Source organism: Hyunsoonleella jejuensis (genome assembly GCF_900111025.1).
Taxonomy (GTDB): domain Bacteria; phylum Bacteroidota; class Bacteroidia; order Flavobacteriales; family Flavobacteriaceae; genus Jejuia; species Jejuia jejuensis.
The window spans coordinates 57,672-173,014 of the sequence record NZ_FOFN01000001.1; the positions used below are offsets into that span (position 1 = coordinate 57,672).

100 protein-coding genes and 2 tRNA genes (2 of these 102 cut by a window edge) are annotated in these 115,343 nt (G+C 34.7%); 53 read left to right on the top strand and 49 right to left on the bottom strand.

Annotated features, from left to right (window positions below):
* Positions 1 to 865, top strand: partial view of a protein-disulfide reductase DsbD family protein gene (locus tag BMY39_RS00270; protein WP_092573961.1) — the 3' portion only. It extends 1,148 nt beyond the left edge of the window; the window shows 865 of its 2,013 coding nt (coding positions 1,149-2,013); the start codon falls outside the window, past its left edge; it ends in the stop codon at positions 863 to 865.
* 24 nt (positions 866 to 889) lie between these two features.
* A complete protein-coding gene (locus BMY39_RS00275; protein ID WP_092573964.1) occupies positions 890 to 2,383 on the top strand; it encodes an aminotransferase class V-fold PLP-dependent enzyme in 1,494 nt (497 codons plus the stop codon).
* On the opposite strand, the gene BMY39_RS00280 is transcribed toward BMY39_RS00275, so the two are convergent.
* The 3 genes from BMY39_RS00280 to BMY39_RS00290 form a co-directional block, all read right to left on the bottom strand.
* On the bottom strand, positions 2,380 to 4,122 hold the full coding sequence (locus tag BMY39_RS00280) for a chondroitinase-B domain-containing protein (protein ID WP_092573967.1): 1,743 nt from the start codon (positions 4,120 to 4,122) through the stop codon (positions 2,380 to 2,382). The two genes, BMY39_RS00275 and BMY39_RS00280, sit on opposite strands and share 4 nt — an antisense overlap.
* 165 nt (positions 4,123 to 4,287) lie before the next feature.
* Positions 4,288 to 6,639 carry a sodium-translocating pyrophosphatase gene (locus BMY39_RS00285; protein ID WP_092573968.1) on the bottom strand — a complete coding sequence of 784 codons (2,352 nt, stop codon included), beginning with the start codon at positions 6,637 to 6,639 and terminating at the stop codon, positions 4,288 to 4,290.
* A gap of 131 nt (positions 6,640 to 6,770) precedes the next feature.
* Positions 6,771 to 7,298 carry an inorganic diphosphatase gene (locus tag BMY39_RS00290; RefSeq protein WP_092573969.1) on the bottom strand — a complete coding sequence of 176 codons (528 nt, stop codon included), beginning with the start codon at positions 7,296 to 7,298 and terminating at the stop codon, positions 6,771 to 6,773.
* Between the two features lie 174 nt (positions 7,299 to 7,472).
* On the opposite strand from BMY39_RS00290, the gene BMY39_RS00295 reads away from it, so the two are divergent.
* Positions 7,473 to 9,698 carry a M1 family metallopeptidase gene (locus tag BMY39_RS00295; protein ID WP_092573970.1) on the top strand — a complete coding sequence of 742 codons (2,226 nt, stop codon included), beginning with the start codon at positions 7,473 to 7,475 and terminating at the stop codon, positions 9,696 to 9,698.
* A 25-nt stretch (positions 9,699 to 9,723) separates the two neighbouring features.
* Here BMY39_RS00295 and BMY39_RS00300 read toward each other — a convergent pair whose 3' ends face one another.
* The 5 genes from BMY39_RS00300 to BMY39_RS00320 form a co-directional block, all read right to left on the bottom strand.
* Positions 9,724 to 10,005 carry a hypothetical protein gene (locus BMY39_RS00300; RefSeq protein WP_143064723.1) on the bottom strand — a complete coding sequence of 94 codons (282 nt, stop codon included), beginning with the start codon at positions 10,003 to 10,005 and terminating at the stop codon, positions 9,724 to 9,726.
* Between the two features lie 549 nt (positions 10,006 to 10,554).
* Positions 10,555 to 13,062 (bottom strand): DUF5686 and carboxypeptidase-like regulatory domain-containing protein, encoded by a 2,508-nt coding sequence (locus BMY39_RS00305; RefSeq protein ID WP_092573972.1) that lies wholly within the window; start codon positions 13,060 to 13,062, stop codon positions 10,555 to 10,557.
* Between the two features lie 145 nt (positions 13,063 to 13,207).
* Positions 13,208 to 14,185 carry a pyruvate dehydrogenase complex E1 component subunit beta gene (locus BMY39_RS00310; RefSeq protein ID WP_092573973.1) on the bottom strand — a complete coding sequence of 326 codons (978 nt, stop codon included), beginning with the start codon at positions 14,183 to 14,185 and terminating at the stop codon, positions 13,208 to 13,210.
* 264 nt (positions 14,186 to 14,449) lie between these two features.
* Positions 14,450 to 15,490 carry a T9SS type A sorting domain-containing protein gene (locus BMY39_RS00315; protein ID WP_092573974.1) on the bottom strand — a complete coding sequence of 347 codons (1,041 nt, stop codon included), beginning with the start codon at positions 15,488 to 15,490 and terminating at the stop codon, positions 14,450 to 14,452.
* The gene (locus tag BMY39_RS00320; RefSeq protein ID WP_092573975.1) at positions 15,474 to 16,376 is read right to left on the bottom strand and encodes a hypothetical protein; all 903 of its coding nucleotides are present in this window, start codon (positions 16,374 to 16,376) and stop codon (positions 15,474 to 15,476) included. Before BMY39_RS00320 ends, BMY39_RS00315 begins: the two co-directional genes overlap by 17 nt.
* A 310-nt stretch (positions 16,377 to 16,686) precedes the next feature.
* Here BMY39_RS00320 and BMY39_RS00325 point away from each other — a divergent pair, with 310 nt between their 5' ends.
* The 6 genes from BMY39_RS00325 to BMY39_RS00350 all read left to right on the top strand — a co-directional run bounded on the left by BMY39_RS00325 (position 16,687) and on the right by BMY39_RS00350 (position 22,639).
* On the top strand, positions 16,687 to 17,433 hold the full coding sequence (locus tag BMY39_RS00325; protein ID WP_092573976.1) for an electron transfer flavoprotein subunit beta/FixA family protein: 747 nt from the start codon (positions 16,687 to 16,689) through the stop codon (positions 17,431 to 17,433).
* 100 nt (positions 17,434 to 17,533) lie between these two features.
* On the top strand, positions 17,534 to 18,493 hold the full coding sequence (locus tag BMY39_RS00330) for an electron transfer flavoprotein subunit alpha/FixB family protein (protein ID WP_092573977.1): 960 nt from the start codon (positions 17,534 to 17,536) through the stop codon (positions 18,491 to 18,493).
* A gap of 123 nt (positions 18,494 to 18,616) precedes the next feature.
* Positions 18,617 to 19,234 carry a bifunctional nuclease family protein gene (locus tag BMY39_RS00335; protein ID WP_092573978.1) on the top strand — a complete coding sequence of 206 codons (618 nt, stop codon included), beginning with the start codon at positions 18,617 to 18,619 and terminating at the stop codon, positions 19,232 to 19,234.
* Positions 19,235 to 19,244: 10 nt separating this feature from the next.
* Positions 19,245 to 20,771, top strand: a complete 1,527-nt coding sequence (locus tag BMY39_RS00340; protein ID WP_245738104.1) for a NupC/NupG family nucleoside CNT transporter — start codon at positions 19,245 to 19,247, stop codon at positions 20,769 to 20,771.
* 128 nt (positions 20,772 to 20,899) lie between these two features.
* A complete protein-coding gene (locus BMY39_RS00345) occupies positions 20,900 to 21,724 on the top strand; it encodes a thymidylate synthase (RefSeq protein WP_092573980.1) in 825 nt (274 codons plus the stop codon).
* Positions 21,725 to 21,922: 198 nt separating this feature from the next.
* Positions 21,923 to 22,639: a hypothetical protein gene (locus BMY39_RS00350; RefSeq protein WP_092573982.1), complete on the top strand. Its 717-nt coding sequence runs from the start codon at positions 21,923 to 21,925 to the stop codon at positions 22,637 to 22,639.
* 355 nt (positions 22,640 to 22,994) lie between these two features.
* Here the strand turns inward: BMY39_RS00350 and BMY39_RS00355 are convergent, their stop codons facing one another.
* Positions 22,995 to 23,291 carry an isoamylase early set domain-containing protein gene (locus BMY39_RS00355; protein WP_092573984.1) on the bottom strand — a complete coding sequence of 99 codons (297 nt, stop codon included), beginning with the start codon at positions 23,289 to 23,291 and terminating at the stop codon, positions 22,995 to 22,997.
* Positions 23,292 to 23,573: 282 nt separating this feature from the next.
* Between BMY39_RS00355 and BMY39_RS00360 the strand changes: the two genes are divergently transcribed.
* The 4 genes from BMY39_RS00360 to lspA all read left to right on the top strand — a co-directional run bounded on the left by BMY39_RS00360 (position 23,574) and on the right by lspA (position 27,481).
* A complete protein-coding gene (locus tag BMY39_RS00360; RefSeq protein WP_092573987.1) occupies positions 23,574 to 24,500 on the top strand; it encodes a dihydrofolate reductase in 927 nt (308 codons plus the stop codon).
* A gap of 15 nt (positions 24,501 to 24,515) precedes the next feature.
* A complete protein-coding gene (locus BMY39_RS00365) occupies positions 24,516 to 25,979 on the top strand; it encodes a sialate O-acetylesterase (protein WP_092573989.1) in 1,464 nt (487 codons plus the stop codon).
* A 98-nt stretch (positions 25,980 to 26,077) separates the two neighbouring features.
* Complete coding sequence (gene fabD / locus BMY39_RS00370) at positions 26,078 to 26,971, top strand: ACP S-malonyltransferase (protein WP_092573991.1); 894 nt, start codon at positions 26,078 to 26,080, stop codon at positions 26,969 to 26,971.
* Positions 26,972 to 27,481, top strand: a complete 510-nt coding sequence (gene lspA, locus BMY39_RS00375; RefSeq protein WP_092573993.1) for a signal peptidase II — start codon at positions 26,972 to 26,974, stop codon at positions 27,479 to 27,481. It begins immediately after the preceding gene.
* A gap of 38 nt (positions 27,482 to 27,519) precedes the next feature.
* Here lspA and galE read toward each other — a convergent pair whose 3' ends face one another.
* The gene (gene galE, locus BMY39_RS00380; protein WP_092573995.1) at positions 27,520 to 28,545 is read right to left on the bottom strand and encodes a UDP-glucose 4-epimerase GalE; all 1,026 of its coding nucleotides are present in this window, start codon (positions 28,543 to 28,545) and stop codon (positions 27,520 to 27,522) included.
* Positions 28,538 to 29,695, bottom strand: a complete 1,158-nt coding sequence (locus BMY39_RS00385) for a DegT/DnrJ/EryC1/StrS family aminotransferase (protein ID WP_092573997.1) — start codon at positions 29,693 to 29,695, stop codon at positions 28,538 to 28,540. The genes galE and BMY39_RS00385 overlap by 8 nt, the downstream gene beginning before the upstream one ends.
* A gap of 94 nt (positions 29,696 to 29,789) precedes the next feature.
* Between BMY39_RS00385 and BMY39_RS00390 the strand changes: the two genes are divergently transcribed.
* Together BMY39_RS00390 and BMY39_RS00395 are read left to right on the top strand one after the other, a co-directional pair.
* Entirely contained in the window at positions 29,790 to 31,085 is a 1,296-nt protein-coding gene (locus tag BMY39_RS00390; RefSeq protein ID WP_092573999.1) for a 3-deoxy-D-manno-octulosonic acid transferase, read from the top strand.
* Between the two features lie 82 nt (positions 31,086 to 31,167).
* Complete coding sequence (locus BMY39_RS00395) at positions 31,168 to 31,587, top strand: hypothetical protein (RefSeq protein ID WP_092574001.1); 420 nt, start codon at positions 31,168 to 31,170, stop codon at positions 31,585 to 31,587.
* 58 nt (positions 31,588 to 31,645) lie between these two features.
* On the opposite strand, the gene BMY39_RS00400 is transcribed toward BMY39_RS00395, so the two are convergent.
* The 3 genes from BMY39_RS00400 to mutS all read right to left on the bottom strand — a co-directional run bounded on the left by BMY39_RS00400 (position 31,646) and on the right by mutS (position 34,565).
* A tRNA-Leu gene (locus BMY39_RS00400) sits at positions 31,646 to 31,730 on the bottom strand.
* Positions 31,731 to 31,784: 54 nt separating this feature from the next.
* A tRNA-Gly gene (locus BMY39_RS00405) sits at positions 31,785 to 31,856 on the bottom strand.
* Positions 31,857 to 31,952: 96 nt separating this feature from the next.
* A complete protein-coding gene (gene mutS, locus BMY39_RS00410) occupies positions 31,953 to 34,565 on the bottom strand; it encodes a DNA mismatch repair protein MutS (RefSeq protein ID WP_092574006.1) in 2,613 nt (870 codons plus the stop codon).
* A gap of 207 nt (positions 34,566 to 34,772) precedes the next feature.
* On the opposite strand from mutS, the gene BMY39_RS00415 reads away from it, so the two are divergent.
* From BMY39_RS00415 to BMY39_RS00425, 3 genes are read left to right on the top strand one after another with little or no spacing between them, the layout of a single operon-like run.
* A complete protein-coding gene (locus BMY39_RS00415; RefSeq protein ID WP_092574008.1) occupies positions 34,773 to 35,303 on the top strand; it encodes an RNA methyltransferase in 531 nt (176 codons plus the stop codon).
* Between the two features lie 14 nt (positions 35,304 to 35,317).
* A complete protein-coding gene (locus BMY39_RS00420; RefSeq protein ID WP_092574010.1) occupies positions 35,318 to 36,148 on the top strand; it encodes a hypothetical protein in 831 nt (276 codons plus the stop codon).
* Between the two features lie 49 nt (positions 36,149 to 36,197).
* On the top strand, positions 36,198 to 36,818 hold the full coding sequence (locus tag BMY39_RS00425) for a class I SAM-dependent methyltransferase (protein WP_092574012.1): 621 nt from the start codon (positions 36,198 to 36,200) through the stop codon (positions 36,816 to 36,818).
* A gap of 105 nt (positions 36,819 to 36,923) precedes the next feature.
* Here BMY39_RS00425 and BMY39_RS00430 read toward each other — a convergent pair whose 3' ends face one another.
* Both BMY39_RS00430 and folK read right to left on the bottom strand, forming a co-directional pair.
* Entirely contained in the window at positions 36,924 to 37,868 is a 945-nt protein-coding gene (locus tag BMY39_RS00430) for a hypothetical protein (protein ID WP_092574014.1), read from the bottom strand.
* Positions 37,869 to 38,097: 229 nt separating this feature from the next.
* Entirely contained in the window at positions 38,098 to 39,234 is a 1,137-nt protein-coding gene (gene folK / locus BMY39_RS00435) for a 2-amino-4-hydroxy-6-hydroxymethyldihydropteridine diphosphokinase (RefSeq protein ID WP_092574016.1), read from the bottom strand.
* 66 nt (positions 39,235 to 39,300) lie between these two features.
* On the opposite strand from folK, the gene BMY39_RS00440 reads away from it, so the two are divergent.
* The 4 genes from BMY39_RS00440 (at position 39,301) to rpsU (ending at position 44,287) form a co-directional block, all read left to right on the top strand.
* Positions 39,301 to 40,005, top strand: coding sequence for a queuosine precursor transporter (locus tag BMY39_RS00440; protein WP_092574019.1), 705 nt, complete (start codon positions 39,301 to 39,303; stop codon positions 40,003 to 40,005).
* 114 nt (positions 40,006 to 40,119) lie between these two features.
* Complete coding sequence (locus BMY39_RS00445) at positions 40,120 to 42,801, top strand: AsmA-like C-terminal region-containing protein (protein ID WP_092574021.1); 2,682 nt, start codon at positions 40,120 to 40,122, stop codon at positions 42,799 to 42,801.
* 316 nt (positions 42,802 to 43,117) lie between these two features.
* The gene (locus BMY39_RS00455) at positions 43,118 to 43,981 is read left to right on the top strand and encodes a sigma-70 family RNA polymerase sigma factor (protein WP_092574026.1); all 864 of its coding nucleotides are present in this window, start codon (positions 43,118 to 43,120) and stop codon (positions 43,979 to 43,981) included.
* Positions 43,982 to 44,092: 111 nt separating this feature from the next.
* On the top strand, positions 44,093 to 44,287 hold the full coding sequence (gene rpsU, locus BMY39_RS00460) for a 30S ribosomal protein S21 (RefSeq protein WP_092574029.1): 195 nt from the start codon (positions 44,093 to 44,095) through the stop codon (positions 44,285 to 44,287).
* Positions 44,288 to 44,376: 89 nt separating this feature from the next.
* Here the strand turns inward: rpsU and BMY39_RS00465 are convergent, their stop codons facing one another.
* Positions 44,377 to 44,601, bottom strand: coding sequence for a hypothetical protein (locus BMY39_RS00465; RefSeq protein ID WP_092574031.1), 225 nt, complete (start codon positions 44,599 to 44,601; stop codon positions 44,377 to 44,379).
* 71 nt (positions 44,602 to 44,672) lie between these two features.
* On the bottom strand, positions 44,673 to 45,467 hold the full coding sequence (locus tag BMY39_RS00470; protein ID WP_092574033.1) for a DUF2797 domain-containing protein: 795 nt from the start codon (positions 45,465 to 45,467) through the stop codon (positions 44,673 to 44,675).
* A gap of 44 nt (positions 45,468 to 45,511) precedes the next feature.
* On the opposite strand from BMY39_RS00470, the gene BMY39_RS00475 reads away from it, so the two are divergent.
* Together BMY39_RS00475 and BMY39_RS00480 are read left to right on the top strand one after the other, a co-directional pair.
* Positions 45,512 to 47,026 carry a GH3 auxin-responsive promoter family protein gene (locus BMY39_RS00475; RefSeq protein ID WP_092574035.1) on the top strand — a complete coding sequence of 505 codons (1,515 nt, stop codon included), beginning with the start codon at positions 45,512 to 45,514 and terminating at the stop codon, positions 47,024 to 47,026.
* Between the two features lie 302 nt (positions 47,027 to 47,328).
* Positions 47,329 to 47,844 carry an alpha-ketoglutarate decarboxylase gene (locus BMY39_RS00480; RefSeq protein WP_245738106.1) on the top strand — a complete coding sequence of 172 codons (516 nt, stop codon included), beginning with the start codon at positions 47,329 to 47,331 and terminating at the stop codon, positions 47,842 to 47,844.
* On the opposite strand, the gene BMY39_RS00485 is transcribed toward BMY39_RS00480, so the two are convergent.
* Complete coding sequence (locus BMY39_RS00485) at positions 47,845 to 48,276, bottom strand: RrF2 family transcriptional regulator (RefSeq protein WP_092574037.1); 432 nt, start codon at positions 48,274 to 48,276, stop codon at positions 47,845 to 47,847. It abuts the gene before it with no gap.
* A gap of 119 nt (positions 48,277 to 48,395) precedes the next feature.
* Here BMY39_RS00485 and BMY39_RS00490 point away from each other — a divergent pair, with 119 nt between their 5' ends.
* From BMY39_RS00490 to BMY39_RS00525, 8 genes are all read left to right on the top strand, one after another.
* Positions 48,396 to 48,890 carry a c-type cytochrome gene (locus BMY39_RS00490; protein ID WP_092574039.1) on the top strand — a complete coding sequence of 165 codons (495 nt, stop codon included), beginning with the start codon at positions 48,396 to 48,398 and terminating at the stop codon, positions 48,888 to 48,890.
* Positions 48,891 to 48,914: 24 nt separating this feature from the next.
* Entirely contained in the window at positions 48,915 to 49,499 is a 585-nt protein-coding gene (locus tag BMY39_RS00495; RefSeq protein WP_092574041.1) for a fasciclin domain-containing protein, read from the top strand.
* A 30-nt stretch (positions 49,500 to 49,529) separates the two neighbouring features.
* The gene (gene nosZ, locus BMY39_RS00500) at positions 49,530 to 51,479 is read left to right on the top strand and encodes a Sec-dependent nitrous-oxide reductase (protein ID WP_092574043.1); all 1,950 of its coding nucleotides are present in this window, start codon (positions 49,530 to 49,532) and stop codon (positions 51,477 to 51,479) included.
* 94 nt (positions 51,480 to 51,573) lie between these two features.
* A complete protein-coding gene (locus BMY39_RS00505) occupies positions 51,574 to 52,191 on the top strand; it encodes a hypothetical protein (RefSeq protein WP_092574045.1) in 618 nt (205 codons plus the stop codon).
* On the top strand, positions 52,188 to 52,616 hold the full coding sequence (locus BMY39_RS00510) for a nitrous oxide reductase accessory protein NosL (protein ID WP_092574047.1): 429 nt from the start codon (positions 52,188 to 52,190) through the stop codon (positions 52,614 to 52,616). The genes BMY39_RS00505 and BMY39_RS00510 overlap by 4 nt, the downstream gene beginning before the upstream one ends.
* A gap of 61 nt (positions 52,617 to 52,677) precedes the next feature.
* Positions 52,678 to 53,868, top strand: a complete 1,191-nt coding sequence (locus tag BMY39_RS00515) for a nitrous oxide reductase family maturation protein NosD (RefSeq protein WP_245738108.1) — start codon at positions 52,678 to 52,680, stop codon at positions 53,866 to 53,868.
* Entirely contained in the window at positions 53,862 to 54,569 is a 708-nt protein-coding gene (locus BMY39_RS00520; protein WP_092574051.1) for an ABC transporter ATP-binding protein, read from the top strand. Before BMY39_RS00515 ends, BMY39_RS00520 begins: the two co-directional genes overlap by 7 nt.
* Positions 54,562 to 55,344: an ABC transporter permease gene (locus BMY39_RS00525; protein ID WP_092574053.1), complete on the top strand. Its 783-nt coding sequence runs from the start codon at positions 54,562 to 54,564 to the stop codon at positions 55,342 to 55,344. The genes BMY39_RS00520 and BMY39_RS00525 overlap by 8 nt, the downstream gene beginning before the upstream one ends.
* Here the strand turns inward: BMY39_RS00525 and BMY39_RS00530 are convergent.
* Together BMY39_RS00530 and BMY39_RS00535 are read right to left on the bottom strand one after the other, a co-directional pair.
* Complete coding sequence (locus BMY39_RS00530) at positions 55,341 to 55,691, bottom strand: hypothetical protein (RefSeq protein WP_092574055.1); 351 nt, start codon at positions 55,689 to 55,691, stop codon at positions 55,341 to 55,343. The genes BMY39_RS00525 and BMY39_RS00530 overlap by 4 nt on opposite strands.
* A complete protein-coding gene (locus BMY39_RS00535) occupies positions 55,691 to 56,665 on the bottom strand; it encodes a polyprenyl synthetase family protein (RefSeq protein ID WP_092574057.1) in 975 nt (324 codons plus the stop codon). The genes BMY39_RS00530 and BMY39_RS00535 overlap by 1 nt, the downstream gene beginning before the upstream one ends.
* Before the next feature lie 124 nt (positions 56,666 to 56,789).
* Between BMY39_RS00535 and BMY39_RS00540 the strand changes: the two genes are divergently transcribed.
* The 8 genes from BMY39_RS00540 to BMY39_RS00575 all read left to right on the top strand — a co-directional run bounded on the left by BMY39_RS00540 (position 56,790) and on the right by BMY39_RS00575 (position 68,258).
* Positions 56,790 to 57,395 (top strand): TetR/AcrR family transcriptional regulator, encoded by a 606-nt coding sequence (locus tag BMY39_RS00540; protein ID WP_092574059.1) that lies wholly within the window; start codon positions 56,790 to 56,792, stop codon positions 57,393 to 57,395.
* A gap of 1 nt (position 57,396) precedes the next feature.
* Positions 57,397 to 58,740: a TolC family protein gene (locus tag BMY39_RS00545; protein ID WP_092574061.1), complete on the top strand. Its 1,344-nt coding sequence runs from the start codon at positions 57,397 to 57,399 to the stop codon at positions 58,738 to 58,740.
* 15 nt (positions 58,741 to 58,755) lie between these two features.
* Positions 58,756 to 59,934, top strand: a complete 1,179-nt coding sequence (locus BMY39_RS00550; RefSeq protein WP_092574063.1) for an efflux RND transporter periplasmic adaptor subunit — start codon at positions 58,756 to 58,758, stop codon at positions 59,932 to 59,934.
* Between the two features lie 21 nt (positions 59,935 to 59,955).
* Positions 59,956 to 63,495: an efflux RND transporter permease subunit gene (locus BMY39_RS00555; protein WP_092574065.1), complete on the top strand. Its 3,540-nt coding sequence runs from the start codon at positions 59,956 to 59,958 to the stop codon at positions 63,493 to 63,495.
* A 224-nt stretch (positions 63,496 to 63,719) separates the two neighbouring features.
* Complete coding sequence (aspS, locus tag BMY39_RS00560) at positions 63,720 to 65,474, top strand: aspartate--tRNA ligase (RefSeq protein ID WP_092574067.1); 1,755 nt, start codon at positions 63,720 to 63,722, stop codon at positions 65,472 to 65,474.
* 49 nt (positions 65,475 to 65,523) lie between these two features.
* On the top strand, positions 65,524 to 66,234 hold the full coding sequence (locus tag BMY39_RS00565) for a DUF6503 family protein (RefSeq protein WP_092574069.1): 711 nt from the start codon (positions 65,524 to 65,526) through the stop codon (positions 66,232 to 66,234).
* A 1-nt stretch (position 66,235) separates the two neighbouring features.
* Positions 66,236 to 68,017 carry a chloride channel protein gene (locus BMY39_RS00570; protein WP_092574071.1) on the top strand — a complete coding sequence of 594 codons (1,782 nt, stop codon included), beginning with the start codon at positions 66,236 to 66,238 and terminating at the stop codon, positions 68,015 to 68,017.
* A gap of 4 nt (positions 68,018 to 68,021) precedes the next feature.
* A complete protein-coding gene (locus BMY39_RS00575) occupies positions 68,022 to 68,258 on the top strand; it encodes a hypothetical protein (protein WP_092574073.1) in 237 nt (78 codons plus the stop codon).
* Between the two features lie 123 nt (positions 68,259 to 68,381).
* Here BMY39_RS00575 and BMY39_RS00580 read toward each other — a convergent pair whose 3' ends face one another.
* Entirely contained in the window at positions 68,382 to 68,900 is a 519-nt protein-coding gene (locus tag BMY39_RS00580) for a hypothetical protein (protein ID WP_092574076.1), read from the bottom strand.
* A 75-nt stretch (positions 68,901 to 68,975) separates the two neighbouring features.
* On the opposite strand from BMY39_RS00580, the gene BMY39_RS00585 reads away from it, so the two are divergent.
* The 3 genes from BMY39_RS00585 to BMY39_RS00595 all read left to right on the top strand — a co-directional run bounded on the left by BMY39_RS00585 (position 68,976) and on the right by BMY39_RS00595 (position 71,850).
* Entirely contained in the window at positions 68,976 to 69,563 is a 588-nt protein-coding gene (locus BMY39_RS00585) for a HupE/UreJ family protein (RefSeq protein WP_092574078.1), read from the top strand.
* A gap of 266 nt (positions 69,564 to 69,829) precedes the next feature.
* Entirely contained in the window at positions 69,830 to 70,261 is a 432-nt protein-coding gene (locus BMY39_RS00590; protein WP_092574081.1) for a deoxycytidylate deaminase, read from the top strand.
* Positions 70,261 to 71,850: a S41 family peptidase gene (locus BMY39_RS00595; protein ID WP_092574087.1), complete on the top strand. Its 1,590-nt coding sequence runs from the start codon at positions 70,261 to 70,263 to the stop codon at positions 71,848 to 71,850. Before BMY39_RS00590 ends, BMY39_RS00595 begins: the two co-directional genes overlap by 1 nt.
* Positions 71,851 to 71,917: 67 nt before the next feature.
* On the opposite strand, the gene BMY39_RS00600 is transcribed toward BMY39_RS00595, so the two are convergent.
* The 3 genes from BMY39_RS00600 to BMY39_RS00610 are packed head-to-tail and all read right to left on the bottom strand — an operon-like array spanning position 71,918 to position 73,313.
* Positions 71,918 to 72,526, bottom strand: coding sequence for an FAD-dependent oxidoreductase (locus tag BMY39_RS00600; protein WP_092574091.1), 609 nt, complete (start codon positions 72,524 to 72,526; stop codon positions 71,918 to 71,920).
* Positions 72,526 to 72,729: a hypothetical protein gene (locus BMY39_RS00605; RefSeq protein WP_092574093.1), complete on the bottom strand. Its 204-nt coding sequence runs from the start codon at positions 72,727 to 72,729 to the stop codon at positions 72,526 to 72,528. Before BMY39_RS00605 ends, BMY39_RS00600 begins: the two co-directional genes overlap by 1 nt.
* Before the next feature lie 2 nt (positions 72,730 to 72,731).
* Positions 72,732 to 73,313, bottom strand: coding sequence for a MarC family protein (locus BMY39_RS00610; protein ID WP_092574095.1), 582 nt, complete (start codon positions 73,311 to 73,313; stop codon positions 72,732 to 72,734).
* A 106-nt stretch (positions 73,314 to 73,419) separates the two neighbouring features.
* On the opposite strand from BMY39_RS00610, the gene BMY39_RS00615 reads away from it, so the two are divergent.
* The 4 genes from BMY39_RS00615 to BMY39_RS00630 all read left to right on the top strand — a co-directional run bounded on the left by BMY39_RS00615 (position 73,420) and on the right by BMY39_RS00630 (position 78,169).
* Entirely contained in the window at positions 73,420 to 73,983 is a 564-nt protein-coding gene (locus tag BMY39_RS00615; RefSeq protein WP_092574097.1) for a DUF3109 family protein, read from the top strand.
* A 482-nt stretch (positions 73,984 to 74,465) separates the two neighbouring features.
* Positions 74,466 to 75,740, top strand: a complete 1,275-nt coding sequence (locus tag BMY39_RS00620) for a ribonucleotide-diphosphate reductase subunit beta (RefSeq protein WP_092574100.1) — start codon at positions 74,466 to 74,468, stop codon at positions 75,738 to 75,740.
* A 3-nt stretch (positions 75,741 to 75,743) separates the two neighbouring features.
* Positions 75,744 to 77,534 carry a ribonucleoside-diphosphate reductase subunit alpha gene (locus tag BMY39_RS00625; protein ID WP_092574103.1) on the top strand — a complete coding sequence of 597 codons (1,791 nt, stop codon included), beginning with the start codon at positions 75,744 to 75,746 and terminating at the stop codon, positions 77,532 to 77,534.
* 113 nt (positions 77,535 to 77,647) lie between these two features.
* Entirely contained in the window at positions 77,648 to 78,169 is a 522-nt protein-coding gene (locus BMY39_RS00630) for an RDD family protein (RefSeq protein ID WP_092574105.1), read from the top strand.
* A 70-nt stretch (positions 78,170 to 78,239) separates the two neighbouring features.
* Here BMY39_RS00630 and BMY39_RS00635 read toward each other — a convergent pair whose 3' ends face one another.
* On the bottom strand, positions 78,240 to 79,103 hold the full coding sequence (locus BMY39_RS00635) for an OmpA/MotB family protein (protein ID WP_092574107.1): 864 nt from the start codon (positions 79,101 to 79,103) through the stop codon (positions 78,240 to 78,242).
* Between the two features lie 159 nt (positions 79,104 to 79,262).
* Between BMY39_RS00635 and BMY39_RS00640 the strand changes: the two genes are divergently transcribed.
* Complete coding sequence (locus tag BMY39_RS00640) at positions 79,263 to 81,026, top strand: Na/Pi cotransporter family protein (RefSeq protein WP_092574113.1); 1,764 nt, start codon at positions 79,263 to 79,265, stop codon at positions 81,024 to 81,026.
* A gap of 171 nt (positions 81,027 to 81,197) precedes the next feature.
* A complete protein-coding gene (locus BMY39_RS00645) occupies positions 81,198 to 83,630 on the top strand; it encodes a TonB-dependent receptor (RefSeq protein WP_245738110.1) in 2,433 nt (810 codons plus the stop codon).
* A 62-nt stretch (positions 83,631 to 83,692) separates the two neighbouring features.
* Here BMY39_RS00645 and BMY39_RS00650 read toward each other — a convergent pair whose 3' ends face one another.
* The gene (locus BMY39_RS00650; protein WP_092574123.1) at positions 83,693 to 86,002 is read right to left on the bottom strand and encodes an inorganic phosphate transporter; all 2,310 of its coding nucleotides are present in this window, start codon (positions 86,000 to 86,002) and stop codon (positions 83,693 to 83,695) included.
* Positions 86,003 to 86,073: 71 nt separating this feature from the next.
* A complete protein-coding gene (locus BMY39_RS00655; protein WP_092574127.1) occupies positions 86,074 to 87,276 on the bottom strand; it encodes a porin in 1,203 nt (400 codons plus the stop codon).
* A 386-nt stretch (positions 87,277 to 87,662) separates the two neighbouring features.
* Between BMY39_RS00655 and BMY39_RS00660 the strand changes: the two genes are divergently transcribed.
* On the top strand, positions 87,663 to 87,977 hold the full coding sequence (locus tag BMY39_RS00660; RefSeq protein WP_092574132.1) for a toxin-antitoxin system YwqK family antitoxin: 315 nt from the start codon (positions 87,663 to 87,665) through the stop codon (positions 87,975 to 87,977).
* 75 nt (positions 87,978 to 88,052) lie between these two features.
* Here BMY39_RS00660 and BMY39_RS00665 read toward each other — a convergent pair whose 3' ends face one another.
* The 3 genes from BMY39_RS00665 to BMY39_RS00675 all read right to left on the bottom strand — a co-directional run bounded on the left by BMY39_RS00665 (position 88,053) and on the right by BMY39_RS00675 (position 92,831).
* A complete protein-coding gene (locus tag BMY39_RS00665) occupies positions 88,053 to 89,285 on the bottom strand; it encodes a multidrug transporter (protein WP_092574135.1) in 1,233 nt (410 codons plus the stop codon).
* Positions 89,286 to 89,339: 54 nt separating this feature from the next.
* Positions 89,340 to 92,150 (bottom strand): TonB-dependent receptor, encoded by a 2,811-nt coding sequence (locus BMY39_RS00670; protein WP_092574138.1) that lies wholly within the window; start codon positions 92,148 to 92,150, stop codon positions 89,340 to 89,342.
* 297 nt (positions 92,151 to 92,447) lie between these two features.
* Complete coding sequence (locus BMY39_RS00675; RefSeq protein WP_092574140.1) at positions 92,448 to 92,831, bottom strand: carboxypeptidase-like regulatory domain-containing protein; 384 nt, start codon at positions 92,829 to 92,831, stop codon at positions 92,448 to 92,450.
* Between the two features lie 161 nt (positions 92,832 to 92,992).
* On the opposite strand from BMY39_RS00675, the gene BMY39_RS00680 reads away from it, so the two are divergent.
* The gene (locus BMY39_RS00680; RefSeq protein WP_092574142.1) at positions 92,993 to 94,333 is read left to right on the top strand and encodes a deoxyguanosinetriphosphate triphosphohydrolase; all 1,341 of its coding nucleotides are present in this window, start codon (positions 92,993 to 92,995) and stop codon (positions 94,331 to 94,333) included.
* Positions 94,334 to 94,387: 54 nt separating this feature from the next.
* On the opposite strand, the gene dxs is transcribed toward BMY39_RS00680, so the two are convergent.
* Positions 94,388 to 96,142, bottom strand: a complete 1,755-nt coding sequence (gene dxs / locus BMY39_RS00685) for a 1-deoxy-D-xylulose-5-phosphate synthase (RefSeq protein ID WP_092574144.1) — start codon at positions 96,140 to 96,142, stop codon at positions 94,388 to 94,390.
* A gap of 39 nt (positions 96,143 to 96,181) precedes the next feature.
* Here dxs and BMY39_RS00690 point away from each other — a divergent pair, with 39 nt between their 5' ends.
* Positions 96,182 to 96,631 carry a nucleoside deaminase gene (locus tag BMY39_RS00690; RefSeq protein WP_092574146.1) on the top strand — a complete coding sequence of 150 codons (450 nt, stop codon included), beginning with the start codon at positions 96,182 to 96,184 and terminating at the stop codon, positions 96,629 to 96,631.
* A 152-nt stretch (positions 96,632 to 96,783) separates the two neighbouring features.
* Here BMY39_RS00690 and BMY39_RS00695 read toward each other — a convergent pair whose 3' ends face one another.
* From BMY39_RS00695 to BMY39_RS00745, 11 genes are all read right to left on the bottom strand, one after another.
* The gene (locus BMY39_RS00695) at positions 96,784 to 97,275 is read right to left on the bottom strand and encodes a hypothetical protein (RefSeq protein WP_092574148.1); all 492 of its coding nucleotides are present in this window, start codon (positions 97,273 to 97,275) and stop codon (positions 96,784 to 96,786) included.
* A 69-nt stretch (positions 97,276 to 97,344) separates the two neighbouring features.
* Entirely contained in the window at positions 97,345 to 97,842 is a 498-nt protein-coding gene (locus tag BMY39_RS00700; protein WP_092574150.1) for a hypothetical protein, read from the bottom strand.
* 85 nt (positions 97,843 to 97,927) lie between these two features.
* Complete coding sequence (locus BMY39_RS00705; protein WP_092574152.1) at positions 97,928 to 99,706, bottom strand: MutS-related protein; 1,779 nt, start codon at positions 99,704 to 99,706, stop codon at positions 97,928 to 97,930.
* 75 nt (positions 99,707 to 99,781) lie between these two features.
* Entirely contained in the window at positions 99,782 to 100,474 is a 693-nt protein-coding gene (locus BMY39_RS00710; RefSeq protein WP_092574154.1) for a zinc metallopeptidase, read from the bottom strand.
* A gap of 79 nt (positions 100,475 to 100,553) precedes the next feature.
* A complete protein-coding gene (gene ald / locus BMY39_RS00715) occupies positions 100,554 to 101,654 on the bottom strand; it encodes an alanine dehydrogenase (protein WP_092574156.1) in 1,101 nt (366 codons plus the stop codon).
* 218 nt (positions 101,655 to 101,872) lie between these two features.
* A complete protein-coding gene (locus BMY39_RS00720) occupies positions 101,873 to 102,121 on the bottom strand; it encodes a SemiSWEET family sugar transporter (protein ID WP_245738112.1) in 249 nt (82 codons plus the stop codon).
* A 24-nt stretch (positions 102,122 to 102,145) separates the two neighbouring features.
* The gene (locus tag BMY39_RS00725) at positions 102,146 to 103,921 is read right to left on the bottom strand and encodes a tetratricopeptide repeat protein (RefSeq protein ID WP_092574160.1); all 1,776 of its coding nucleotides are present in this window, start codon (positions 103,919 to 103,921) and stop codon (positions 102,146 to 102,148) included.
* Between the two features lie 169 nt (positions 103,922 to 104,090).
* Complete coding sequence (locus BMY39_RS15300; protein ID WP_262490325.1) at positions 104,091 to 104,213, bottom strand: hypothetical protein; 123 nt, start codon at positions 104,211 to 104,213, stop codon at positions 104,091 to 104,093.
* Positions 104,214 to 104,350: 137 nt separating this feature from the next.
* The gene (gene serS / locus BMY39_RS00735; protein WP_092574164.1) at positions 104,351 to 105,622 is read right to left on the bottom strand and encodes a serine--tRNA ligase; all 1,272 of its coding nucleotides are present in this window, start codon (positions 105,620 to 105,622) and stop codon (positions 104,351 to 104,353) included.
* A 42-nt stretch (positions 105,623 to 105,664) separates the two neighbouring features.
* Complete coding sequence (locus tag BMY39_RS00740) at positions 105,665 to 106,981, bottom strand: HTTM domain-containing protein (protein WP_092574166.1); 1,317 nt, start codon at positions 106,979 to 106,981, stop codon at positions 105,665 to 105,667.
* Positions 106,971 to 107,909, bottom strand: a complete 939-nt coding sequence (locus tag BMY39_RS00745; RefSeq protein ID WP_092574168.1) for a bifunctional riboflavin kinase/FAD synthetase — start codon at positions 107,907 to 107,909, stop codon at positions 106,971 to 106,973. Before BMY39_RS00745 ends, BMY39_RS00740 begins: the two co-directional genes overlap by 11 nt.
* Positions 107,910 to 107,979: 70 nt before the next feature.
* On the opposite strand from BMY39_RS00745, the gene BMY39_RS00750 reads away from it, so the two are divergent.
* Positions 107,980 to 110,625: a reprolysin-like metallopeptidase gene (locus BMY39_RS00750; RefSeq protein ID WP_092574170.1), complete on the top strand. Its 2,646-nt coding sequence runs from the start codon at positions 107,980 to 107,982 to the stop codon at positions 110,623 to 110,625.
* 7 nt (positions 110,626 to 110,632) lie between these two features.
* Here the strand turns inward: BMY39_RS00750 and pth are convergent, their stop codons facing one another.
* The 6 genes from pth to BMY39_RS00780 form a co-directional block, all read right to left on the bottom strand.
* A complete protein-coding gene (gene pth, locus BMY39_RS00755) occupies positions 110,633 to 111,259 on the bottom strand; it encodes an aminoacyl-tRNA hydrolase (RefSeq protein ID WP_092574172.1) in 627 nt (208 codons plus the stop codon).
* 91 nt (positions 111,260 to 111,350) lie between these two features.
* Complete coding sequence (gene clpX, locus BMY39_RS00760; protein WP_092574174.1) at positions 111,351 to 112,583, bottom strand: ATP-dependent Clp protease ATP-binding subunit ClpX; 1,233 nt, start codon at positions 112,581 to 112,583, stop codon at positions 111,351 to 111,353.
* A gap of 71 nt (positions 112,584 to 112,654) precedes the next feature.
* Entirely contained in the window at positions 112,655 to 113,329 is a 675-nt protein-coding gene (clpP, locus tag BMY39_RS00765; RefSeq protein ID WP_092574176.1) for an ATP-dependent Clp endopeptidase proteolytic subunit ClpP, read from the bottom strand.
* Between the two features lie 177 nt (positions 113,330 to 113,506).
* The gene (gene tig, locus BMY39_RS00770; RefSeq protein ID WP_092574178.1) at positions 113,507 to 114,835 is read right to left on the bottom strand and encodes a trigger factor; all 1,329 of its coding nucleotides are present in this window, start codon (positions 114,833 to 114,835) and stop codon (positions 113,507 to 113,509) included.
* Positions 114,836 to 114,964: 129 nt separating this feature from the next.
* The gene (locus BMY39_RS00775; protein WP_092574180.1) at positions 114,965 to 115,312 is read right to left on the bottom strand and encodes a phage holin family protein; all 348 of its coding nucleotides are present in this window, start codon (positions 115,310 to 115,312) and stop codon (positions 114,965 to 114,967) included.
* A gap of 16 nt (positions 115,313 to 115,328) precedes the next feature.
* A protein-coding gene (locus BMY39_RS00780; RefSeq protein WP_143064724.1) for an energy transducer TonB crosses the window boundary here: on the bottom strand, positions 115,329 to 115,343 show its final stretch. Its footprint extends 1,089 nt past the window's final position; the window shows 15 of its 1,104 coding nt (coding positions 1,090-1,104); its start codon lies beyond the right edge, outside the window — the gene reads right to left on this strand; its stop codon occupies positions 115,329 to 115,331.

Consider the following 115,343-nt stretch of genomic DNA (forward strand, 5'->3'; position numbering starts at 1 on the left):
ATTATTCGCCATGTTTCCTAATATGATGAATGCCCTACCAAAGTCTGGTGGATGGTTAAATACAACAAAGGTAATTTTAGGGTTTTTAGAGTTAGCCTTAGCTTTCAAATTTTTATCGAATGCCGACTTGGTTGCACATTGGAATGTCTTAAAAATTGAACCCTTTTTAATTTTGTGGATTTTAATATTTGCAGGTTTAGCTTTATACCTTTTCGGTAAGATTAAATTCCCTCATGATTCACCAATAAAAAAATTATCATTTTCTAGAATTACAGGAGGTGTTTTAGTGGCATCTTTCGTTATTTATTTGGCGTCGGGATTTAGAGTTAACAAAGACACCAACACCTTTAAATCACTCACACTGTTAAGTGGTTTAGCCCCTCCCGTAGGATACAGTTTTTTGTATCCAAATGAATGCCCTAATAATTTAGATTGTTTTAAAGATTTAAAAGAGGGACTAGCCTATGCAAAAAAAGCCAACAAACCTATTATCATAGATTTTACTGGTTTGGCTTGTGTTAATTGCCGTAAAATGGAAGAGCATGTTTGGCCGGATTCCACTATTGACAATTACTTAAGGAACGATTATGTTTTAATTTCTCTTTATGTTGATGATAAAAAAGAGTTGCCAGAAACTGAAAAAATATATGTAAAACGTGTCGATGGCGGTGTAAGAAAACTTGAAAACTATGGACATAAATGGGCTCATTTTCAAACGGAATTTTTCCAATCAAACTCCCAACCCTATTATGTACTTTTAGATTCAAATGGCAAAAAAGTTTTAAATACTCCCATGCCCTATACTCCAGACGCCAAAGAGTATGCAGCGTTTTTAGAGTGCGGCTTGAAGGTTTTCAATGAATAATTTCTAGATCAAACATATGTTGACATGATTAGTCCCAAAGCAAAACAGCCAACACGTCTGGAAAATTATTTCGAAAAATTCCGAAACAATATTGTAGGTATTGACTCTTATTTCGTATCGCCTTACGGTAGAAAAAAAATTATTTATGCAGATTGGACAGCTAGTGGAAGACTATACAAACCCATTGAAGAAAAGATAAGCAAAGAGATAGGAACTTTTGTTGCCAATACACACACTGAGACTTCCATCACAGGAAGTGTAATGACACATGCCTACCATGATGCGCGAACAATCATAAAACAACACGTTAATGCATCGCAAGACGATGTACTAATTACTGTTGGTACAGGAATGACTGGAGCAGTAAATAAGTTTCAACGTATTTTAGGCCTTAAATTGTGTGAGAATTTAAAAGAAAACACCATAGTTCCTGAAGAGAAACGCCCTATAATTTTTGTATCACATATGGAACATCATTCCAATCAAACCTCTTGGTTGGAAACCATAGCTCGCGTTAAGGTAATCCCATCAAACAATGAAGGCCTGCCATGTTTAGTTAAACTCGAAGAACTGTTGGAGGAATTTAAACATGTACCTATAAAAATTGCAGCTATTACAGGATGTTCTAACGTTACAGGAATTGCAACCAACTACTATGAAGTTGCAAAAACGATGCATCGCAACAATGGATTGTGTTTTGTAGATTTTGCATGTTCTGCACCATATATAAATATTAATATGCATCCAAAAGATGAGGACGCCTATTTAGACGCAATAACCTTCTCACCTCATAAATTTTTGGGCGGCCCAGGTTCATCTGGAGTATTAATATTCAACAAAAAATTATATAAAAATTTAGTACCCGATAATCCTGGTGGCGGAACGGTAAGCTATACAAATCCTTGGGGCGACCATGATTATATTGATGATATTGAAACTCGAGAAGATGGCGGTACGCCAGGGTTTTTACAAGCTATTAGAATTGCATTATCCATAAAGCTTAAAGAAGATATGGGAGTGCAAAATATTTTGGATAGAGAGCATGAACTGAATACAATTATATTTGAAAGATTATCTAAAATTCCAAACTTAAAAATTTTAGCTCCTGAGCATAAAGACAGATTAGGTGTGTTCTCTTTTTACATTGAAGGTGCACATTACAATCTTATAGTAAAACTTCTAAACGATAGATTTGGGGTACAAACACGTGGGGGTTGTTCATGTGCAGGGACTTATGGTCATTACCTGTTAAATGTAGACCAATCTACTTCGAAATCTATTGAAGCAAAAATATTGGAAGGCTGTTTAATTGAGCGCCCGGGATGGATACGCATGTCTATTCACCCAACAATGACCAATGATGAAATTGATTTTATCTGTGATGCAATTGCCGAGGTAGCTGAAAATCATACCAAATGGGGAGAAGATTACGAATATGACGCTGTTAAAAACGAATTTATACATAGAAGTAATACTTCAACAGAAAAAGAAATTATAAAGGATTGGTTTACCCTTTAATTTAACACAATGCGATTTACAGATTGGTTTGATCTTAAAATATAAATACCCTTTGAAAAATTGCTAATATCGATTTCAGCCTTTTTTAGCTCTAAATTTTCGGTACGAAGAAGTTGCCCCCTAGTATTAAATATTTTAACTTTTCCAATAATATCGTCCTTATTTAAAATCGTTAACTTCCCTTTAGTGGGTGAGGGATAAATTTTGATGCTATTTTTATCTAGGAACAAACTGCTAACGGACAAGGCATTTAAGGCACCAAAACCTAGTTTCACTCCCACATCAGTTAACGTGTAAGGTCTAGATGTACCACTCGCATTAAATTCTTCGGCTCCGGCATCGATGTTGGCGTCTCTATCTCCATATAAAATATCCTTGTTTAAAAAAGTATAGGTCCCTACACCAGCATCTATCGCTGCACTTCCAGCAGTTATCCTATAGAAATCGCTACCACTGGTTAATAATCCTGAAGCTACTGTTTGGTTTGAATTAACACCATTAGTTAAATCCCAACTTCCATTTTGTGTAATATTACCCGCGTTACTTGAAGCTCCTGTTGGTGCCGTAAGTATTTGAAATGCGTTTATATCAGAGTTTAAAATAATGTTATTAGCAACTGTAAGGTTTTCTGGTGCAAGCGTTGCTCCACTCAAACTAGTTCCAATTCTAATACCTAAATCACAATCTACGAGTGTATTATTTACAATTTGTACATTTTTAACTTGATAATATCCATTTAACGGAGAGTTTTCTAAACCGTTCATAACATTTAATGCTCCTGTGGTACTAGACCCCGACCCATTTGGTTTTCTATACCTAAGTTTTTCAAAATAGTTGTTATATACTTTATGACCTTCTCCGATAACTCTTACACCACCAGAAAAAGAATTATTATTTCCAAAGAAGAAATTATTAAATACTTCTGTATTATTACCATGTCTCAAAGTTAAAGTACCTTGGTAATCTCTAAAAGTGTTATTATAATATTTGTTTCCTCCGCTTTTATTTGAAATGATTTCTACTTCTCCAGACCAGTTATGAAACAAGTTATCATAAACATCTGTAAATGAATCAGACAGAGAGGTTGTGCTCACTCCAATTCTTATGGCATCTTGATCATTTAAACCGTTAACATCATTGTTGACTGGAATTCTATCCGCAAAATAGTTATGGTGTATTTTAGAATAATCGGGCGTTGCGTTATTATGATTATCATTGATAATGCTTCCTACCCCATTTTTGCCAAGAAATGAGCAATAACTTACCTCATTATATGCGCCATAAATAATCACCCATTTAAAAATATCTTCTTCTTGACTAACGGTACCGTTATATGAATCAATCTTTACATTTCTAACGGTGCAGTTTACACAATCATTATTGCTTGCATCTCTAAATTCGATAACAGGTTCAATTCTTCCATCGTTTGAAATGAGGCCTAAGGCATTCTGAAAAATAATACCTTCAAAAATAATATAAGAACCTCCAATACTGATGTTTGAACGCCCTTCAAAAAACACATTTCCCAAATTTTGAGCTTTAATTATACAAGGCTGAAGTTCTGTAGCATTTACATTAATTGATATTTGCACATCCAACCAAGTACCATCGGCCAATTCAATTATAGTACCCGCTGCTGCATTTGAAATTGCGTTTTGAAGTTCAGCATTATTACTCACAACTTGCCCATTTACAGCAATTATTAAAAATAAGGTGATAATTGATATATAATGTTTCATTGATATTTAATTTAGATTTGGAAAACCAAATTGGTTAACCAATTCAAAGATAACAAGTTTGTCTTGATAAAATGAAACTATTTACATAAAAAAAACCACGCTTTCACGTGGCCTTTAAATAATTAGCTTATTTAGTTTAGTTTAGTTTAGTTGATAGTTTTTAGTTTAAGACGTTTTTTCTTCTTTTTCTAAAGCTTCCAGTTTAGCTTCAACCTGAGTTTTTGTACCTGTAATCGTTTCATAAGTAGTTGATTCTTCACCATTTTCAACAGTCACCGTGGTAACTACTGCTTTTACAACACCATCCTCTTCTGTTTCAGTTAATTCTACTTTAACTTCCTTTTGAATTTGAACTTGTTCTACAGTAGTATCATCAGAAACATAAGCCGTAACAGCATCAGCAGATAAAGCAATACTTGGTGCAATTACCAAAGCAACAACCGACATTAATTTTAATAAAATATTTAAAGAAGGCCCTGAAGTATCTTTAAAAGGATCTCCAACAGTATCGCCTACAACAGCTGCCTTGTGTGCATCTGTTCCTTTTCTTCCTTGTTCCTCAATCATTTTCTTAGCATTATCCCATGCACCACCAGCATTAGATTGAAAGATGGCCATAAGCACCCCACAAGTAGTTACACCTGCTAATAAACCACCCAACATTTCGGCTCCTCCAATAAAACCAACAGCAACAGGTACTGCAATGGCCAATAAACCTGGTAATACCATTTCTTTAATCGATGCTTTAGTAGAAATAGCCACACACTTATCGTATTCTGCCACACCATCGGCATCATCAAATATTTTACGTTGCGCATCCGTAGCCTTAGACATATCAGAATCTACGGCTCTCATTACCTCTAGAGCGGCTTTTAATTTTGGTATATCTCTAAATTGGCGTCTTACCTCTTCAATCATAGCCATAGCTGCGCGTCCTACAGCATTCATTGATAAAGCGGAAAATACGAAAGGCAGCATTCCTCCAACTAAAAGTCCCGCCATAATATTTGGTTGCGATACGTCAATTGCGGTTACATTAGCTGTCTTCATAAATGCGGCAAACAATGCCAATGCCGTTAATGCAGCAGAAGCAATAGCAAATCCTTTACCTATTGCAGCAGTAGTATTACCAACCGCATCTAATTTATCGGTACGTTCGCGCACTTCACTTGGCAATTCTGCCATTTCAGCAATACCACCAGCATTATCAGAAATTGGTCCATATGCATCCACAGCTAACTGAATTCCAGTGTTCGCCAACATACCTACGGCAGCAATGGCAATACCATATAGTCCAGCAAAATGATGAGACACTAAAATAGCGGCGGCAATTAAAAGAATAGGAATCATGGTAGACATCATGCCTACACCTAAACCTGCAATAATATTTGTAGCTGCTCCAGTTTCAGACTGTCGCACTATAGAATTCACAGGTTTTGTACCTGTACCTGTATAATATTCGGTGACTTTCCCAACAGCCAAACCTGCAATTAAACCTGCTATTACGGCTATAAAAACACCTAACGAACCATGTTCTAGCCCTTCAGTACCTTCTGGTATTAGAGCTCCGATAATAAAATAGGATGCTACCAACATCAACGCTGCAGAGCCAAACTCACCAATATTTAGAGCTGTTTGAGGATTACCCCCATCCTTTACTTTCACAAAAAATGTTCCAATGATAGACATAATAATTCCAACAGCCGCTAGTACCAATGGTAAATAAACTGCTCCTAATCCGTTGAACTCAGGAGTAATAATAAATGCTCCTAGTACCATTGTACCAATTATAGAACCTACATATGATTCAAATAAATCAGCACCCATTCCAGCTACATCTCCTACGTTATCACCAACGTTATCTGCAATTGTCGCTGGGTTTAACGGATGATCTTCTGGAATACCTGCTTCAACCTTACCAACTAAATCTGCTCCAACATCAGCGGCTTTAGTGTAAATACCTCCACCAACACGTGCAAACAAGGCTATTGATGATGCTCCAAGAGAGAAACCAGAAAGCACGTTTAACACTTCATTTAGGCCCCATCCCATTTCACTGTAAATAGCAAATAAACTACTCAATCCCAAAACACCAAGACCAACAACCCCAAGGCCCATTACAGCACCACCGGCGAAAGCAACTTCTAAGGCTTTTCCTAGCGACGTTCTTGCAGCACTAGTAGTTCTAACATTTGCTTTGGTAGCTACTTTCATTCCTATAAATCCAGCAAGTGCTGAACAAATAGCTCCAATAATAAATGACACAGCGACCATTCCGTTAGAACCTTCTTCATTACTTCCTTTGAAGAATAATAAGATAGCTACAGCTACCACAAAAACAGCTAAAATTTTGTATTCTGCTTTAAGGAAAGACATTGCGCCATCCGCAATGTTTTTCGCAATCCTTTTCATTTTGTCAGTTCCCTCATCTTGCTTGCTTACCCATGCACTTTTAATAAATACAAATAGCAATGCTAAAACACCAAAAGCTGGCAATCCTTTAATTATTAATTCCATATTTCTGTATTAGTTAGTTATGTTAATATTTTTTTAACGGGGCTAAAAATAGGAAAATATACCTGATAAAAAAAGCCACCTTTGATTAAAGATGGCTCAGTTTTTTGATATATAAATTACGAATCTTTCAATTAGATTGTGAAAGTACGTTTTTTCTTATGTTCGCTTTCCTCATATCGTTTTACACATTCACTGTAAATTTTACGGGCTTCCTCTGCATTACCCCATCCACCAACATCTACTTTTTTCTTTTCTAAATCTTTATAAACTTGAAAGAAATGCTCGATTTCTTTTAATCTGTGAGGGTTCAAATGTGTAATATCACTCCTTTTATTCCATACCGGATCAGAAACTGGAACACATATTATTTTCTCATCTGGTCCTTTCTCATCCGTCATATGAAAAACACCAATTGGTCTCACTTCCATCACAACCATTGGATAGGATGGTTCTGTAGATAACACTAAAACATCCAACGGATCTTGGTCCAAGGCCAAAGTCTCTGGAACAAATCCGTAATCTCCCGGATACATCATTGAAGAAAATAAGGTTCTATCAAAACGAATTTTGTGCAACGTAAAGTCATATTCGTATTTGTTTCTACTTCCTTTTGGAATTTCGATTAAAACGTCAAACGTCAACTTTTTCTTATCTGTCATAGTATTCATATTTGGCCTGCAAAAGTACAGAACCCTTTAGGTTAAAGCAACAAATAAAAGCACTATTTACAAAAGCTTAATATCAACCTACTCAAAATATAATTTTAGTAATACTTCAGGTATTAATTATTAACTTGTCCACTTTATTTTCAAAATCAATAAAGTACTAATCATATGAAATACCTTTATACTGCTTTTTTAGCGTTGTTCATATTTCAAATTCAAGCTCAAAACCAACCATGGAACGGCAAATTTGAACCTATTGACAACTTGCTTTCTCCAGTAAACACGTATCGCACTGCTAGTGGTGCTCCTGGGAAAGACTATTGGCAACAACGTGCCGATTACAATATTAAAGCTGTTATAAATGAAGCTGACAATACGCTTTCTGGCGAGGAAACCATCACCTATTACAATAATTCACCTGACGACTTAAGTTATTTATGGATTCAACTAGAGCAAAATGTGAATAAAAAAGAAAATGAGGATTTTGGAAGCATCAATAATAGTTTAAAAAATGGCATCAATACGCGACAAATGCAATTTTTAACTAGAGCTATTGATTTCCCCGCTGGATATACTATTAAATACATTAAAGATTCTAATGGAAAACCCATAAAATCTTTGGTTAATAACACCATGATGAAAGTTTTACTAGACCAACCTTTAAAATCAGGTACTAGCTTAACGTTTTCGATGGGATGGTCTTACCCAATTACTGACAGAAGCATGTATTTGTTATCTAGAGAAGGTTACGAATATTTCCCTGAAGACGATAACACCGTATATCTTATTGCACATTGGTTTCCAAGAATGGCAGTATATAACGATACCGAAGGCTGGCAAAATCAACAGTTTCAAAAACTAGGTGAATTTGCTTTAGAGTTTGGAGATTACGATGTTGAAATTACGGTACCTGCCGACCATATCGTGGCTTCAACCGGTGAACTTCAAAACACTGAAAACGTACTTTCTAAAAAGCAGCGTAAACGTTTAAATGAGGCCAGAACATCGTTTGATAAACCTATTATGGTAATTACGAAAGAAGAGGCGATTGAAAACGAAAAAGAAAAATCGAAAAAGCAAAAAACTTGGAAATTTACTGCTAAAAACGTTCGGGATTTTGCCTTTGCTTCATCGAGGAAATTTTTGTGGGATGCTCAGGCTGTAAAACTGCCATCAAATACCGTAATGGCAATGTCTTTCTATCCAAAAGAAGGCCTTCCAGTATGGCAGGAAGAGTCTACAAAAGCCATAATGCACGCTTTAGAAGTATATTCTGAGGCTACTTTTGATTATCCTTATCCTGTTTGCATATCTGTGAACACCTCAAATATTGGTATGGAATTCCCTATGATTAGTTTTAATGGCGGAAGACCGAAAAATGGTAAAATAAGCAAGAATGCCAAAGCGGGCATGATTGGTACCATTATTCATGAAGTGGGACACAATTGGTTTCCAATGATTGTAAGTTCAGATGAGCGCAAATGGATGTGGATGGATGAAGGCTTAAACACCTTTTTGCACCAGCGTACCGTTGCAGAACGCTACCCAGAATTTAACAGTGTTACCCCAAAAAGCATTGTCCCATTTATGAGTGGCGATAAAAATATATTACGCCCGATTATGACAACTTCTGATAACGAACTGTTTAGTCAGTTTGGTGCCAATTTTTACATGAAACCCACGGCTGGCCTGCAAATGTTACGTAACTCCATAATTGGTAAAGAGCTGTTTGATGCTGCATTCAAAGAATATGCAAACCGTTGGAAATATAAACACCCTAACCCTTCAGATTTATTTAGAACCTTGGAAGATGCTACAGCTACAGATTTAGATTGGTTTTTTAAAGGCTGGTTTTTTACTACCGATAATGTGGATATGGAACTTGCAAATGTAAAATGGTTTAAGATTTATGAAGAAGACAGAAATATTGAAGACCAAACAGAAAGCACACAAGTATCAGCTGAAGGTAATAATACCACCGACGTTCCAAAAGATTTTTCGAGCGGGCCTGAAATGATACAAATGACCTCAACACCTGAGCGGAGTTATGGCGGATTTTTATCCAGAATGGATGATGATACCATTAGAAAAGAACTATCGGGTAAAAACCTTTATGAAGTAACCATTAAAAATATTGGCGGTTTGGTAATGCCCGTAACTATTGAATGGGTGTTTATTGATGGCTCTACAGAAATTGACACATTACCAGCACAGATTTGGCGCAGAAACGAATATGAGGTGAAAGAAGTTTTTATTAAAGACAAAGAAGTAAAAACGGTAAATCTAGACCCTAATTTTGAGTTTGCAGATACCGATATGAGTAATAACGCCTTTCCAAAATCGGAGACAACATCAGAGTTTGAAAGTTTTAAAAAAAACAAGGAAAAAAGCTAAACTCGCACAATGATTAGATATTAAATTATCTTGACTTTAATGCGTTAATGGTTTTAATAAAATTTGACTTTATAGTATCCTCGTGCATATGATTGCCCTGGTGTACAACCCATTTGCCGTTGACCATTGTACCTAGGTGCATTTTATAATTGGAACTATAAACAATCGTTGAAGATAAGTGTTCAACGGATGTACATGCCAACAAAGGTGAGTTGGCATCATACACTATTGCATCAAAAGGCTCTCCAACTTTAAAATAATCTGTATTAAAATTATTCATTGCTTTTCTACCTGCTTTTAATGCCATGTCTATACCAAATAAACCACTATCGCCAAATTTAGGTAAATAGAAAGAATTGCGCTTGTGCGTAGTTAACCGCTGCCCATAATCCAAAAAACAGTTTCAGGAGTGAAGTTTATAGAATTGAAGCGTATTCCTCAAAGAACTAATTTATCAATGGTATGGCATAAAGACAACAGAAATCCAATTTTGATGAATTTTTTAGATATTATAAAAAAATAAAACCCATGACGTTCTCATGGGTTTTATTTCGATTTCTTGCCCTAAAATCGAACAATTAAACTAACTTAAACTAAACTTATTTAATATACGAAAAAACCTTTTCTAGCAATTTCTTTCCTTTTTTTATGTAAAGATAACATTAGATAACGATATATTTTTATTTATCTTTTTTATATTATACATAAATAAATTTTATGACTAAGATGAAATACTTGTCTCTGGAAAAGTTGAAGTTTTTAAAAATAATTGATTGAATGCCATACAGTAGTTGATAAATATGCCTTCTACTATACTTATAGGAGTGTTAAGCAGATTTTATCTTGAATTTAGCATCTAAAAATAGAAGCCAAAACTGCCAGTTACCCCAAACTTTCTGGCGTTGGGATACAAGGCTTCATCTTTATAATTACCTCGAAAGTTAAAGTCGATTCTAAATACCTTAAAGATATTGCCAATACCTAAACTATATTCGTAATAGGGCTCTCGGTTTGGAGCTACCAACTGTAAATTTGCCGGGTTACTTGGCACGCTATTTAAAGCAATATTTTCTTCTGAAATATTAGCAATTACCCCACGCACACTTATAATTTCTCTTAAATTAAGCTTTCGTAAAAATGGAATTCTCGAAAAGAAGCGTCCGTTAAAATTATGCTCTAAATGAAACGAAGCATATTGGTCGGACACAAACTCGTAGAAATCGAGTTGCGAAAAGGTATTATAAATTGAAAAATAGGTTTGGTTTCCGGGTATTACATTTAGTAAGCCTAAAGGTACTTCCCCAAATGTTTTTCCGACTTCAATGGAAGATACCAAACGTCCAAAACCGCCCACCTGCCAAGGCTGCAAATAAGACATTTGTACTTTAGTGTAATCAAAATCACTATTTAAAATACTTTTGTCACCGCGACTTATTTGCGCAAAGAAACGCGCAAAATCATCATTGGCCGTTTTGCGCTCTACGCCAAAGCCTGTCATTTTTCGTCCTGGAAAATATGCGGCAGAAAACGTGGTTTCGTATTGTTTGACTTCTGAGGCTATGCCTGTTGGTGTGTTATAATCTAAACTAAAAGTAGGTGAAGCCGATTCTAATGTACGATAGTTTGCCCCTACCCGCAATACTAAGTTTTTAAAAGGTTCTGCCTCAACAGCAAAACTTGTAAGATTGATTGTTGTTAACTTATCGTTGGCTCCAACAGTTACCACAGCCGAAGAGGCGAGACTTCTTCCTAAAACATCGGTTGAATTTGTTAAACTCGCACCCATTTGCTCTACATCGCGTCGGTTACCTCCAGAGATAATCAAGCGGTGCTTCTTGTCTAGCAGCCATTTTCCAGAAATACCATATTTAAATTTATCGTCCCTAAACCCATAAGCTAAAAAACCTTCTAATCTCCATAAGTCGTTCCGACCAAAATAGGTACGACCGCCTGTTCGTAAACGCAATCCCTCTACATCATTAAATCCGAAAGTCGAAAAAATTGGTCCGTAGTCTAAAGGCAAGGTGTTAAATTCAATATATCCCGAGGCAAGAATACTTCCCAAATTATACAAACGCTTAAACTTCTTTACCGTTTTAAGCGTATCGAGCATTTTGTAAACACCTTTTTCATCTTTGTTGAGCGCTTCTAATCGGTTGGCTTCCCAAAAGGCATCGTCTCTATCATATACGTCTTTGTCGTAATTATAAACTTCCTTTTCGTAGAATTTCTTATCCTTCGGAATGTCGAATTTATAATTATCATAAAGTGTGGTACGTTTACCGTAAATACCTCTTGATTTTTCTTTTTTATTAAAGGCGAAATCACTCATCATATAATCGCGTTTCACAAGGAAAAGGGAATCATTTAGCACTTCAAACTCTTGTTCAATATAAATATCCTTTACCCAGTTGATATTTGCACTTTTTGAGGCTTGAAGATTTATTTCCTTTACCGCATAGGTGGTATCGGCTACCCAAAAATCACCTTTAAACGTGAGTTCGTTTTTTCGCCTAGGATAATAAATAATGTTGTAACACCATTTATTGTCGATATAAGAACTATCAGCAAGCACATAATTATAGGTGCTTATTCCTGTTCTGGACAGCGGACTTACGAAGCTCTTATCAAAGAATTTTAAAAAATTATCATACACATTGAAGTCGGCATACAGATCATCTACAAAATCGATAATCACTTGGTTGTCGCTAAACCCAGAATTTTTATTGCCTTTTAAATCCTCCTTTTCCTTGTTTAAAATATTATCACCATATACCGAAGAAACTGCCTCGTTAATAAACATAGGCAAATAGGTTTTACCAGTAACTCGAGATGTATCAACCTCATTGAATACAAATTCCATTCCTCTAAAAAGCTTACTTTTTATAAGTGCACTATCTATCGTATTGATATCGAATTCTACCTTTTCGTATTTGTCGTACTGGTATTGATTAAACTGTTTTAAACCGTTACTTCGCTTGTTTGCCCATATTTTTCTAAGGATATCAATTGCGGGATTATTTTTTTTGGGTTGCTTTCCTGAAATAATTACTACTTCGTTTAATTGTGAAGCTTCTTCTTTTAAAATGAATTTTAAGTTGTAGTTCACTTTTTTTTCAAGCGGTACATTTAAGGTCTCATACCCTACAAAAGAAACCGTAAGAGCTGTTCGCGTTTCTTCAGATTCTAAATAAAACTTTCCATTCTCATCGGTAATAGTACCTTCTGAAGTACTTGAAAAAATAACATTAGCGAATGATACAGGTTGGTTAAATTCATCAAACACATAACCACTTACCTTGGTTTGAGCCAAAAGGGCAACTACATTTAATAGAAAAAGGGCAAAAAATAGCTTTAACTTCATTTAAGGGCTGTCAGTCTTATATATGGAAACAGAAAACTTGCAATTGGTCGTATTTCGTTCAAAACATATCTGAATCTTATTAAACAAAAAACTTCACCAACAACAATCGTGCTAATGAAGTTTATATAACGTGAAAAATAGTATTTTATTTATAAAGCACTTTTTTAACCGCCTTAATCACATCTTCATGGTTTGGTAACCACTCTTTCAATAAAACAGGTGAGTATGGCGCTGGCGTATCAGCCGTATTAATTTTTACGATTGGTGCATCTAAATAATCAAATGCTTCACTCTGAACTAAATAGGTGATTTCTGTTGCCACATTTCCAAAAGGCCATGCTTCCTCTAGAACCACTAAACGATTTGTTTTCTTAACAGATTCTAAAATTGCTTTTCTGTCCATTGGACGCACTGTGCGCAAATCAATAATTTCACAAGAGATACCTTCTTTTTCTAATTCATCAGCAGCTTTGTAAGCTTCTTTGATAATCTTTCCAAAAGACACGATTGTTACATCATCACCTTTTCTCTTTATATCTGCGACTCCAATTGGCAAAATATACTCACCTTCTGGCACTTCACCTTTATCGCCATACATTTGTTCGCTTTCCATAAAGATAACGGGATCGTCATCACGAATCGCCGCTTTCAGTAATCCTTTGGCATCGTATGGGTTAGATGGCACCACTACTTTTAAACCTGGTGTGTTCGCAAACCAATTCTCAAAAGCCTGGGAATGTGTCGCTCCCAACTGTCCTGCAGAAGCCGTAGGGCCACGAAATACAATTGGGCATTTAAACTGCCCACCGGACATTTGTCTTATTTTTGCAGCATTGTTTATAATTTGGTCAATTCCAACTAAAGAGAAGTTAAAAGTCATGTATTCTACAATTGGCCTGTTGCCCGTCATTGTAGATCCTACAGCAATACCTGCAAAACCAAGCTCTGCAATAGGTGTGTCTATAACGCGTTTTGGACCAAATTCATCTAACATTCCTTTAGAAGCCTTGTACGCACCGTTATATTCCGCAACTTCCTCGCCCATTAAATATACGCTTTCGTCTCTACGCATTTCTTCACTCATCGCTTCGCAAATCGCTTCTCTAAACTGAATTGTTTTCATGTAGTATTGATTGTTATTACGTTTAAAGCCACAAAAATAAGGAAATAATTATCAATTTTTAAGCTTATAATCCAAACTAATTAAAATAACCAATTGTAAAAAAAATAATGCTCTTAATTAAATTTAAATCAGTTATTCTCTAGTTTCTTTACGATTTACTTACAAGGGTTCTTAAATGCGGAAGTATTTTTAATTAAAACTGAAAACCGAAGCATACAAATACTAAAACACTTCTATCGCTTCATAGAGGTAATGGCGTTTGGATTAATTAACAATGAGTTTTTTAACAATTGATATATTATTATCACCAATTACTCTTACCAAGTATAATCCAGACTTGAGAACTCCATTTGTGTTTAATTGTACATTTGCCTTTTTCGTTTTGGTTTTAACAACAACCTTTCCTAACACATCAGTAATTATAATATCGGCAGAATTTATACCATTAAGTGCAATATTAACTGTAGATGATGTTGGATTTGGGAACAAAGTAAAATCAGAGTTATTGTTAAAAGCACTATTATCATCTACAGACAAAATGGGTACACCTGCACCAAAACTCATGTCTACTTTTATAACTGAAAATGGAGGCACTAAAATAGCGCCTGTAGTAGTTTGCTCATCAGAATATGCTATAGATGCGGCAGATATAAGGCTTTCCCATCTAAATCCACTAGCAATATAATTTATTACATTTTCTCTGTTACCGTCTCTATTAACATTTAATCTTGCAGTGGCATTCGTTTTATTAGTAATAATTAAACGTGGTGTACCATCTGATCTTCTTACAGCAAGCACATGTATTGCTTTTTCTTCTTGCACTTCACCACCAATTTTTAATTCTGGAGCAGTTAGAGTAAACTCGTTAAACATATTAGAATCTCGTAAATTATCCCTTAAAACACTGTAAACATTACCATAACCTGTTCTGCCAATCTGAACATTGTTTTGTGTTCCGTTCACGGTATATTGTGCATTTGCTCCTACCGTTGAAAACCAATTTATACGCTCTACCTCAAGGCGATCATTATTGGTTATTATATGTGAATAAATATCGGCAGCACCTAAAAAGCTCGCGCCAATAGCGTCGTCTTCGCTTCCTGCAACACCCCATTCGGTTAGCCATATGCTGTTCTTGTCTTCAGAAACCTGTGTTTTACAATAGGTAAGACTCTGGTCCATTATTCTACTAGCCGATACCAAATCTCTTAATGATTGGTCGGTAAGATCTTCAGGTCTATTCCCATCTTCTCGTTGGGCATTAACATATCTATGCACGACAATGGCATCAAAAAAAACTTTCATCAACCGTAATTAAATCGTTATAGTTTTGATGAAAGTCCCTATTGCTTTGACTTCGTGTAGGATCTCCGCCTCTAAACGATATTGGGATAGCAAACCTTACAGTTCTATTTAACGCGCTAGCTCTATTTTTTATATTTTCAACTATTTGTCGCGCTCTTGCAACCCATTGTGCTTCAGTAGATATAGTACCAGATCTCTGACTTCTAAAAAAGAATTCATTACCTAATTCCATATCTCTAACATCATGCCCGTCTTCTATCATAGAGCTCCATCTTCTTCCATTAGAATCGGCATCATTTCCAATAATACTTAGTACTGTAAGCAAATCTAAAGGCTTACCGTTGTTGGCTGCTGTATCAAAAATAGATCTTAAAGAAGGGTAACCTATGCGCACACTAACAGGGCTGTTATGCTGCGATATTACTCTGCCGTTTACGATAAAAGGATCTATAATGTGTCTAGAATCTGCAGCTGCAATTTCCTGCCCGTTTTCATCTAATACCTGCTCCCAATGGTATGTATTTGCAAATACACCTTGTGGAAAACGTAGTACAACGGGGTCGTTATCTGCAATAAACTGCTGTCCATTTATGGAATTGAACCCTTGGTTTGCTGCATTACTGTTTATAAGCGTACCATCTGAAGCAAATAAAGGGGCTCTAGATAAAAGAAGTCTCGCAATTGAGGTATTAAAATCTACATTGCTTCCTAATAACAAGTTATTAAATGGGCTTTCACCCGCAGAGGTGTTTATGTTTAGAGACGCATCAAAAGCACCATTAGTTAAATTTATGGCATCGTAAGGAAACTGGTTTTGCGCATTAGTAAAACTAACACCCAGTATTAGTAATAATTTTAGAATGAATATAAAAGTTATGTTTTTCATTATTTAGTATTTGACATTGAAATATGATGATATTACATATTTAACTCAAAAATAAGTCGTATTAAGAATTAATTCCTGACTTTTTTGAAAATAAATCTACTCTTTTTTAATTAATCATGATTTCTAGATTATTGTCAACCATATTTTTAAAAAAAATTTACGAAATTATTATTTGTTATGTTTTTTGTTGAAGTAAGCCGTTTAACATAAGAAGATAATTATAAAAATACTATGCATGCATAGTATTTTTCAAATAAAATACCTAACTTCGTATCCGCAAAAAATAAGATATTTTAATTAAGATAATATTATGAATATATTGGTTTGTATAAGTCATGTCCCAGACACAACATCAAAGATTAATTTTACTGATGGTGATACAAAATTTGATAAGAATGGTGTGCAATTTGTAATTAACCCAAATGACGAATTTGGACTAACACGCGCTATGTGGTTTAAGGAAAAACAAGGTGCAAATGTTACCGTGGTAAACGTTGGTGGTGCAGAAACTGAGCCTACACTGCGTAAGGCATTAGCTATTGGTGCCGATGCAGCAATTAGAGTAAATACTGAAGCTACTGATGGTTTTTCGGTTGCCAAACAATTAGCCAAAGTTGTAGAAGATGGTGGATACGATTTAATAATTGCAGGACGCGAATCTATAGATTATAATGGCGGTATGGTTCCTGGCATGCTAGCAGGTTTAATAGGTGCCAATTTTGTAAATAATTGTATAGGTTTAGAAGTGGATGGTACGTCTGCCACTGCTACTAGAGAAATTGATGGCGGTAAGGAAACTGTATCAACAGCATTACCTTTAGTTATTGGTGGACAAAAAGGTTTAGTAGAGGAAAGCGATTTGAAAATACCCAACATGCGAGGTATTATGATGGCACGTAAAAAACCTTTAACCATTACAGAACCTATTGATGCTGCTATAGGAACTACTTCAGTTAGTTTTGAAAAGCCAGCTCCAAAAGGTGCTGTGAAATTAGTTTCTCCTGAAAATTTAGATGAATTAGTGGATTTACTTCACAATGAAGCGAAGGTAATTTAGCTTGCTAAATTATTCCGAACTTGCTTCGGAATCTATTTTGAATATTTAGTAAAAAAATGAGATCCTGAAACAAGTTCAGGATGACAAAAAATAAAATTTTATGTCAGTTTTAGTATATACAGAATCAGAACAAAACAAATTTAAAAAAGCCGCTTTTGAAGTGGCCTCTTATGCCAAAGCTGTGGCAGAACAATTAGGAACAACTGTAACTGCTGTTACTATCAATGCAGATGACACATCCGAACTAGGAAATTACGGCGTAGATAAAGTATTAAAAGTATCCAATGCAGATTTAAATAATTTTAATGCCAATGCTTACGCCGCTATTTTAAAACAAGCAGCCGAAGCCGAAAATGCGCAGGTAGTTATAGTTGGTTCTAGTGCAGACAGCAAGTATTTAGCGCCCCTTTTAGCGATTGGTTTAAACGCAGGTTATGCTTCGAATGTTGTTGAAGCCCCTTCAAGCACAAGTCCGTTTACCGTAAAACGTTCAGCGTTTACCAATAAAGCTTTTGAGATTTCGGAAATCAAATCAGAAATAAAAATTATAGGGGTTTCCAACAATGCTTTTGGCTTAGTTGAAAATAGTGCTAGTGCTGCTGCCGAAGATTTTTCGCCTTCCATTCCAGAATTGGGTGTAAAAGTAGAGTCGGTTGACAAAGCTACCGACAAGGTAACCATTGCTGATGCAGAAATAGTAGTGTCTGCAGGAAGAGGTTTAAAAGGCCCCGAAAATTGGGGAATGATTGAAGAATTGGCCGATGTTTTAGGAGCGGCAACAGCATGCTCTAAACCCGTTTCAGACCTAGGATGGCGTCCACATAGCGAACATGTAGGACAAACAGGAAAACCTGTAGCGTCAAATTTATACATTGCTATAGGCATTTCAGGAGCTATCCAGCATTTAGCAGGGATTAACGCTTCAAAAGTAAAAGTAGTAGTAAATACCGATCCTGAAGCACCATTCTTTAAAGCTGCAGACTATGGGGTTGTAGGTGATGCTTTTGAAGTAGTACCGCAACTTATTGAAAAACTAAAAACATTTAAAGCACAACAGTAATAATTTATTTTTGTAAATTGTGTAGTACTGTAGAACTGCTTAAATTAGCATTTCATACCAAAAACTGTGTTTGCAGTTGGTAAAGTTCTAATTTAAGCAGTTCTTTGCGTTTTTAATAGATTTATGAGTTTAGTAAGATTAAATATAAAAGGAATTTCATACAGCCAAACCCAGAATGGTGCTTATGCCTTAATATTAAATGAAATAGAGGGCGACCGTAAACTGCCTATAGTTATTGGTGCTTTTGAAGCACAATCCATTGCCATCGCTTTAGAAAAGGAAATTCGCCCACCTAGACCGTTAACTCACGATTTATTTAAAAACTTTGCAGATAGATTTGATATTGTGGTAAAGCAAGTGATAATCCACAAGTTAGTAGACGGTGTATTTTATTCTAGTTTGATTTGCGAACGTGATAAAATTGAAGAAATTATTGACGCTAGAACCAGTGATGCCATTGCATTAGCTTTACGTTTTGATGCGCCAATTTTTACCTATAAAAATATTTTGGATAAGGCTGGTATTTATTTGAAAGTTGATCCCAAAACAGATGACGATGAAACTCCTGAAGACAGTGTTTTAGTTGATGACATTTTAGCTGGAGAACTAGAACCGGCGGTATCAAAAGAGGATTACTCTTCAAAATCATTGGAAGAACTACATCAACTTTTGGAAGAAGCCGTAAACAATGAAGATTACGAAAAAGCTGCAAGCATCCGCGACGAAATCTCCAAACGTTAACTAATCTTTTATGAAGCAATTTTTCTTTGCTATTGTTTTCATATTGTGTTTAATAAGCACACCTTCTTTTTCTCAAGATGCACTTAATAGTCTAGAAGAAACTAAAACCGAACTTACAAATCAAGCAGGAAACGAGATACGCACCACCCTTGTTGCAGATTCAACGGCAACATCTAAAATTGACATTGAAAACACTTTACAAAACGAAAAAGCAACTGCTATAATTCCAAGCGCAGGAAGTTCTTTTGCTAGTATGTGGCGAGGAATTCTTGGAATGATTACTCTTGTTTTTATTGCGTTTTTATTTAGCAGTAACCGAAAAGCGATAAACTGGAAAGTAGTTGGTATTGGTCTTACATTTCAACTTGTTATCGCCATTGGTGTTTTAAAAGTAGGGTTCATTAAGAATATTTTTGAAATTATTGGTGGTGTTTTTGTACAAATACTCGAATTTACGAAAGCAGGAAGCAAGTTCTTATTTGAAGGTTTAGTGGTAGACATGGACACTTTTGGATTTATTTTTGCGTTCCAAGTATTGCCAACCATTATATTCTTTTCGGCACTTACCTCTGTACTATATTATTTGGGGGTTATTCAAATAGTAGTGAAAGGTTTTGGTTGGTTACTCTCTAAACTACTTAAAATTTCTGGCGCTGAGAGCTTAAGTGTTGCTGGAAATATCTTTTTAGGTCAAACCGAAGCTCCGCTTTTAATAAAGGCATATTTAGAGAAAATGAATAAATCTGAAATGCTTTTGGTGATGATTGGCGGTATGGCAACCGTAGCTGGTGCTGTTCTTGCGGCATATATAGGCTTTCTTGGAGGTGATGACCCAGAATTACGTTTATTCTATGCTAAACATTTATTAGCAGCTTCTGTAATGGCCGCTCCTGGAGCCATTGTAATTTCTAAAATCCTATACCCCCAAACAGAATCTATTAATACTGATGTAAAAGTTTCTCAAGACAAAATAGGATCTAACTTTTTAGATGCGATTGCCAATGGTACGACAGAAGGTTTAAAACTAGCTGTTAATGTTGGTGCGATGCTTTTAGTTTTTGTTGCATTTATAGCCATGTTCAACTACGGATTTGGTAAAATTGGACATTATTCCGGTATCAATTCTTGGATTGTTGAAAACACCAGATATGAGAGTCTTTCCCTAGAGTTTATTTTAGGTTATGCTTTTGCGCCCTTAATGTGGCTTATTGGTGTCGCTAAAGAAGATATGGCATTAATGGGCCAGCTTCTTGGTATAAAACTAGCGGCAAGTGAATTTATAGGATATATACAATTAGCCGATTTAAAAGATGTTGCCAATGCTACGCACTTAAAGTATGAGAAGTCGGTTATAATGGCAACTTACATGTTGTGTGGTTTTGCAAATTTTGCTTCTATTGGCATTCAAATTGGCGGTATTGGCTCCTTAGCTCCGGGACAGCGCAAAACCTTATCGAAATTTGGAATGAAAGCCCTGTTGGGTGGCACTATTGCTTCTTTAATTTCCGCTACTATTGCCGGTATGATTATTGGTTAATAACTTTTTGATATTATCTCCTTTTTTGGTGAATGTCTAACCTCTCTTTTTCTTTAAATTCGTAATCGCTGATTTTACGCTGCAGCATGAGTTCAACCTAAAAGAAATTCCCTTAACAGGAAGTTGTTATGAAGCAATACCACGACTTAGTAAAGCATGTTTTAGAAAACGGAAACGAGAAAGAAGACCGCACAGGCACAGGAACCAAAAGTGTATTTGGTTACCAAATGCGATTTGATTTAAGTGAAGGTTTCCCAATGGTAACGACAAAAAAATTACATTTAAAGTCTATTATTTATGAATTGCTATGGTTTTTAAAAGGAGATACTAATATAAACTATCTTACTGAAAATGGCGTTCGTATTTGGAATGAATGGGCAGATGAGAATGGGGATTTAGGACCTGTTTATGGTCACCAATGGCGCAACTGGAACAGTGATGAGATTGACCAGATAAAAGAAGTAATCCATACCCTTAAAACCAATCCAAATAGCAGGCGTATGTTGGTTTCTGCTTGGAACCCTTCAGTATTACCAGATACGTCAAAACCCTTTAGTGAAAATGTAGCGAATGGAAAAGCAGCCTTACCACCCTGTCATGCATTCTTTCAGTTTTATGTAGCCGACGGAAAACTGTCTTGCCAATTATACCAGCGTAGTGCCGATATCTTTTTAGGTGTGCCGTTTAATATTGCCTCGTACGCCTTATTTACGATGATGATGGCACAGGTTTGTGGTTATGAAGCTGGTGAATTTATTCACACATTTGGCGATGCCCATATTTACAGCAATCACTACGAGCAACTAGAGCTGCAATTATCAAGAGATATTCGTCCGTTACCAAAAATGATTTTAAATCCTGAAATAAAGGACATTTTTGATTTTGATTTTGAGGATTTTACTTTGGTAGATTACAATCCACACCCGCATATTAAAGGGGTTGTGGCGGTTTAGAGTTTTAAGACTTAAAAGACTGGAACGATATCTTCATTTTAAGTTTTTAGGCTTTTCTTATTAAAATTAATTGAATAAAGGCACTTTCTTCAAGTGACAACACGCCAATTGTAAGAATTATACTTAACTTTATTGAAATAAACATAATGGGAACAAACGTAATTGTGTTTATTACCTTGTTGGCGTTAATACTGAACAATGTCTAGATTAAAATTATTATTTATTCCTCTGATTTTTATTTGTTGCAAACAGCAGACAGAAAAATTGAAAATTGAGTCTGACCAAATAAAAAAGAATTTTTACTCTAACGGAATTTTAAAATCGGAGGGATTGACTTTCGGCAATAACCAACCCATAGGAATTTGGCATTACTACGATTCTACAGGAATTCTGACCAGAACTGCAGAATACATCAAAATAAATGGACAAGCTTATATTAATCAAGATTGGTACTTTGACAAAAATGGCGATAAACGAAAAAATAAAGGAAGTCACTTTATTTTGACTTTTGAGAAGGACACAATTAAACTTAATGAACCCGTCAAAGCTAAAATTGATTTAGTAGCTCCTCTTTTTAAAAATAAAAATTCAAATATTTTGGTAGTTGTACCTAAAGATTATTCAATAAACTTTAACGAAGATTTTTCCAACTTAAAAGAGGTAAATCTTGATACAACTTTCAATTTGAATTTAGAACAAGACATGAAAAACACACTTGGACTTACAACTGATTTTGGAAAAAGTGCAGCTTTTGGAAGATATTTCAATTCTGTAGGCAAAAAGAAATTTCGAGGGATAATAGTTGAGTATTTTTATAAAGACTCAATTACAACTGACTCGGTTAAAGTTAATCGTTTTGAGAATAAGAAATATTTTGAGAAAGATATATTTGTATTAGATACTTTTAATAAATAGTACTAACGCCAACAAAGTATCTAAAAATTGCTACTTTTAGTTTAACCAATCTTAATTGCTCGTTTGCTTGCATCTGATTTTCCTTCGGAAAATCCTCGCACACAAACACGCAACTTCCCTTGTACATAAACGTTAAACGAACCTCCCAAAAAACTAATAATAACTCTTAAGAAACACCTCTGGCAAACTAACCCGTGTTAGGGATTGTAGCGGCATCCTTTTTGAGGCACGAAAAAAGATATAGCGGAAAGCCCGACCCCGCTTGCCCTGAGCTTGTCGAAGGGTGGGGTAACCCCCAAATAAAAAAAGCACCTTCTATGAAAAGGTGCTTTAAATTAATGCTTTAAGTGTAAACTTATACAGTTACAACACTGTTTTCGGCACCTGCAAAATCGCTCCATGCATAAGCATCGGCAGCAGCATCGTTTACATACTCACCATCTACGATATACTTAAACTCGTAAGAATTGTCTTTTTCTAAATCTATAGTACCTTTAAAAGTACCATTTTTTAATTTTTTAAGTGGTGCTTTTTTAGCGTTCCAATCGTTAAAACTACCTACTACAGCAACTTTTTTAGCATCTTCTGCTTCAATTGAAAAAGTTACTTTACATATAGGTTTACTCTTTAAATACTGTTTTTTAATAGCCATAATATAAGTGTTTTATTATGGTACAAATTTATAAAACAATACAATTCTAATTCTCTTTAAAACTTTAATGTTTAAAGAATTATCATTTTATCAGTTTGCACTCCATTTATTTTGAAGTATGTGAAAAATTTAAGAGCAAAATTGAAGTATTTGTAATGCTATTTTGCTAGTTTTATGCTGATTTTCAACGATTTCCGTCCTAAAACGTTTTCGTAATCCCAAACAAAGTATTCTTTATGGGTTTCGCTAAAAAGCTTTAACTTTACTTTTTAAAATATTGGAATGTTCGGAAAGAAAAAACAGCAACCACAAATTGATAAAGAACAATTAGAGCTTATTAAAAATGCGCAAAAACGCATTAAGCAAAAGAAGCGGCTATACGTTCATTTTGTCTTGTTTTTAATTGGCGGTGTACTCATAATTGTTGCTAATACCGTTTTAGGCATTGGTAAAGATTTTACTTTTGCTGGTATTAATTGGTTTGTATATGCCATTCTTATATGGCTATTCTTATTTTTGTACCATCTTTTTAATGTTTTTGTAACTCACAAATTCATGGGAAAAGCTTGGGAACAACAACAGCTAGAAAAATTAGTTGCTAAACAACAATCTAGAATCGAGAAATTAAAAGAAGGCTTTCGAAAGGAAGAAGTGCTGCAAGCGAAAAGTGAGGTGTACAATGAAATTGCAAGGGATACCAAAACTTCTAAGACTTCTGAAATAACTCTAATTGTGGCAGTGGCCGAAAATGATGCTATTGGCAGAGGCAACCAACTTATTTGGCATCTAAGCGATGATTTAAAACGTTTTAAAGCGCTAACTAGCGGCCACCATATTATTATGGGTAGAAAAACCTTTGAAAGTTTTCCAAAACCATTACCTAATAGAACCCATATTGTAATTACGCGTCAAAAGGATTACAAAGCACCAAACGGCGTTATCATAGTCCATTCTTTAGAAGACGCCATTGATGCCGCCAAAGCTGATAAACAGCCATTTATTATTGGTGGTGGACAAATTTACAAACAGGCTTTAGAAAAGAATCTGGTGGATAAAATTGAACTCACACGCGTACATGAAGATTTTGAGGCAGATGCATTTTTTCCAAAAATTGATACTACTATATGGAAAGAAACCAATAATGTATTCAATAAAAAGGATGCGGAGCATGATTATGAGTTTTCTTTTATAACTTACCAACGCTCATAATTTAAAATCTAAAAAATGTATCGTAAAATAATTTCGTTATCACCTTTAAGAATGGCAACCGTTTTATTTTGCCTTTTTAGCATCTTAGTTCATGCTGAAGTAAAACTGCCTGCAATTGTATCGTCAAATATGGTACTACAAAGAAATACTACTGTAAAACTTTGGGGTTGGGCAGATGCCAATGAAACAATTACTATTTCTACAAGTTGGCTTACTGATAATTTAAATGTAATCGCCGACGATAATGGCGATTGGTATATTAACGTAAACACCACTAATAGTAAAGCTGCACAATCAATAAAGATTACAAGTAAAACATCTAACATAGAATTAAGCAATATACTTTTTGGAGAAGTATGGATTTGTTCGGGGCAATCTAATATGCAACAACCTATGGAAGGTTACATGGGGCAACCAACATTTGAAGGCCCTATGACAGCTACCAAAGCAAAAAATCGGAATTTACGATTATTCACTGTAGAACGTGTGGCTTCTAAAACACCTTTAAATGATATTAGTGACTATAAATCTTGGCAAGAGGCAACTCCAGAAAGTGTGATTAAATTTAGTGCTGTGGCGTATTTTTTTGGTCAACAACTTCAGGATATTTTAGACGTCCCTGTTGGATTAATTCATACCTCTTGGGGAGGCAGTACAATAGAAGCTTGGATAAGCGAGGATATTTTATCAAAATATGAAACAGTAGCTATTGCAAACTCTGATATTTCAAAAAGACCGCAACATATCCCAACCGCTTTGTTTAATGCGATGATACACCCAATTACTAATTACTCAATAGCGGGCGCATTGTGGTATCAAGGTGAATCGAACAGGAAAGAGGCCAAATATTACGAAACATTATTTCCTGCTATGGTACAAGATTGGCGAGACAGATGGAATATTGGGAGTTTTCCTTTTTATTTTGTTCAAATTGCACCATTTATCTATAGCGGTAACGATAAATATCAAGCATCTGAAAACAGTGCTTTTATGCGAGAATCACAGCTTAATTGCGTTGATTTAATTCCTAATTCTGGTATTGCCATCACCTTAGATATTGGTTCTAAATATTATATACATCCCCCCAAGAAAAAAGAAGTTGCAGATCGGTTATTACTTCATGCTTTACATCAAACCTATGGTTATAAAAGCATAGACCATATTTCACCCCTATTTAACGAAAAAGAAGAAAAAGATGGAGGTATTCTACTAAGTTTCAAACATGCGGATTTAGGATTATTTGCTTTTGATACACTAAAAGATTTTGAAATTGCTGGCGAAGATAAAGTGTTCCATCCTGCAGAAGCCAAAATAGTAGATAGAAATAAGGTTTTAGTTACAAGTTCAAAAGTTTTACATCCCAAAGAAGTCCGATATTGTTGGAAAAACTGGGTTACAGGGACCTTATACAGCACGAACTTACTACCGGTTTCTTCTTTTAGAACAGACAGTTGGGATAACGCCACTAGAGCTGAATAGGGATAACCCATTACTCATGCATTTTAATCCAACATAGAAATCTTAACCACTATGATTAGTATTAAATTGCTATTTTTGCGGAACTAAAACGGTAATAAATGAAAGCATATATATTTCCCGGACAAGGCGCTCAATTTTCAGGAATGGGTTTAGACCTTTATGAACATTCTCCTTTAGCACAAGATTTATTTGAACAAGCAAATCATATTTTAGGGTTTTCTATTACAGATACCATGTTTGAAGGGTCCGCTGAAGATTTGAAGGAAACCAAAGTAACACAACCAGCTATTTTTTTACACTCGGTAATTTTGGCTAAGACTTTGGGAGAATCGTTTCAACCAGATATGGTTGCAGGCCATTCTCTTGGTGAGTTTTCGGCTTTGGTAGCCAATGGCACATTAAATTTTGAAGATGGCTTAAAATTGGTCTCACAGCGAGCACTAGCAATGCAAAAAGCTTGTGAATTACAACCAAGTACTATGGCTGCCGTTTTAGGTTTAGATGATGCTATTGTTGAAAAGGTATGCGCAACAACCGAAGGTGTAGTAGTTGCCGCAAATTACAATTGCCCCGGACAATTAGTAATTTCAGGGGAAATTGATGCCATTAACAAGGCTTGCGAAACCTTAAAGGAAGAAGGCGCGCGTCGTGCTTTAGTTTTGCCTGTTGGAGGCGCTTTTCACTCACCCTTGATGGAGCCTGCCCGTGAGGAACTAGCAGCAGCTATTGAAAACACTACATTTAACACACCAACATGTCATATTTATCAGAACGTTACTGCAAGTGCAGTAAGTGATGAAAATGAAATAAAAACCAACTTAATCTCCCAGTTGACTGCACCCGTGCGATGGACGCAGTCTGTTCAGCAAATGATTGCCGATGGCGCAACGTTGTTTACAGAAGTTGGTCCTGGTAAAGTACTGCAAGGCTTAGTGAAAAAAATAAACAGAGACGCCCAAACCGAATCTGCAACTTTTGAAGCCAATTCATAAATGAAAATCACTCGTCGTACTGCCTTTATTTTTATAACCATTATTTTGACTATTGCTGCCGACCAAATTTCAAAGGCACTGGTTAGAACCTATGTAGAAGCTGGATCATCTTCTCCAATTATTGGAAACGTCCTCCAATTAATGAATGTGGAAAACGATGGTGCATTTTTAGGTATGGGTGGAGACTTAAATCCCACACTCAAACTAATTCTATTACTTATTTTACCAGTGGTAGTTTTAGGTTTAGTGTTGCGCCATGTTATTAAAGATAAAAGCTTAGACAGATGGTCGCTCTTTGCATTTGCAAGCATTATTGGAGGGGGCATTGCCAACGTCTATGACCGTTTTGCATATGGTAGTGTAACAGATTTTTTATATATACGCATCACGGACGTTATTAGAACTGGCATCTTTAATTTGGCCGATTTATCCGTAACTACTGGCATGATTATTTTAGTAGTTTTGATGTTTAAGAAAAAAGAAAACCGTAAAACAACCAAAAGAATTTAAGAAAATTTCTAAGTCTATTTGGTTGTTTTAATTTTCAATTATTGCTCTCCTCTAACCTTTTGCTCCCAGTTCCAAGCAGAACGCATAGCGTCGTCTAATGTTAGTTGTGCTTTCCACCCTAATTCATTATTGGCACGATTTGTATCGGCATAGGCCGCAGTAATATCTCCTTCTCGTCTATCTACGATCTTATAATTTAATTTTTTACCAGAAACACGCTCAAAAGATTGGATAACTTCTAAAACAGAACTACCTTTTCCTGTCCCTAAATTAAATATCTCGTAATTGGCTTTATTTTCACCACTTAAAAGTCTATTGAGAGCCACCACATGGGCTTTTGCTAAATCTACCACATGAATATAATCACGAATACACGTGCCATCTGGCGTTGGGTAATCATCACCAAAAACTGATAATTGTTCGCGCAGACCAATAGCCGTTTGCGTAATAAATGGTACTAAATTTTGAGGAACACCAATTGGCAACTCCCCTATTTCAACAGATTCATGAGCACCAACAGGGTTAAAATATCTTAATGCAATAGCTTTTAAACTAGGTACGACCTTACATGTATCCTGTATTATCTCCTCTCCTACTTGTTTAGTGTTGCCATAAGGTGATTCCGCCTTTTTTACTGGTGCATTCTCAGTGATTGGCAATTCATCGGCTTGCCCGTAAACCGTACAAGAAGAACTAAAGATAAAACTTGCTGATGGCAGTTTTTTGAGTTCTCTAAGAACATAAACTAATGTTGAAATATTATTTTCGTAATATAGCAAAGGCTCCTGAACACTTTCTCCAACTGCCTTACTCGCTGCAAAATGAATTACGCCTTTTACATCATTATGCTTTGCAAAGAAAGCTTCCACTCCATTTTTGCTTTTAAGATCTAATTTTTCAAAAACTGGTGTTTTACCAGTAATGGCAGTAATACCATCTAAAACTTTAATGGAAGAGTTTGATAAATCGTCTATTATTATTACTTCGTAGCCTTCATTTTGCAATTCAACTACAGTATGCGACCCAATAAATCCCAATCCCCCTGTTACTACTATTTTATCCATTTATAAAGTTTATAATTGTTGATGTAATAAAATCAATTTGTTCATCATCTAACTCGGTATGCATTGGCAATGAAATAACCTCTTGCACTAATTTATTAGTTATTGGGAAGTCTTTTTCATTATACCTGTCATCGGCATAGGCTTTTTGTTTGTGTAACGGAATTGGGTAATATACCCCGCAAGGAATTCCCTTTGCGTTTAAATGTTTCACCAAAGCGTCCCTATCAGTATTTTTTATTTTCAAGGTATATTGATGAAACACATGGCAATCGCAAGTATTACAAATATTTTTGCCACAGCCGTTTGTTAGTTTTGGTGTAATGATATTTTCGATGCTTTTAAAGGCATCATTATATTTTCTTGCTGCTTTTTGTCGTGATTTATTATAGCTATCCAGTTTTGGTAATTTAGCATCTAAAACAGCCGCTTGTATACTATCTAATCTAGAATTTACACCAACTACATCATGATGGTAGCGTTCGTACATGCCATGATTTACAATTCCTCTTATGGTATGTGCTAAATCGTCATCATTTGTGAAAATGGCACCACCATCGCCATATGCACCTAAATTTTTAGATGGAAAAAACGAGGTTGCACCAACGTTTCCTATGGTACCTGCTTTTGCTTTAGTACCATCACTATTAGTATAATTAGCCCCAATGGCCTGCGCATTATCTTCAATCACATAAAGATTATGCTTTTTTGCTATTTCTAAAATAGCTTCCATATTGGCGCATTGACCAAATAAATGAACAGGCACTATAGCTTTTGTTTTTGAGGTTATGGCATTCTCTAGAGCCTCTACGTTTATATTAAAATCGTCTTCATTAACATCTACTAAAACTGGTGTAAGATTCAACAACGCTATAACCTCAACGGTAGCAGCAAAAGTAAAATCGGCGGTAATAACTTCATCACCAGGCTCTAGCCCTAACCCCATCATGGCAATTTGTAACGCATCTGTTCCATTAGCACAAGGAATTACATGCTTTACGCCTAAATAATCTTCTAAATTCTTTTGAAACTCATGAACCTTAGGTCCATTAATAAAAGCAGTGTTTTCAATTACATTTTCAATAGAAGTACTAACAACATCTCTTATGTCGTTGTATTGACCTCTTAGATCAACCATTTGAATTTTCTTCATGTTTAAAATTTGAAGACCAATGTATTATGATTACATATTGGTCTAATTTTAATTATGCCCGTATGAGCTTTATGTAGACAAAATTACAAAATTCATGTACGTCATCCATAGATTTATTACAAAGAAATGTATTTTAGCCATAAAGATTTCAACCTTGCAGTTTATATACAATACGGGTATACAGTTTATTAGTTTTATTTTAAAAATTACTGCATTTTTCAATACCAAAATTAAACTTGGTGTAGAAGGGCGCAGAAAAACTTTTAAAGTTCTAGAAGAACATATAAATATACCTCATCGTACATTTTGGTTTCATTGCGCTTCCCTTGGTGAATACGAACAAGGACTACCAGTGTTTGAAAAACTACGAGCGCGTTATAAAACCCATAAAATTGTATTGAGTTTTTTTTCACCCTCAGGCTATGAAATACGTAAAAACTCCCCTATCGCTGATGTAGTAGTGTATTTACCGCTAGATACCAAAAAAAATGCTTCTAGGTTTTTAAACATTATAAAACCAGAACTTGCCATTTTTGTTAAATATGATATTTGGCCAAATTATTTAGATGCCCTTAATAATAATAGTGTTAGAACAATTTTAATTTCGGCGGCTTTCAGAAACGACCAAATTTACTTTAAACCGTACGGCAGCATGTTCCGAAAGGCTTTGTTTACTTTTGAACATATATTCACTCAAAACGAATATTCAAAAACATTATTAAAATCCATAGGCTATAACAATACTACTGTTTCAGGAGACACCCGTTTCGATAGGGTAAGCAACCAACTAAAAATTGATAATTCGTTGCAATTTATTGAAGAGTTTCTCAACCAAAAGATGTGCATAGTTGTAGGCAGTTCATGGCCCGAAGACGAAGCTTTATTCGTTAACTTTATTAATAGCAAGAAAAACAATGACGTAAAGTACATAGTTGCACCTCACAACATTAAAACATCTCAAATTAATAATTTTAAGTCTAAACTTGATACTGAAGTTATTTTATATTCTGAAAAAGACACTAAAGCGTTGAAGGAATATAGCGTATTAATTATTGACACCATAGGGCTTTTATCAAAAATATACAGTTATGCTCACATTGCCTATGTTGGAGGCGCCATGGGTACTACCGGATTGCATAACACCTTAGAACCTGCCGTTTTTGGTATACCAATACTAATTGGAAAAAACCACCAAAAATTCCCTGAAGCTCAATCTCTTATTGATAATGGTGGCATGTTTGCTGTAGAAAACCAAAACGAATTTGATACAATTTTAACCAAGCTTATTGAAAATGATAACTTTCGCACAATATCAGGATCAAAAAATGCAGCATACATAAATAAATATAAGGGTGCCGTCATCCAAATTATTAACTACTTACGTATATAGTTTATTGTTATAAACCATATAAAAATTTATGCAATTTACTTATATTAGCATTACTAAATAATTAACACTTAAAACAAAAACCATGAAAAAATTACTTTTAGGAACAACTTTACTTTTAGCATTAAGTTTAACATTTACTTCTTGTAAAGACAACAAAAAAGCTGAGTCTATGGAAGAAGGCATAGAAAATGCAGCAGAAGCAACGGAAGATGCTATGGAGGACGCTGCTGATGCCGTTTCTGAAGCTGCTGAAGATGCAGGAGAGTCTATTGAAGACGCTGCTGAAGAAACAGGTGAAGCTGTAAATGATGCAGTTGAAGCGGCTAAAGAACTAGTAGATAAAGAGGAGGTTGTAGTGGACTACTCATATACTGTTGCCGGTAAAGAGATAAAAGGTTCAAAAACGTTTAGTGGTCATCAAGATGAAGTTGAAGCCGCTGTAAAAAAACTAGAAGATTCTCTTAAGAAGATTGATCCGAAAATCACTATTACTGTGAAATAATCAAAAAAATAACTTTTACAAAAAAAAGCCTTTACAAGAAATCTTGTAAAGGCTTTTGTACTGAAGGCGGGACTTGAACCCGCACGGCCATAATGGCCATTGGATTTTAAGTCCAACGTGTCTACCAATTCCACCACTTCAGCATAATTCGACAGTGCAATTGCACATTGAATTGGTATATTTTAAGAAAGTTTCAGAGCGAAAGACGGGATTTGAACCCGCGACCCTCACCTTGGCAAGGTGATGCTCTACCCCTGAGCTACTTTCGCAGTTTGTAATGAACGTGCAAGCTTTCGATTGCGGATGCAAATTTAAACTATTTCTAGGAAATGCAAAGCCTTTTGAAAAAAATAATAAAACTTTTTTTAGGCTTGTTTTTTCTTAACTAGCATGCGCTTAATCTCATTGAGTTTCATGAGTGCTTCAACTGGTGTTAGCGTATCTATATCAATATGTAATATTTCGTCTTTTATATTTTCCAATAGAGGGTCATCCAAATTAAAGAAACTTAACTGCATATCATCATTTAAAGTTTTCACCTTATCTGTTAACTCTTCACTAGAATGAGATTTCTCGAGTTTCTCTAAAATTTTATTGGCTCTACGCAAAACCTGTTGTGGCATTCCTGCCATTTTTGCAACGTGAATTCCAAAGCTGTGTGCACTACCTCCTTCAACTAATTTTCTTAAAAACAGAACATTGTCTTTCAGCTCTTGTACAGAAACATTAAAATTCTTGATGCGCCCAAATGTTTCACACATTTCATTAAGCTCATGGTAATGTGTAGCAAATAGCGTTTTTGGCTTTGAAGGATGCTCATGTAAATATTCAGTAATAGCCCATGCTATAGAAATACCATCATAGGTACTTGTACCACGCCCAATTTCATCTAGCAGCACTAAACTTCTATCAGAAATATTATTTAGAATAGATGCTGTTTCGTTCATTTCTACCATAAAGGTAGATTCGCCCATTGAAATATTGTCGCTAGCGCCAACTCTGGTGAATATCTTATCCACCAAACCAATGTTTGCTTCCTTAGCAGGCACAAAACTTCCTATTTGAGCTAATAATACTATTAAGGCAGTTTGCCTCAAAATTGCAGATTTACCAGACATATTGGGACCTGTAATCATAATAATTTGTTGGGAAGTTCTGTCCAAAAACACATCATTGGCAATATAAGCCTCACCCAATGGCAATTGCTTTTCGATAACCGGATGACGTCCATCTTTTATATCTAAATCGAAGGAGTCGTCCATCTTTGGACACACATAATTGTTATCCTTGGCCAATTGCGCAAAACCGCACAAGCAATCTAATTGCCCAATTAAATACGCATTTTGTTGTACTGCTTTAATGTATTGGTTCATCCAAGCTACCAACTCAGAAAACAATTGCTGTTCTATGGTTAAAATACGTTCTTCAGCACCTAATATTTTTGCTTCGTATTCTTTAAGTTCTTCGGTAATATAGCGTTCAGCACTTACTAAGGTTTGTTTTCTAATCCATGTTTCTGGCACTTTATCCTTGTGGGTGTTACGCACTTCAATATAATATCCAAATACATTATTGGATGCTATTTTAAGCGATGTAATACCTGTTCGCTCACTTTCACGCTCTAGCATATTATCTAGATAATCTTTACCTGATTTTGATAAGCCTCGTAGTTCATCCAATTCCGAAGAAAAACCAGTTGCAATAGTATTTCCTTTTAAAACGTTTACAGGTGCGTCTTCGTTCAGCGTTTCTTTTATTTTTTCGCGAAGTACCTCACAGCTTTGTAGGTTATCGCCAATAATTCGCAACGCTTCATTTTTAGAATTTGAAGCTATACTTTTTATGGGCACAATAGCTTCTAGTGAATTTTTAAGTTGGATGACCTCTCTCGGGTTCACTTTTCCTGTAGCGGTTTTTGAAATGAGACGTTCTAAATCACCAATATGTTTAATATGATTTTGAATTTTTTGAAGCACTGGGTCTTCTTTGGTAAGAAAATCTACTACCTCATGCCTTTGCTTTATTTTTTTAATATTTTTTAATGGCAATGCTAACCAACGCTTTAATAAGCGCCCACCCATTGGCGATATGGTTTTATCTATTACATTTAAGAGCGTTACCGCATTATTATTGGTAGAATTATACAGCTCTAAATTTCTAATGGTGAACTTATCCATCCATACATAATCATCTTCTGCAATTCTGGCAATAGACGTAATGTGTTGCAATTTATGATGTTGGGTTTCGCCTAAATAATGCAAGATAGAACCCGAGGCAATAACACCTTCATATAAATCTTCAACCCCAAAACCTTTAAGTGTTTTGGTATCAAAGTGTTTGATTAGGGTTTCATAGGCATAATCAGTTTGATATACCCAATCTTCTAAATAAAACGTATGGAAATCGTTGCCAAAAGTCTCGTTAAAGAGAGTTCGTTTTTGTTTAGAGACCAATACTTCACTAGGGTTAAAATTTTGGAGCAACTTATCAATATACTCTGCGTTGCCTTGAGAGGTTAAAAACTCGCCCGTAGAAATATCTAAAAAAGAGATCCCAATATATTTTTTATCGAAATATACCGAACACAAAAAGTTGTTGGATTTAGAGACCAACACTTCATCATTCATTGCTACTCCTGGAGTTACCAATTCGGTTACGCCACGTTTTACAATGGTTTTGGTTTGTTTAGGGTCTTCCAATTGGTCGCAAATAGCAACACGCTCGCCTGCTTTTACCAGCTTTGGCAAATAGGTGTTTAAAGAATGGTGCGGAAATCCAGCTAATTCGGTTTCGCTTTCACTGCCAGCACCGCGCTTGGTTAAAATTATACCTAAAATACCGGCGGCCTTTACAGCATCACTCCCAAAGGTTTCGTAAAAATCGCCTACCCGAAACAACAATAACGCATCAGGGTACTTTGCCTTAATAGCATTGTACTGTTTCATTAACGGTGTTGCCTTTTTTGCTTTTTTAGCCAATGGTCAAGTGGTTTTTTAGTCTTATTTTTGTGTAAATCGTAGCTTGCAATGTACTATTAATTTCATGTTTTTTGAAGTTGAAGCATCACAAGTTATTTACAATTGAGCCGAGATTTCAACAATAACTTGTCATTCAGAACGAAGTGAAGCATCTTAATACCAAAAGACACTTCCACTATGTCCAGCATGGCATTATAGCTTAAAAAAGTGAGAAAATTAAAAAATAGTGAATTAGACAGGTTAAATGTTGAGGCGTTTAAAGCGGCCAAAAAAACACCTATTATTATTATTCTTGATAATATTAGAAGTTTAAACAACATAGGCTCGGTATTTAGAACGAGTGATGCCTTTTTAGTCGAAAAAATTTACCTCTGTGGCATAACGGCAACACCACCCCATAAAGACATCCATAAAACAGCTTTGGGAAGTACCAATACCGTAGCTTGGGAATATGTAAAAAACACTTTAGACTTAGTTGAGAAATTAAAAGCTGAAAACATTAAAATATGTGCCATAGAGCAAGCCGAAAATGCCACCATGCTTAATGAATTTACACCTCAACCACAAGCTACCTACGCTCTAGTATTTGGAAACGAAGTAAAAGGTGTGGCGCAAAATGTGGTTAATGCTAGTGATGAAGTTATAGAAATTCCACAATTTGGAACAAAACACTCTTTGAATATCTCGGTAAGTTGCGGGGTAGTAGTATGGGATTTATTCAGTAAATTAGAGCATTAAAAGCATAATAAAATATGAAACTTAAATTTATTTTTTCGCTACTTACAATTTCACTATTGCTATTGGGGTGTAAGGATAAGCAATACATTCCTATTGAGTACCTCTCAATGGAATTATCACCAAACAAGCAAGAGCAGAAACTTACTATTTTAAATAATGAAATTAACGGCGTTACCAGCGAGCATGTTGCCATTACTAGCAACATCACTAAAAAGGTAGAGCTTAAAGAAGGATACAAAACTATTTATTTATTTATAAAAGGATATGGCAACCTCACCTCGGGCGATAGTATTTATAGCATCGTCCCCGAAACCATTATGCTACCTAATACTGTTGAAGATATTTCGTTTAAACCTCTTGAAAACAATACGCTGCATTATTTAAAAATATCTGTTTTACAGACCGAACTGGATAAAGAAGACATAAAAACGTTTCCGACAGAAAACACCAATAGTATTTATTTTAAAAAGTTCACAGATTGTGAATCGTATACAGAGCCTATTAAGAGTCCGCAAACAACAAGTAGAACTATTTTGCCTAACAAGCACATTCCAAGAGTAGCCATGGGCACCGTTAAAACTATTGGCCCAGATGCAGTTGGCGCCCATGAACATGCTATGTTAGAGCAATTATTTTTAGGACTCGCCAACAACCAAACCATAGTGTACGCAGACGATGCCCAAGTAGATTTCCCAGAATATTCACTACTTCATATTCCACGCGGCTCAAGTCATTCTGTAAGCGTTAATGCCAATAATGAAATGTATTATGTTTGGATGGATTTTTTCGTGGATAAAGATGGGGAAGAATGGCTAAAAACACATAACACCAATAGCGATAATTAAAAATTTTATCCCTAAAAAAGCAAAAACACCATGGCCTACCAAGGCCGTAATGAAACAAATTTACGACCTCAACCTTTGGGGAGGGAGTAGCTTTGATTTTTACTCAGGTGAAGGTTCGCATAACCCCAATATTACTGTACCATATCTAGAATCGGTAATTGCGTTTTTAAAGTCGCTTGATGAACCACTAAGCGTTTGCGATTTGGGATGTGGCGATTTTAATATTGGGCAATACTTAGTTAAATACACCAAGAAATATATTGGCGTAGATATAGTTGACAATCTGATTGAAAGAAATAAAAAGCTTTTTAACGCTGATAATTTAGAGTTTGACTGTTTAGATATTGCAAAAGACGAACTTCCAAAAGCGGATTGTATTATTTTAAGACAAGTATTTCAGCATTTATCAAATGCTGAAATACTAAAAATTATTGAAAAAGTTTCAAGTTATAAATATGTAATTCTTACAGAGCATATTCCTTTGGGAAATTTTGAACCTAATAAAGATATTATTTCTGGTCAAGGTATTCGGTTAAAACAGAATAGCGGTGTTGATTTATCAAGACCTCCGTTTAATTTAAAAATTAAGGATACCGAACACCTAACGACATATTATGTAGAGAGCTCCACTAAAAGTCAAATCATCACCACATTATATCAATTACCCTAAAACGTTTAGTACTCGCTTGTACCCCTACTAAATAAACAAGGCTGCCTGAGAGGGCAGCCTTGTTTATTTTACATATACTGAATACGCTTCTAATTCAAGCTCAAGTTAGTTTTGAACTCTATCATGCGTAGTATTCGCCCATCTAATTTGTGCTCTCCCGCCTCTAACACGATACGCACCATATCTAATTTTTGATTGCGTTCCTCTTTCTGGTGAAGGAATATTCCAATTAAATGCTTCACCTCCAATTATGGCATTACAATAGTGTATTTTTTTTGAAGAATCGTTTGGATCTACTTTAAAACCTACCTCTAACACAAAAGAAGTTATTTCATTTTTATTGACTCTTTTTAGTAGAACTACTTCTCTACCGCTTCCTGACCCACCACGTTCTAATATACGCTCAGCATAAACATCGAAAGCCACTTGCTTGTCTGAATTACTACCTGTACCGTAAACAGGATGTGCTCTATATAAACAGATAGCAGGATCAGGAGAACCACCACCACCAGTGTGTTGTCCTTTGGCTTGTGCTATGTATGTACCATCTTGACCAAAAGAGCCTGCATCAGCTACTTCAAGAATCCTAAAGTCTCCAGTAAATTTTACTGATGATCCTACATTAGAGTTTGCTACTGGTAATGAGCGTTCTATTCGAGGTTGTAAAGTATTTGGCGCATCAATATTATTGGAGCCAGCTGCAATATTATATATTCCCCATTTAAGTCCATCAATTTCAACTTCTTTGTAATTCGCATAACAACTTCTATCATCAATAGTTCCAATATTTACAGGGTTTGGTAAATCGTTTGATGTTCTAGTAGCATTTTCACCATCAGGGTTACATGTTGTGTACGCACCAGTATCTTCATCAACTGCTACCAATGAACCTGGATCTGGGTCCGTATCTGGGTCTGGATCGACAATGATTTCTTCTATTGCTTTGGTAAGGTCTGTGTCCTCAGATGAACAAGAGAAGAAAGCAGCAAAAACAATTAATGAGGTAATTGTTAATATTCTTATTTTGTAAGAAGTGTTTATTTTTTTCATATTTTTTTGAACTTTCAGCAAAAATAAAGATTTAAAAAAACAATCCATCCTGAACTATCCTGCATTATTTTAATGAGTTTAGAACTAGCAATTAATTAAACAGACTAGTAAATAGTAGCAATTATTAAACTTCGGCAAATTCATTTAATTAAGTACCTAATAAATAACTGAATTATTAGTCGATTTATTATGTAGAAATTGCTCCTGTAGCAGATGATTAATTTTGTTTCTATAATGAGTTTAACAATATCTTATTCAAAACCCACAAATAATCCTCGCGGTTATTTACAAAATCTCTTTCTGAAACATCAATCATTTTTACATTAAATTCTTTTTGGGTTTTTAAAAACTCTAAATAGCCTGCATTAATTTTTTCCAAATAATCATCTGCGATATTTTGCTCATACTCGCGTCCGCGATTTTTAATATTCTGTTGCAAACGTTCAGTGTTTTGATATAAATAAATATACAATTCAGGTTTTGCAATATCCTTATACATTAAATAGAAGAGTTTTCGATAGAGGTTAAATTCATCTTCAGGTAATGTGATTTTAGAGAAAATTAATGATTTAAAAATATCATAATCACTCACTACAAAATCCTTAAATAAGTCTAATTGCGACAAATCATCAGAGATTTGTTGGTATCGGTCTGCCAAAAAACTCATTTCTAAGGTAAATGCATATCTATTGGCATCCTCATAAAACTTTGGTAAAAATGGATTGTCCGCAAAACGCTCCAAAATTAATTTCGCATTAAAATCATAAGATATCTTAGTGGCTAAACTGGTTTTTCCTGCGCCAATATTACCTTCTATAGCAATGTAGTTATATGTTGAAAAGTCAAATTGTTTGCTAGGGTTTTTTAACCAAATTTTAATTGGTTCCAATTTAGAATCATCTTTGCATTCATTCAATAACGCCGAAACCTCTTTTTCGAATTCTGGGTGTTTTACCTTAGAGGCAATATCATTTAAAGGCATCAATACAAACCTTCGCTTTTGCATTTCGGGATGCGGTACTTGCAAGGTTTTTGTATTAATAATTTGGTCTTCTGCAAAAACAATATCTAAATCTATGGTTCGGGCTTCGTAGCCTTTTTTTGTGTTTCTAGTTCTGCCCAATTTGGTTTCAATGCTTAGTAGTTGTTTTAAAACCTTTTTAGGTTCTAAATAACTTTCTAAAACCAAGCAACAGTTAAAAAAATCATCGCTTTCAAACCCAAACGCAGGTGTTTTATACACCTTGGAAATTAATTTAATATTCCCAACCTGTTCATAAATGGCATCTACCGCCAATTGTAAGTTTTTAAACTTATCGCCTTTGTTACTGCCGAGTGCAATATAATAGGTTACGGGTTTTTTCATCGAATAGCAAAATAATAAAAAGTAAATGGATTTGGGTTATATTTACAGAACGTATTTATCCACAATATGACATTAAAAGACAAACTCCTAGCCCAACGTATTTATTTACTTCTTGGTGGGCTATTTATCACATCGCTGGTAGTATCAAACCTTATATTTCAAAAGTTTTTTTATTGGTACCCCTTTGATATTGAAGTTTTTGGAAGTAAACTTTTTGAAATTTCAGTAGGTATATTACCTTACCCTATTACCTTTTTAATCACTGATTTAATTAGTGAAATTTATGGTAAAAAGCGGGCGAATGATGTGGTAGTGGTAGGTATTTTTGCCTCGCTTTTCTCACTTTTAATTATTTATACCGCTGCCAATGTCCCTGCGACATCGTGGTCTTATATAAATGACAGTTTATTTAGAAAGGTTTTTGGAAACTCAGCCGTAGCTGTTTTTGCAAGTATGCTTACCTATCTATTTGCTCAATTTGTGGATATTCAAATTTACCATTTCTGGAAACGACTTACAAAAGGAAAACATTTATGGTTGCGAAATAATTTCTCCACTTGGTTTTCACAATTTGTAGACACTTTTACCATTGTATTTTTACTATGCTCTTTTGGCATTATAGATTGGGCTAATTTTAAAGGCCTTCTAGTTAGCGGTTTTCTTTTTAAGGTTTTTGTAGCTGTTTTGGATACGCCACTACTGTATCTAGGTGTTTACTTGTTTAAAAGACGCTTTAACCTAAAAACCAACGAGGAAATCAAACTGCTATAAAAAAATTTAATGAGTCAATATTTATAGGGCTTAGGTTAAATTAATATTAAACTTTTATATTAATTAGACTCAGATAGCAAACGCGCTCGTATATTTATAATAAACTCATTTTTTATGAAGAAATTTCTAAAAATTATTGGCATTACCCTATTGATAATAATTGCGCTATTAATTGCAATTCCATTTGCTTTTCAAAGCCAGATAAAAGATATTGTAAAACGGTTTATTAATGAAAACCTAAATGCTAAAGTAGAGTTTAGAGATGTAAGCTTAAGTTTTATTCGCAGTTTTCCTCAAGCGCACGTTAATGTAAGCGATTTGGTAATAACCAACTTTGAACCCTTTAAAGATGAAACATTGGCTACAGCTAAAGACATAGCGTTTACCATGTCGGTTAAAGAATTATTTAAAAAAGCAGACGAAGCCCCAATTATTATAAACACCATAAATATCGATGAAGCTTTACTAACGCTTAAAACCAATAAATTCGGTAATACCAATTATGATATTACCAAAGAAAACACATCTCAAAGTCCTTATAAAAACAACACTGGTTTTACTTTTGATATTGAAGACTACCAAATACAAAATAGTGCATTTTCCTATATTGACGAGGGTTCAGAGATTGTAGTTCACGTTACGGAATTCAATCATGAAGGGCATGGTACATTTTCTTCAGAAACCTCAGAATTAAACACAATAAGTAAAGCCAACGTAAGCATTAGTTTAGATAGTACGCAATACCTGACAAATAACCCTGTAAAGCTAGATGCTTTGATTGATTTAGATTTGAACAACCAAAAATATACTTTTAAGGACAACAAAGGTTTTATTAACGACCTGCCATTAGCGTTTCAAGGTTACGTGCAACAATTGGCAAACGGCCAACAGATTGACATTTCGTTTGAAAACCCAGAATCAGACTTCAAAAATTTCTTAGCTGTTATCCCAAAAACCTATTCAAAAAATATTGAAAACGTTCAAACTACAGGCGACTTTAAGGTAAAAGGATTGATAAAAGGTATGAATACTGAAACAACCATTCCTAACTTAGATATTACAATTACCTCTAACAACGCATCTTTCAAGTATCCTGATTTGCCAAAACGTGTAAGCAATATTTCTATCGACACACGAATTAAAAATGAAACAGGGAACATTGATGACACTTATATAGATATTAAAACCTTAAATTTTAAAATTGATGAGGATGTATTTAAATCTTCCGCTACGTTAAAAAACATTACCAAAAATATGCTGGTAAATGCCAATATTGATGGGGTTTTAAACTTAGCCAACATTTCTAAGGTTTATCCTATTGCATTAGATAATACATTAACAGGAGTTTTAAAAGGTAAAGTCAATACCTCGTTCGATATGAACGCCCTAGAAACGAACGCTTACGAACGCATTAAAAACAATGGTTCGGCGAGTATTTCCAATTTTGTATTTTCTTCAGAAGATATTGTAAATCCATTTCATATTTCAGAAGCAAACATGACGTTTAATCCAGGTACAGTAACGCTAAATACTTTTAAAGCCAAGACAGGAGACAGCGATATTAGTGCTACCGGAACCATAAATAATCTTTTAGGGTTTTTGCTTAGCGATAATACCTTAAAAGGCAACTTTAATGTGAATTCCAATGTGTTTAAAGTAAGTGATTTTATGTCTGAAAGCGAAATAGCTTCAAAAAGCAATAAAACCACTAGCGATAGCGAATCGCTAAAGATTCCAGGTTTTTTGGAATGTATTGTAAACGCTAATGTAAATACGGTAATTTACGATAATCTAAATCTCAAAAATGTTAAAGGCACACTTTTCATAAAAGATCAAGAAGCCGCATTAAAAAACATGACTTCAGATATTTTTAATGGTAAATTGGTTATTACCGGCGACGTGTCTACGAAAGAACAAACCCCTGTATTCCATCTTAATTTAGGTGCTGATGGTTTTGATATCGCACAATCCTTTAAAGATTTAGAACTATTTCAAAATTTAGCACCTATAGCCAAACTATTACAGGGCAAACTAAACACCACCCTTAGTATGTCAGGACGGTTGGACCAAGAATTCGCTCCTGTTTTAGAATCTGTTTCTGGAGATGCCTTAGCAGAAGTTTTGGCCTCGAGATTTGACACAACACAAAACCCGCTGCTTGGAAAACTCGAAAGCGCTTTAAATTTCATAGATTTTGATAAGTTAGATTTAAAAGATATTAAAGCAAAACTAGAGTTTGCCAATGGAAAAGTAGCAGTAAAACCATTTCATTTTAATTATAAGGATATTAAAATTGAGGTTTCTGGAGCACATGGTTTTGATAAAACCCTAAACTATAATGCCGTATTTAATGTACCGGCAAAATATCTAGGCAGCGACGTAAACAGGCTTATCGGCCAAATAAATGATGCTGAAGTAAATAATATCACCATTCCAGTAACTGCAAATATTACGGGAGTATTTTCAAGCCCGACGGTTAAAACCGATTTAACAAGCGGTGTTAAAAACCTTACCAATCAGCTTATCGAAATTCAAAAACAGAAGCTTTTAAACCAAGGCAAAGCCAAGGTTAAGGACTTAATAGGAGATGTAATTGGAGGCAATAAAACCAAAACAGATTCTATAAAAAAAGAGCAAGATAACATTGTAAATGATGTTTTAAAAGATATAATTAAAACTAAGAAACCCCAAGATTCTACGGTGAGCGATACGGTTAACTCTACCGAAAAAGTAATTAAAAACGTGTTGGGCGGTTTATTGGGTGGAAAGAAAAAGGCGAAAGATACTATAAATTAGATTTTGGGCGTTCCCCGTTGGGTCGCGCTTTCCGTTACATAGTTTTGCCTCGATGCATGCCTCGGCAAAAGCTAACCACTACAATCGCTAACGCGGGCTTATGTGCCAAATACAATGAGCAAACCCAAATTTTAAACGTTTTGAAAAGTATTTTTTCAAAAATAAAAAAACTAAAATTTGCCAAAAACAGGCAAAATTTACCATTTTTTATCAATTTTAATGCATTTTTAAATAAAAATGCTCGTTTTTTTGGATTTTCCAATTATTCCATTAAGTTATAGCTATGTTTAATCTTAAAATATAGTTTTCAAAATTTATGAGGCAATTAAAAATCACAAAACAAATTACCAACAGAGCGTCTAAATCTTTAGATAAATACCTTCAAGACATTAGTAAACTATCCATGATTACAGCAGAAGAAGAGGTAGAACTAGCGCAACGTATTAAGAAAGGCGATCAAAAAGCATTGGACAAATTGGTGACGGCTAATTTAAGATTTGTGGTTTCGGTAGCGAAACAATACCAGAATCAAGGTTTATCGTTATCCGATCTTATAAACGAAGGAAATGCAGGTTTGGTAAAAGCTGCCAAACGCTTTGATGAAACCAGGGGGTTTAAGTTTATTTCTTATGCCGTATGGTGGATTAGGCAATCTATTTTACAAGCTATTGCGCAACAAGCAAGAATCATTAGGCTACCATTAAATAAAATCGGATCTATAAGTAAAATTCGTAAAGCGTATTCATACCTAGAGCAAGAACATGAAAGAGAACCAAATGCGCATGAGATAGCTAACAACCTAGATTTATCAGTTAAAGACGTAAAACAATCTATGAGCGTCTCTGGAAGACACTTATCGATGGATGCACCATTTCAGGAGGGCGAAACATCTAATTTATATGATGTTGTACAGTCTGATGAATCTCCCAGACCCGATGCAGAGTTGATGAAAAACTCATTAAACGTAGAAGTAAACCGTGCTTTAAGCACCTTGTCTGAAAAAGAAGCACATGTAATTAAACACTTTTACGGTATAAATGTGAAACAACCAAAAAGCTTACAAGAAATAGGCGAACGTGTAGGCTTAACAAGAGAGCGGGTAAGACAAATTAGAGAAAAAGGTATACGAAAATTAAGACATACCTCAAGAAATAAAGTTTTAAAAACCTATTTAGGCTAATTATCAATAAAGAAACCATTGCATTAATTAGGTTTTAATAATTAAAAACCCCAACTTTGCAATCCTTTTTTTAAGGACAGCCTTTAAACACACAAAAATACTATTATATTTATGTTAAAGATTATTGTTAAAGATGGTGAAAACATCGAGAGAGCATTAAAACGCTACAAAAGAAAGCATAGAAATATTCAGGTGATGCAAAATTTAAGAGAGAACCAATATTTCACAAAACCATCTGTTAAGAGACGTCGTGAAATCCAAAAAGCGGCATATATTCAAAACTTAAGAGATCAGGAAGATATATAAGCTTCCTTTGATTGATATTATATAAATTCATCCCATTTGCCGATTGGCAAGTGGGATTTTTGTATAGCGAATACAGATAATTTGCGCGTTTACTTTCTATAGTTCACTGGTCTATCTTCATAAAGGTGTTCAAAAGTTTTATCAGTACTATAAGCATCCCTCAAAACTTTATATACCATAACAATTACTAGAAGTTGTCCCAAGCACATGGTGTAAAACACCCAAGTAAAGGCCATATTCATTGACACCATAACGGTTAACATCACTAACAAGAATGTAGTTAGCCCTACATAAAACATCACTGGAATTTTCATAACTTTTTTATTTACAAGTTACTAAACAACGGGGTTACAGCATGTTATAATCTTGTTAAAAAAGGGCTTAACTAAAGTATAGATATGTTAACAACCAATCCTTCGTTGGCACGCACGTTAAAAACCGTATCGTCTTCAAAAATTAAATATTGCCCTTTAACACCAACCAACTTTCCTTCAAATGACTGTGCTTTTTGAATATTCAAACTTTTTGGTTTCTCAGGGTATTTCTTTACTGGAAATTCTAAGTTCGTTTCAGAGTTACTTTCAATAAAATAATCCATGGCCTCATCAGGAATATATTGTTTTAAACGCTCTCGCCATTTCACCAAATCTTCATCTTTTATATCGTTCTTCAACATGTTACGCCAATTGGTTTTATCTGCAACATGATCTTTTAAGGCCACTTCAGTTATACCTGCCAAATAACGGTTGGGTACTTCAACAATTTCTATAGCTTCATGCGCTCCTTGGTCTATCCAACGCGTTGGAATTTGGCTTTTCCTTGTAACACCAACTTTTACATTACTAGAGTTTGCCAAATACACAATATGTGGCTGTAATTGTACCTTTTTTTCATATTCTAAATCTCTATCCTCTTTGCCTAAATGTGCTGTACTCAATTCAGGGCGCATAATCCAATCTGCTGCTTGCGGTATGTCGAAAAAACAACTTTTACAGAACCCTTGTCGGTAAATTGGGTTGTCCAATCCACAGTTTAAACATTGAAACTTTACAAACTCTAATTTTATGCGCTTGCTAAGTATTTGATTTATGTTTATAAAATCGTTTTCAAACACTAAGTAATATTGAATTGGGCTAGAAAATTCCGTTTCCATTTTCCTTAAAACACCTTGGTAGGTCATATAAAAAAAAGTATTATTTTTAAAAACTTAAAGATAGCATAATTATGCCAATTCCCTTAGTTAATTCCATTGCGTCATGGTTCCTAAAAAAGCGATTCCATCAAATAGAATTATTTTTAAAATACCCAAACGAAGTACAAAACGAACTGCTTTTGAGTTTGTTGGATTTTGCTAAAAATACTGAAATTGGCAAGCAATACGATTTTGCTTCAATTAAAAACTATAAAACCTTTTCAGAGCGCATACCTATTAAAAACTATGATGGTTGGCAAAACGACATTGAGCGTTCCAGAAAAGGGGAAAACAATATATTTTGGCCAACACCCATTAAATGGTTTGCTAAATCTAGTGGCACAACCAGGGCTAAAAGTAAATTTATTCCTGTTAGCGAAGAATCTTTAGAAGATTGCCATTATGCGGCAAGTAAGGATTTGTTGTGTATGTATTTAAACAATAATGAAGATTCCCAATTGTTCAATGGAAAAAGCTTGAGATTAGGCGGAAGCAAAGAATTGTACAAGGAAAACGGAACAATATTTGGAGACTTATCGGCAATACTTATTGATAATATGCCCTTTTGGGCAGAGTTTAGCAGCACACCAAGCAACAAAGTGTCGTTAATGAGCGACTGGGAACATAAAATGCAAGCTATCGTAAATGAAACCATAAATGAAAACGTAACTAGTTTAGCGGGTGTACCTTCTTGGATGTTAGTGCTTTTAAACAATGTTTTGGAAACCACAGAAAAAGACAGTCTGTTTGATATTTGGCCTAATTTAGAAGTTTACTTTCACGGGGGTGTAAGTTTTGTGCCTTATGTAGATCAGTATAAAAACATTCTTCCTAAAAGCAATTTTAGATACTATGAAATTTACAATGCTTCGGAAGGTTTTTTTGCTATTCAAGATCAAAATAGTTCTGATGAGTTATTATTGATGCTAGATTACGGGATTTTTTATGAATTCATTCCAATGGATATTTATGCCACCTCGGAAGAAAAAGCAATTCCGCTTAGCCAAGTAAAGCTTAATACAAATTACGCGGTGATTATCACCACGAATGCAGGACTTTGGCGTTACAAAATTGGAGATACCATTAGGTTTACGTCCTTGAATCCATATCGTATTAAAATCTCCGGAAGAACCAAGCACCATATAAATGTTTTCGGTGAAGAGTTAATTATAGAAAACGCAGAAGCTGCACTAAAAAATGTTTGTAAACGTACCAAATCTGAAATTGTAGATTTCACTGCAGCGCCTATTTTTATGGAAGGTAAAGATAAAGGTGCACACGAATGGCTTATTGAATTTAAAACACCACCAAAAGACATTGGCTATTTTAATGAACTGTTCGACAATGCTTTAAAATCTCTAAATTCAGATTATGAAGCAAAACGCTATAATAATATCACATTAAACAAGCCTAAGATAAACATTGCAAGACCTCAGCTTTTTCACGATTGGTTGAAACAAAATGATAAATTAGGCGGACAACATAAAGTACCCAGGTTATCTAATACACGAGACTATCTGGATGATTTGTTGAAATTAAATGTATAGCTAAATAATTAGAATAAGAAATCGCATTGCGTTTATAGTTTTAAACGTATTCAACTTTGTAAAAACCCGACGAATAGATAAAGTGCATACGCTTTTGTGGTTTTAACGAGTAATTTGTCTGATAATCTAAAAGATATCAAAACGGTTTGCCGAAAACCTCGAGTAGGCATATTTTTGGACTGCAATCAAGAAAACGATACGAAAGAATTACGTATTAATTAATATCCATTAAAATATACCGCGTCGACCGACGTGGTTTTTTTATGCCCAAAATCTACTATCTTTATTAAAAATTTTATGTTATGAATTCTAAAATTATTGGTACCGTACTTTTTGTTTTTTTGGCATGTGGTTTACACAGTTACTCACAAGAGAATCAAAACAATTTTTGGAAACATGTAAGATACGGTGGCGGATTAGGTTTAAATTTTGGTAACGGATTTTTTAGTGCTACTGTTGCGCCTAGTGCTATATATCAATTTAACCAACAAGTTGCCTTAGGTGTTGGATTAAACGCCACATTTAATAATCAAAAAGATGTTTTTAAAACTACAGTACTCGGGGGCAGTGTAATTGGCCTATACAATGTTATCCCAGAAATACAGCTTTCGGTTGATTTTGAGCAACTTAACGTGAGCCGTAGATACGATATTAGGGTAAATGCAGAAGATGAAAACTATTGGTCTCCCGCCTTATTTTTAGGTGCAGGATATAGAAACAGAAATGTTATAGTTGGCATTAGGTATAATGTTTTGCATGATAGCGAAAAAAGTATTTATATAGATGCCTGGGTACCTTTTGTTAGATTTTTCTTTTAACTATAATGGTAAAAAGGAATTACCGTTTTTTACATCTTCAGCTAAATCTTTGATCGTTGTTTTTTTAAGACGTGCTAAAATCTTCATTCGTGAAGCACTTAAAATCTCATGTAATGGACATGGTTTTTCTTCATTACATTTATCTAAGCTAAGCATACAATTTGAAAGTCTTTCTTCGCCATCAATTATCCTTAAAATATTGAAAACAGGTTGATTCCTATTCTCTTCACTCATGTAAAAACCACCCTTAGGACCGCGCGTGGATGATATCAAATTTTCCCTAGATAGTTCTTGCAATAATTTTGCAATATAAGCTTGGGGCACATTTATTGGTGCTGATATGTCCTTCACCATAATCTTGTTCTTCTTACTTGAATGTATAGCGAGAAACAGAACGGATTTCACAGCGTACTTTGATGAATTTGAAAGCATGGAACAAATGTAAATAAATCTAAACAAAACAAAAAAGATGTTTTTGTCTTAAATATGATTTTTATCATAAAAAATTGCTGTTAAATAGAATAGATTTGTTCCACTAAATTTATTTAAACATGAAAACAATACCAAAAATCTTAACTCTATTGCTACTAACGCTATTTATCTCCTGTGGAGGTAAAGAAGAAAAGAAAAAAGAAAAAATTCAGCTAAAATCTACCACTGAAAAAAAGGTGGAGAAAAAAACAGAAACAGTTCCACCTTCTAAGCGTGTAGATTTAAATAACAAAGGTGTCGGGCCTATTACATCATTAGAATTGTCTAGCGAAATAGACCAAGCTCTTGTAACTAAAGGTGAAGATATCTATAAAAAAATGTGCACAGCATGCCATAGAGTAGAGAAAAAATTTATTGGTCCAGCACCAAAAGGAATCTTAGAACGTCGTTCACCAGAATGGGTAATGAATATGATTTTAAATCCTGAAAAAATGGTTAAAGAAGACCAACTAGCCAAGGACCTCTTAATGGAATTTAATGGATCGCCAATGGCCAACCAAAACTTAACAGAAGAAGAAGCTAGGGCTGTACTAGAATATTTTAGGACACTATAAATACTAATACTTAAAATCAAACCAATGAAAACACTAATCAAATCATTATTAATGTTTACGCTGTTTGGGTGTTTTGTAGCTTGCAACAACTCTACAAAAGCATCTAATAGCGTAACAACTGACACTACTGCTGATGAGGCTTCGACCGAAAAAACAGGACAAGCTTTCATAAAAGATGAAGGTGGAGTACCAAATGCTTTACAGCTCGCTATCCAATCAGAAGACCACACAACATTAGTAGCTGCAGTGCAAGCGGCTGGTGTAGAAAATGCATTAGTGAATGTTGGCCCTTTAACTGTATTTGCACCTAATAATGCGGCTTTTGCAAAAATAGATAAAGCAACGTTGGATGATTTACTAAAACCAGAGAATAAAGGAAAATTAGCTTTTATTCTAACAAATCATGTAGCACCATCGAACTACCCTGTTGAAATGTTAAAAAAGAACGCCGAAAAAAACCGTAAACTATATATGGCTTCAGGCAAATATCTAGAAGTTACAGAAAAAGAAGGCGAACTTTATGTTGATGGCGTAAAAATTATAGGAACTGTAAATGTAAGTAATGGTTGGGTACATGTTACTGAAGATGTTATCCTACCAAAAGACTAAAAAATTACTAACTAAATAAATCAATATAAGATGAATAAAATAGGTAAATTCATATTAGCAATTACCACACTTGCTTTTATAACAAATTGTGGTAATAACTCTAATAGTAGCTCTGGGGCTATGTCTTCCAGCAAGGCAGAAAAAGTATATGTTGCACCGGGTGAACACGACGAGTACTACGCCTTCTTTTCTGGAGGTTACAGTGGAAATATTACTGTTGCAGGTCTGCCTAGTGGCCGTATGCTAAAAGAAATTCCTGTATTCTCTCAATTCCCAACATCAGGATATGGTTATTCTGAAGAAACTAAACCAATGTTAAATACATCTTTTGGTTTCGTGCCTTGGGGCGATGCGCATCACCCAGATATTTCTCAAACTAATGGAGAACTAGATGGCCGTTGGATTTTTATAAATGAGAATAACACGCCACGTATAGCACGTATAAGTTTAGAAACTTTTGAAACAGAAGAAATTATTGAATTACCAAATAGTGCCGGTAATCACGCCTCTTCTTTCGTAACTGAAAATACTGAGTATATCGTAGCAGGAACTCGTTTTGCTGTACCTAACCCACAACGCGATATGCCAATTAACGAAATGAAAGGACAATTTAAAGGCCCCCTTTCTTTTGTAAGTATTGCAGCTAATGGTAGAATGAATTTAGATTTCCAACTAAACATGCCTGGATTTAACTACGATTTAGCCCATCCAGGACGTAATAAATCTCACGGCTGGTTCTTCTTTACAAGTTATAATACTGAAGAAGCAAACACTTTAATGGAAGTGAATGCCTCCCAGAATGACAAAGATTACATCGCAGCTGTAAACTGGCAAAAAATTGCCGAATATGTTAAAAATGGTGGCGGAAAAAAAGTGGCAGGCACATATGCACACAATGTTTACAATGAAAAAACACATACGGCTACATCAACAATGAAAGATGGAGTAACAATGGTTGATCCTAGAGAAGTAGCAGGTGCTGTATTCTATATTCCTATTCCAAAATCTCCACACGGTTGTGATGTTGATCCTTCTGGCGAATATATCGTTGGTAGTGGTAAACTATCTACCGATTTAAGTGTGTACTCATTTGAAAAAATACTTGCAGCTATAGAAAACAAAGATTTTGTTGGTGATTCTTATGGAATTCCAGTGTTAAGTTATGAAAATACAATAGCTGGTGTAGTAACACAACCTGGATTGGGACCTTTACACACAGAGTTTGATGGTAAAGGGAATGCTTATACAACATTCTTTATTTCTTCTGAAGTTGTAAAATGGAAATTAGGAACTTGGGAAGTTTTAGACAGACAACCAACATTCTATTCTGTGGGCCACTTAATGATTCCTGGTGGAAATTCTCGTAAGCCTTTTGGCAAATACATGGTTGCTATGAATAAAATCACAAAAGACCGTTACTTACCTACCGGACCAGAGTTAGAGCACTCTGCACAACTATATGATATTTCTGGAGATAAAATGGAGTTACTATCCGATTTCCCAACTCATGGTGAACCTCACTATGCTGCAGGTATTAGAGCAGACATAATAAAAGAGAAAAGTAAAAAATACTATGAATTAGCCGAAAACGAGCATCCATATGCAGCCAAAAGCGAATCCGAAGCTAAGGTTACCCGTAATGGTAATGAAGTACATGTAAGTATGACTATGATTCGTAGTCATTTCTCTCCTGACAACATTGAAGGTATCAAGGTTGGAGATAAAGTATACCTACATATGACCAATTTAGAACAAGATTTTGATGTACCTCATGGATTCTCAATAATTGGTGCTAATACATCAGAAATTTTAGTAATGCCCGGACAAACTAAAACCATTGTTTGGGAACCAAAACGCGAAGGTGTTTGGCCATTTTACTGTACAGACTTCTGTTCTGCGTTACACCAAGAAATGCAAGGTTACATTAGAGTATCTGGTAAAAATTCTAACACTCCCATTAAATTTACGTTAGATGAATAAAAATGAGTTGAATAGTTTTTAGTGTTAAAAAATAAGATTTAACTCAGACAGGGCGAGTAGTAATGGCTCGCCCTTTCCTTTAAAACAGTTTTTTATGAAATTGGCAAGTATAATTATGATAATTGGCTCAGCATTGCTTCTTGGATTATTCATATTTCCTTTATGGAGTATTGAGTTAGAAGCACCGCAGTACCCAAGTGGTATTGGTATGAACATTCATCTTGATGGTTTAAAAGGTAGGGAAAAACATGACCTTCAAAACATCGATGGGCTCAACCACTATATAGGTATGCGTAAATTACCAAAAGCCGATGAAATGTGGGAGTTCAGTGCCTTTCCAAAAGTAATTGGTGGTATGGCCGCCTTAGGTATTATTATAGGCTTATTAGGCTTGTTAAAAGGTATTTCTCCAAAATGGTTTTTAGGCTGGCTTATTTTAATGTGTATTCTTGGGGTTTTAGGTATGTACGATTTTAATAATTGGATGATTGATTATGGTACCAATCTAGATCCTAAAGCAATTATGAAAATGACTGATGCAGATGGAAATCCTCTAAGTTATAAGCCACCTCTATTTGGAACCAAACATATTCTTAACTTTGTGGCGCACTCGTATCCAAGTACTGGGGCTTACATGATGGGATTTGGTATGTTCTTAACTTTTGTAGCATATTGGATAGGGAATAAAAAAATGAAGTTAATAAAAGCATGAAACATTCCGTCCTTATAATATTAATTTGTGTATTTATTAGTTGCAGTAAAACACCTGAGCCTATAAATTACGGAACAGATGTGTGTTACTATTGTAAAATGACAATTGTAACAAAAACACACGCTGCACAAATGGTGAACAGTAAAGGCAAGCAATATAAGTTTGATGCTATTGAATGTATGATTCGTTTTTTAGATGATAAACCTGTTATTGTCTCAGAAAGCAATCTTTTAGTGACGGATTACAACTCGCCAGGTACAATGATAGATGCTAAAAAAGCCAGCTACATTATTAGTGAAAAAATCTCAAGCCCCATGGGAGCGAACCTAACCGGGTTTAACTCTATGGATGCTGCTAAAGAAGTGATTAATAACACATCCGCAGCATATTTTGATTGGGAGGGTATTTTCAAAAAACTGAACTAACTAAACGAGCATGAAAATACACTTCAGTATTTTTTTATTTTTAATCTCAACCTGCTTTGCTATGGCAAAAACCCTTAAAGTCTGCAAAGTAGGTTGCGATTTTATAACCATACAAAGCGCCATAGACGGCTCAAAAAGCGGCGACAGTATTTTTATAAAATCAGGATTGTATAAAGAATCAAACCTCATTATTTATAAAAAATCGCTTTATATTACTGGTGAAGAAGGTACGGTTATAGATACGCAAAATAATGGCTACGGGTTTTCAGTTGAAGCAACAGATATCGTCATCAAAAATTTAGTCATAAAAAATATCAAAATTAGCTATACCAAAGAATATGCGGCAATTCTACTATTTAAATCGTATGACTTTATTATTGAAAATATCATCGTTGAAAATGCTTTTTTCGGATTTCTAATTCAAAAATCTAAGGATGGATTTATCAGAAACAACACCATATCTGGCGAAGGAAAAGCAGAGGCAGATTCAGGCAATGCCATCCATCTATGGCATTGCGAAAATGTAAAAATTACAGAAAACGACGTACGTAGAATGCGTGATGGCATTTATCTAGAATTTGGTAGTACTAGCTACATAGCCAATAACTACTCTACTGAGAATATGAGGTATGGGTTACATTTTATGTTTTCCAATGATAATACATACCAAGACAATACTTTTGAATCCAATGGTGCTGGTGTTGCCGTTATGTTTTCAAAACGCATAAAAATGTACAAAAACATCTTTAAAAAAAATTGGGGAACAGCGTCGTACGGTATATTGCTAAAAGAAATAAACGATGCCGAACTTAAACATAATATTTTTGAAGATAACACCATAGGTATTAATGCTGATGGCACTAACCGCATTATATATACAGAGAACACTTTTAAAAACAATGGTTACGCCATAAAGGTGCATGGTGCCTGCTACGACAACATCTATAGTAAAAATAATTTTCTCTACAACTCCTTCAATCTTTCTTATTCTGGAAAACTAAACAGTAATAAATTTGAGAATAACTATTGGAGCAATTATACCGGCTACGATTTAAATAATGACGGTATTGGCGATGTACCTTACAGACCAGTAAAACTATTTTCGTACTTAGTAAACCGAACACCTGAGAGTATTGTTTTACTAAGAAGCTTATTCATAGATATTATTGATTTCTCTGAAAAAGTATCACCAGTTTTTACTCCAGAAAACCTCATTGACAAGCAACCATTAATGAACCAAGTATCATGGTAGAAATTAAAGATTTACATAAAACCTTTGGTAAAAACAATGTGCTTAACGGTGTTGATTTAAATATTACTAAAGGAGGAATTTTTGCGATACTTGGGCCAAATGGCTCTGGTAAAACTACCATCATTAAATCTATTTTAGGTATGGTAATTCCAGACAGTGGTACAATTAAAGTTTTTGACACTAACATTAAAAATAATTCGGACTACAAACATAAAATTGATTATTTGCCCCAAATTGCCAATTTTCCTAACAACCTCAAAGTTATGGAGCTGGTTAAAATGATAAAAGATTTAAGAGGTGATACTGATAAAGATAAAACACTAATAGAAACCTTTAAATTAGAGCCGTTTTTAAACAAAAAACTCAGTACACTTTCTGGTGGCACAAAACAAAAGGTAAATATCTTGTTAACGTTTATGTTCGATAGCCCAATAATTGTTTTAGACGAACCAACCACGGGCTTAGATCCTATTTCACTTATACGTTTAAAAGAGCTAATAGATGTAGAAAAACAAAAAGGAAAAGCTATTCTGATAACCTCTCATATTATGAGTTTTGTTGAAGAAGTTGCTGATGAAGTTGTGTTTATACTCGAAGGTAAAATATATTTTAGAGGCAGTATTTCTGCATTAAAAAACAAAACCAATCAGGATGATTTTGAACACGCTATTGCTAACATTTTAATAGAAAATCATGTTTAAAATATTAAAATATAGTTTTTATGATTTGATGCGCAGTAGCTGGAGCTATGTTTACCTTGGCTTCTATCTTCTATTGGGAATGGTGCTATTGTTTTTAAACAACGATTTGTCAAAAGCCGTTATCACTCTAATGAATGTTATCATTGTGTTAGTACCTTTAATCGGCACTATTTTTGGCGTTATGTATTATTACAATTCTAAAGAATTTACCGAATTGCTTTTAGCACAACCTTTAAAACGCTCATCAATATTCTTAGGACAATATTTAGGTGTTGCCCTGTCCCTATCTATGAGTTTGATTCTTGGTTTGGGACTACCATTTATAGCATATGGCCTGTTTAAATCTTCGGCTATTTGGGATTTTTCACTCTTACTTATTGTTGGTGTTTTTTTAACTTTCATATTTAGTGCATTGGCTTTCAATATTGCGCTATCTTATGAAAACAAAATCAAGGGATTTGGTTACGCTATATTAATGTGGTTATTCTTAGCCATTATTTATGACGGGTTGTTTTTAATGTCTCTTATACTGTTTGAAGATTACCCGCTTGATAAAGTTTCTCTAATTGGCACAATGCTAAACCCTATAGATTTATCCAGAACACTTATTCTTTTAAAGCTAGATATTTCAGCCTTATTAGGATATACTGGTGCGGTATTTAAGCAATTTTTTGGCACCAGCTTTGGACTAATTATTTCATTTATAATGCTAACTATTTGGGTAATTTTACCTGTTTCAAAAATAGTTTTTAAATCAAAGAAAAAAGATTTTTAAGAGTATTTGTTTCGAAACCACACTTTTTGCCATTCGCGTTTTAAAATAAGAAACGTTACATTTTCTGAAAGCTTAACAATATCATCACCATCTAATGCCTTCACTTCTTTTTCAGAAACATCAATAATATAAAGTAAATTAAGATACTCGGTAAACTTCTCTTGAATGAGTTTATAAACCGTTTCATGTAGAATTAACTTTAAACTAGACGGTAAAATGTCCTCATGAAAATCTAAATCAATATTTGCTAATATAAAATCTTTGTTAAGCTGAAAAATGAGTTTCTTATACAGGTCTAATTGGTTAGCCTCTTCAATTAAATCTTCAAAAGTATTTGGTAATTGCATTACACCGTTCTGTTCATCAAGTTATTCCCAAAGCGCTTTAAAAGTTGTTTTTTGTCTTCAGAAATATTTAAAGATTCCAGTCCCGAAAATGCTTTACTTGTATAATCTTCAATAGCTCGCTTCGTAGCATCTGCTGAACCTGTTGATACAAAATATTGTTTTGTTACTTCAATTTTAGTACTTACATCCTCTGGATTGGAATTAAATAGCTGAAATAATGCAGACTTATCAGTTTCATTAGAAAATTCTAGAGCTTTTAAGTATAAATAGGTCTTTTTATTCTCAATAATATCACCGCCTACTTGTTTTCCAAAAGTTTTTGGGTCTCCAAATGCATCTAAATAATCGTCTTGCAATTGAAATGCAATACCCAAATTTCTACCAAACTCATAAATACTATGTTGGTCTTCTTTTGAAGCGTTAGCTATTATGGCTCCCATTTTCATAGCAGCACCCACTAGAACAGCTGTTTTGTATTCAATCATTTTTAAGTACTCAGGAATTGTAACATCGTTTCTAATTTCAAAATCTACATCATACTGCTGTCCTTCGCAAACCTCTAAAGCTGTTTTGCTAAATAGTTTTGCCAAGTCCTGAAATGTATTTGCATCATATGGCTCAAAAAGTTGATACGCCATAATTAACATGGCATCACCTGAAAGAATCCCTGTATTTACATCCCATTTTTCATGTACGGTTTGTTTTCCCCGTCTTAGCGGTGCAGCATCCATAATATCGTCATGCACCAGCGAAAAATTATGAAACACCTCTATACTTAAAGCTGCATTTAAAGCGTCTTTGTATTTGCCGTTAAAAATATCGGCCGTCATAAGGGTTAAAACTGGCCGAAGGCGCTTGCCCCCAAGACTTAAAATATAGTCTATGGGCTCATATAAATTCTTAGGCTCTTTTACTGCTGCATACTTCCTTAAGTAGGCGGTAAACTCTTGTTGGTATTTTTCTATGGATAGCATTCGACAAAAATAAAGTAAATCAGAAAATTATGAACACACATTATAAGTTATGTGTTAAATAATTGTAAAACTTAGGAAACTTTTTTTGTTTCTAAAGTTTCCTAAGTTATCTTTGGACGCAATTATGAAAGATAAAATTTTACATGGCGCCACTAATTTGTTTTTAAACTATGGTTTTAAAAGTGTTACCATGGACGATATTGCCAGTAATTTAGGTGTATCTAAGAAAACAATTTATCGGTATTTTGACAACAAAACCAAGTTGGTACAAGCAACTACGATGCACTTGTTCGAGTTTATTTCTAGCGGTATTAACTGCATTTGCAGTTTGGAGAAAAACCCAATTGAAGAAATTTATAGCATCAAACAATTTGTGATGGAGCATTTAAAAGATGAAAAATCCTCACCGCAATACCAACTTCAAAAATATTATCCTAAAATCTTTAAAACATTAAAGCAAAAACAATTTGAGGTCATGCAAGAATGTGTCACCGAGAATTTAAATCGTGGTGTAGACGATGGTATATACAGAGAGGATATTCATGTAGATTTTATTTCAAGAATTTATTTTAATGCAATGATGATGATAAAGGATGACGACTTATTTCCAAAAGATAAGTTCACTATGTCCATGTTAATGAATAATTATCTAGAATATCACTTACGTGGAATTTGCACACCAAAAGGATTAAAAATATTAAACACCTTTATAACATCAAATCAATCATAAAATGAAGAAAAAACTAATAATTTATTTTGGTTTGCTTTTTACAATCTCGATATCTTCTCAAGACAATAATTTGAGTTTCTCCTTAGAAGAAGCCATAGATTTTGCATTAGAAAATAATAGAACCGCAACAAATGCGCAAAAAGATATTGAAGCAGCTAAAAAACAAAAATGGGAAACCATAGCTTCTGGACTTCCGCAAATTAATGGAAGTATCGACTACCAAAATTTCTTAAAACAACAGGTACAGGTGATTCCTGCTAGTGCTTTTGGCGGCCCTGAAGGAGAAGTAAACGCAGTAGAGTTTGGTTTAGACCAAAATGTAAATGCATCGGCCACCTTATCACAATTAATTTTTGATGGCTCTTACTTGGTGGGTTTACAATCGGCAAAAGTGTTTTTAGAAATATCTGAAAATGCAAAAATAAAAACGGACCTTGAGATTAGAAAACAAGTAATTAATTCCTATGGCAATATTTTATTAGCTGAAGAAAGTGTAAAAATTCTAGAGAAAAATAAAGCTACACTTCAAAAAAATCTGGATGAAATAACTAAAATTTATGAAAACGGACTAGAAGAAGAAGAAAGTGTAGAGCAACTAAAAATAACGCTCTCTGGAGTTGAAAGTAGTTTGAATAATACCAAACGTTTAGAAAAACTAGCGTACCAAATGCTTAATATGACGCTAGGCATAGATATAAATAGCACAACTACACTTACCGATAATTTAGAGTTGCTTACTGCTAAAAATATCGATTTAACATTAGTAAGTGAAACACTCGAAGCAGATAATACTATAGACTACCTAATTGCTGAAAATGACAAAACATCAAAGGAGCTTTTGGTAAAACTCGAACAGAGTAAGGCTTTGCCAACAATAAGCACCTTTTTAACTGGAGGATTTACATCTTTTAGTGATGATTTTGACTTTTTTAAAAGCGAACAAAAATATTATGGCTTTGGGCTTTTGGGTGTAAGCATACAAATTCCAATTTTTGGCTCAGGTCAAAAAAGCGCTAGCATACAACGCGCAAAAATTAACTTAGAAAAATCTAAAGACGACCTAAGCGAAACCGAACAACGCATAAAACTTCAAATAGAATCTGCAAAAAGCGATTACCAATTTGCTATAGAAGATTATAATAACAAAAAAGAGAATTTAAATCTTGCTGAACGTATTGAAAGCAAGAATGAAACTAAGTTTTTTGAAGGTATAGCGAGCAGTTTTGATTTAAGACAGGCACAAATTCAACTATTCAGTGCTCAACAAGAATATTTACAGGCCATGCTAGATGTAATTAACAGGAAGGCCGAATTAGAAACTGTTTCAAATAAAATAAACAACTAAAAAATCAATCAAATCATGAAATATATAACGGCAACACTTTTCACATTTATTTTACTATTCTCATGTGGCGGTGACAAAAACAAATCAGTTGAAGACATTATTGCTTCACAGGATTTAAAACAAATTCGTCAAAAAAAATCAGAATTAGATGCTTCAGCTCAAGAGATAGCCGCTAAACTAAAGCTTCTGGAAAAAGAAATAAAGACTTTAGATCCACAGGAAAAGATACCTTTAATTACAACAATTAAAGCCAACCAAGCCAGATTTAATCATTTTGTAGAGCTTCAAGGAAATGTAAGCACAAAACAAAACGTGGTAATAATTGCAGAATATAGTGGTGTGCTTTCAAAAGTTTACGTTAATGATGGAGAAAAGGTAAGTAAAGGACAAATTCTTGCCAAAATAGATGATGGCGGACTTAGTCAACAATTAGCTCAAGCCAAAATTCAATCAGATTTAGCCAAAACTACTTTTGAACGCCAAAAACGCCTATGGAACCAAAAAATAGGCAGTGAAATTCAATATTTACAGGCTAAATCTACTTATGAGGCGCAAGAGCAAATGGTAAATCAGCTAAAGCAACAATTGGATAAAACAATTGTTCGCGCACCATTCTCTGGAACCATTGATGATGTAATTACAGAACAAGGTAATGTGGTTGCGCCAGGACAATCACAATTATTTAGAATTGTGAATTTAGACGATATGTATATTGAAACCGATGTTCCAGAACGCTACGTTGCTGATATTGTTCCCGGAAAAGCAGTGCAAGTTAGCTTTCCTGTATTAGGTAAAGATTTAAATACAAAAGTACGTCAAGCAGGAAGCTTTATAAATCCTGCAAATAGAACCTTTAAAGTTGAGATAGCACTACCAAAAAAAGGTATTACTATAAAGCCAAATCTTACAGCAAAACTTAAGATTAACGATTACAGTAATGATAACGCCATATTAATTCCACAAAGTATTATTTCTGAAAATGCTGACGGTGAACAATTTGTTTATACAATAACAAATAAAACTGGTGATAAAGCAAAAGCAAAACGTACGATTATTGAAACTGGTAAAACTAATGGCGATAACATTGAAGTAATTTCTGGAATCGAGAATGGTATGGAAATTATTAATGAAGGTGCCCGTAGTGTCAAAGATGGTCAAGAAGTGAAGATATTGGAGCTTGAGGCTATTAACTAATCTAAACACCAGAAAGAAGTAATGACAAAAAACAATAAAAATAAAAAGATAGATAAAGAATTTCCTTTGTCGTCGTGGGCTATCAATAATAAAACCACGATGTATGTTTTAATTGCTGTGATTTTAATACTTGGTACCGGAGCTTACTTTAGTATGCCTAGAGAAAGTTTTCCAGAAATTAAGGAAACCAAAATATATATTAGTTCCGTTTATCCAGGAAATACTGCCGAGGATATTGAAAAACTTATAACCGATCCTATCGAGGATAAACTAAAAACGGTAAGTAATGTTGTTGAAATAACTTCAACTTCACAAGAAGATTACTCCATTGTTGTAGTGGAATTTGATGAAGACATCACAGTTGAAGCCGCCAAACAAAAAGTAAAGGATGAAGTAGATTCCGAAACTGCAGGTGAAGACTGGCCTACTTTTAACGGCGCCAAAGTAGAGCCAAATATTTTTGATTTAAGTATGTCTGAGGAGATTCCAATTCTCAACATTAACATTTCAGGAGACTATCCGGTTGATAAGTTGAAAGAATTTGGCGAATACTTAGAAGATGAAATTGAAAGCCTACAAGAAATAAAGCAAGTTGATATTCGTGGTGCCCAAGAGAAAGAAGTTGAGGTAGCTGTTGATATTTATAAAATGATGGCGGCTCAAGTTAGTTTTGATGATATTATAAATACGATTAGTCGCGAAAACATGACCATGTCGGCGGGAAATCTTATCTCTAGCGGACAGCGCCGAACTATAAGGATTATAGGAGAAATAGAGAAACCCGAAGAGCTCGAAAACTTTGTTGTTAAATCAGAAAAAGGGAATTCGATTTACCTTCGTGACGTAGCAACTGTAAGCTTTAAGGACGAAGACAAAACCACCTATGCTAGAGAGTTTGGGTCTCCTGTGGTAATGCTTGATGTAAAAAAACGAGCAGGTAAAAACATGGTAGCGGCAGCAGAACAAATACAAGCTATTGTTGATGATGCCATTCAAAATATCTTTCCACCAGATTTAACCGTCACCATTGCTAACGATCAATCATCAAAAACGATTGGTCAAGTGGATGATTTGGTAAATAACATCATCTTTGGAATCATATTGGTTGTTACCGTTTTAATGTTCTTCTTAGGATTTAAAAACGCCTTATTTGTTGGATTCGCCATACCAATGTCAATGTTTATGTCTTTAATGATATTAAACCTGATAGGATATACAATGAATACAATGATTCTCTTTGGGTTAATTATGGGTCTTGGAATGCTGGTAGATAACGGTATCGTGGTTGTTGAAAATGTATATCGTTTAATGACAGAGGAAGGTATGGGCAGAACTGAAGCGGCTAAAAAAGGAATTGGCGAGATTGCATTTCCTATTATTATTTCTACCGCCACAACAGTTGCCGCGTTTATTCCTTTGGGGCTCTGGCCAGGAATTATGGGGCAATTCATGATATACTTTCCAATAACTTTATCTGTTGTTTTAGGATCATCCTTATTTGTAGCTATCTTTTTTAACTCTGTATTAGTTTCTCAATACATGACTACGGAAGACAGAGAAATGCCACTTCAAAATATTATTAAAATATCTGCTATTATTGGCGGAATAGGTCTTTTAATTGCATTGTTTGGTGGAAGTTATAGAGGTCTTGGAACGTTGATGATCGTAGTAGTTGGCCTCTTGTGGATATACCGCCTATTTTTACGTTCTTGGGCAAACAAATTTCAGAATAATATTTTACCAAAATCGGAACGCTTATATGAAAAATCGCTACGTACCGCTTTAAAAGGAAAAAAACCCGCATTTATTGCTATAGGTACTTTTGTATTATTAATAATCGCTTTTATGGGATTTGGAGCCTCAGTTGGCAGTCAACGTACTAAGGTTGAATTCTTCCCTGATAATACACCAAACCAAATTATTGTTTACATAGAATACCCGGAAGGTACAGATATTAAGAAAACCAATGCCATTACCAAGGACATTGAAAAACGCGTTTATAAGATAATAAACGATGAGGCCTACATGAAAGGTGATTTTAATTTCTTAACAGAAAGTGCAGTGTCTCAAGTTGGTGAGGGTGCCGGAAACCCACAAACCGATGGTGGTTCTGCCGCAGAAATGCCTCATCGCGGAAAAATTACCGCTACCATGCGAGAGTATAAATTTAGGGATGGTGCCGATAGTAATATACTTTTAAAAAAGGTACAGAAAGCACTTCAAGGTGTTTATCCGGGCGTCGCTATTTCTGTTGAAAAAGATGCTGTAGGCCCTCCCGCCGGCTACCCTATTAATTTAGAATTGGAAGGTGAAGACTACACAGAATTAATAGCAACTGCAGAAAAAATGCGCGACTTTATCAATTCGAAAAACATTCAAGGTATTGACGAACTAAAAATTGATGTGAATAAATCAAAACCTTCAATGCAAGTATTGGTTGATAGAAAAAAAGCAGGTGAATTAGGAGTTACTTCTGGACAAGTTGGCCAGCAACTTCGTAATTCAATTTTTGGCGCCAAGGCAGGCATCTATAAAAAAGATGGTGAAGACTACGACATCTATGTGCGTTTTAATGAAGAAAACCGATACAATACGAGTGCTATTTTTAATCAAAAAATAACATTTAGAGATATGGCATCTGGACAAATTAAGGAAATCCCAGTATCAACTGTTGCCAAACAAAACAACAATTCTGGTTTTAGTGCCATAAAACATCGTGATGTGCGCCGTGTTGTAACCTTATATTCAGCATTAGCTCCTGGATTTACCGATGCCGGTGCCATTGTTTCTCAAATTCAGAACGAAATGAAGGGTTTCACTGAAAAACCTGATGGCGTAAAAGTAGATTATACCGGTCAAATAGAAGAGCAAAACAAACAAATGGCATTTTTAATGAGCGCATTTTTTGCAGGTTTAGGTTTAATCTTCTTCATTTTAATATTTCAATTTAATTCAGTATCGAAACCAGCAATTATAATGTTGGCAATTTTCCTGAGTTTAATTGGCGTATTTGGCGGATTAGTAATTACAGGAAGCGCTTTCGTTATAATGATGACCATGATGGGAATTATCTCGCTTGCAGGTATCGTAGTAAATAACGGTGTGGTATTGCTGGATTATACGCAACTTTTGATTGATAGAAAAAAGGTGTTGCTCGATTTGGAAGACGAACAATATTTACAACAAGCTGACTTAATTGAAGCTATCGTAAAAGGCGGTAAAGCCCGTTTAAGACCTGTATTGCTTACGGCTATTACTACAATTTTAGGATTAATTCCCTTGGCAACAGGTTTAAATATTAACTTCTTTACATTGTTTAGTGAATTTGATGCCAATATTTATATTGGTGGTGATAACGTAATTTTTTGGGGTCCTCTAGCCTGGACCGTTATTTACGGTTTGTTCGTAGCTACGTTCTTAACACTTATTGTAGTGCCAATTCTATTTTTCTTGGCAACTAAATTCAAGATGTGGATATACAAAAACCGCACTGCTGAAGTAGGTTTGGTTGCTGCGCAGCAAGAAGTTTTCAATACGGATAAACGTATTGAAGAAGCATAAACAACATAAAGACTTTTAATTGTCTGACTAATTCAATTAATAGCAGGAAAGAGCCACTAATGTTTTGTGGCTCTTTTCATTTTTATATTCTCATTCTAAACTATCACCCAGAGCACAGTTAAAGCGTTGTTTCAAAATCTCTTCGAATCCACGCTAAATTCAGACTGTAAATACATAGATAATCATCTAACTTATGTAAATTTGCACCTCAATTATTCAAGATAATGTATAGAAGCCATAATTGCGGCGAACTTAGAGCTGCACATATAAATACAGAAGTAACCCTAGCAGGTTGGGTTCAAAAATCAAGAGATAAAGGTTTTATCGTTTGGGTTGATTTAAGGGACCGTTACGGAATTACACAATTGGTTTTTGATGAAGAACGCACTTCAAAAGAACTTATTGAAAAAGCTCAGGATTTAGGTAGAGAATTTGTTATTCAAGCTAAAGGAACCGTTGTAGAACGTGCTTCTAAAAATCCTAATATCCCAACAGGAGATATTGAGATTTTAGTATCTGAATTATCTATTTTGAATAAAGCCATATTGCCTCCGTTCACTATTGAAGATAAAACTGATGGTGGTGAAGATTTAAGAATGAAATACCGCTATTTGGATATTCGCAGAAATCCTGTAAAGAATAGCTTAATATTTAGGCATAAAGTAACACAAGAAGTTCGCAATTACTTATCCAAGGAAGGTTTTATTGAAGTTGAAACACCTTATTTAATCAAATCTACGCCTGAGGGCGCAAGAGATTTTGTGGTACCCTCACGTATGAATGAAGGACAGTTTTATGCATTACCACAATCGCCACAAACTTTTAAACAATTATTGATGGTAGGCGGCATGGATAAATACTTTCAAATTGTAAAATGTTTTAGGGACGAAGATTTACGTGCAGACAGACAACCTGAATTTACACAGATAGATTGTGAAATGGCGTTTATTGAACAAGAGGATATTTTAAATGCTTTCGAAGGCTTAACACGCCATTTACTGAAAGAAATTAATGGTGTAGAGGTTGAGAAATTCCCGCGACTACTTTATGATGATGCTATGCGATTATACGGCAACGACAAACCAGATATACGCTTCGGGATGGAATTTGGGGAGCTAAACGACGTTGCACAACATAAAGATTTCAATGTATTCAATGCTGCTGAATTGGTTGTTGGAATTGCTGTTCCTGGGGGAAACACTTACACACGTAAAGAAATTGATAAACTTATAGATTGGGTAAAACGCCCTCAAATAGGCGCTTTAGGTATGGTGTATTGTCGTTGTAATGACGATGGCACATTTAAATCGTCTGTAGATAAATTTTACGCCCAAGACGATTTAGAAAAATGGGCAGAAGTAACAGGCGCTAAACCAGGTGATTTAATTTGTGTACTTTCTGGAGACACTCACAAAGTGCGCACGCAACTAAGTGCTTTACGTATGGAATTAGCAGAACGACTAGGCTTACGTAAACCCGATGAGTTTGCACCACTTTGGGTGTTAGATTTCCCTTTATTAGAATGGGATGAAGAAACAGAACGTTATCACGCGATGCATCATCCATTTACATCACCAAAACCAGGACAATTAGAATTACTTAAAACTGATCCGGGTGCGGTAAAAGCCAATGCTTACGATTTAGTACTGAATGGCAACGAAATTGGCGGTGGTTCTATAAGAATTCATGATAAAGAAACGCAATCTTTAATGTTTGATTATCTAGGATTTACTGAAGAAGAAGCCAAAGCACAGTTTGGCTTCTTAATGGATGCCTTTCAATACGGTGCGCCACCACATGGTGGACTCGCATTTGGGCTAGACAGATTGGTAGCTATTTTAGGCGGACAAGAAACCATAAGAGATTTCATTGCGTTCCCTAAAAATAATTCAGGACGCGATGTGATGATCGATGCCCCTGCCCCCATAGACGACGAACAGCTAGAAGAATTAAGCTTAAAACTTAATTTAAAATCATAACTATTTAATCCCGCTATTGCGGGATTTTTTGTTAATTTTAATCATGCAAATGAAACTTACTTTTCTCTTACTTTTTCTGTTTTGTTCCGCTTTAGGATTTTCACAAGAGCTTAATGGCAATAAGCTACTAGACAAGGCCATAGCTTACCACGACCCAAATGGTAATTGGGCAAATTTTAAAGGTGAATTAAATATCATTATGGAAATTCCTGATAAACCAAATCGAGATAGTAATGTCAAAATCGATTTGCCGAATCAAGTCTTTTCAGTGAAAGCAACTGTTCAAGATAACACTACAGAATACATCATCAATAAAGATAGTATTACGATAGTTTTTAATGGAGACAAAAACCCTTCAGAAGCAATTTTAAAAGAACACCGCTTAAACAAAGATAGAGCAAAACTATATCAAAACTACTACACCTACCTTTATGGTTTGCCCATGAAACTTAAAGACCCCGGCACCATTATTCATGACAAAATAGAAAGTAAAACCTTGAAAGGCAAAACCTATTGGGTGCTAAAAGCTACGTATGATAAAGACATAGGAAAGGATACTTGGTATTTCTATTTTGACAAGGACACATATGCTATGGAAGTTTATCAATTTTACCATGATGAATCTAAGAATGATGGCGAGTATATTTTACTTTCAGAAGAAGCAATTGTTAATGGGATTAAAATGCCAAAAATTAGAGCGTGGTATGTTAATAAAAATGACAAACTTTTAGGAACCGATATTTTAAATCCTTCAGAATAAAATGAGCTTTAAAGGCCTTTTACGGAAGTTCTTAATTTGGAAATATAAACATATTTCTGAACGTCAGTTCATTTATATGCTGAGTATTTTAGTCGGTTTTTTGGCAGGAATGGGTACCGTAGCTTTAAAGAACATAACCCATGGTATTAGAGGTATATTCATTTCCAATGTATTTCAAGACTACCAAAGCTCCTTATATTTTATTCTACCTATAGTCGGTTTGTTGCTAGTTTACATCATTAAACAAACTTGGTTAAAAAAACATATTGGTCATGGTATTTCAACCACATTACATGCTATTTCTAAACTCAATGGCATTATCCCAAGGTATAATATTTATGCTGCTTTAATTACAGCGCCTTTAACCGTTGGATTTGGTGGTTCTGTAGGGCTACAAGGACCTGCTGTTAGTGTAGGTTCAGCTTTAGGTTCTAACGCTGCGCAATTGTTCCACATGAATACCAAAACCCGTTTACTGCTCATTGCATGTGCTGCTGCAGGCGCCATGGCATCAATGTTTAAAGCCCCTATTGCAGCAATTATTTTCGCTATAGAAATATTTAGTTTAGATATTGCTTTTGCGTCTTTAGTACCGCTCCTACTAGCGTCTGTTTCCGCAGTAGTAACATCTTATTTTTTCTTAGGCACTGATGTACTTTTACGTTTTGAGTTAACCGATAAATTTCAAATAAACGATATTGGGTTCTACGCCATTTTAGGTGTAGTTACAGGATTAATGTCTGTATATTATTCTAAGGTGTTTTTTGGTATCACTAACTTTTTTAAACAATTTGAAAGTCGTGCTAAACGTTTACTCATTGGCGGTTTGGCAATAGGCACCATGCTATACGTTATACCTCCACTATATGGTGAAGGTTATGGTGTAATGAATAACCTACTAAAAGGCGACCATATTGCTGCTATAGGCAGCACTCCTTTTAACCTAGATTTAGAAAATATTTGGATAGTAATAGGTCTATTACTCGGAATCGCTATTTTTAAGGCCATTGCGATGACCACCACTTTTGGAGCTGGAGGTGTTGGTGGAGTATTTATTCCAACACTCGTTATGGGAAGTGCTCTTGGAAATGCCTTTGCTAAAATTATTAATAATCTGGGATTGGATTTCAATGTATCAGAATCTAATTTCACGCTAATTGGAATGACGGGGTTAATGGCAGGTGTGCTCCATGCACCATTAACAGCTATATTTTTAATTGCCGAAATTACGGGCGGCTACGAACTATTCGTGCCTTTAATGTTGGTAGCGGCTATTTCCTTCTCTATCACAAAATACTACATCTCACATTCTATTTATACTCTAAAACTAGCACAACGCGGGGAACTCATTACGCACGATAAGGATAAAAACGTTTTAATGATGCTTGAAATCGACAAAGTAATTGAAACCAACTTCATCATCTTAAAGCCAGAAATGAAACTTCGTGAAGTTTTAACAAGTGCTGTTGCTAAATCCTCCAGAAATCACTTTCCTGTAGTGAATGAAAACCATGAGTTTCTAGGTGTTATCCGGTTAGATGATATAAGACATATGATGTTCAAAACAGAGTTATACGACAAAGTAGATGTACAAAGCGTTATGCACGCAGATGCAGGCATTATTATTTATGAAGAGGACACTATGAATACCATAATGGATAGGTTTAAAACCAGCGGCGCCTGGAATTTACCCGTTATTAAAAATGGCAAATATTATGGATATATTTCGAAATCTAAATTACTAACAGCTTACAGACGCCAGCTCATTAACGTAACACATTAGTCGTATGAAATACGTAATTTTAGTATTAACTTTAGTTTCTTTTGGCTTGATACTATCAGGATTTTTAATAACTATCGAAAATTCCGAAAAATGTATTGGACTGGGTGTTGTTATTCTTTTTTTATTGGTATTCCCTCTATTTACCTACTACCGCTGGAAGGATAAAAACCTAAAGGACTATATGCTAACCAAGGAAAACTTGGACAAAATGAGAGAAAACCAAAAGGAAAACAAATATTGAAAATTTGGCCACTACCCAGTGCTCATCATATTAAAAAGAACTTCTAAATCGTTGACTTCTTTAAAATTAAATGACATATAACCTTTAAATTTTTTAAAGTATTAGTCATAAACGCCCTCTTAATCAAGGACGCACAATTTTTTGATTATCTTTTTCCAACTTCTTATTCAATTGGAAATTTAAATTCGAATAAGCCACTAAAAGTTCTTTTGTAGAGGCAGCTAGTTCAGATTTTGTTGTGGTGTTTAACTTATAGGTTTCATCTAGTTTGTATAACATGTTTTCCACAATAGTAATTCTGGATAAGACCGACTGTGTTTTTAGCGTATCAGGAATATCTTTTCGCAACTCTTTTACCAATTGAAATATAGCCTGTTCATCTTCGTCAAAAAACGAAAAATTAGCCGTTTTAATGTTTGTAATAGCCGTTTTAAGTCGTGAATATGGTTGCCAAGGCTCTGTTAGCACTTCAACTTTAGGGTCTAAAGCAAATTCAATATATTTTAGTTTTGCAATATCAGTTTCTGTTAAAACATCTGTAGTATTAGTTTTGTTTGAGGTGTCTTCGGTTTGTTGCGGTTTATTGTTGCAGGCAATAATTACAACAAAACAGCAGAAAATGATAAAAAGCCTTAACACCATAGCTTGAATTTTTTATGATTTGTACCGCAAATATATATTAATCGTATATTTGAAGAACCCTAAAATCTAGTTAAAATGCTCGATAATTTTCTTTTTAATTTAGAGTACGGCATGAAACACGTACTTGATATTAACGCCTACGATCACGTTTTATTTTTAATGGTACTAACTATCCCGTACTTGTTTAAGGATTGGAAGCGTGTGTTGCTCTTAGTCTCTTTATTTACACTTGGGCATTCGTTGTCTTTGGTTTTAGCCGCATATAATGTAGTGACAGTTAGCGGAAGTTTGGTGGAATTTCTTATTCCTATCACCATACTTGTTGTTGCGCTGTATAATGTATTTACAGCAGGTAAAGGCGCTCAAAAAGAACGTATTGGCGTATTGTTTTTAACGACGTTATTTTTTGGTTTAATTCACGGATTGGGTTTTGCCAGGGAATTTCAAATGCTTTTAGGAGAATCGGATAGTAAACTGGTATTGCTTTTAGAGTTTGCCTTAGGGATAGAAATTGCACAAATTATTATCGTATTTGTTGTCTTGTTTGTTGGCTATTTGGTGCAAACAATTTTTAGATTTTCAAAACGCGATTGGATTATGGTAATTTCCGCTATCGTTATAGGTCTAGTAATTCCTATGTTGTTGAATAGTGACTTTTTATAGTTTAGCCAATGCAAAAAGATCTGTTTTGTAAAAACTTTAACGCACAATTGATTGTAATTACAACATGAACCTGTTATTTTCGTTATGGTGTTTCGCGTTAGGGATTGCAGCGGCATCCTTTTTTATGTCAGTTCGAGTGTTTTGTGAAGCATGAGCAAAACGTATCGAGAACGCATAAAAAAGATATAGCGAAAAGCCCGACCCGAGCACGAATAATTAAAAAATATTCTGAGGATACATCGAGGGTAACGCTCAAATAATAATTAATGCAAAACGAAAAGCAATTAAAATACGACAAGGCTTATTTGCGGATAGCACAAGAATGGGGTAAGCTATCTTACTGTAAACGCAAACAAGTCGGTGCTATTATTGTAAAGGATAGAATGATAATCTCTGATGGATACAATGGCACCCCAACAGGTTTTGAAAATTTTTGTGAAGATGATGAAGGTTACACGAAGTGGTATGTACTGCATGCTGAAGCCAATGCTATTTTAAAAGTGGCGGCATCTACACAATCGTGCAAAGGCGCAACGTTATACATAACGCTTTCGCCCTGTAAGGAATGTAGTAAGCTAATACATCAGGCCGGAATTGTAAAAGTAGTATACAATAAGGCGTATAAGGACGATTCCGGACTAAGCTTTCTAAAACGTGCAGGGATAGATTTACAACTAATAGAAGATTTAAAAGCATAATGCATTTTGATAAAAAATATTTGCCTTTAATATTGGGCGTAGCAATAGCTGCTGGCGTTTTTATTGGTGGAAAATTGAATTTTGCCGATGCTCCAGATCGATTATTTACGTCTAACAGCAAAAAGGATAAACTCAATAGGCTGATTGACTATATTGAATACGATTACGTGGATGATATTAATACAGATAGTATTGTTGATGTAACGGTAAATGGAATTTTAGAAAATCTAGACCCGCATTCGGTATATATTCCACGGGATGATATGCAACGCGTAGTTGAAGAAATGCGTGGTAATTTTGTAGGTATTGGCGTTAGTTTTTATAACTATAAGGATACTATTACCGTAATTAGGCCAATAGAAAACGGGCCAAGTGCAAAAGCCGGAATTAGAGGTGGCGATAGAATTGTAATGGCCGATGGAGATACGCTGTACGGTGATGTAAAAAGTAGTGAAGCTATAAAAAAATTAAAAGGACCTCTAAACTCCAAAGTAGAATTAAAAGTACATCGTAAAGGCGAACCAGAATTGTTGACGTTTAAAGTAAAACGCAGTAAAATCCCTATAAAAAGTGTAGATGCTGCATATATGTTAACTGACAATTTAGGCTACATAAAAATCAATAAGTTTGCCGAATCTACTTATAAAGAATTTAAAACAGGATTACAAAAATTAATTGATGAAGGCGCAACGAAAATGGCCCTAGATTTACGAGACAATCCTGGAGGAAGACTAGATATTACCGAGCAAATTATAGACGAATTCCTAGAAGATGATAAGCTCATTCTATTTACGAAAAATAAGCGCGGAGATATTGAAAAGAGTTATGCAACAAACAGAGGCGACTTCGAGCAAGGTGAAGTATTTGTATTGATGGATGAAAACTCCGCATCGGCCAGCGAAATTGTTGCAGGTGCATTACAGGATAACGATAAAGGCACCATTGTGGGGCGTCGCTCTTACGGCAAAGGCCTGGTACAGCGCGAAATGGATTTGGGAGACGGTAGTGCGGTACGCTTAACAGTTTCTAGATATTATACACCTACAGGACGCTCCATCCAACGCCCTTACGATAAGGGAAATAGGGAATACTATGAAGATTACTATAAGCGTTTGGAAAACGGTGAATTATCTGATGGTGCTAAAATAGAAGTTGCCGATTCTTTAAAATTTACCACGCCTAAGGGTAAAGTAGTGTATGGTGGCGGTGGCATTATTCCTGATGTTTTTGTGCCAGTTGATAAATCGATGAATAACGAAACACTCAGCTATTTAAGGCGAAGAGGTGTTATTAGTTATTTTGTGTTTGAAACCATTGAAAAAAACCGAAATATCTATAAGGGTTATGAACGACAAGATTTTATAGATAATTTTAAGGTAAACGACGATATGGTTTTGGAGTTCCAAGATTATCTAAATGTAAGATTTGGCTCTAACGTTACTTTTGTGGCCTATAACGAAGAGGTTAAGCAGTACATGAAAGCCACCTTCGCCGACCAACTTTTTGGCAATGGTGCGTTTGAAGAAGTTATCAATCAAAGAGATATTATGATTGATGAGGTGATTCGGTTGAGCGAAGAGCAAGAGTAGGCAGTAAAAATCTCCTGTTTATTTGATTGTAATTCACAATACTTTGCACCTTAAAGCCTTTAGCCGGTTACTCGCCTATTTTATCATGTACCTTAGTATGTTTCCCATCATTCCAAAGGGTTAAAATATCGGTAGCCACTTGTGCCCCACTACCTGACGCTATGGAAAACTGACTGCGCCAACCAGCTAAAGTTCCAGCCACATAGAGATTTTCTGCAATGAGGTGGTCCGTATTTTTTAACCAAATACGTTCCTTTTCAATTTGTGACCTAGGGTGTGGTTCAATATACCGGTTCAACCCCTGAATACGCATTAAATTAGTATAACCTACAGCAATTACAACAACTTTACTCAGGTAGCTGTTTTTATTAGTGCGAATTTCAAAAACATTGTTTTGTTTCACAATCTCTAAGACTTTCTCCTTATCAATTTGTTGTACATGAGGGTATTGTTCTGCGAGTTGCTGTATACCACTTTCCAAAATTGAAGCACCAGTAGTTCCAGGAGCTAATCCTAAAACATTATTAAATAATGCCGTTTGTAGATGCGATGTTTTTTGATGGGTAACAATGCCTATAGTTTTATGTTCTGCAAAAGGCTTATTTTTAGCTGAACCCAACACCAAAGCACAAGACATTCCAGCAGCGCCCCCGCCGACAATTAAAACATCAAACATTACTTCTTTTGCTTAAGTTTTTCTTCAATGCGTTTAGATGTTAATAAAATCAACATCAAAATAATAGCACATAAAGCGCTTACAATTGTAATAAGACTCACAATGCTTTCACCTTCAAAAAGAGCATCAAAATTCAGTTTAGTCGCATTAAAAATTCCTAAACCCAAAGCTAAAATTATAATGACATATGCTACGTATTTCATAATTATATAAATAAGGCTTTAATATTAGCTACAAATAATTTAACGGCTATCGCTAAGAGTATAACACCAAATACTTTTCTAATAATATTGATGCCATTTGTTCCTAAAAAACGTTCAATCCTAGAAGATGTTTTTAGAACAATAAAAATAAAGATAACATTTAATAAAATGGCTACTATAATGTTCTCAACCTTAAATTCTGCCCGTAAGGAAAGTAAAGTTGTTAAACTACCTGGTCCTGCCATTAAAGGAAATGCCAACGGAAAAATAGAGGCGGTCATTGGGTTTGTTTCTTCTTGTTTGTAAAGCGTAATACCCAAAATCATTTCTAAAGCAATAAAAAAGAGGATAAAGGCACCTGCAACTGCAAAAGAATTAACATCAATACCAATAAGATTTAAGATGCTTTTTCCCAAAAACAGGAAAAGTATCATGATACATCCGGCTATTATGGATGCTTTTCCACTTTGAATGTGGCCAACTTTTTTTCGCAAGTCTATTACAATGGGAATATTGCCAACAATATCAATTACGGCAAACAACACCATAAAAGCAGTGAAAATTTCCTTAAAGTTAAGTTGCATAGCCTTAGATGATTAAATTTTTTGCAAAGGTCAGTATTTATTATCAAATGGCAACACCAAAAAAATTGAAAGTTTAAGTATTTTTGCTGGCTCATAGTATTACCGTATGTTTCAACTAGGAAAAACCATTGTTTCTGAAGATATTATAAAAAAAGATTTCCTATGCAATTTAAGTGCATGTAAAGGAGCTTGTTGCATTGATGGCGACGCTGGTGCGCCCTTAGAAAAAGAAGAAGTTGCTATTTTAGAGGAGATATACCCTAAGGTGAAACCTTTTTTGAGACCGGAAGGTATTGAAGCTATAGCACATCAAGGCACCTCTATAACCACCGAAGATGGCGAGTTGGAGACTCCTTTAATTAACGGAGCCGATTGTGCCTATGTTATTTTTGATGACAACAACGTAGCGCTGTGTGGTATAGAGGAAGCTTACAATCAAGGGGAAATATCCTGGAAGAAGCCAATTTCATGCCATTTATACCCCATTCGTGTTAGAGATTATACCGAGTTTTCAGGAGTAAATTATCATAAATGGCAAATTTGTGATGATGCCTGTGTTTTAGGAAAAGAGCTACAAGTTCCTGTTTACAAATTTGTAAAGGAAGCGCTTATACGTAAATTTGGCGAGGATTGGTATAACGAACTAGAAAAGGTTGCCGAAACTTTTTAACAACCTTACAAAATGGCTTAAAAAACAACCTAAAACCTCTTATAAACACAAGGGTTGATTAGGTATTTAGCTTTAATTTTTTTTGTAAACTTTTTTTATATTAAAAAAAATTAAAATACTGATTATCAATATTTTAACTTATTTTTTTTGTAAACTTATTGATTTTCAATCTATTATTTGTTTGTTAAAAACTTGTTGAAAAGCTTTTTTTATTCTCTTAAAAACATATCAATCATTTTGCAATCTTTGCTACACTCAATTCTGGGTAAAAACACAATTTTAGCTTGTTAATAAACTTGTTAAAAAGGTATTTAAGGGTTACCAAAAATACATTTAACAAATTACAATCTTTGTTGAAGCCTTTTTTATCAAAAAAATAGTTTCAATAAAGTTTATTAAAAAAATGCACTGAAATTTTAGGTGTGTTTTTCAGGGGAAACTCTGCTGGATATTGAACGTAAACACTTAACCAATACCATCACATGGAAATAACACATATTATTAAGCGCGACTACGAAACAACGCCTTTTGTGCTTGAAAAAATCACGAATGCAATAGAAAAGGCAATGCTTTCGGTAAATCACGGCACAAGACAAGATGCCACAGATATTTCAGACAGGGTTTTTGAATCTTTGCTAGCTAGAAAAGCAATAGATGCAAGATATGTACCTACAGTAGAACAAGTACAGGATATTGTAGAAGACAAACTTATGGATAGCGCATTTCATGATGCCGCTAAAGCCTATATTTTATACAGAGATGAGCAGGCTAGAAAAAGACAGACCAACATTTTTGAAAAACGCATCAACTTAAAGCCTTATGAGTACCCAGATTTATACGAATACGTAAATGCCATAAGACATTCGTACTGGATTCATACAGAATTCAATTTTACCAGTGACATCCAGGATTTTAAGGCACAACTTAATGACACTGAAAGGTCTGCAATAAAAAATACCATGTTGGCTATTTCTCAAATAGAAGTAGCAGTTAAAACATTTTGGGGAGATATTTACCAAAAAATGCCAAAGCCAGAAATAGGCTCGGTAGGGTCTACGTTTGCAGAAAGTGAAGTACGCCATCATGACGCATATTCTCATCTTTTGGAAATATTAGGACTTAATGCAGAGTTTAAAGCTTTAAAAAAGAAACCTGTTATAATGAGGCGCGTACACTATTTGGAAACCGCGCTTAAGAATTCTAAGAGTGAAAACATACAGGAATATGCAGAGTCTATTTTGTTATTTTCTCTTTTCATAGAACACGTATCCTTATTCTCCCAGTTCTTAATAATCATGGCCTTTAATAAGCATAAAAATATGCTTAAAGGTATTTCCAATGTAGTGGAAGCTACTTCAAAAGAAGAGCAAATTCATGGCGATTTTGGTATCGATGTTATTAAAATCATCAAAAAAGAAAACCCAGAATGGTTTGGAGAAGATTATAATGTAAAAATTCAAACTATATGTAAAGAAGCCTATAATGCTGAAAGTGATATTATAGATTGGATTTTTGAGGAAGGAGAATTAGATTTCTTACCTAAGGCGGTTGTTAACGAATTCATTAAGAAGCGTTTTAATAATTCGTTAGAAAGCATAGGTATCGCCAAGATTTTTAATATTGATGAAGCATTAATAGCACAAACAGAATGGTTTGATGACGAAATTATAGGAACAAAACACGGTGATTTCTTCGTTAAACGATCCATTAACTATAGTAAAAGAACAAAAAGTATAACCAGTGACGACCTTTTTTAAACCATGAAAATAAACACACACCCTCAAGACAACAAAACCGAACAACAATCTAACTACGACCAACTTGTAAATGCTAGAAAAGCACAAATTAAAAATGTTAACCAAACTACATCTAGTCCAAATTTTGAATGGTTGACTGAGAATAGCCGTAAATTTTTAGCATCAGGCTATCTCACCGATGATGCAACACCTGAAGAAAGAATTCGTGAAATTGCCGAAAGAGCAGAACAAATTTTAAAAATTGACGGGTATGCTGATAAGTTTTATGGGTATATGTCGGAAGGCTTTTTCTCTTTAGCATCGCCAGTTTGGTCTAACTTCGGAAAAAAGAGAGGCTTACCAATAAGTTGTTTTGGTTCTAACATTGCTGATGATATGGGTAATATTTTATATACGCAATCTGAAGTAGGAATGATGTCTAAATTGGGTGGTGGTACATCAGGGTATTTTGGAAATTTAAGACATAGAGGTGCACCAGTAAAAAATAACGGATCTTCCTCTGGAGCAGTACATATTATGCAGCTTTTTGAAAAGATGGTAGATGTTGTTAGCCAAGGTTCAGTGAGACGAGGGCGCTTTTCCCCGTACTTACCTGTAGAGCATCCAGATATCAATGAATTTTTAGAGATTGGTACAGAGGGCAACTCCATTCAAGAGCTTACACACGGTGTGAGTGTAACTGACAAATGGATGGAAGAAATGATTGAAGGCGATGTTGAAAAACGTTCTATCTGGGCTAAAGTAATACAACGTAGAGGTGAGATAGGATATCCTTATATTTTCTTTAAAGACCACGCCAACAATCAAGCGGCAGATGTATATAAAGATAAAAAACACCAAATTGTTGCGAGTAATTTATGTACTGAAATTATGTTGCCTTCTAACGACCAATGGTCTTTTGTATGCGTACTATCATCCGTAAATTTATTGCACTATGATAAATGGAAAGACACTGACGCTATAGAAACTATGGTGTATTTCCTAGATGCTGTAATTACAGAGTTTATCGAAAAACTTGAAGAGTATAGAGACTCTAGTGATTTAGATGACAGGCAAACATTTATGTTTATGGAACGCGCCTATAATTTTGCAAAATCTAATAGAGCATTAGGTTTAGGTGCTTTAGGATGGCATTCCTTACTGCAATCTAAAATGTTGCCATTTGACAGTGCTGAGGCTTACAACTTAAACAGTGAAATATTCAAGACCATACAAGATAAATCTTATAAGGCATCGAAAGAGTTGGCTGATTTATTTGGAGAGCCAGAAGTTTTAAAAGGTTATGGTAGACGCAATGCTACATTAAATGCTATAGCGCCTACAACATCATCAGCCTTTATTTTAGGTCAGGTTTCTCAAGGTATCGAGCCTATATGGTCTAATATTTATGTGAAAGATATTGCCAAAATTAAAACCACAATAAAAAATCCATACTTAGAACATCTTTTAGAAGAAAAAGGGCAAAATACTCCTGAAATATGGCGCAGTATTCGTGATCATGATGGATCTGTTCAGCATTTGGAGTTTTTAACAGAGCATGAACGTGATGTATTTAAAACATACTCCGAAATAGATCAGCTAGCCATTGTGTATCAAGCTGCCAACAGGCAAAACCATATAGATCAAGGACAATCTGTAAATATCATCGTGCACCCTGATATGCCTGTAAAAGACATCAACAAGATTTATGTTACAGCATGGAAATTAGGTTTAAAGTCCTTATACTATCAACATAGTATGAATGCCGCTCAAAAATTCAAACAGAAAAAAGAGTGTGCTAGTTGTGAGGGCTAAAACAAATTAGTAATGGTTTTTGTTTCCTCTTCCAAGGGAACCAAATTTATAAAAAGGCATCTCGATCGAGATGCCTTTTTTGTTTTATATTAGCGAACTAATTTCATTACAAAATGACTGAAAAATTTAAAGTAACACCAGATTTATATACTTCTAAAGGAAACCGTTTTGTGCATTATATTGTTGATATTATCGCAATTTTATTAGTTTTCTACGGCATTTTCTTAGGGTTTATTTTTTTGTATTACTCAATTGTAGAGGATACTTCAGGTATGGATAATTTTCTTGACAATATGGAGAACACAAATCCTTTATTAGATAGGTTAATAACCGCTATAGTTCTTGCATTGCTATATTTTGGCTTAGAACGTCTAACTAAAGGACGAAGTATTGGGAAATATATAACTAAGACAAAAATAGTTATGGAAGACGGTAGCACGCCTACTACAAGCGATTATCTGAAACGAAGTTTTTCTAGAATGATTCCTTTTGAGGCGTTCTCCTTTTTAGGGGCGGAAGGACGTGGGTGGCATGATACTATTTCAAAAACTTATGTTGTTGATATTGCTAAATTTGAAGCCAAAAGAAAATCTCATAACGAACTTGACCAAATAGGAGTAGCTCAAGATATATAACAACCATAGGAAACCAAAAAAAGCACCACGTAAGGGCGTGATGCTTTTTTATAGATTAAAAATGGATTAATTAATCTAATATGTTGTTTTCGGCAACACTATTATCGTTAGTAGACATTAAAGCAAAAAACTTATCAATATTTGGTAGAATAATAATTCTTGTACGTCTATTTTTCGCCCTGTTTTCTCTGGAATCATTATCAGCAACAGGTTGGTAGCTACTTCTACCCGCTGCAATTAATTTTTCGGGAGATACATTATATTGTTCTTGAAGTTTGCGTACTACAGATGTTGCTCTCATTACACTCAAGTCCCAATTGTCTGAAAGAAATTCTGTTTTTATCGTTCTGGCATCAGTATGACCTTCCACCATTACATCCAAACTAGGTTCAGAGTTTATTACATCAGCCAATTTCTTAAGTACCTTGTCAGCCTTAGAGCTCAATCTATAACTCGCTGTATTAAATAACATATCGTCAGCAATAGAAATCATTACTACCGTCTCATTAATATTTACGGCAAAATCATCGTCCTCGTCCATATTACTTTCGCTTATGGTCTTTTCAAGATTGTAAGCTACTGCAAGATTCATAGAATCTTTAAGCGTTGTGGCCTGGGCTAATTTTTCAGCATCAACATTTTTTAATGTTTCTCGCATTTTTACTTTGGTATCGTTTGATATTACAGCAATATTTCCAACAGCATCCAATTTGGTGTCGTTTTCTTGTTTAAGCGTTGCTATTTTAGAATTATAAGCATCTACTCTCGCTTGAATTTTGTCGAATTTAGCTTCTAAATCTTCTTTAGCTACTCTAGTTTTTTGAAGTTCGCTTTTAATCTCACCATTTTCTTGTTGAAGCGCTAAGTACTTCTTTTTGGCTACACATGAAAATGTGGTTACAGCAATTAACAATACGATTGAAATTTTTTTCATAATAATAACTTTAGGTTTGCTTTATGTACGATGAAAGTGAAGATTTGGACGTTGAAATACAATTTTTATAAACCTTATTAAACACGTCATTTTCCATATTTGCTCAAAATACTTATATTCATGACGTAATACATGCCCTATATCTAAACAATAATATACATGGTTAGAAATATTTTTTTTCTTATTCTCTTAGTCTTATTAGGGGTGTCACTTTATTTAAACCCTAATTTTCAGACCATAGCTGCCGGTATTGCCATTTTACTTTTTGGTATGATAATGCTTGAAGAAGGCTTTAGGGTTTTTACTAAAGGGCCATTACAAAACATATTAAGAAAAGCTACAGACAAACTTTACAAAAGTATTTCAACAGGTGCTGTAATTACAGCTTTAATGCAGTCTAGCTCTTTAGTTTCTGTAGTTACTATATCATTTATTAGTGCAGGATTAATTTCGCTTGCGGGCGGTATAGGTTTAATTTTTGGTGCTAATATAGGTACCACGGCTACCGCTTGGTTAGTTGCGGTTTTTGGCCTCAAAATAAAAATATCAGCCTTAGCAATGCCAATGTTGGTATTCGGCGTCATCTTTTCATTTCAGAAAAAGGCATCCTTTAAAGGCCTGGGTAACATTCTTGCCGGTCTTGGCTTTTTCTTTCTAGGCATTTATTACATGAAAGAAGGCTTTGAGGTATTTAAACAGTATATAGACTTATCACAATATGCCATGTCGGGATATTTGGGCGTATTAGTTTATGCGGGGTTAGGTATAATTATTACCACCGTTTTACAATCCAGCAGTGCTACTTTGGCATTAATTTTAACTGCACTTGCGGCTGGACAAATAGAATATGAAAATGCTTTAGCATTGGCAATAGGCGCTAATGTAGGTACAACAATTACAGCAGTGCTTGGGGCACTAGGTTCTAATAGTGCAGGTAAAAGGCTAGCGATAGCGCATTTTATTTTTAATAGCATTACAGGATTGGTGGCTATTGCACTCATTTTTCCGTTGGCTAAAGCAGTGAATTATTTATCAGATAGTCTACATATTGCCCCTACAAATTACACCTTAAAACTGGCATTATTTCATACGATTTTTAATGTTTTGGGCGTGCTTATCATGTTGCCTTTCATTAAAAACTTAGAACGGTTCTTATTACGATTTTTTACTAAAACAAAACAGACCAAAGATGTACACGAACCTAAATACCTAAATACGGCAGCATTAAAATTCTCGGGATCCGCCATTACTGCCCTACTCAAAGAGTCTAAATATTTATTTAAGAAAAGCATCTTCGAAATTGTTGCTCATGCTTTAAATATTCACAGACATGACATAAGATCTGACGAAAAACTTAAAGCAGTCATAAAAAAATCTACCGAAGATTTTCAAATTAATGTAGATGAACTGTACTATTCTAAAGTAAAAGTTATTTATGGAGAAATTATTAAATACGCCGCTATTACAGAAAGCGAGTTGCGCCTGAACAGTAAACAGATAAAAGCGGTAACAGATATAAAAATTGCCAATAGAAAAATGGTGGAGATTATTAAACATTCTGCTGATTTAAATAAAAACATTACCGAAATTTCAAATACTGGCAATGAACATTTACAAAAAGAATATGATAGTTACAGAAAAAAGATTACTAAGGTACTTAGGGTTATTTACTTTTTTAGAACTGAAAACAATGTGGAAAAGTATGCCGAAAAACTTAAGAAATTAAAAAAAGAAGCCAAGGCTAACTTAAGGCAAAGTAATACTTCTATTGATAGGTTAATTAGGAAGGATTTGATCACAGCGAAAGAAGCATCATCATTATTTAATGATTACTCCAATGTAAATGATATTATTAGTAAGCTGATTGACGTTGCTGAATTATTATACGCAAAACACGATTCGTTACTTGATCAAAAATTATAAGATGTTCTATTTTGGCAGGTTTTAATTCACTAAATCTATTTTACTTTTAAGGTAAAAATTGGAAAATTTTAATCATTTTAATGTGTAGATTTGCATTTAAAAATATTTGTATCCATGCATTACTTAATGTTGTTAAAAATTAATACGTTTTCTCTACTTTTCTTTTGCTGTTTGATTTCTCATTTAGGTTTTTCCCAAATAAAAGGCAAATTGGTTGACGATAAACAACAACCTCTGGAATATGCAACTGCTGCATTATTTACACTTGAAGATAGCACATTGATAACCGGAGTGATTTCTAATGAAAATGGTGTGTTTTCAATAGAAGACGTTAAAAAGGGGGATTATTATTTAGAAGCTTCATTCTTAGGTTACGAAAAACAACGTATTGATACTATAACGGTAACTAATAAAGGTGAATTGATTGATCTTGGAACCATTAAGCTGGTTTTGGGAACTCAACTAAATGAAGTGGTTGTAAAAGCAGAGCGCAGCACTGTTGTGAATAAAATTGATCGTCAAGTTTTTGAAGCCTCCAAGTTTAAAAATGCACAAGGTGGTTCTGGCGTTGACGTGATACGAAATTTACCCTCCGTTAGCATCGATAGCCAAGGCGCTATAAGTGTTCGCGGAAGCCAAGGTTTTGTGGCACTCCTAAACGGCAAACCCATTCAAGGTAATGCCAGTAATTTAATAGCACAACTACCTGCAAACGCAATAGAACGGGTTGAAATTATTACAGCACCTTCTGCCAAATATGATCCTGAAGGAAAGGCTGGAATTATTAATATACTCACCAAAAAAGGAGCCGTAAATGGTACATTCGGACAGGTAAACATAAAAGCAGGTTTGCCTTCCATTGAAACTTATGGCAACGATGTTTCGCATAAACGCCATGGTATTGATGCCACCTATAATATTAGAACCGACAAATGGAATATCTCATTAGGCGCCAACTACCAACGAAACGATTTGGGTGGAAGACGAGAAGGCGACGTGTTCACTATTATTAACGATACCAAAACACAGTTTCCCTCTACTGGTGAGCGCAGTTTTGATGAAACCAATTACAGCGGAAGATTTACAGTAGATTTTACGCCAAGTACAACAAACACATACTCCTTTGGTTTTTTTGCTGGAAAACGCAGTAAAGCACGATTGGCAGATATTGTATATTTCGACAACCATGCGGTAACCCCAGCTGATAGTGAAAATAGAGATTATACCTTTCAGTATTTCAATCATAATCTAAGAGAACGCAGGGGTGATTTTGTGTTAGGTAGTTTAGACTGGACTCATAGCTTTAAAAATGAGTCTGAATTATCGGCTTCGTTACTTTACGAATATACGCTTTTAGGCGGGCCAACTGTAAATCAAAATTTAGGTGAGCCAGACCGATCTATTTTATACCAAGATGAATTTAACACTAATGACAACCCATTGCATGGTTTACGCTTTCAATTAGATTACACCTTTAAACCTTTAAATTTCGGCACTATCGAAGCTGGATACCAATATCGCGATTTAACCCATACTGGAGATTTTATATACGAAAGACGAACTGATTTTAACGATGATTTTGAATTGGTTCCAGAGTTTTCAAGTGAGGTAGATTTAGAGCGCACCATCCATTCTGGGTATGTACAGTTATCGGGGAAACAAGGAAAATGGGAATATGCAGCAGGTTCTAGATTAGAAGTTATGGATAGGGCCTTTAGACTGAAAGACAAGACTAATACGGTTGACGAAACGCTGTTCTATGATTTTGTGAAACTATATCCTTCGGCATCCATTCAATATGAAATAAACGCAAATACAAAAATAAAAGCAGCATATAGCAAACGTGTAGAGCGAAATTCAACGTTTAAAATGAATCCGTTCGCTGAACGTGAACACTCCGAAACTCTAGAACAAGGTGACAAAAATCTTAGGCCAGAGTTTATTGATTTGGTGGAGCTAGGTGTTACTAAAAATCTAAAAAAAGGGAATTCTATTTTTGCTACAAGTTATTTTAGGCATGTTGACAACCTAGTAAATAGGGTAAATACAATATATAACGATACCATTTTAAATAGAATATACTCCAACGTTGGTAATGCAAAATCTATTGGTTTAGAAGTTGGGGCTCAAATTAAGCCTACTAAAAGTTGGAGTAATTTTATTGGTGCAAATATTTACAACTATAGTATTGATGGTAGTTTTGATAACCGGCCTATAGATACTGATGTTACTGTGTATTCCATAAATTTAAATTCTACATGGCGCTTTTGGGATAATTCATCCCTGCAATTTACCTTTAATTATCTATCTGACAGAAACACAGCGCAAGGTGAAGATTCTCGGTTTTATTCGCCTAATCTTACCTTTCAAAAATCATTTATGAATGATAGGTTAATGGCCACTTTACAATGGCAAAATATAGATTTGGGATTACTAGATACCAACGAACAACGCATTACTACATTTAGACGCAACGAGTTTTTTACAACTACCAATTATATTTATGAAGTAGATATGATAATTCTAAACCTTTCCTACACGTTTAAGAAAGGAAGTAATAAATCAAAATTTATTGATAGTGAATTTGGTAAAAAGGAGTTTTAAAAAATTCTTAACGCAAATAAAAGGGTGTAGATAATTGTATTACTACACCCTTTTAATTTTGTTTACTCTGCTTCCTCTGAAGATTCATTAATTTTTGCAGGTTCTACAGAACTGTCATGTGCGTTATCGTACTCTTCCATCAGATTCATGGTCGCCGTCAATAAATCTTTAGTTTCAAGGAGTACCCCAAAATAAAGTGTAGTATTTTTAGGACTAGATTCTTCGCTTCGCGTACGTTCAACCTGCTTCTGTATTTTTTCAGATAAAAGATTTGAAACTGTTTCTTTCCTAGTCAATATATTTCCTATAGCGTCAAAATCTCTAGATGTAAATGCTTCTCGAATATCTGAGAACAATGTTTCTAGACAGTCATCAACTTCTTTTAATTCTTTAATTTGATTGAATTTGAGTTTTTTATGATTGTTGTGAATATGTTTGTAACTTACTTTAGAAATATATTCTAGAGACTGAGCCATATCCTGCAGATAACCAAGGATATTGATATAAAAGCTACTAGCTCCTACACTCGACTCATCTAGATTTTTAATGAAATAAAAGATGTTGTTACGCAATTCGTCAACTTCAAAAGATAATTTATCTACTTGCTTTTGATTTTTCTTGAGAGATGATAAATCTTGTTTTGCAAGACCGTTGATAGCATTACTATAAATCTTATTGCCGCGTTTAACCACGTTTGCTATATTACCGGCACTTTCGTGAATAACTCCTTGAACAGAGCTGCTTTCAGCTTTAATCAAACTGTCTTCTGCTCTAACTTCTTTTGATTTTTTATTGTGAACAATTGTACTTCTAATAAGTAATGCAAAGGCCACTACCAATAAAATAGGAAACATTACTGCTAAGTTCAAATTTAGCAAATAGGCAACCAAAGCTGCAGCAGTAAATGCACTAAATGCAGTAAAAAACCAGCCACCAATAACGTTTATAACACCAGCAACTCTATACACGGCACTTTCTGCACCCCAAGCTCTATCTGCTAAAGATGTACCCATGGCAACCATAAACGTCACATAGGTTGTTGAAAGCGGCAATTTATACGATGTTGCTATTGATATTAAAACTGCAGCAACCATTAAGTTTACTGCTGCTCTTACTAAATCAAACGCAGGCAGTTCTAATCGTTTATTTTTAGAAACAGCAATTACTGGTGTTTCAAACTGTTTATCAATTTTCGCTTGCCATGATTGAGGAAGCATATATTCTGTCATTTGAGACATCAACATAGCGAATCTCACAAATCCTCTAGATAATGCGTTAGGCTGAAAACGTTCTTTAGTTTCGCCTTGACTAGACAGGTCTAAAGATGTTTTTACAACACTTTTTGCCTTGGTAGAAAACCATAAGGTTAAAACCATTACCATTCCCGCTCCAAATAACAGCCAGTTATTAGTGGGAACCTTTGAAGCTAAAACATCCATTGGAAATGCTGATGCAGCAGCACCTGAAGCAGACCACTCAAGAAATGCATTGTAAGCAGCTACTGGCACACCTATAAAGTTTACTAAATCATTTCCTGCAAATGCTAATGCAAGAGCGAAGGTTCCAACGATAATAATAAGCTTATAAATATTTGTTTTAATAACCGCAATTAACAGATATGAAAGGATAGACCAGAAAACAGAACTAACCAATACAATGGGCAAAACTTGTGCTTCTAAAAAGTCCTTCATTGTACCACCATCAAGAATGTCGAAAGATTCTTTTGCATACGAAGTACCTTTTAAACCTTTCATAAAAATAAAATAAGTTATAGCAGTTAAGGCTACTCCTCCAAAAATAGCACCAACCCAAGGGCCTTTCTTCTCAAAACTGTAGGACAATAAAACTCTTGAGAACCACTGCACAATGGCTCCAATAGAGAACGCGACAACTACTGAAAGCAGAATTCCAAAAATTATCTGCGATGCTTTAGATGTATTTATATAGTTTATTACATCTGAAAAATCACCTCCATCATGCCCTATCTTTATGAAGGCAATGGCAACAGCGGCTCCAAGCAATTCAAACACTATGGAAACCGTAGTAGATGTTGGCATGCCAACAGAGTTAAAGAAATCGAGCAATAATATATCGGTAATCATTACCGCCATAAATATTATCATAATTTCATCAAACATAAATTCACCAGGATTAAAAATCCCTTTACGCGCAACTTCCATCATACCACTAGAAAAAACAGCTCCTACGGCAACACCAAGGCTAGCAACTATCATAATAGTTTTAAACGAAATGGCTTTTGAGCCAATAGCAGAGTTTAAAAAGTTTACTGCGTCGTTACTAACACCTACAACCAAATCAGCAATAGCTAAAATGGCAAGGGCTATAATCATGTACAAGTAAATATTATCCATAGGACTTGATTGTAAAATGTTTGTAAATATCATGACAATTCTTGATTAATATGTTATGTGAATGTTATATTTTAAAAATGGAAATCAAACCCTAATCTAAACCTGATACCGTCTTCGTTTCCGTCTGCAGATGTATAGCTTATATCGCTTTGTAATTTTAGCTTATGTCCATGCACAAACTTATTGAAGCCTAAAGTATATTGCTTCCTAGGAAGTGTATTGGTAACAGTTTCATAATCTACCGAGGTGTACCTTCCAGCTATTTCGTAATTACTTTTAAATAGATATCCTGCTTGTAGGTTAAGTGCGCTACCTACTAAAACCACATCTCCAGTTGGTGTTATTCCATCTATATCTAGAGCAACGGGCGCATCGGCAGTTCTTTTTGCATACTCTCCCATAAAAGAAAAACCATTGTGTTTAAACATACTATCCACAAAAAGTGTGGTAATATCTGTTTCGTAAAGAGAACCATCACTCCTAAACATATACCCACCAAGCACACCACGCCTTCTTACTGCGTTAGCATTTAAATTATAAGTAAAGGCCATTGACAATTTAGGGGCTTTTTCTCTTTTTAAATCTGACCCTTTATAATCTCCTTTTGACTTAAAAGCTCCAAAAGGCAAAACTTCTAAACGAGCAGTATATTGCAGCCCACCCTCGTTACCTTCTGTAACGTTTCTACCTTCTCCTTGGGATAGGGCGATTTTTTCACGTATTAAAAACTTATTGCCTAAATAAGACTTATGGCGTAACTGAAGCCCAATGTCTCGGTCTATCGAAAATCGGCTGTTCAGTAATGAACGATTTACCAATTGAAGATCTCCTGAGGAAATAACACGTTCTACGTTTCCTGGTAATTTAGTTTGTCCTGCCCAAAGCTCCCAGTTATCAGCAAAATGCCACTTCAAAACAGCATCAAGAATATAACGTGGCGTATTTCGAGTAAATTGATTTCCACCAGATATATCTCTATTGGATAGCCCTAATTCTATCTTGTATTCTAATTTTGGGCTATAAGCAAATCCATCAAATTTTAATCGTGCTCTACGAATGATAAAATTATGCTCTGGCGAACCGTATTGCTCTCCGTCATGATTCCATGTGGATATATATCGCATTTGAAAACGAGGTGCAAATTTTATACTAAATGAGCTGTCTTTTGCAGTAAAATTTATAAGGCCGTTGCCAAATGAAGTATCGCTTATTTCTTGAGATGCAATAGAGAAAATAGTGCTAAGACATAGCACTAAGAAAATTTTTAGTTTCATTAGTTTGTATTAGTTTTTGTCGACCACAAATAACTTAATATTATATGAACCTAATGTTTCCTAATTGTTAAATTATTTAACAAAAAAAGACTGCCTTGGCCAAAGGCAGTCTCATTAGAAATCATGATAATGTAAGTCGACAAAAACTAATAGATTATATGAAATACTAATAATTGATGTCTTAAGACAATGACAAATATCTTGCATTGAGTTAATATAAATGTAATCTTAACATTAACTAATTATTATGTTTAACTAGAAAATGTTAAAACTCAATTTACTAACAACCAAATATTTATGTTTTTAATGTTAAATTAATGTTACGTAAGTGTTGTTTAAAAGTTATGAAATTAGTATATTTGATATAGAATATAAAACCCATAATTATGAAGAAATTAATTTTAGTTTTCGCACTTTTAATTTCTGTCGTTGCTTTTGCGCAGCAAAAGAGAGAGTTAACCCATAACAAGGAAACAAATTTAATCGATGTTGTTTATTATCACGACAATGGTGCTGTAAGTCAAACTGGTTCTTACACAGCAGATGGTAAATTACATGGAAAGTGGTTAAGCTATGACAAAAAAGGCGAAATAATCGTTTCTGCAAATTATGATAATGGTAAAAAAGTCGGCAAATGGATTCACTGGATAGATGGTGTTCCAAAGGAAGTAGATTACTCTAAAAATGTAGCTTCATTATAAGAGAACTTTACTAATAAATAAAAAAAAGCATCACGCCATAGGCGTGATGCTTTTTTTTATTTTATCGATTGATTTTTACTTCGTCCAACCTGATCCCCAAGTAGCAAAATCGGTACCAGTACCATTGCCATCACCTGATATAAAATCAGCTTCTGTTAAGGTATCATTTCCGGTATCATTTTTAAATTTAGTTGTTACATCTGTAAACGTTACGTTGTTAACTTGTAATTCGTCATCAACTATTGCTTGTCCAGTAGGGTCTGAAGTATCATTACCATCAACATCAAATGCTTCTCCAAAACCAGTGATTTGCACATTTGAAAAGATAGCAGCAGTGCCTCTCCTTAAACGAACTGCTTCATATTGTCCAGCGTTAATAATCTTTCCGTCTTGAAATGTATTATCTGAGCCTACCCCAACAATAGTAACATTTGTAACCGTAGGGTTAGAGAAAAATACTGGGTTCGAGTTATTTCCAAAATCATCATTATAACCATCACATTCAAACGCTTTATCAGAGTTGAATGTTTCAGTTGGGTTTTGAATATGCTGAATATAAACATCAGTAATCGTTCCAGAGTACCCTTCAGTCCAGTCAATTGAATCGTCTTGTAAATCCATTACAGCAACGTGGCTAACATTTACAGTGCCACCGAAGAATTCAACACCATCATCCTTACCTTCATAAATTTGAATGTAGTCTACTTCAGTACCATTACCAACACCATAGAAAGATAGACCGTTATTCTCTGATTGACCATCAGCAGAACCACCAGAATATTCAATTCTTACATATTTTAAAGAACCCGAATTATCGTTAGCAATATTACCACCATAAGGTAAACCAGCAATTTCTGAAGTAGAAGTAGCAGTTCCTGTTACAGAGTTAATTGGTGCTTTTCCTAAAAGGATTAAACCACCCCAGTCTCCAGCTTTAGGCTCAGAAGCATCAGAGGTAAAAACAATTGGGCTATTAGCTGTTCCTTCAGCAATAATTTTAGCGCCTTGAGATATAGCGACATAAACGTCTGACCCAGCAGCTAATGCTTTAATAGTCATACCTGCAGGAATGGTTAACGTTGCGCCATCAGCAATTACTAAAGAACCGTTTATTTTGTAGTTTATGTTTGCGTCTAATGTTAAATCATTAGTATAAGTTCCAGATAAAAACACATCTGTATCAACCGAAGTTCCACCGCCACCATTGTTGTTTGTAATGTTAAATACAATGTCAGCTGTATCATCGTTAGCACATGACGTAAAGATTAAAGTCAATGCCACTAAGCTTAGTAAAAAATTATTTCTCATTTTCATTTTGATTTAGATTTAAAGATTTTGTGTTCGTTTTTTGATTATTTTTTATTAAAAATTATATTTCAATTGAAGTCCGACTGTGATTCCTCGTTGAAAACTTGATAGTAAAACATCGCCATCACCAGTATTTTCTCGAATCATTTCTACTTTTGGGTCTAATAGGTTTTTCGCACTGAAGTTGATTTCAGCATTGTCTCCTACCTTATTTTTCAAAACAAAGTCTAAAGTAGGCACTGCTTTTTCAATAACATTCCCCACATCACCAGATCCTAAGGAGAAAATTCTATCAGAAGAATAGTTGAATACCAAGTTTGCAGCTGGTTTAAAGTTTTCGCTTATTGTTGGTTTAAAACTTAAATCGGCATTTACGATAATTGGAGACGCCCCTTCTAATTCATCGGTTGCTCTGTTAAACGATGTACCATAAGACCCTTCAATCGAATTATATAGGTCTTGCTTTGTATGCATGTAGGTAAAGTTAAACCCAGATGATAAAATAGCTTCTTCGTCTTCGTTTAAGATTAAATTCTTTCTTAATTCTATTTCAGCTCCTAAAATTTCAGCTTGTTCACCTGTTCTAAAATAACGTTGTGTTCCAGTAGCATCCGCAGCAAGTACTAAGTTGATAGGGTCATTTATCTGTTTTGCAAAAACACCTAAAGAAAACACTTCACTTTTGCTAATAAACCATTCGTACTTTAAATCTAGGTTGTAAATATCGGAATACGACTTATCTGTTAAGTTTACACCTGTTCTCGTGCCCAATAAATCTTGGTTACCACCTATTCGATAACTAATCCCTTCATACACAAACGGCGCTATTTCTTTAAATTCAGGGACCGATACTGTTTTACTTACTGCAAAACGAAGGTTTTGGTCATCGTTAATCGCGTACTTTATGTTTAAACTCGGTAACGCAAAATTTTCACTAGATTCTGAAAATCCAGGATCGTTAGGTCGCAAGTTAATTGCATCATATTCAATGCTTTGACTGAAATTTTCAATACGAATTCCAGGAATAACCAACCATTTTTCGCTTAAGTTTATTTCAGCAGAAAAATATCCTGCATAAATGTTTAACACGCCTTTATAGGTGTTTTCCAATAAACCGGGGAAGTTGGTTTGGGTGATACCATTTCCTGGATCGATAGGATTAAATACGTGTGTTTGGTACACACCATCCACAAAGTTTTGAAGGTTGAATATATTGTTTAACTGTGTGATTTGGGTAATTTGGTTTGATGACGTGTTGATGTTTTTGTAGCCATAACGAATATTATCAAAATGTCTTTCTCTGGTTTTTCCATCGTACCCCACAAATAGTTTTACAGTTTCTGAAGGTTTGTAAGACAAAGACAACCTGCTATTCAACTCCTCATCTTCTATATTTTGAAAATAGCGTTGGTTGTTGAAGTTGTTGTTTTGGTCGAAACTTGCAACACTATTTGGGTCGTTATCCAAAAGATTGTCATAACCTAATAAAGAAAAACGTTTCCTATCAGGTTCGTGGGCGAATACGCGGTTATGGCCAATACCCCAGTCTAAATCAATTTTACCAAAAGTATGTTCACCTATTAATTGATTCACTAAAACGATATCTTGATTAAACTGTAAGTTACTTTGGAAATAGCCACTTGGTTCATCTGAGAAATCGTATAAAATACCATTACCTCCTGTACCATAAAAACCAACCTGATCGGATGAACTATTAATTGCTAAAGAAGAGAACTTTAATTTGTTATCGCTATTTATTCTATATAAGGCTGTTGCCATAGCGGTAGCAGTAGTAGCATAATTGTATTGCTCGGTTTCGGGAAACAACTTATTATAACCCGCAGTGTAATCTGCAACTAAACCTTCTCTATATTCAAAACTGTTATCAAAAGATGCGGTGATAAATACACTTAAGCGAGAATCATCCTTAAAGTTAATGGATTTACCTCCTGAAAGGCTTATACCCATATTAATAGCAGGTGTTTCAGCTTCAATTGGATCTACACCATGCGACATGATAACTGCGAAAGGGTTATGATTATATCTTGCATAATCACCAAAATAACCTGGACCTTCATTTCTTAAAAATGTTCTACCCGCAGCTCTTGAGTTTACTGCTGCACCTAGGGACACATCAAAGAAACTATTACCAGTGTATTCTTTTGATGTAATATCTATATTTCCTGCAGAGAAATCACCGTAAAACCTAGCAGAATAGGCTTTACTTACACCAACATTTTCAATTACATCTGAAGAGAATAAATTCAAATCGATGTTCTTCTTATTTACATCGTTTGATGGTAAAGCTAAGCCATTCATTGTACTATTTAAGTACCTATCCCCTAAACCACGCACATATACACTATTAGAGCCTTCTTGCTTAGAAATACCAGAAATTTTAGCAACTGCTCCAGCTGCATCTCCAACACCTTTTCTTGATAATTCCTCGGCACCAATACTTTGTTTAATCTCAACCGCTTTCTTCTGTTCCAATAACAGCGCCGTTTCGCTTTCTCGTTTGGTAGTAGTGGTAATCACAACTTCATCTAGAGAAGCAGCACTAGCACTCATTACAACATTAATTTCAGCAACTTCACCAGAAACAATATTAACTTCAATTTCTTGAGTTTCATAACCCACAAAACTAAAAACCAAGGTATAAGTACCGGTGTCTATATCGTTAAACTCATATAACCCATCAAAATCTGATGTTGTACCTTTTGTAGTGCCTTTAATAAGTACGTTCGCAAACGCTAAAGGCTCATTATTATATTCTTTGTCTGTTAATTTTCCTTTAACAGAACCGGTTTGTGCATTTAAAATAACCGATGTAAAAAGTAGTAATAACAGTATAGTTTGTCTCATTATTTTATTTTAATTTCTTGCGGCAAAGAAACTACCATTTTGTAAAGATTGTGTTACCACACGATTAAAGAACTGTAATAAAAGTGTTAGCTTAACATTACCTAAAACACACTTTTTTTATGGAGAGTTTACAGTAAATTAACATTGTAGGTTCTACTTATTAAAATGAAATTTAGCACCAATTATATAGGCTGTTTCAATTATAGTTCTTCGTGAATATTAGTCTATAAGTCTCAATAAAAAAAGCCCTTTTTGCATGAGCAAGAAGGGCTTTTCTAATATCTTAACTGAAAAGTTCTAGTTATTCTTTATAGCACTATCTTTTTGATCGGAAGATGCATATACCATAGCTAAGTCATCAAGCGATAAGCTACTTGCGCCCAATGCTAATGCGATAGCTTCGGTGGTTTTTAAATTACTTACTTCAGCTTTTATTTCTTTGGTTTCATATCCAGTAAAACTACAAACTAAAGTGTAAGTCCCGTTTTTTACGTTTTCAAATTTAAAAGTACCATTTGCGTCAGTCATTACTTTAGCGCCAGTTTCTTTTATCGTTACTTTTGCAAAAAGCAATGGATTATTGCCTTCTTCCGCATCTGTAATTTTTCCATTAATCATTCCACTTTGTGCAGATGCAAATAGCGCCGCAAATAGGAACATAATAAATAAAAGTTGTTTCATACTTCTTATAACTTTATTCAGTACAAATAAAACATATATATGTAATTTGAATGTTATGCTAGCATTAATCTATAATGATTAAAATGTTACGCGAATGTTAAGAGATTTTCATGATACTTTTTAAATGAAAACATTTATCTTGCCTCATTATATTTTTAATTATGAACTGGGAACAACTCCTCTCCTTAAAACGCTTTGGCGATACTAATAAAAGACTTAGAAAAGAACAAGACGAAACCCGTTTGGGCTTCGAAGTGGATTACGATCGTATTATTTTTTCACAAGAGTTTAGGAGTTTACAAGATAAAACTCAGGTTATTCCTTTATCGGAAACCGATTTTGTACATACGCGACTCACGCACAGTTTGGAGGTAAGCGTTGTGGGACGTTCTTTGGGGCGCAAGGTAGGACAAAAGGTATTGGAAAAACATCCTCACTTACAAAAGGTTCACGGGTATCAAGCTAACGATTTTGGAGCTATAGTAGCCACCGCAGCCTTGGCACATGATATTGGGAATCCACCCTTTGGGCATTCAGGTGAAAAATCTATCGGCGAGTTTTTTAAATCAGGCGCAGGAAAACAATATAAAGACCAATTAACCGATAAAGAGTACCAAGACCTTTGTGATTTTGAGGGAAATGCCAACGGTTTTAAAATCCTTACCCAAAGTAGAGCAGGACGCGAGGGCGGACTCCGCTTAAGCTACGCCACCCTGGGAGCTTTTACCAAATACCCAAAAGAATCGCTACCTAAAAAACCAACAAAACATATAGCAGACAAAAAATATGGGTTTTTTCAGGCTGAAAAAGAAGCATTTCGAGATGTGGCAGACGAGTTGGGGCTCATAAAACGTAATAAAACAGATTTAAGTTATGCGCGCCATCCCTTGGCATACTTAGTAGAAGCAGCTGATGATATTTGTTATACCATTATAGATTTTGAGGACGGTATCAACCTAGGTCTCATCCCAGAAGAATTTGCCCTAGAATACCTCTCTAAAGTGATTCGCGATAATATCAAACCAGAAAATTATTATGCGCTTGCCACTAGAGAAGATCGTATTGGCTATCTGCGAGCCTTGGCCATAGGGGCACTCATTAACGATGCCGTAGAGATTTTTATGAAAAACGAAGACGCTATTTTAGATGGCAGCTTTGATAGTGCTTTGCTAGACAAAAGTAAATACGATGCCCAAATAAAAGATATTATCAAAATTAGTGTTGAAAATATTTACCAATCTGAAGAAGTAATCGACAAAGAAATTGCAGGCTATCAGATTATCAATAAATTACTTACGGTATACACTGCAGCTGTAAATCACAGTTTCAACGGCACCGCATCAAACTACGATGAACTTATTTTAAAACGCCTTCCTGAAACTATTAATTTCAAAGCCAAGAGTTTATATGAACGTTTGCTGGCTGTTTGCCACTATATATCGCTATTAAGCGATAGCAAAGCCATCCAAAATTTTAAAAAAATAGAAGGTGTTACGTTTTAAGCGGTAAGTCGCTACAAGTGATTTTGATGCTGAATTAAAATTGTATTGGGAAACCTATAAAAGTGCTTCAATGGTTTTCTTTAAACTTTGAGCATCTAACCCGACTAAGCTTTTCAGCTCCTCTACGCTGCCATGTTCTACAAAAGTATCAGGAATCCCGAGAGTTTTAATCGTGTTTTTATACTGATGTGTAGCTGAAAACTCTAAAATTGAAGCACCAAAACCTCCTTTTAAGGCATTGTCTTCTACTGTAACAATCGTGCCATGAGTTTTAAAAATAGTGTGCAATAAATTGTCATCCAAAGGTTTTACAAAACGCATATCGTAATGGGACACCTCTAAATCAGTAATAGCATCAGTTACATTTTTAGCAATAGCACCAATACTTAAAATAGCCAATTGCTTACCTTTTTTTAGTTGTTCGCCTTTACCAATCTCAATTTCAGTAAAGGGTTGTTTCCAATCTAAAGTTACACCTCTACCCCGTGGGTAACGAATGGCGATGGGCTGCTCTAATCCCAATTGCGCAGTATACATAATATTACGTAAATCAATTTCGTTTCTTGGCGCGAAAATAATAAGGTTAGGAATACAGCCTAGGTAACTTAAATCGAAAACCCCGTGGTGTGTAGCTCCATCTTCACCTACCAATCCTGCACGATCTAAACAAAACACAACTGGCAGATTCTGTAGCGCAACATCATGAATAATTTGGTCATAAGCGCGTTGCAAAAATGTAGAGTAAATATTACAAAATGGTATTACACCTTGGGTTGCCATTCCTGCAGCAAGGGTAACGGCATGCTGTTCTGCAATGCCAACATCAAAAGCACGGTCTGGAATTTCGTCCATCATATATTTTAAAGAACTTCCTGTGGGCATTGCAGGAGTAATACCTACAATTTTCTCATTTTTTTTAGCAAGTTCTACAAGAGTATGCCCAAAAACATCTTGATATTTAGGGGGTTGCTGTGTATCAGGCTTACTAGTCAAATTACCAGTTTTAGCATCAAATTTACCAGGTGCATGGTATTTTACTTGATCTACCTCAGCTTGTTTTAAACCTTTTCCTTTAGTGGTGATAATATGTAGTAATTTTGGACCATTAACCGATTTTAGTCGTTCCAACTCTGAAATAATTTTATTTAAATCATGACCATCTATAGGACCAGAATAATCAAAGTTTAATGCTTCAATAATGTTATTGCGTTTTTGTGTACCTTTTTTAACGTTGGTTAAATATTGCTTTAAAGCACCCACACTTGGATCGATACCAATAGCATTGTCATTTAAAATCACTAATAAATTTGCGTCGGTTACACCCGCATGATTCAAACCTTCAAACGCCATCCCACTGGCAATGGATGCATCACCAATTACTGCAATATGATGCTTATCTTCACCTTTTAATTTTGAGGCAATTGCCATTCCCAAAGCAGCAGAAATAGAAGTGGAAGAATGCCCAACCCCAAAAGTATCGTAATCACTTTCGCTTCGTTTTGGGAAACCGCTAATACCGCCAAATTGTCTATTAGTAAGGAATATATCTTTTCTGCCTGTTAAAATCTTATGCCCGTATGCTTGATGACCCACATCCCAAAGCAATAAATCTTCTGGAGTATTAAAAACGTAGTGTAATGCTATAGTTAATTCAATAACACCTAAACTTGCACCCAAATGCCCTTCTTTGGTAGCTACAATGTTGATAATGAAAGCTCGTAATTCTTTAGCCAAAACCGTAAGATCTTCGTGTTTCAATAATCGAAGATCATCAGGCGTATTTATTTTATGAAGTATTGAGTTTTGCACTAAACAAAAGTACGAGAATGAATTTGTATTTTTGCTATCATGATAGAACCTTTTGACGATACATATTTCATGCAAAAAGCCATTCAGGAAGCAGAAATGGCTTTTGAGAAAGGCGAAATTCCTGTGGGAGCGGTAATTGTAATAGATAATAAAATTATTGCACGAGGACATAATCTTACTGAAACCTTAACAGATGTTACGGCTCATGCAGAAATGCAAGCCATCACAGCTGCCGCTAACTTTTTAGGTGGAAAGTATCTTAAAGGATGCACACTTTATGTAACTCTAGAACCTTGCCAAATGTGTGCAGGAGCTTTGTATTGGAGTCAAATTTCCAGAATTGTTTATGGTGCTAGAGATATAGAACGCGGTTGTATTAATTTAAAAACTAAACTACACCCAAAGACTAAAATTGAAGGTGGTATTTTAGAAGACAAAGCGAGTGACATATTAAAACGTTTTTTTATTATGAAGCGCAACTTGAATTAATTATTACTAATTCAAACATATTTTCTACAAACTTTTTTCCCAGTATAGTTCACTATACTTCGAGTCCAAAAGAACTTATAAATTAAGATAATTTGCAGAGGTGTTTTGCAAACACTAACCAATAAACATAAATACCTTAATCTATAATTGATTTATTTTAACTTCTTTTTGGTTTTTGTAATGCCTGCATTAAACTTTTCAATTTTTTCCAACCATTTTCTTTCATCTTCAGGTGAAAGCTTACCCTTTTTTTTAAGCTTTTCGTATTTTTTTACTGCAGCTTTATGTTTATTAATGGCTTTATTATGATTGCTATGCGCTCTTTCTTTTCGTTTTAGAGCCTGTTCTGCTTTTTTTTGCTTTTTTTCAGCCTTCTTTTGTTGCTTCTCAGCTTTAATTTTATCTTTTTCTGCGTTTTCTAGTTTTTCTGATACCGCTTTAGTTTTTGCTGTTTCTAACTTATTCTTATCAAATGCAGCCAACACTTTAGATTTTTCATCGGCTGAAATAGTGCTACTAACATCAATGCCGTTTTTAAAGATTATATTGTTTTTTACCTCGTAAACATCGTTGTTAATTTTTACCGCTTGAGCAGATAACAGGAAAGAAAAACTAACGAAACATAAAAAAACTACAACTCTCATTATTTTAAAATTGAAATTGGATACCTTAATTTATTGTTGAGACACATACTTTTAAAAAAAGTTACACTTTTAATTGTTTATTTTAAGTTCTGCTTTTTTTAATTTGGTCTCCATTTTTTTTAAGCGCTTTTTCCATTTTTTTTCTTCTTTTACCGACAGATTATCACTTTCTTTCATTTGCTGATATTCTTTTTTTAAGGCTTTTAAGTCTTCTTTTATTTTAAAAAACTCAGCTCTTGCCTCTTCTCTTTGTTCGACTGTTTCTTCTATTTGTTTTTGTTCCTGTTTCAGCCTTTTTTCTTTTTCCCTTAATCTATCTAATTCATTTTCTATTCGCTCTTGTTCTTCTCTGGCTTTTTCCTCTGCCTCTAATCTACGCTCTAAAATGGCGGTTATGTATGCTCTTTCATCTTGCGAAAGCGAATTAGTAACCTTTTTCCCAGCCTTGTAAAATTCTTCTCCTTTTATTTCGTAAACCTCTCCTTTGTTAGTTATCACACGTTCGCTCGTGCCACAAGAAAGTAGCAAGAAAACATACAGAAATGTAATTATGTATTTGAATTTCATGTTTTAGTAATTTTAAATTTATTATACTACTTATTATAAACTAAAATTTGAGTAAAACTTAACCTTATTGCTGAAAAAATTGACTTTATACAATTTGCATCTTTTTCAATAAAAATGACGCGTTCATGTTTTTACATATGCCCCGTTTTAATTTATAATCAAAATACAATTCATCATCAATAATTTCAGCATCAAAATAAAAGTTTTTTACCTTATCCAATTCCTTTTCAATGGCACACAAACTTAAATCGTGCGTAGCAATAATTCCTGTAGTGCTAGTAGCCACAAGCTTCTCTACAAACTTTTTAGAGCCTATGGCTTTATCGGTGCTGTTTGTGCCTTTTAAAATTTCATCTAAAACAATAAAATAAGGTTCTTTATTTATGGTATCTACAATAAATTTTAACCTAGTAAGCTCCGAAAAGAAATAGGAGCTATCATCAGTTAAAGAATCAGATGTTCGCATACTGGTAATGAGTTTAACTGGTGAATAAATACTTGATCTCGCGCACACTGGAAGCCCTACGTTGGCCATTACAATATGCAAGGATATGGTTCTTAAAAAGGTACTTTTCCCTGCCATATTTGCGCCAGTAACAATAAAAAACTCTGCATTATTTATAGTAACATCACTAGCTACTCTTTTAGTTTTGTCTAGCAATGGATGTCCTAAACTTTTGGCTTCTATTATGTTATTACCTTTTGAAATTTTTGGAAAAACAAATTCTGGATGGTTGAATGTGTAATTTCCCAAGGTATTGTAGGCATCAAAAAAAGAGACAACCTCAAACCAATCGGCTACTTTATGTCGGTATCGAGATATCCATTGTTCGATACGGTAACTATTCTTAATATCTGTTAAAAACAAACCGTTGCCAAAAACAGCGCCAATAATATTATTTCTATTATCAAGCGCATCCAATGCCTTGGACAGTTTTTTGAAAACTACTGAGGCTCTCTCAGTATCAGATGTAATTTGATGTTGTTTTTGTTTTAATAAGTTAGATTGAAACGTTTCATTTTCAATCAAGTCCAACAATATGGCATATTGGCGAAACGTATCTTTTACCTTATCTGCATTGGAAGACAGTTCATTTGTTCTCTTTACATAGAAGCCTGTTATAGCTAAACCTAAAAGCAACCAGTAGCCTAAAAAGGCTTGATTTGTAATAGTACCAAATGTAATGAGTGAAAATAATAGTAGTGATGATAAGGAGAAAATCATAGGTAACCATTTCATCCATTTTGGTAAAAATACGTTGTAACCCGCTAACCAATTAATAATTGCTTTGGCTGGAGTTTCAACTGCTACTAAACTTGCGTTTCCACTATAAAACTGCCGCCACTCTGGTTTTACCGATAATTCCTTAATGGCTTCTTGTCGAGATACAACATGGTTAATATCATTAGCTTTCAAAATGTCGGCCAGCATATTTTCACCTTCAAGAATCTTGGTTCTGTTTATAAATTGAAAAAAAGAACCTCGACCAAACAAATCAATATCTAAACTATAATAATGTTTTGAATCTTGATATTTCAAACCTTTTTCCCTAGTGTAAAAATTACCTGAAGCTATTTCAATTTCATCAGTATTAATTTTAACCAAAGCATCATAAAAGGATTTTTGATGTTTTACGTTGGTGTATCTTGAAAGTAAGTAAAGAAATAAAATCGCTCCTACTACACCAACCAAAATAGCTAACTGCCAATGCGAAAAACTCATATAGACTGCGAAACATGTTGCTAAAAACACCAAAACACGAAATATACTTAACATGGCTATTCGCTTATACAAATGCTTAGATTTTGCCTTATACAGCTCTAAATGCTCTTTATAATATTCTTGTGGATTTGAACGCTTCATAGTCTTTATTGAAATGTAAAGAAACAAAAAAGCCCTGAATTCTTTCAGGGCTTATGTTATATAAAAATTTTAGGTTTAATCGCGACCAAAAACTTGAAGTCCCCAGTACAATAAGTTTGCTAAAGCACCTATTGCTGCTACTAAATAAGTTCTGGCTGCCCATTTTAAAGCATCTTCCGACCCCTTGTATTCATCTGGGGTTACCATATTTTTATTTTTTAACCAAGCCAGTGCTCTATTGCTGGCATCGTACTCAACAGGCAATGTAATGAAGCTAAATAACGTTGCAGCACCCATCATTACCAAACCTGCCACAGCGACCCACCAGCCTAATCCTAAACCTGCTGCACCACCAAGAATTAAACCTCCAATGATTAACCATTGAGACATCCCAGAGGTAACACTTACTACCGGCACTAAAGTAGAGCGCATTTGTAACCAGCTATACGCCTGTGCATGTTGCACTGCATGCCCAACTTCATGAGCAGCCACAGCTGCTGCTGCTGCGTTACGCTGATTGTATACAGCTTCACTTAAATTAACAGTTTTATTTTTAGGATTATAATGGTCTGTTAACCGACCTGGGGTAGAAATAACCTCAACATCATAAATACCATGGTCTGATAGCATTTTTTGCGCTACCTCTGCTCCACTCATACCATTTCTAAGTTGAACTTTGGAATACTTTGCGAACTTTCGCTTTAAGGTATTGCTCACTGCCCAACTCGCCAGCATTATAGCTCCAATCAATATATAATATCCAAACATAATTTCTTATTTTAATTTGTAATAAAGATAGCAATAATTACACCATATTTATTTAATGAAATTTTGTCAGATAAAATAATTAGGCACCTTCAAATTGTAAGTCGAAAGCCTCTGCTATTTCCTTATAAACAATTTTACCGTTTATGATATTTAGCCCTTTTGCAAGAGATTTGTTTTTCTTGCATGCTTTTTTCCATCCCATATCTGCCAATTTAATCACATACGGTAATGTAACATTAGTTAATCCCATAGTAGAAGTGTAAGGTACAGCTCCTGGCATATTTGCAACACTATAATGCACCACTTCATCTATAATATAAGTAGGGTCCTGATGTGTTGTTGGCTTTGTAGTCTCGAAACATCCTCCTTGATCTACTGCTACGTCTACCATAACAGTACCTGGGCGCATATCCTTGAGCATATCTCTAGTAATTAATTTTGGTGCTTTTGCACCTTTAATTAATACACCTCCAATAATTAAATCGGAATCCTTGATGTGCTTTCTAATATTATATTCACTCGAAAACTCACTAATTACGTTATTCGGCATAGTTTCACTAACATGACGCAAAGCTTTCATATTTATATCTAAAATAAATACATTAGCCCCTAATCCGGATGCCATACGAGCAGCTTGAAGCCCAACTACCCCTGCACCCAAAATCAATACTTTTGCTGGTGGTACGCCTGGAATTCCTCCCAATAAAATACCACGTCCCATTATAGGCTTTTCTAAATATTTTGCTCCTTGCTGAACAGACATACGTCCGGCAACTTCAGACATTGGAATAAGTAATGGCAACGAGCCATCTTTATCCTCAACCGTTTCATAAGCTATACAAACAGACTTACTATCAATCATGGCTTGGGTAAGCGGTTCGCTAGAAGCGAAGTGAAAATAGGTAAATACAACCTGATCTTCCTTTATTAACCCGTACTCTTTTTCAATGGGCTCTTTAACCTTCACTATCATTTCTGCAATGTCGTACACTTCTTCTATGGTATCTAGAATAGTTGCACCTGCATCGATATAATCTTCATCTAAAAACCCACTATTATGTCCAGCGTTTTTTTGGATAAATACGTTATGATTTCTTTTTGTAAGTTCGAAAACACCAGAAGGCGTCATTCCTACACGGTTTTCATTGTTTTTAATTTCAATAGGAACACCAATTTTCATTCTGTTAGCTTTTTATGTTTGAAATAACGTTTGATGCGCATCACCAAATCGGGTGCAATATTAAAAATTTGGTTTAATTATAAATACAAAACCAAGACTTTTTTTGACTTTTCCATATCACATTTAACAAATTATTAGAAATTCTATAAAACACATCAGTTTAACAGGTATTTAATAAGAGGTGCTATCTTTATAGCAATCTCGTCTGTATACCAGTATTACTTGTTGTATTTAATTTTGAAATACAGCAATAGCATTGAAGACAAAACGGTAATGGAATTAGCAAAAATCATTGAAGGACTATCCTTTAAAAAACCATAAACAAGCCATAGTACAATTCCGATAAAAAATAGAATTAGCATTGGCAACGAAAGGCTGGAAACGTCTTTTGTTTTCCAAGTTTTATACACCTGAGGTAAAAATGCTGCAGTGGTTAATACTGCCGCTCCAAAACCTATGAGCTCCATATAATTTAAACTTAGAATATGCATTTAGTTAATAGCATCTCCTCGCAATCTTCTAAATTGCTTTCTTGCTTCAATAAAATAAATACTATCTGCATAATTAAAAACCAATTCCTTGTACAGTTCTTTTGCCTTTTCTGGAGCATTTAAATGATGTAAATACAATTCCGCTAAACTGTAAATGGCATTATCTGCCAAAATACCATCCCTAAAATTGTCTATTATAAATTGATAGTTTGCCGCAGCCTTTTCAAACTGCTGCTTCACCTCAAAAAGTTGTGCTTGTTTGTACAGTGCTTGTGGAATTATAGGTTCTGTTTTGTGCACTTCAATCACTTTGTTTAAGATATCTATAGCTTCATCATTCCTGTTTTGAAACGCTAATAAATCTGCCTTGGCATATTGTTTTAAAGGAGTTTGTAGCGAATCCTCATACTTATTATCTGATATCAAGAGCTTTAATTCTAAAGCATCATTTGCTATTAACTGTGAGGTAGAAGATTTTAAAATTTTAAGCTGGGATTCAGCCCATTTAAAATCGCCTTTATAATAACTTGCCTTAGCTACTTTAAAGCGGGCCATTTGCGAAACCGTACTGTTTTTTAAGTTCCTTTGAATTTGAGTATAGTAAATCAAAGCCTTGTTAAATTCTTCCTTCAACACCAAAATATCCCCAAGTTCTAGTTTTATCTCAGCTTTTTGAATATCATTTATAGGCAATTTTAAAGCTTCCTCTAAAAACGCAGTTGCCTCTTCTGTCTTACTCATATTGAATGCTAAAAAATGGGCATAAGATAATTGTAAATCTAATGTTTGCGCAAACTTGCCATAGGTATCAAAAAGCTGTAAATATTTACTTTGCAACTCCTTATAATCTGCCGTATTTGCCTGTTTAGTTTCAATTTGAAGTAAGTCGTAAAATGCCTTTAGTTTGGTGTCGTTATCCTGGGCATTTTCAACGACATAATTGAAGATAGTTTTTGCAGTTTCCGTGGCATTCTCCTTCTCAGCAATTCTACCCAAATTCAGAATGCGGTCTAAACCTTCCTGTATTCTAGTATTTATAGCCTTCTCCTGAGTAAAGGATTTATTAAAATCCTTTTGTTGCACAAACAACCAACTCAGTAGTTCATTCCAAAGTACATTGGGCTCTTGCTGTATTTTTTTTATGAGCAGTTTTCGTAAAATCACATTACTCTCAGCATCGCCGTCTTCACTTATAAAACTACTTAATGCCCGCTTTATATTGTTTAGGGAAATAGGATTACGTTCTGCAAAATCTATATAATTCAACATCATTTTTTCTATGTTTCCCTGCTCGCCATAAATCTGTGCCAACGGCAATTTTAAATTTAATTCAGGCTTAAGCTCCATGGCCTTTTCGTAAGTAGTAGCAGCTTGTTCTAGCAAAGAATAATCCTGAAATGTTCGGGCAACCGAATACGCATTGTTGGGATTCACCAATAAACTATTTATGGCAATAGTATAATGCTCATTGGCTTTTTCTATATTATCCTGTAGTTGATAATTATACCCCAAACTTACATAAAACGCAGGGTAATTAGTTCTATTAATTATCTCATTTATAAATGCCTCAGCTTCTTTGTATTGTTCTAATTGCTGATGCGTATCTATAATTTGTTTAATGTAAGTAATGTTTGATTTAGACGTATTGTATAACTTTTTATACTCTATCAACGCTTTTTCAAAATCTCCGTTTTTATAGTATTCCTTTGCAAATAAGTCGTCTTGCGCTACAAGTAACGTTGGAATACATAAAAGCAAATACACTAATAACCGCATGTTGTAAATATACTGAAGATAAATTGAATCCTAGATTAAGGAAACATCAAAAATGCCCGAATATTGTATTCGGGCAGTACCAACCAAAATAATGTTCTATTAACTTAACTACCGCAGTTAAAAGCGATAGCATCACTCGATTGGGGACAGCTTTTCCTTTATTAAAAAATTACTTCTTTACAACTGCCAAAGTTTTATTTTCAGGTTTTTCTAAACTAAAATCTGAAAACAACACTTTACTCCCAATAAAAATAAGTGCTAGAAGCAGAATAATACGTAGTACATTCTTCATGGTTAAGTAGGTTGATAGAATTGGTTCAGCTATATTCTGAAATAATACCGAAAGAACAAAAAAAACCGACTTAAAATCGTTAAACAACACCTAAAAAATGTATTTTATCGATTTTTATATGTGAAATTGTAAGAAATTTATTCTATTATATCAAAACCTGTGTACTTCTGTAAAACCTTAGGAATTTGTATACCATGTTCTGTTTGGTAGTTCTCTAAAATACCCGCTAAAATTCTAGGTAAAGCCAAAGCACTACCGTTTAAGGTATGGGCCAATTCGTTTTTACCATTTGTGTTTTTGAATCGTAATTTTAAACGGTTTGCTTGGAAAGTTTCAAAGTTTGAAACGGAAGATACTTCAAGCCATCTGTCTTGCGCTGTTGAAAACACCTCAAAATCATACGTCAATGCCGATGCAAAAGAAGTATCGCCAGCACATAACCTTAAAATTCTATACGGTAATTTTAGTTCTTCTAAAATACCTTTTACATGGTTTACCATACCATCAAGCGCATTATAAGAATTGTTTGGGTGCTCTACCCTAATAATTTCCACCTTATCAAATTGGTGCAATCTGTTTAAGCCCCTTACGTGTGCGCCGTAGCTTCCTGCTTCTCGTCGGAAACAAGGTGTGTAACCTGTAATACCAATAGGTAAATCTGCTTCATTTAGTACGGTATTTCTAAAAATATTTGTACCCGGAACCTCTGCTGTAGGGATTAAATACAAATTATCTTCGGTAACATGGTACATTTGCCCTTCCTTATCGGGCAACTGCCCCGTCCCAATTCCTGAGGCTTCATTTACTAAAAGAGGTAATTGGTATTCTTCATAACCAGCCTCAGTGTTTTTATCTAAAAAATAAGCAATTAAGGCACGTTGTAATTTTGCTCCCTTACCTTTATACACCGGAAAACCTGCACCTGTAATTTTATTGCCTAATTCAAAGTCTATAATATCATACTGCTTTGCAAGTTCCCAATGTGGAAGTGCGCCTTCGTGCAGCGTTGGGATATCTCCCGCTCTAAATACCTCTTCGTTATCATCTTCAGAATTCCCATCGGGAACAGACTCATGTGGCACATTTGGAATTTGATATAGCAATTCCTGCAAACGTTCAGCGGCACTATTTAATTGTTCTGTAAGGTTTTTAGATGCTTCTTTTAATTCTCCTGTTTTCGCTTTTAAAGCGTTTGCTTCTTCAACTTTTCCAGATTTGAATAAGTTCCCTATTTCTTTTGAAATTGAATTAGACTCTGCCAAAGTATTATCCAATTCCGTTTGGACACTTCTGCGCTTTTCGTCTAAAGCAATCACATCGTCAATCATTTTAGCCGCATCAATATTGCGCTTTGTTAAACGCTCGATAACAACTGCCTTATTCTCTCTAATAAATGGAACTTGTAGCATGGTTTAAAATTTAAGCTGCAAATTTAAGAAATAGTCTATGATTTAATCTGTTTTTGAAGGTAAAATCCAGTGACTATGACTTAGGGGTTGCCATGGTGCACTTGCAATATCAACATCAGGATTAATAAGCCGTTTTAAAGGTTTACCGTTTACGCTTATCCTACAATCTACAAAAACTGCAACATCTTGCCCTTTTTCCTTAAACTCTTTTTTTAAATATTGAGCAAATTGCCAAATAACATCAGGTTTTGTACTCGCACTACGTTGCTGTTTTTTGGTTAGATAATCGTCTAAAAATATTGTGGTTTTTTTATTAGTTAGTTTATCTTTAACAGTATAGGTAATTGCCCCATGTTTTGCCCTAAGCATCATGCGCCATGAGAGACGATGCCCTTCTTCGGTCCACAATACATCATCCTTAAAAAAATGATGACGCAACGGCAAAACTATTTGCACCACAAAATATACTATAAATAATATTACGTAGGCATTTTTAAATTTTGGAAATTTCACTTCAGCTTTGTTATAAAACTCCCTTTTCTTCAAAAATATATTCCTGATAGTTTTTGGCGGAAAGAAAAACAAGTAAAACGCTAAAGCTAAATATGGAAAAATACCTATTTGAAATACAAAAGAATTAAACAAATGAAATCCTATGGAAACAATAAATGCCAATTTTCTAGTAGGCTTAAATAGCAGTAAGGGCACAATTAAACCATCAAAAAAAATACCACCCCAAGTAAGCACACTTTGCAGCCATTTTTGTTGCAACACATCCCCAATTAGGTAGTAATTTTTTTTACCATACATTAAAACCTCCATTACTGTACCCTCCAACCAATCAGGATATAATTTTGCAACAGACGCATAGGTATAAACTATAAAGAGTTGAATAATAAACACCCATTTGCACCAATTGGGCATTGCATTGGTTTGTATTTTAGGGTTTAATTTTGCATCTACAGACACATCTCGATGTGCTGGCATAAATACCATAATGGCACTGACCAACATTAACAAATAATAATGGTTGTTGTATGATGATTTTTGCATCAAGTAGCTCCCCGTCCATAAAAGCGTAAAGCCTATCATGCTAAAACGATATTTATAGCCCACCATAATAAGCAGACCAAAAATAGACATCGCACCATAATACAAATACATGCCCTCACCTTGAAAAACCTGTAACCATTCGAAACCAATAAATGTGAATGTGAATTTTGGCACTACTAAACTCTGTTTCAACCACCCCGTAAGTATGGCACCAAAAGATTCGAGAAAACATAGTAGACCAAAAAATACTCTAAAAACTACTAATTGTGAATTATCAATATGTCTAAACGCCCAATTATTCAGCATTGTAGTTGTTAATGAAATTCAATGAAAACAGCTTGTCCTTTTCCAATTGAGATTTTAAAGCTTCAACCGACTCAAACTTTTGCTCGTCACGGATGCGTTCTAAAACATCAATCTGAATGTTTTTGCCATAGATTGATGTTTCAAAATTGAAAAAATGCACTTCTATGGATTCGGTATCACCACTTACGGTTGGATTCATTCCAATGTTCATCATGCCGAAAACAGTCTTATTATCAATCATCGATTTCACCACGTAAGACCCTTGTTTGGGTATTAGTTTATAATTTTCTTCAATGTTGATATTAGCCGTTGGATAGTTTAATTGCTTTCCAATACCTTTACCTTTTATTATGGTTCCCGTGAGCATAAATGGATAGCCCAAATATCTGTTAGCTCGTTGAATATTACCCTCAGAAAGTGCCTGCCTTATTTTTGTAGAACTTACCGCTACATCATTAATATCTTGAGCTGATATTTCTTCCACTTCAAAACCAAATTCCTCTCCATATTTTATCAAATCATTTATATCTGCATTCCTGTTTCGCCCAAATCGATGATCGTAACCTATAATTACCTTTTTGGCGTTTAGTTTATCTACTAAAATTTGTTTTACAAATGTTTCAGCCGACAATCTAGAAAAGGCCTTGGTGAATTTTTTAACTAACAGATAGTCTAAACCTAATTTATCTAAAATCTCACTGCGCTCTTGTATAGTATTAATCAATTTTATACTTGAGTCTTTTTGTAAGACCATTCTTGGGTGCGGAAAAAATGTGAGTATTACAGATCTTAGCTTTTCTTGATGTCCTGAATCAATAAGGCGGTTTATAATTTTTTGATGTCCTACATGAACACCATCAAATGTTCCAATGGTTACAATTGTGGGCGATGAAGCTACATACTTTTCGATTTTTAATACCTTACCCATAGGCTTTTCAAGAATTGTTAATGTCGTTAAAATAAGCTAGATTTGTTTTTAAAAGACCCCCAGCATAGTTATGAAAACAAAACTACATTATGTTTTTACAACCGCCATATTTTTAACTGCTTTTTCAGTTTTTGCCCAAAACACCCTTTTTGTTAAAGTGCAACATCAACAAAAAGAAAATAGGTTGAAAAATACTTTTGAAAAGCATCTTACTTATCAATTTGATTATAATACCCTCCATAACGCTTTAATAAAAGCTTCAGAAGCTACCACTTCTAAAACCAGTACTACTACCATTAGTTTCCCAAACATTGATGGTGAATTTGAAAAATACAAGGTCATCGAATCTTCTATAATGCACCCCGACTTACAAGCCAAATATCCTGAAATCCGATCTTATATCGGCTATGGCATTGATAACCCTTCGGCCTACCTTCGGTTTAGCTTATCGCCTTACAAGGGGCTTTCCGGTATTATTTTGGGGAAGGAATACACCGAAGTTTTTGAGGCAAATACTGAAGAGACTACGCGTTTTACGGTAAAGCGAAAAGCGGATTTAGGCAAAATCGACAATTTTAGATGTAAGACTTTAGATGTTCTATCAGAAAACACAAATAAAAACACCATTTTAAAAGATGCAGATGATAGTATTCACAGGCTTTACACCTTAGCACTTTCAGTTACTGGCGAATACGCCAGTTTTCATGGTGGCACATTACCTCTCGTAAATGCCGCTTTGGCATCAACTTTAACCAATGTAAATGCCGTATTTGAAAACGATTTTAATGTAACGCTACAGCTTGCGGCAAATAACGATAATGTTATCTATTTTAATGCTGGCACTGACCCTTATTCTGGGTTCAACAATTATAATACCGAAGTTCAAAATACGCTTGATGCTCAAATTGGTGATGGCAATTATGACGTGGGACACCTACTTTCTGCGATTGGTTTTGATGGAAATGCAGGTTGTATAGGCTGCGTTTGTATTACTGGCTTAAAAGGTAGCGCCTATACTTCGGATAGTGCACCTGAGGGATTTAACTTTGATATTGATTTGGTGGCTCACGAATTGGGACATCAGTTTGGAGCTAACCATACATGGACACACGATGGCAATGAAGGTAGCAATGTACAGATGGAGCCTGGAAGTGGCACAACTATAATGGGGTATGCAGGAATTGCAGCTTCGGCAAATATCCAGTTAAATAGCGATCCTTATTTTCATGCTATTTCTATTGAGCAAGTTACCACTTATATAAAATCAACGAGTTGCGCTACAGAAACCAACACTGGAAACACTACACCGACAGCAGATGCGGGGCTTGACTTAACCTTACCTGTAGGAACAGCTTTTAAACTTGTTGGTACTGGAGCAGATAGCGATGGCGATAATATTACGTATTGTTGGGAGCAAATAAATGAGGATAATGCTTCAACTACTTATCCTAATCCTAATTCAGGTAATGATGATGCTGTTTTGGTTAGATCATTCTCTCCAACAGCTAGCCCTACACGGTATTTTCCAAATTTATCAGATTTGAGATTTGGTGTGAATGCTAATCAATGGGAGAAAGTCCCCAATGTTGGCAGAACTGCTGATTTTAGACTGACTGTTAGAGATAATAAACTTGGTGGTGCGAATAATACCCATGATGATATGCGTGTTACTTTCAATCCAAGTTTCGGGCCTTTTGAAATAACATCTCAAAATACTACTGGTATTTCTTGGTCTAGTGGCACCACAGAAACCATTACTTGGAATGTTAACAATACGAATACCCTTCCTGGAGCATCAAACGTAAATATTTTATTATCTACCGATGGAGGCGAAACTTATAACGAAATTGTGAGTAATATTCCTAATAATGGAAGCTACTCGCTTACTGTGCCAAATACACCATCACCAGAATGTAGATTGATGATTGAGCCTACAAACAACAACTTTTTTGCTATTAACGCTGAAGATTTTACCATAGATTTTGAAGTTACTACTACATGTACGCAATACAGTTCTCCTGCAAATTTGGGTATTAACATTACAGATAATAGCGGTACGTTTTCTCAAAGCCACTCCATTAACATAACCGATGCAACTACTGTGGAGGATATTAATATTGGCATGAATATAACGCATAGTTACATTGGCGATTTGGGTATTGCAATAGTAAGCCCCAATAACACCGAAGTGACACTAAAAACACAAAATGATTGCGACGCCGAGGAGGATATCATAGGAACTTTTGATGACGACGCTGTTGGTTTTAATTGTTTAAATGCTGCGGATAATATTGCTCAAAAATCCTTAAATGATTTATTGGAAACATTTGATGGCGAAAGCGTTAATGGAGATTGGACCATCCGTCTAGGTGATTTTGCTGCAGGAGACACTGGCATATTAAACTCTTGGTTTATTGAGGTTTGCCAAACCACTTATACATTATTAGAAATTAAGGAGTTTGCTTTTGAAGATATTAAAATATTTCCAAACCCTAATAACGGTGAATTTACTATAAAAGTAGATTCTATGCATACTAGAAAAGATATAAAAATTGAAGTTTTTGACGTACGAGGAAGACGTGTTTACAAACAAAAATTTAAGGAAACCTCAAGACTTGACGAAACCATAAATTTAAACCAATTACAGGCTGGAATGTATATTTTGTATTTGAGTGATGCAACTAGAACTTACGCACGAAGAATTGCTATTGAATAAACAATGTCTATTTTCCATTAAAGAGGTTCATTGTATTATTTACACCTGCTAGCGCAAATGATTTTATCAACTCTACCGATTTATCTAGGCGTTCAGGAAGGTTTTCTGTTTCAATCGCTGTCCATTCCCCTAAAACATAATCTACTTGCCTACCTTTACCAAACGCATCGCTTATACCAAACCTAAACCGATTATATTTTGTGGTGTTTAATTTGTCTTGAATATCCTTTAAACCATTATGTCCGCCATCACTTCCTTTGGTTTTTAGTCGAATACTCCCAAACGGCAGGTTTAAATCGTCCGCAATTATCAAAAGGTTTTCTATTGGTATTTTTTCCTTAGTAAGCCAATAGCCAACCGCTTTTCCGCTAAGGTTCATAAAGGTATTGGGTTTTAAAAAAATAAAGGTTCTTCCTTTTAATTTATAAGTAGCTATATCCCCAAGTTTTTGCGTTTCAAAAGTGACACCTTCTTTCTCAGCAAAAAAATCTAATATCTTAAACCCAATATTATGACGTGTGTTTGCATACTTTTCTCCAATATTTCCTAAGCCTACAATTAAAAACTTTTTCATGGGGTCTTGATCTTCTTCAGATTCTTTCGGTTTAAACCAATTCAACAAAAACCTAAACATCACTTTTTTTTAAAACACAAATATATACAAACAAAAAATCCCACTAAAATATGTTTAGTGGGATTGATTTATAATACTTAACATATAAAAGCTAGGACACAGCCTTTAACTTTTTAAGTGTTGTCTTGGTTAATTTATCCTCGGCATAACTTTTCGTTACGTTTAATGATTTATCAGTGCTGCTAGGTAATTCAAACATTGCATCTGTTAGAATTTCTTCGCACAAAGAACGCAATCCACGAGCACCAAGTTTGTACTCAATGGCTTTATCTACTATAAAATTAAGTGCACCATCAGTAATACTGAATTCAATATCGTCCATAGCAAACAACTTTTTATATTGCTTGATAATGGCATTCTTTGGCTCTGTTAAAATTGCTCTTAAGGTTTTTGAATCCAATGGATCCATATGCGTTAAAACAGGTAATCTACCGATAATTTCAGGAATTAATCCAAAATCTTTTAAATCTTTCGGAATGATGTATTGTAAAAGGTTACTTTGATCAACAATCTCATCAGACATTGATGCTGCATACCCAACGGCTTTCATATTTAAACGCTTGGAAATCACACGCTCAATACCATCAAAAGCACCGCCCGCTATAAACAGAATATTTTCGGTATTTACCTCGATAAATTTTTGGTCTGGATGTTTTCTTCCTCCCTTTGGTGGTACGTTAACCACAGTGCCTTCCAATAATTTTAATAAAGCTTGCTGAACGCCTTCACCAGATACATCTCTAGTAATGGAAGGGTTATCGCTTTTTCTCGCGATTTTATCTATTTCATCTATAAATACAATACCCTTTTCAGCCTTCTCTAGATTATAATCTGCCGCTTGTAGCAAACGTGTTAAAATACTCTCTACATCTTCACCCACGTAGCCTGCTTCTGTAAGTACGGTAGCATCTACAATAGCCAAAGGAACGTTTAACATTCTGGCTATAGTTTTGGCCATTAAGGTTTTACCCGTACCTGTTTGCCCTACCATAATGATATTACTTTTTTGAATCTCAATATCATCGTTTGTAGGCGGTTGCAATAAGCGTTTGTAGTGATTATAAACCGCAACGGACATTACCTTTTTAGTCATCTCTTGACCAATAATATACTCGTCTAGAAATCCCTTTATTTGTTGTGGTTTTCTGAGCTTTAACTCAGCAGATAAATCATTAGTGTCGTTTTGCTTAGATTCTTCAACAACTATACCATGTGCTTGTTCTATGCACCTATCACAAATATGTGCATCTAAACCTGCAATTAATAAGTTGGTTTCTGGCTTTTTTCGGCCACAAAACGAACATTCTAATTCTTCTTTTGCCATTAATCAGTTAATTTTGAGAGATGTAATTCAATTTACAATATCTATTAGGACTTGTAAAAGTACGATTTTTTTTAGTTTCTGGCTAATATCTCGTCTATCATACCATATTCTTTAGCCTTATCGGCTTTCATCCAATAATCTCTATCGCTATCTTCATACACTTTGTCGTAGTCTTGACCAGAATGCTTACTAATAATTCTGTAAAGTTCTTCTTTAAGTGTTAGAATCTCTTTTGCAGTAATCTCAATATCACTTGCTTGACCTTGCGCACCACCCATCGGTTGGTGAATCATTACTCTAGAGTGGGTTAAACCACTACGCTTCCCTTTTTGACCAGCACATAACAAAACCGCACCCATAGAAGCCGCCATACCAGTACAGATTGTAGCAACGTCGGGCTTTATAAATTGCATAGTATCGTAAATTCCTAAACCGGCATACACACTTCCTCCTGGTGAGTTGATATAAATTTGAATATCTTTTGATGCATCAACACTTTCCAGAAATAGTAATTGTGCTTGAATAATATTTGCTACTTGGTCGTTAATTCCCGTACCTAGGAATATGATACGATCCATCATTAAACGAGAAAATACGTCGAAAATAGCAATATTCATTTGTCGCTCTTCAATAATATTTGGCGTTAAATTCGTAGGGTACATACTGCTTATGATTTTATTATAATATGTACTGCTTATTCCTTGATCCTTAATTGCGAATTTTTCAAATTCTTTGGCGTAATCCATAATTGGGCTTATCGTTTTAATTTTAAGATTTTTGTTAAAAAATATCCCGCAAAAAAAGCGGGATTAGTTTAACTACAATTGTGGTGAATTTTGAGATTTTCCAAAATTGAGTTTAACTAAAAATGCGCTTGAACCTTTAAAGGTTCAAGCGCATAAATATAATGAATTATTATTTGATTATTTGTCGCCGTAAACTTCTTTAACAAACTTTTCGTAACTCAATTCTTTAACCTTTAAGTTTGCTTTTTCTTTATACAATCCAATTAGTTTCTGACTAATTAATTGCTCAGAAATTCTACGTGCTTCCTCTTGATTTCCAAGAACTCTGGCAGCAATACCTTCAAGTTCCTCATCAGAAGGATTCATTTGCCCAAATTGTGCCATTTGTGCCTTAATCATTTCTTTGGCATGTCCTTTAATGTCTTCAATAGTAACTTGTATATCATTATCTTGAATAAGTTTGCCTTCTATAAGTTGGTAACGCAAACTCTTTTCAGACTTTTCATATTCTTCTTTTGCTTGTTCTGCATCCATTTCAGTTTCTCCAGCAGTTTGCATCCACTTCGTTAAAAACTCCGCTGGTAAATCGAAATTGGTACTCTCAACTAAATATTCCGTAACATCGTTAAGCAGTTTTTGGTCCGATTGCTGTTTAAATTGTTTCTCGGCATCTTCTTTTATTTTTGCTTTTAACTCCGTAACAGAAGTTACGTCTTTAGCAGGGAATAGTTTATCAAACAATTCTTGATCTAAATCTGCCAGCTCTCTTTTGTTTATTTCAGTAATGGTAAATTTTACCTCAATATCTAATCCATGAGTATCGTCATGACTAACTTTTAAAGCATGCATTAAATCATGATCATCCTCGTACAAGCCTTTTGTTTTTAAGGTAATAACATCACCTACTTTTGCCCCAATAAATTTCTTTTCTGCAGCCTTTCCTTTAAACTTATCTAAAGTAAGCGTTACGGTATTGTCAATTTCCTTTTCTTCGTTTTTGTATGTACCAGTAACTTCACTATCCTTTTCAACAGTGTCTTGAGAAACCAATTTCCCATATTGCTTTTGAATGCGCTCTATTTGCTCATCAATCATCTTATCGTCAGCAATAATGTTATAGTGGGTAATTGTTTTTTTACCTTTTAGCTTTACTTCAAATTCTGGTGCTAAACCTAATTCAAATTCAAAAGAAAACGCATCTGCATCCCAGTCTATCTCGTCTTGAGGTTTAGGTAGCGGTTGTCCCAGCACATCCAGTTTTTCTTCAGTAAGATATTTGTTTAAGGCATCTTGCAACAGCTTATTTACCTCATCAACTAATACAGCTTTACCATATTGCTTTTTAACCATGCCCATAGGTACGTGTCCTTTTCTAAACCCAGGAATATTGGCTGTTTTACGGTAATCTGTTAAGATTTTCTCTACTTTATCGCTATAATCTTCTTTAGCGATATCTACTTTTACTACCGCGTTTAACGCATCTAAGTTTTCTCTTGTAATATTCATTTTTAATACTGTAAGCCTAAAAGGCGTTTAATAAATAGGGTATGGCCCTAATTCTTTTAACCAAAATTGGGCTGCAAAATTAGTATATTTTTACATCCCAACAAAGTTTTTAATGTACTGAATTTCAGACTATTTTTTATCTTCTTGTAAAAGTGAGTGCAGTATAGATTGTAGTATGGACAATAGCACGCTGAAAATAAGTGCCCACCAAAAATTGGCTACTGCAAAGCCATCTATTAATTTATCTGCCAATAGGATTATTACAGCATTAATAACCAAAAGGAAAAGGCCAAGTGTTAGTATAGTTGCAGGTAATGTAAAAATTACCAGAATTGGCTTTACAAACAAATTTAAAACAGAAAGGACTATGGCAACTATTAATGCGCCAACGTAACCATCTACGTTTACGCCAGATAATAGGTATGCTAAAATAAAAACAGCTAGTGCGTTTAACAAGAGTTTAATAATGAGTTTCATAGGAAAATAATTTAAATTAGTTTTTACGTTT

Coding starts and splice junctions, on each gene's coding strand:
- BMY39_RS00510 (WP_092574047.1), top strand. CDS start 52,188: ATGAAACATTCCGTCCTTATAATATTAATTTGTGTATTTATTAGTTGC.
- BMY39_RS00390 (WP_092573999.1), top strand. CDS start 29,790: ATGTACGTCATCCATAGATTTATTACAAAGAAATGTATTTTAGCCATA.
- BMY39_RS00330 (WP_092573977.1), top strand. CDS start 17,534: ATGTCAGTTTTAGTATATACAGAATCAGAACAAAACAAATTTAAAAAA.
- BMY39_RS00620 (WP_092574100.1), top strand. CDS start 74,466: ATGGAAATAACACATATTATTAAGCGCGACTACGAAACAACGCCTTTT.
- nosZ (WP_092574043.1), top strand. CDS start 49,530: ATGAATAAAATAGGTAAATTCATATTAGCAATTACCACACTTGCTTTT.
- fabD (WP_092573991.1), top strand. CDS start 26,078: ATGAAAGCATATATATTTCCCGGACAAGGCGCTCAATTTTCAGGAATG.
- BMY39_RS00280 (WP_092573967.1), bottom strand. CDS start 4,122: ATGAAACATTATATATCAATTATCACCTTATTTTTAATAATTGCTGTA.
- BMY39_RS00580 (WP_092574076.1), bottom strand. CDS start 68,900: ATGGTGTTAAGGCTTTTTATCATTTTCTGCTGTTTTGTTGTAATTATT.
- BMY39_RS00665 (WP_092574135.1), bottom strand. CDS start 89,285: ATGAGAAATAATTTTTTACTAAGCTTAGTGGCATTGACTTTAATCTTT.
- BMY39_RS00625 (WP_092574103.1), top strand. CDS start 75,744: ATGAAAATAAACACACACCCTCAAGACAACAAAACCGAACAACAATCT.
- clpX (WP_092574174.1), bottom strand. CDS start 112,583: ATGGCAAAAGAAGAATTAGAATGTTCGTTTTGTGGCCGAAAAAAGCCA.
- BMY39_RS00365 (WP_092573989.1), top strand. CDS start 24,516: ATGTATCGTAAAATAATTTCGTTATCACCTTTAAGAATGGCAACCGTT.
- BMY39_RS00395 (WP_092574001.1), top strand. CDS start 31,168: ATGAAAAAATTACTTTTAGGAACAACTTTACTTTTAGCATTAAGTTTA.
- BMY39_RS00635 (WP_092574107.1), bottom strand. CDS start 79,103: ATGAAAAAAATTTCAATCGTATTGTTAATTGCTGTAACCACATTTTCA.
- ald (WP_092574156.1), bottom strand. CDS start 101,654: ATGAAAATTGGTGTTCCTATTGAAATTAAAAACAATGAAAACCGTGTA.
- BMY39_RS00700 (WP_092574150.1), bottom strand. CDS start 97,842: ATGAAATTCAAATACATAATTACATTTCTGTATGTTTTCTTGCTACTT.
- BMY39_RS00680 (WP_092574142.1), top strand. CDS start 92,993: ATGAACTGGGAACAACTCCTCTCCTTAAAACGCTTTGGCGATACTAAT.
- BMY39_RS00290 (WP_092573969.1), bottom strand. CDS start 7,298: ATGACAGATAAGAAAAAGTTGACGTTTGACGTTTTAATCGAAATTCCA.
- BMY39_RS00610 (WP_092574095.1), bottom strand. CDS start 73,313: ATGCAACTTAACTTTAAGGAAATTTTCACTGCTTTTATGGTGTTGTTT.
- BMY39_RS00675 (WP_092574140.1), bottom strand. CDS start 92,831: ATGAAACAACTTTTATTTATTATGTTCCTATTTGCGGCGCTATTTGCA.
- BMY39_RS00310 (WP_092573973.1), bottom strand. CDS start 14,185: ATGAAAACAATTCAGTTTAGAGAAGCGATTTGCGAAGCGATGAGTGAA.
- BMY39_RS00430 (WP_092574014.1), bottom strand. CDS start 37,868: ATGAAAAAAATAAACACTTCTTACAAAATAAGAATATTAACAATTACC.
- BMY39_RS00385 (WP_092573997.1), bottom strand. CDS start 29,695: ATGAAGAAAATTCAAATGGTTGATCTAAGAGGTCAATACAACGACATA.
- pth (WP_092574172.1), bottom strand. CDS start 111,259: ATGTTTAGGTTTTTGTTGAATTGGTTTAAACCGAAAGAATCTGAAGAA.
- BMY39_RS00550 (WP_092574063.1), top strand. CDS start 58,756: ATGAAATATATAACGGCAACACTTTTCACATTTATTTTACTATTCTCA.
- BMY39_RS00345 (WP_092573980.1), top strand. CDS start 20,900: ATGAAGCAATACCACGACTTAGTAAAGCATGTTTTAGAAAACGGAAAC.
- BMY39_RS15300 (WP_262490325.1), bottom strand. CDS start 104,213: ATGAAGAATGTACTACGTATTATTCTGCTTCTAGCACTTATTTTTATT.
- BMY39_RS00465 (WP_092574031.1), bottom strand. CDS start 44,601: ATGAAAATTCCAGTGATGTTTTATGTAGGGCTAACTACATTCTTGTTA.
- BMY39_RS00315 (WP_092573974.1), bottom strand. CDS start 15,490: ATGAAAGTTTTTTTTGATGCCATTGTCGTGCATAGATATGTTAATGCC.
- BMY39_RS00600 (WP_092574091.1), bottom strand. CDS start 72,526: ATGTTTGATGTTTTAATTGTCGGCGGGGGCGCTGCTGGAATGTCTTGT.
- BMY39_RS00470 (WP_092574033.1), bottom strand. CDS start 45,467: ATGACCTACCAAGGTGTTTTAAGGAAAATGGAAACGGAATTTTCTAGC.
- BMY39_RS00575 (WP_092574073.1), top strand. CDS start 68,022: ATGAAATACGTAATTTTAGTATTAACTTTAGTTTCTTTTGGCTTGATA.
- BMY39_RS00710 (WP_092574154.1), bottom strand. CDS start 100,474: ATGTTTGGATATTATATATTGATTGGAGCTATAATGCTGGCGAGTTGG.
- BMY39_RS00725 (WP_092574160.1), bottom strand. CDS start 103,921: ATGCGGTTATTAGTGTATTTGCTTTTATGTATTCCAACGTTACTTGTA.
- BMY39_RS00655 (WP_092574127.1), bottom strand. CDS start 87,276: ATGAAACTAAAAATTTTCTTAGTGCTATGTCTTAGCACTATTTTCTCT.
- BMY39_RS00420 (WP_092574010.1), top strand. CDS start 35,318: ATGAAACTTAAATTTATTTTTTCGCTACTTACAATTTCACTATTGCTA.
- BMY39_RS00505 (WP_092574045.1), top strand. CDS start 51,574: ATGAAATTGGCAAGTATAATTATGATAATTGGCTCAGCATTGCTTCTT.
- BMY39_RS00605 (WP_092574093.1), bottom strand. CDS start 72,729: ATGAAATACGTAGCATATGTCATTATAATTTTAGCTTTGGGTTTAGGA.
- BMY39_RS00540 (WP_092574059.1), top strand. CDS start 56,790: ATGAAAGATAAAATTTTACATGGCGCCACTAATTTGTTTTTAAACTAT.
- BMY39_RS00775 (WP_092574180.1), bottom strand. CDS start 115,312: ATGAAACTCATTATTAAACTCTTGTTAAACGCACTAGCTGTTTTTATT.
- BMY39_RS00570 (WP_092574071.1), top strand. CDS start 66,236: ATGAGCTTTAAAGGCCTTTTACGGAAGTTCTTAATTTGGAAATATAAA.
- lspA (WP_092573993.1), top strand. CDS start 26,972: ATGAAAATCACTCGTCGTACTGCCTTTATTTTTATAACCATTATTTTG.
- BMY39_RS00340 (WP_245738104.1), top strand. CDS start 19,245: ATGAAGCAATTTTTCTTTGCTATTGTTTTCATATTGTGTTTAATAAGC.
- galE (WP_092573995.1), bottom strand. CDS start 28,545: ATGGATAAAATAGTAGTAACAGGGGGATTGGGATTTATTGGGTCGCAT.
- BMY39_RS00650 (WP_092574123.1), bottom strand. CDS start 86,002: ATGGATAATATTTACTTGTACATGATTATAGCCCTTGCCATTTTAGCT.
- BMY39_RS00695 (WP_092574148.1), bottom strand. CDS start 97,275: ATGAGAGTTGTAGTTTTTTTATGTTTCGTTAGTTTTTCTTTCCTGTTA.
- BMY39_RS00455 (WP_092574026.1), top strand. CDS start 43,118: ATGAGGCAATTAAAAATCACAAAACAAATTACCAACAGAGCGTCTAAA.
- BMY39_RS00485 (WP_092574037.1), bottom strand. CDS start 48,276: ATGCTTTCAAATTCATCAAAGTACGCTGTGAAATCCGTTCTGTTTCTC.
- BMY39_RS00670 (WP_092574138.1), bottom strand. CDS start 92,150: ATGAGACAAACTATACTGTTATTACTACTTTTTACATCGGTTATTTTA.
- BMY39_RS00350 (WP_092573982.1), top strand. CDS start 21,923: ATGTCTAGATTAAAATTATTATTTATTCCTCTGATTTTTATTTGTTGC.
- BMY39_RS00630 (WP_092574105.1), top strand. CDS start 77,648: ATGACTGAAAAATTTAAAGTAACACCAGATTTATATACTTCTAAAGGA.
- BMY39_RS00320 (WP_092573975.1), bottom strand. CDS start 16,376: ATGAAAAACATAACTTTTATATTCATTCTAAAATTATTACTAATACTG.
- BMY39_RS00530 (WP_092574055.1), bottom strand. CDS start 55,691: ATGCAATTACCAAATACTTTTGAAGATTTAATTGAAGAGGCTAACCAA.
- BMY39_RS00475 (WP_092574035.1), top strand. CDS start 45,512: ATGCCAATTCCCTTAGTTAATTCCATTGCGTCATGGTTCCTAAAAAAG.
- folK (WP_092574016.1), bottom strand. CDS start 39,234: ATGAAAAAACCCGTAACCTATTATATTGCACTCGGCAGTAACAAAGGC.
- BMY39_RS00535 (WP_092574057.1), bottom strand. CDS start 56,665: ATGCTATCCATAGAAAAATACCAACAAGAGTTTACCGCCTACTTAAGG.
- BMY39_RS00520 (WP_092574051.1), top strand. CDS start 53,862: ATGGTAGAAATTAAAGATTTACATAAAACCTTTGGTAAAAACAATGTG.
- BMY39_RS00545 (WP_092574061.1), top strand. CDS start 57,397: ATGAAGAAAAAACTAATAATTTATTTTGGTTTGCTTTTTACAATCTCG.
- BMY39_RS00740 (WP_092574166.1), bottom strand. CDS start 106,981: ATGCTGAATAATTGGGCGTTTAGACATATTGATAATTCACAATTAGTA.
- BMY39_RS00325 (WP_092573976.1), top strand. CDS start 16,687: ATGAATATATTGGTTTGTATAAGTCATGTCCCAGACACAACATCAAAG.
- BMY39_RS00555 (WP_092574065.1), top strand. CDS start 59,956: ATGACAAAAAACAATAAAAATAAAAAGATAGATAAAGAATTTCCTTTG.
- BMY39_RS00720 (WP_245738112.1), bottom strand. CDS start 102,121: ATGGAGCTCATAGGTTTTGGAGCGGCAGTATTAACCACTGCAGCATTT.
- BMY39_RS00440 (WP_092574019.1), top strand. CDS start 39,301: ATGACATTAAAAGACAAACTCCTAGCCCAACGTATTTATTTACTTCTT.
- BMY39_RS00300 (WP_143064723.1), bottom strand. CDS start 10,005: ATGGCATTAAAAGCAGGTAGAAAAGCAATGAATAATTTTAATACAGAT.
- aspS (WP_092574067.1), top strand. CDS start 63,720: ATGTATAGAAGCCATAATTGCGGCGAACTTAGAGCTGCACATATAAAT.
- BMY39_RS00495 (WP_092574041.1), top strand. CDS start 48,915: ATGAAAACACTAATCAAATCATTATTAATGTTTACGCTGTTTGGGTGT.
- BMY39_RS00285 (WP_092573968.1), bottom strand. CDS start 6,639: ATGGAATTAATAATTAAAGGATTGCCAGCTTTTGGTGTTTTAGCATTG.
- BMY39_RS00590 (WP_092574081.1), top strand. CDS start 69,830: ATGCAAAACGAAAAGCAATTAAAATACGACAAGGCTTATTTGCGGATA.
- BMY39_RS00525 (WP_092574053.1), top strand. CDS start 54,562: ATGTTTAAAATATTAAAATATAGTTTTTATGATTTGATGCGCAGTAGC.
- BMY39_RS00585 (WP_092574078.1), top strand. CDS start 68,976: ATGCTCGATAATTTTCTTTTTAATTTAGAGTACGGCATGAAACACGTA.
- BMY39_RS00480 (WP_245738106.1), top strand. CDS start 47,329: ATGAATTCTAAAATTATTGGTACCGTACTTTTTGTTTTTTTGGCATGT.
- BMY39_RS00275 (WP_092573964.1), top strand. CDS start 890: ATGATTAGTCCCAAAGCAAAACAGCCAACACGTCTGGAAAATTATTTC.
- clpP (WP_092574176.1), bottom strand. CDS start 113,329: ATGGATTACGCCAAAGAATTTGAAAAATTCGCAATTAAGGATCAAGGA.
- BMY39_RS00640 (WP_092574113.1), top strand. CDS start 79,263: ATGGTTAGAAATATTTTTTTTCTTATTCTCTTAGTCTTATTAGGGGTG.
- BMY39_RS00515 (WP_245738108.1), top strand. CDS start 52,678: ATGGCAAAAACCCTTAAAGTCTGCAAAGTAGGTTGCGATTTTATAACC.
- BMY39_RS00490 (WP_092574039.1), top strand. CDS start 48,396: ATGAAAACAATACCAAAAATCTTAACTCTATTGCTACTAACGCTATTT.
- BMY39_RS00565 (WP_092574069.1), top strand. CDS start 65,524: ATGAAACTTACTTTTCTCTTACTTTTTCTGTTTTGTTCCGCTTTAGGA.
- BMY39_RS00360 (WP_092573987.1), top strand. CDS start 23,574: ATGTTCGGAAAGAAAAAACAGCAACCACAAATTGATAAAGAACAATTA.
- BMY39_RS00750 (WP_092574170.1), top strand. CDS start 107,980: ATGAAAACAAAACTACATTATGTTTTTACAACCGCCATATTTTTAACT.
- serS (WP_092574164.1), bottom strand. CDS start 105,622: ATGCTACAAGTTCCATTTATTAGAGAGAATAAGGCAGTTGTTATCGAG.
- BMY39_RS00690 (WP_092574146.1), top strand. CDS start 96,182: ATGATAGAACCTTTTGACGATACATATTTCATGCAAAAAGCCATTCAG.
- BMY39_RS00595 (WP_092574087.1), top strand. CDS start 70,261: ATGCATTTTGATAAAAAATATTTGCCTTTAATATTGGGCGTAGCAATA.
- BMY39_RS00295 (WP_092573970.1), top strand. CDS start 7,473: ATGAAATACCTTTATACTGCTTTTTTAGCGTTGTTCATATTTCAAATT.
- BMY39_RS00445 (WP_092574021.1), top strand. CDS start 40,120: ATGAAGAAATTTCTAAAAATTATTGGCATTACCCTATTGATAATAATT.
- BMY39_RS00745 (WP_092574168.1), bottom strand. CDS start 107,909: ATGGGTAAGGTATTAAAAATCGAAAAGTATGTAGCTTCATCGCCCACA.
- BMY39_RS00305 (WP_092573972.1), bottom strand. CDS start 13,062: ATGAAGTTAAAGCTATTTTTTGCCCTTTTTCTATTAAATGTAGTTGCC.
- BMY39_RS00615 (WP_092574097.1), top strand. CDS start 73,420: ATGTTTCAACTAGGAAAAACCATTGTTTCTGAAGATATTATAAAAAAA.
- BMY39_RS00355 (WP_092573984.1), bottom strand. CDS start 23,291: ATGGCTATTAAAAAACAGTATTTAAAGAGTAAACCTATATGTAAAGTA.
- BMY39_RS00705 (WP_092574152.1), bottom strand. CDS start 99,706: ATGAAGCGTTCAAATCCACAAGAATATTATAAAGAGCATTTAGAGCTG.
- BMY39_RS00660 (WP_092574132.1), top strand. CDS start 87,663: ATGAAGAAATTAATTTTAGTTTTCGCACTTTTAATTTCTGTCGTTGCT.
- tig (WP_092574178.1), bottom strand. CDS start 114,835: ATGAATATTACAAGAGAAAACTTAGATGCGTTAAACGCGGTAGTAAAA.
- rpsU (WP_092574029.1), top strand. CDS start 44,093: ATGTTAAAGATTATTGTTAAAGATGGTGAAAACATCGAGAGAGCATTA.
- BMY39_RS00425 (WP_092574012.1), top strand. CDS start 36,198: ATGAAACAAATTTACGACCTCAACCTTTGGGGAGGGAGTAGCTTTGAT.
- BMY39_RS00335 (WP_092573978.1), top strand. CDS start 18,617: ATGAGTTTAGTAAGATTAAATATAAAAGGAATTTCATACAGCCAAACC.